This window comes from Chryseobacterium sp. JUb7, from assembly GCF_024806495.1.
Classification (GTDB): Bacteria; Bacteroidota; Bacteroidia; order Flavobacteriales; family Weeksellaceae; genus Chryseobacterium.
Genome location: NZ_JANUFF010000012.1, coordinates 57,672 through 158,672, shown reverse-complemented (window position 1 = coordinate 158,672; position 101,001 = coordinate 57,672). Strand labels below are relative to the sequence as shown.

At 34.7% G+C, this 101,001-nt stretch carries 87 protein-coding genes and 1 riboswitch; of the genes, 36 read left to right on the top strand and 51 right to left on the bottom strand.

The window, feature by feature from the left end; genetic code table 11:
* Positions 1–97: 97 nt before the first annotated feature.
* The 20 genes from M2373_RS18850 to M2373_RS18755 all read right to left on the bottom strand — a co-directional run bounded on the left by M2373_RS18850 (position 98) and on the right by M2373_RS18755 (position 26,491).
* Positions 98–784, bottom strand: coding sequence for a hypothetical protein (locus M2373_RS18850; RefSeq protein ID WP_259112800.1), 687 nt, complete (start codon positions 782–784; stop codon positions 98–100).
* 8 nt (positions 785–792) lie between these two features.
* Positions 793–1,653 carry a dTDP-4-dehydrorhamnose reductase gene (gene rfbD / locus M2373_RS18845; RefSeq protein ID WP_259112799.1) on the bottom strand — a complete coding sequence of 287 codons (861 nt, stop codon included), beginning with the start codon at positions 1,651–1,653 and terminating at the stop codon, positions 793–795.
* The gene (locus tag M2373_RS18840) at positions 1,653–2,138 is read right to left on the bottom strand and encodes a thioesterase family protein (RefSeq protein ID WP_259112798.1); all 486 of its coding nucleotides are present in this window, start codon (positions 2,136–2,138) and stop codon (positions 1,653–1,655) included. The genes rfbD and M2373_RS18840 overlap by 1 nt, the downstream gene beginning before the upstream one ends.
* 69 nt (positions 2,139–2,207) lie before the next feature.
* A complete protein-coding gene (locus tag M2373_RS18835) occupies positions 2,208–2,711 on the bottom strand; it encodes an OmpH family outer membrane protein (protein ID WP_259112797.1) in 504 nt (167 codons plus the stop codon).
* A gap of 66 nt (positions 2,712–2,777) precedes the next feature.
* On the bottom strand, positions 2,778–3,332 hold the full coding sequence (locus tag M2373_RS18830) for an OmpH family outer membrane protein (RefSeq protein ID WP_259112796.1): 555 nt from the start codon (positions 3,330–3,332) through the stop codon (positions 2,778–2,780).
* Between the two features lie 6 nt (positions 3,333–3,338).
* The gene (bamA, locus tag M2373_RS18825; protein ID WP_259112794.1) at positions 3,339–5,882 is read right to left on the bottom strand and encodes an outer membrane protein assembly factor BamA; all 2,544 of its coding nucleotides are present in this window, start codon (positions 5,880–5,882) and stop codon (positions 3,339–3,341) included.
* A gap of 28 nt (positions 5,883–5,910) precedes the next feature.
* Entirely contained in the window at positions 5,911–6,660 is a 750-nt protein-coding gene (locus tag M2373_RS18820; protein ID WP_259112793.1) for an isoprenyl transferase, read from the bottom strand.
* 4 nt (positions 6,661–6,664) lie between these two features.
* The gene (locus M2373_RS18815; RefSeq protein WP_259112792.1) at positions 6,665–7,558 is read right to left on the bottom strand and encodes a porin family protein; all 894 of its coding nucleotides are present in this window, start codon (positions 7,556–7,558) and stop codon (positions 6,665–6,667) included.
* Between the two features lie 213 nt (positions 7,559–7,771).
* Positions 7,772–10,270: an exopolysaccharide transport family protein gene (locus M2373_RS18810; protein ID WP_259112791.1), complete on the bottom strand. Its 2,499-nt coding sequence runs from the start codon at positions 10,268–10,270 to the stop codon at positions 7,772–7,774.
* Between the two features lie 2 nt (positions 10,271–10,272).
* On the bottom strand, positions 10,273–11,154 hold the full coding sequence (locus M2373_RS18805) for a polysaccharide biosynthesis/export family protein (RefSeq protein WP_259112790.1): 882 nt from the start codon (positions 11,152–11,154) through the stop codon (positions 10,273–10,275).
* Positions 11,155–11,182: 28 nt separating this feature from the next.
* Positions 11,183–12,310, bottom strand: a complete 1,128-nt coding sequence (locus M2373_RS18800) for a glycosyltransferase family 4 protein (protein ID WP_259112789.1) — start codon at positions 12,308–12,310, stop codon at positions 11,183–11,185.
* A 112-nt stretch (positions 12,311–12,422) separates the two neighbouring features.
* A complete protein-coding gene (locus tag M2373_RS18795; RefSeq protein ID WP_259112788.1) occupies positions 12,423–13,424 on the bottom strand; it encodes a glycosyltransferase in 1,002 nt (333 codons plus the stop codon).
* A gap of 3 nt (positions 13,425–13,427) precedes the next feature.
* On the bottom strand, positions 13,428–14,498 hold the full coding sequence (locus tag M2373_RS18790) for a formimidoylglutamase (RefSeq protein ID WP_259112787.1): 1,071 nt from the start codon (positions 14,496–14,498) through the stop codon (positions 13,428–13,430).
* A 12-nt stretch (positions 14,499–14,510) separates the two neighbouring features.
* On the bottom strand, positions 14,511–14,951 hold the full coding sequence (locus M2373_RS18785; protein ID WP_259112786.1) for an ecotin family protein: 441 nt from the start codon (positions 14,949–14,951) through the stop codon (positions 14,511–14,513).
* A gap of 127 nt (positions 14,952–15,078) precedes the next feature.
* Complete coding sequence (locus M2373_RS18780) at positions 15,079–16,161, bottom strand: glycoside hydrolase family protein (RefSeq protein WP_259112785.1); 1,083 nt, start codon at positions 16,159–16,161, stop codon at positions 15,079–15,081.
* Between the two features lie 429 nt (positions 16,162–16,590).
* Positions 16,591–19,167 carry a type I DNA topoisomerase gene (topA, locus tag M2373_RS18775; RefSeq protein WP_259112784.1) on the bottom strand — a complete coding sequence of 859 codons (2,577 nt, stop codon included), beginning with the start codon at positions 19,165–19,167 and terminating at the stop codon, positions 16,591–16,593.
* A 52-nt stretch (positions 19,168–19,219) separates the two neighbouring features.
* Positions 19,220–20,368 (bottom strand): hypothetical protein, encoded by a 1,149-nt coding sequence (locus M2373_RS18770; protein ID WP_259112783.1) that lies wholly within the window; start codon positions 20,366–20,368, stop codon positions 19,220–19,222.
* A gap of 156 nt (positions 20,369–20,524) precedes the next feature.
* On the bottom strand, positions 20,525–24,010 hold the full coding sequence (locus M2373_RS18765; RefSeq protein WP_259112782.1) for a T9SS type A sorting domain-containing protein: 3,486 nt from the start codon (positions 24,008–24,010) through the stop codon (positions 20,525–20,527).
* A 337-nt stretch (positions 24,011–24,347) separates the two neighbouring features.
* Positions 24,348–25,487 (bottom strand): EpsG family protein, encoded by a 1,140-nt coding sequence (locus tag M2373_RS18760; RefSeq protein WP_259112781.1) that lies wholly within the window; start codon positions 25,485–25,487, stop codon positions 24,348–24,350.
* Positions 25,484–26,491, bottom strand: coding sequence for a hypothetical protein (locus M2373_RS18755; protein WP_259112780.1), 1,008 nt, complete (start codon positions 26,489–26,491; stop codon positions 25,484–25,486). The genes M2373_RS18760 and M2373_RS18755 overlap by 4 nt, the downstream gene beginning before the upstream one ends.
* A 196-nt stretch (positions 26,492–26,687) precedes the next feature.
* On the opposite strand from M2373_RS18755, the gene M2373_RS18750 reads away from it, so the two are divergent.
* The 5 genes from M2373_RS18750 to M2373_RS18730 are packed head-to-tail and all read left to right on the top strand — an operon-like array spanning position 26,688 to position 33,320.
* On the top strand, positions 26,688–30,341 hold the full coding sequence (locus M2373_RS18750) for an MMPL family transporter (protein ID WP_259112779.1): 3,654 nt from the start codon (positions 26,688–26,690) through the stop codon (positions 30,339–30,341).
* A gap of 42 nt (positions 30,342–30,383) precedes the next feature.
* Positions 30,384–31,298, top strand: coding sequence for a dialkylrecorsinol condensing enzyme DarA (locus tag M2373_RS18745; RefSeq protein ID WP_259112778.1), 915 nt, complete (start codon positions 30,384–30,386; stop codon positions 31,296–31,298).
* A 1-nt stretch (position 31,299) separates the two neighbouring features.
* Complete coding sequence (locus M2373_RS18740) at positions 31,300–32,439, top strand: beta-ketoacyl-ACP synthase III (protein WP_259112777.1); 1,140 nt, start codon at positions 31,300–31,302, stop codon at positions 32,437–32,439.
* Entirely contained in the window at positions 32,439–32,870 is a 432-nt protein-coding gene (locus M2373_RS18735) for a hypothetical protein (protein ID WP_259112776.1), read from the top strand. The genes M2373_RS18740 and M2373_RS18735 overlap by 1 nt, the downstream gene beginning before the upstream one ends.
* A gap of 6 nt (positions 32,871–32,876) precedes the next feature.
* Positions 32,877–33,320 (top strand): ABC transporter permease, encoded by a 444-nt coding sequence (locus M2373_RS18730; protein WP_259112775.1) that lies wholly within the window; start codon positions 32,877–32,879, stop codon positions 33,318–33,320.
* 132 nt (positions 33,321–33,452) lie between these two features.
* Here the strand turns inward: M2373_RS18730 and M2373_RS18725 are convergent, their stop codons facing one another.
* The gene (locus M2373_RS18725) at positions 33,453–36,365 is read right to left on the bottom strand and encodes a pitrilysin family protein (RefSeq protein ID WP_259112774.1); all 2,913 of its coding nucleotides are present in this window, start codon (positions 36,363–36,365) and stop codon (positions 33,453–33,455) included.
* 304 nt (positions 36,366–36,669) lie between these two features.
* On the opposite strand from M2373_RS18725, the gene M2373_RS18720 reads away from it, so the two are divergent.
* The 17 genes from M2373_RS18720 (at position 36,670) to M2373_RS18640 (ending at position 49,726) form a co-directional block, all read left to right on the top strand.
* Positions 36,670–37,074, top strand: a complete 405-nt coding sequence (locus tag M2373_RS18720; RefSeq protein ID WP_259112773.1) for a hypothetical protein — start codon at positions 36,670–36,672, stop codon at positions 37,072–37,074.
* A 74-nt stretch (positions 37,075–37,148) separates the two neighbouring features.
* Positions 37,149–38,144: a BtrH N-terminal domain-containing protein gene (locus M2373_RS18715; RefSeq protein WP_259112772.1), complete on the top strand. Its 996-nt coding sequence runs from the start codon at positions 37,149–37,151 to the stop codon at positions 38,142–38,144.
* Positions 38,145–38,900, top strand: coding sequence for an ABC transporter ATP-binding protein (locus M2373_RS18710; protein WP_259112771.1), 756 nt, complete (start codon positions 38,145–38,147; stop codon positions 38,898–38,900).
* Positions 38,887–40,155, top strand: coding sequence for an ABC transporter permease (locus M2373_RS18705; protein WP_259112770.1), 1,269 nt, complete (start codon positions 38,887–38,889; stop codon positions 40,153–40,155). The genes M2373_RS18710 and M2373_RS18705 overlap by 14 nt, the downstream gene beginning before the upstream one ends.
* A complete protein-coding gene (locus M2373_RS18700) occupies positions 40,145–40,573 on the top strand; it encodes a thioesterase family protein (RefSeq protein ID WP_259112769.1) in 429 nt (142 codons plus the stop codon). The genes M2373_RS18705 and M2373_RS18700 overlap by 11 nt, the downstream gene beginning before the upstream one ends.
* Entirely contained in the window at positions 40,573–41,742 is a 1,170-nt protein-coding gene (locus M2373_RS18695) for a beta-ketoacyl synthase N-terminal-like domain-containing protein (protein WP_259112768.1), read from the top strand. The genes M2373_RS18700 and M2373_RS18695 overlap by 1 nt, the downstream gene beginning before the upstream one ends.
* A gap of 10 nt (positions 41,743–41,752) precedes the next feature.
* Positions 41,753–42,292: a 3-oxoacyl-ACP synthase gene (locus M2373_RS18690; protein WP_259112767.1), complete on the top strand. Its 540-nt coding sequence runs from the start codon at positions 41,753–41,755 to the stop codon at positions 42,290–42,292.
* Between the two features lie 104 nt (positions 42,293–42,396).
* Positions 42,397–42,654, top strand: a complete 258-nt coding sequence (locus M2373_RS18685) for a phosphopantetheine-binding protein (protein WP_259112766.1) — start codon at positions 42,397–42,399, stop codon at positions 42,652–42,654.
* 78 nt (positions 42,655–42,732) lie between these two features.
* A complete protein-coding gene (locus tag M2373_RS18680) occupies positions 42,733–43,932 on the top strand; it encodes a beta-ketoacyl synthase (protein WP_259112765.1) in 1,200 nt (399 codons plus the stop codon).
* Positions 43,929–44,990, top strand: coding sequence for a beta-ketoacyl synthase N-terminal-like domain-containing protein (locus M2373_RS18675; RefSeq protein WP_259112764.1), 1,062 nt, complete (start codon positions 43,929–43,931; stop codon positions 44,988–44,990). The genes M2373_RS18680 and M2373_RS18675 overlap by 4 nt, the downstream gene beginning before the upstream one ends.
* 117 nt (positions 44,991–45,107) lie before the next feature.
* Positions 45,108–45,863 carry a polysaccharide deacetylase family protein gene (locus M2373_RS18670; protein WP_259112763.1) on the top strand — a complete coding sequence of 252 codons (756 nt, stop codon included), beginning with the start codon at positions 45,108–45,110 and terminating at the stop codon, positions 45,861–45,863.
* Entirely contained in the window at positions 45,856–46,482 is a 627-nt protein-coding gene (locus tag M2373_RS18665; protein ID WP_259112762.1) for an outer membrane lipoprotein carrier protein LolA, read from the top strand. Before M2373_RS18670 ends, M2373_RS18665 begins: the two co-directional genes overlap by 8 nt.
* On the top strand, positions 46,448–47,083 hold the full coding sequence (locus tag M2373_RS18660) for a hypothetical protein (RefSeq protein ID WP_259112761.1): 636 nt from the start codon (positions 46,448–46,450) through the stop codon (positions 47,081–47,083). Before M2373_RS18665 ends, M2373_RS18660 begins: the two co-directional genes overlap by 35 nt.
* 5 nt (positions 47,084–47,088) lie before the next feature.
* A complete protein-coding gene (locus M2373_RS18655) occupies positions 47,089–47,691 on the top strand; it encodes a PorT family protein (protein ID WP_259112760.1) in 603 nt (200 codons plus the stop codon).
* Positions 47,692–47,695: 4 nt separating this feature from the next.
* Positions 47,696–48,076: a 3-hydroxyacyl-ACP dehydratase gene (locus M2373_RS18650; RefSeq protein WP_259112759.1), complete on the top strand. Its 381-nt coding sequence runs from the start codon at positions 47,696–47,698 to the stop codon at positions 48,074–48,076.
* A complete protein-coding gene (locus M2373_RS18645) occupies positions 48,073–48,549 on the top strand; it encodes a hypothetical protein (protein ID WP_259112758.1) in 477 nt (158 codons plus the stop codon). The genes M2373_RS18650 and M2373_RS18645 overlap by 4 nt, the downstream gene beginning before the upstream one ends.
* A 4-nt stretch (positions 48,550–48,553) precedes the next feature.
* Entirely contained in the window at positions 48,554–49,726 is a 1,173-nt protein-coding gene (locus M2373_RS18640; protein WP_259112757.1) for a DUF2062 domain-containing protein, read from the top strand.
* Positions 49,727–49,732: 6 nt separating this feature from the next.
* On the opposite strand, the gene M2373_RS18635 is transcribed toward M2373_RS18640, so the two are convergent.
* From M2373_RS18635 to hutH, 7 genes are all read right to left on the bottom strand, one after another.
* Positions 49,733–51,391, bottom strand: a complete 1,659-nt coding sequence (locus M2373_RS18635; protein ID WP_259112801.1) for a C45 family peptidase — start codon at positions 51,389–51,391, stop codon at positions 49,733–49,735.
* Between the two features lie 73 nt (positions 51,392–51,464).
* Positions 51,465–53,006: an NAD(P)/FAD-dependent oxidoreductase gene (locus M2373_RS18630; protein ID WP_259112756.1), complete on the bottom strand. Its 1,542-nt coding sequence runs from the start codon at positions 53,004–53,006 to the stop codon at positions 51,465–51,467.
* 218 nt (positions 53,007–53,224) lie between these two features.
* On the bottom strand, positions 53,225–54,109 hold the full coding sequence (locus M2373_RS18625) for a lipid A biosynthesis acyltransferase (protein WP_259112755.1): 885 nt from the start codon (positions 54,107–54,109) through the stop codon (positions 53,225–53,227).
* Between the two features lie 111 nt (positions 54,110–54,220).
* The gene (locus tag M2373_RS18620; protein ID WP_259112754.1) at positions 54,221–54,475 is read right to left on the bottom strand and encodes an acyl carrier protein; all 255 of its coding nucleotides are present in this window, start codon (positions 54,473–54,475) and stop codon (positions 54,221–54,223) included.
* Positions 54,476–54,479: 4 nt separating this feature from the next.
* Positions 54,480–55,700 (bottom strand): beta-ketoacyl synthase, encoded by a 1,221-nt coding sequence (locus M2373_RS18615; RefSeq protein ID WP_259112753.1) that lies wholly within the window; start codon positions 55,698–55,700, stop codon positions 54,480–54,482.
* A gap of 81 nt (positions 55,701–55,781) precedes the next feature.
* The gene (fabG, locus tag M2373_RS18610; RefSeq protein WP_259112752.1) at positions 55,782–56,513 is read right to left on the bottom strand and encodes a 3-oxoacyl-ACP reductase FabG; all 732 of its coding nucleotides are present in this window, start codon (positions 56,511–56,513) and stop codon (positions 55,782–55,784) included.
* Positions 56,514–56,581: 68 nt separating this feature from the next.
* Positions 56,582–58,102, bottom strand: coding sequence for a histidine ammonia-lyase (gene hutH / locus M2373_RS18605; protein ID WP_259112751.1), 1,521 nt, complete (start codon positions 58,100–58,102; stop codon positions 56,582–56,584).
* 98 nt (positions 58,103–58,200) lie between these two features.
* On the opposite strand from hutH, the gene M2373_RS18600 reads away from it, so the two are divergent.
* Positions 58,201–59,454 carry an NAD(P)/FAD-dependent oxidoreductase gene (locus tag M2373_RS18600; protein ID WP_259112750.1) on the top strand — a complete coding sequence of 418 codons (1,254 nt, stop codon included), beginning with the start codon at positions 58,201–58,203 and terminating at the stop codon, positions 59,452–59,454.
* Between the two features lie 34 nt (positions 59,455–59,488).
* Here the strand turns inward: M2373_RS18600 and M2373_RS18595 are convergent, their stop codons facing one another.
* From M2373_RS18595 to M2373_RS18575, 5 genes are all read right to left on the bottom strand, one after another.
* Positions 59,489–59,848: a hypothetical protein gene (locus M2373_RS18595; RefSeq protein WP_259112749.1), complete on the bottom strand. Its 360-nt coding sequence runs from the start codon at positions 59,846–59,848 to the stop codon at positions 59,489–59,491.
* Positions 59,805–60,083 carry a hypothetical protein gene (locus M2373_RS18590; RefSeq protein ID WP_259112748.1) on the bottom strand — a complete coding sequence of 93 codons (279 nt, stop codon included), beginning with the start codon at positions 60,081–60,083 and terminating at the stop codon, positions 59,805–59,807. The genes M2373_RS18595 and M2373_RS18590 overlap by 44 nt, the downstream gene beginning before the upstream one ends.
* 33 nt (positions 60,084–60,116) lie before the next feature.
* Positions 60,117–60,716 (bottom strand): hypothetical protein, encoded by a 600-nt coding sequence (locus tag M2373_RS18585; protein WP_259112747.1) that lies wholly within the window; start codon positions 60,714–60,716, stop codon positions 60,117–60,119.
* An 18-nt stretch (positions 60,717–60,734) separates the two neighbouring features.
* Complete coding sequence (locus M2373_RS18580) at positions 60,735–62,027, bottom strand: phenylacetate--CoA ligase family protein (protein ID WP_259112746.1); 1,293 nt, start codon at positions 62,025–62,027, stop codon at positions 60,735–60,737.
* A 308-nt stretch (positions 62,028–62,335) separates the two neighbouring features.
* A complete protein-coding gene (locus tag M2373_RS18575) occupies positions 62,336–64,015 on the bottom strand; it encodes a M23 family metallopeptidase (RefSeq protein ID WP_259112745.1) in 1,680 nt (559 codons plus the stop codon).
* 376 nt (positions 64,016–64,391) lie between these two features.
* Between M2373_RS18575 and ileS the strand changes: the two genes are divergently transcribed.
* The 6 genes from ileS (at position 64,392) to trpS (ending at position 71,323) form a co-directional block, all read left to right on the top strand.
* Positions 64,392–67,847 carry an isoleucine--tRNA ligase gene (gene ileS, locus M2373_RS18570; RefSeq protein WP_259112744.1) on the top strand — a complete coding sequence of 1,152 codons (3,456 nt, stop codon included), beginning with the start codon at positions 64,392–64,394 and terminating at the stop codon, positions 67,845–67,847.
* A gap of 59 nt (positions 67,848–67,906) precedes the next feature.
* Complete coding sequence (locus M2373_RS18565; protein ID WP_002983772.1) at positions 67,907–68,287, top strand: TraR/DksA C4-type zinc finger protein; 381 nt, start codon at positions 67,907–67,909, stop codon at positions 68,285–68,287.
* Positions 68,288–68,368: 81 nt separating this feature from the next.
* On the top strand, positions 68,369–68,824 hold the full coding sequence (locus M2373_RS18560) for a DUF6576 domain-containing protein (protein WP_259112743.1): 456 nt from the start codon (positions 68,369–68,371) through the stop codon (positions 68,822–68,824).
* On the top strand, positions 68,824–69,462 hold the full coding sequence (locus M2373_RS18555) for a lipoprotein signal peptidase (RefSeq protein ID WP_259112742.1): 639 nt from the start codon (positions 68,824–68,826) through the stop codon (positions 69,460–69,462). The genes M2373_RS18560 and M2373_RS18555 overlap by 1 nt, the downstream gene beginning before the upstream one ends.
* Positions 69,463–69,477: 15 nt before the next feature.
* Positions 69,478–70,122: a vancomycin high temperature exclusion protein gene (locus tag M2373_RS18550; protein ID WP_259112741.1), complete on the top strand. Its 645-nt coding sequence runs from the start codon at positions 69,478–69,480 to the stop codon at positions 70,120–70,122.
* 232 nt (positions 70,123–70,354) lie between these two features.
* Complete coding sequence (gene trpS / locus M2373_RS18545; RefSeq protein ID WP_259112740.1) at positions 70,355–71,323, top strand: tryptophan--tRNA ligase; 969 nt, start codon at positions 70,355–70,357, stop codon at positions 71,321–71,323.
* A 114-nt stretch (positions 71,324–71,437) separates the two neighbouring features.
* Here the strand turns inward: trpS and M2373_RS18540 are convergent, their stop codons facing one another.
* From M2373_RS18540 to M2373_RS18500, 9 genes are all read right to left on the bottom strand, one after another.
* Positions 71,438–72,721 carry a sensor histidine kinase KdpD gene (locus tag M2373_RS18540; protein WP_259112739.1) on the bottom strand — a complete coding sequence of 428 codons (1,284 nt, stop codon included), beginning with the start codon at positions 72,719–72,721 and terminating at the stop codon, positions 71,438–71,440.
* Complete coding sequence (locus tag M2373_RS18535) at positions 72,721–73,392, bottom strand: response regulator transcription factor (protein WP_259112738.1); 672 nt, start codon at positions 73,390–73,392, stop codon at positions 72,721–72,723. Before M2373_RS18535 ends, M2373_RS18540 begins: the two co-directional genes overlap by 1 nt.
* A 74-nt stretch (positions 73,393–73,466) precedes the next feature.
* Complete coding sequence (locus M2373_RS18530; protein ID WP_259112737.1) at positions 73,467–73,676, bottom strand: PepSY-like domain-containing protein; 210 nt, start codon at positions 73,674–73,676, stop codon at positions 73,467–73,469.
* Positions 73,677–73,719: 43 nt separating this feature from the next.
* Positions 73,720–74,169 (bottom strand): PepSY-like domain-containing protein, encoded by a 450-nt coding sequence (locus M2373_RS18525; RefSeq protein ID WP_259112736.1) that lies wholly within the window; start codon positions 74,167–74,169, stop codon positions 73,720–73,722.
* Between the two features lie 209 nt (positions 74,170–74,378).
* The gene (locus tag M2373_RS18520) at positions 74,379–75,074 is read right to left on the bottom strand and encodes a YjjG family noncanonical pyrimidine nucleotidase (RefSeq protein ID WP_259112735.1); all 696 of its coding nucleotides are present in this window, start codon (positions 75,072–75,074) and stop codon (positions 74,379–74,381) included.
* A gap of 203 nt (positions 75,075–75,277) precedes the next feature.
* Entirely contained in the window at positions 75,278–75,868 is a 591-nt protein-coding gene (locus M2373_RS18515; protein WP_259112734.1) for an RNA polymerase sigma factor, read from the bottom strand.
* 198 nt (positions 75,869–76,066) lie between these two features.
* Positions 76,067–76,552, bottom strand: a complete 486-nt coding sequence (locus M2373_RS18510) for a hypothetical protein (protein WP_259112733.1) — start codon at positions 76,550–76,552, stop codon at positions 76,067–76,069.
* Between the two features lie 81 nt (positions 76,553–76,633).
* Positions 76,634–77,914: a methionine adenosyltransferase gene (gene metK / locus M2373_RS18505; protein WP_259112732.1), complete on the bottom strand. Its 1,281-nt coding sequence runs from the start codon at positions 77,912–77,914 to the stop codon at positions 76,634–76,636.
* A 242-nt stretch (positions 77,915–78,156) separates the two neighbouring features.
* Complete coding sequence (locus M2373_RS18500; protein WP_259112731.1) at positions 78,157–79,107, bottom strand: LysR substrate-binding domain-containing protein; 951 nt, start codon at positions 79,105–79,107, stop codon at positions 78,157–78,159.
* A 132-nt stretch (positions 79,108–79,239) separates the two neighbouring features.
* On the opposite strand from M2373_RS18500, the gene M2373_RS18495 reads away from it, so the two are divergent.
* The 5 genes from M2373_RS18495 to M2373_RS18475 all read left to right on the top strand — a co-directional run bounded on the left by M2373_RS18495 (position 79,240) and on the right by M2373_RS18475 (position 83,507).
* Positions 79,240–80,727, top strand: a complete 1,488-nt coding sequence (locus M2373_RS18495; RefSeq protein WP_259112730.1) for a catalase — start codon at positions 79,240–79,242, stop codon at positions 80,725–80,727.
* Positions 80,728–80,833: 106 nt separating this feature from the next.
* Positions 80,834–81,601: an enoyl-CoA hydratase-related protein gene (locus M2373_RS18490; RefSeq protein ID WP_259112728.1), complete on the top strand. Its 768-nt coding sequence runs from the start codon at positions 80,834–80,836 to the stop codon at positions 81,599–81,601.
* A 45-nt stretch (positions 81,602–81,646) separates the two neighbouring features.
* Entirely contained in the window at positions 81,647–82,069 is a 423-nt protein-coding gene (locus M2373_RS18485) for a dCMP deaminase family protein (RefSeq protein ID WP_259112727.1), read from the top strand.
* Between the two features lie 8 nt (positions 82,070–82,077).
* Entirely contained in the window at positions 82,078–82,989 is a 912-nt protein-coding gene (gene xerD / locus M2373_RS18480) for a site-specific tyrosine recombinase XerD (RefSeq protein WP_259112726.1), read from the top strand.
* Positions 82,989–83,507 carry an NUDIX domain-containing protein gene (locus M2373_RS18475; RefSeq protein WP_259112725.1) on the top strand — a complete coding sequence of 173 codons (519 nt, stop codon included), beginning with the start codon at positions 82,989–82,991 and terminating at the stop codon, positions 83,505–83,507. The genes xerD and M2373_RS18475 overlap by 1 nt, the downstream gene beginning before the upstream one ends.
* 36 nt (positions 83,508–83,543) lie before the next feature.
* Here the strand turns inward: M2373_RS18475 and M2373_RS18470 are convergent, their stop codons facing one another.
* The 8 genes from M2373_RS18470 to M2373_RS18435 all read right to left on the bottom strand — a co-directional run bounded on the left by M2373_RS18470 (position 83,544) and on the right by M2373_RS18435 (position 93,213).
* Positions 83,544–84,002, bottom strand: coding sequence for a heme-binding domain-containing protein (locus M2373_RS18470; protein ID WP_259112724.1), 459 nt, complete (start codon positions 84,000–84,002; stop codon positions 83,544–83,546).
* Between the two features lie 2 nt (positions 84,003–84,004).
* Complete coding sequence (locus M2373_RS18465; RefSeq protein WP_259112723.1) at positions 84,005–85,759, bottom strand: Ig-like domain-containing protein; 1,755 nt, start codon at positions 85,757–85,759, stop codon at positions 84,005–84,007.
* Between the two features lie 25 nt (positions 85,760–85,784).
* The gene (locus M2373_RS18460) at positions 85,785–87,047 is read right to left on the bottom strand and encodes a serine hydrolase (protein ID WP_259112722.1); all 1,263 of its coding nucleotides are present in this window, start codon (positions 87,045–87,047) and stop codon (positions 85,785–85,787) included.
* Positions 87,048–87,249: 202 nt separating this feature from the next.
* On the bottom strand, positions 87,250–88,179 hold the full coding sequence (locus tag M2373_RS18455) for a 2-hydroxyacid dehydrogenase (RefSeq protein ID WP_259112721.1): 930 nt from the start codon (positions 88,177–88,179) through the stop codon (positions 87,250–87,252).
* Positions 88,180–88,324: 145 nt separating this feature from the next.
* On the bottom strand, positions 88,325–88,867 hold the full coding sequence (locus M2373_RS18450) for an acyl-CoA thioesterase (protein ID WP_259112720.1): 543 nt from the start codon (positions 88,865–88,867) through the stop codon (positions 88,325–88,327).
* A 6-nt stretch (positions 88,868–88,873) separates the two neighbouring features.
* Complete coding sequence (locus tag M2373_RS18445; RefSeq protein ID WP_259112719.1) at positions 88,874–89,599, bottom strand: hypothetical protein; 726 nt, start codon at positions 89,597–89,599, stop codon at positions 88,874–88,876.
* Between the two features lie 325 nt (positions 89,600–89,924).
* Positions 89,925–92,027 (bottom strand): TonB-dependent receptor, encoded by a 2,103-nt coding sequence (locus tag M2373_RS18440; RefSeq protein WP_259112718.1) that lies wholly within the window; start codon positions 92,025–92,027, stop codon positions 89,925–89,927.
* Between the two features lie 106 nt (positions 92,028–92,133).
* A riboswitch (TPP riboswitch) is annotated at positions 92,134–92,224 on the bottom strand.
* A 224-nt stretch (positions 92,225–92,448) separates the two neighbouring features.
* On the bottom strand, positions 92,449–93,213 hold the full coding sequence (locus M2373_RS18435) for a WG repeat-containing protein (RefSeq protein WP_259112717.1): 765 nt from the start codon (positions 93,211–93,213) through the stop codon (positions 92,449–92,451).
* Between the two features lie 455 nt (positions 93,214–93,668).
* Here M2373_RS18435 and M2373_RS18430 point away from each other — a divergent pair, with 455 nt between their 5' ends.
* Complete coding sequence (locus M2373_RS18430; protein WP_259112716.1) at positions 93,669–96,449, top strand: bifunctional aconitate hydratase 2/2-methylisocitrate dehydratase; 2,781 nt, start codon at positions 93,669–93,671, stop codon at positions 96,447–96,449.
* Positions 96,450–96,563: 114 nt separating this feature from the next.
* Here M2373_RS18430 and M2373_RS18425 read toward each other — a convergent pair whose 3' ends face one another.
* Positions 96,564–98,174: a hypothetical protein gene (locus M2373_RS18425; protein ID WP_259112715.1), complete on the bottom strand. Its 1,611-nt coding sequence runs from the start codon at positions 98,172–98,174 to the stop codon at positions 96,564–96,566.
* A 330-nt stretch (positions 98,175–98,504) separates the two neighbouring features.
* Here M2373_RS18425 and M2373_RS18420 point away from each other — a divergent pair, with 330 nt between their 5' ends.
* A complete protein-coding gene (locus M2373_RS18420) occupies positions 98,505–100,772 on the top strand; it encodes an aconitate hydratase (protein WP_259112714.1) in 2,268 nt (755 codons plus the stop codon).
* Positions 100,773–101,001: the final 229 nt, after the last annotated feature.

Here is a 101,001-nt window from a genome sequence, read left to right as displayed (position 1 = left end):
GCTCATTTTGATTATTTCGGCGAGCCAAAGGCTCGCCGAAATAATCAAAATAGCGAGTGCGGATAGCGGGATCAAGCTTCTAATAAAAAAGCAGAGGTTAATTACTCTGCTTTTCCTTATTATATATAGTACTTAAAAATTCGGCATATGATTTTTCTAAACCTATTATATCACCACTTTTCAAATTAAGACCTCCAACACCAGACTCATCTGATTTGATTTTTGTCGCTGAGATCTGAAAATACTGGTTTTCTTCTCCCGCTTTCGGCTGCAGTCTAATGGTAGAGCCTAAAAGTTTTTTTGTAGAAATAGTATATATTTTTCCGGGAGTTATATTGATTATAAGGTAGGATCTCGGAGATATTTCGTAATCCTTCCTGTCTATGCTTATTTTTTGATTTTTATCGGATGATGCAAATAAGTAAACATGGCCCGTCTGGTTTAATAGTTTTTCCTTAGGAAGATAATATAAGGACAATTTATAGTTTGCAGGATTGAATATCTGCGGACTTCCATCTATATTTTCAAAAGGTTTTAATGTAAAAGTATTGGCTCCAATTTCTTTGGCCTTTTTATATATTAATGAAAAAACAGCAGCGTCATCTTTTGAAAAACCCTGGACTTCTACTTCGCCCAAATATTGAGCATCTTTCGCTTCTTCATTTATTTTGTAAAAAAACTTGTCTGTGTTATCATTTGTCTTTTCAACTTTTGTCATGTACACATTTTGAGCACTGAAAAGCTGAACAAATAAAACCAAAATAACAATTCCTAGATTCTTCATATATTATATTATTTTGCAAGGATATCAATACACTCTTCCAGGCTGTTTTCCCAATGCTTCGTTTCAACTTTGTAGATATCCTCTATTTTGTCTAAGCACATCGTACTTCTTTTTGGTCTCTTTGCAGGAGTAGGATATTGTTCTGTTGTTAAAGCATTCAGTTTAATTGAAGATTTTGAAAACTCAGCAATCTTTTGAGCAAACTCAAACCATGTCGTTTCCGGATAGTTTGAAAAGTGAAAAACGCCGTATGTTTTTTGAGGAGCATCAATGATGTTCATAATTGCTTCAGCCAGATCATTCGCATTTGTAGGTTGTCCAAACTGATCTCCAACAATGCCTAATTCTTCTTTTTGAGAGAAAAGGTTTAACATGGTTTTCACAAAATTCTTATTGAATTCCGAATATAGCCATGATGTTCTCAAAATAACCGTTTTGGGATTAAACTCTAAAGCGAGCTCTTCACCTTTTAATTTTGATTCACCATACACTCCGATAGGATTTGTGAAATCATCTTCTGAATAGCAAAGATTTGTTTCACCATCAAAAACGTAATCGGTAGAAACGTGAATTAATATTGCCTTATTATCTTGACAAGCCTGGGCCAGATAGCCAACACCATCAGCATTGACTGCAAAAGCTTTCTCTTTTTCTTTTTCTGCCAGATCCACTGCTGTGTATGCCGATGCATTAATACAAAAATCCGGTTTTTCGTTATTAAAAAAATTATTAATCTGATCTTCGTCTGTAATATCTAATGTTTGAGAATCTGTAAACACGAACTCATAGTCCAGTTCAAAATCCGGAGCTATTTTTCTTATACAGTTTCCTAATTGACCGTTTCCTCCAATTACCAGTATTTTTTTCATTATGAATTTTTTGCGTTTTGTGATCTTAAAAATTTAACTCTTGACTGAAAATCTTTCTGCTCTAAATCTACATAGAATTTATGAAATGTTTCTTTGATATCTTCAGGGTGCACGTCTGATCTTCTGGTTTTAATATTAAAGTAAATAACCGTTACCCAAAGAACGGCATGGATTGTTTTTTCATCCAAACTTTTCATGAGAATTTCCACTTTTGCGGTTCTTTCCCCAACTTCGATTGTTTTGCTGCTAATCACAACCTGGGTATTATATCGCACTTCTTTCAGATAAGCAATTTCGTTTTGAATGGCAATCCACGTACATCCGGTTTTTTTTGTATATTCTTCATACGTGAAACCATAAAATGTTTCCACATGATCTTCTCTGGCATTGAACATATAATCCAGATATTTTACATTATTTAAATGTCCTATCGGATCACAATCGCTAAACCTAACTTTAACCGTGGTTGATACTTCTCTTTCCATTTGGCAAAAATAAAAAAACCACCTCTAAAAGAGATGGTTGGTTTTATAAATCTTTGTTAATTTCCAAAATTATTGGATTCCTAATTCTTTTTTCACAGCTGCAGTAGCATCAGGACCGTTTTTGTAAACAAAAGCAGAAGAGTTAGCATCCATGATATAATCGTATCCGCTAGCTTTAGCTACTTTAGAAACCGCGTCGTTTAACTTTTTCTCAATTGGCTCGTAAGCAGTATCTTGCTTAGCTACGAAATCTTTTTGAGCTTTGTCGTTCATTTGCTGAATTTCTTCCTGCATTTTAGCTAATTCACCTTCTCTAGCTTTGTTTTCGTCAGCAGATTTCTTAGGAGCTTCTTCAGTATACTGCTTCAATTTAGCTTGTCCAGCATCCGCTTTCTTTTTGATTTCAGCTTGCTTAGTATCTAAGAATGTCTTAAGATCAGCATCAGCTTTTTTCTTTTCAGGCATTGCATTAAGAACACCTATAACATCTAAAGTTGCAATTTTTTGAGCCTTTGCCATACCTACTGATACAACCATCATTACCGCTGCAAATAATACACTTAATTTTTTCATAATTGGTAAAATAAATAATTTAATTTTTGTTTTGATTGTAAATTTAAGTAAAAGTTAATTGTTGATTTACTTTTTACCTTTACTATTAGTTTTTTTCTCCTGTTCTGAACCTTTTAATAAAATATCTAGTACTTTATCTGTATAATCGAACCTTTTTTGGAGAAAAATAACATTAACGTTATTGCTTTTATCAAGAACTATGCCCAATCCGTTTTTCTCGGCCATGGCTTTGATGGCATTCCAGATCTGATCCTGAAAGGGCTGCACCAAGTTTGTTCTTAGTTTGGCAATCTCTCCCGTGTTTCCGAAGCGTAAACTGGTAGTTGTTTTAATATTCTTATCCAGATCCATCACTTCTTTTTCTCTCAGCTTTAACTGGTCTCCAACTAATAATACCTTTTCACTTTCGAAAGCAGATCTTTTCTTTTCATACTCTGCCTGAAGACTCTGCAATTCTGATTGCCAAGTATCAATCTGTGAGTTTAATCTTGCTTCCGCTTCTTTATATTGAGGCATTTTATCCAAAATATATTCAGTATCAACAACACCTACTTTCTGTGCATTGCCAAAACTAAAAAGCAAGAATAATACAAATGTGAAAATGATTTTTAAGTTCTTCATATGTTATTATAATGATTGGTTCATTAAGAAGTGTGTCTTCCAACCTGAAGGCTCTGTTCCGCTTACCGTTTTATCAAATCCGTATGCGAAGTCAAATCCGATCAAACCAAATGCTCCCATATAAACTCTTACCCCAACACCTACTGATCTTTTCAATTGGAAAGGATTATAATTACCCCATGAGTTCCAAACGTTACCACCTTCAGCAAATGTTAATGCATAAATTTTAGCCGTTTGGTTCAAAGAAATCGGATATCTCAATTCTAATGTAAATCTATTGTAGATTGTACCACCTCCTTTTTGTGTGATATCATCAACAGTTCCTCCGTACGTAGATGCATTTTCATAACCTCTCAACGGAATTAGTTCTCTACCGTCAAATCTACCACCGAATAAACCGGTACCTCCTACATAGAATCTTTCAAAAGGCGGAGCTCCCAGTTCTTTGTTATATCCATCCATGAATCCCATTTCCGCAGAAGATCTTAAGACAAGTTTACCAACAATTTCGTTGTAAACATCAGCCTTGAACTTCACTTTATAGAATTCCATCCACTTATATTTGTCTGTAGGACTCATTGTAGAATAATCTTTATTGCTGAACAATGAATATGGCGGAGTAAATTTCGCAGAAACTTCAATATTAGAACCTGTTGTAGGGAAGATTGGATCTATCCCGGCAGAGTTTCTGCTTAATCCTACGTTAATACTTAAGTTATTTGCACTACCGTAATATTCGGTACTGTCACCAAATTCAAACGGATAGTTGCTAAAGTCATATTTCTGATACTGAAGACCTGTATATAATGAGAAATAATCATCCGGCCACTTCAATAATCTGTTTAATCCTACGGAAGCAGAGAAAATATTTAATTTCTGAGCATTTCCTGTACCATCTGTAGAAGAATATCTTACTCTTGAGTTGTTTAAACTTACAGAAAGAGCAGTTGGTCTTGTTCCGAATAACCAAGGTTCCGTAAATGAAACCCCATAGTTTTGGAAGTACTGCCCTGCCTGAGCCTGAATAGATAATGTTTGTCCATCACCTTGAGGTACAGGTCTGAAGTCTTTAAATTTCAGGAAGTTTCTTAATGAGAAGTTATTGAATGTCAATCCTAAAGTTCCGATGAAGCTGTTACCACCGTAACCAGCCTGTAACTGAACCTGAGAAGATCCTTTTTCAACCAACTTCCAGTTGATATCCACCGTATTATCCTGTTGATTAGGATTAATATCCTGGCCAACCTGCTGTGGATCAAAGAATGACATCCCCGCTAAATCGAAGTATGTTCTTTTAATATCACTTTTTGCAAAAAGGCTTCCCGGTTTTGTTCTTAAAGATCTAAGAATAACATGGTCATGAGTTGTAACGTTTCCTTGCCACGTTACTCTGTTCCAAGTTGCTTTTTCACCTTCGTTGATACGGATTTCAAGGTTGATCTTGTCTCCATCAACAGATTTTTCAACCGGAGTAACATTAGAGAAAAGGTAACCGTTGTTCATGTATACTGACTTGATATCAGAATCATCTTCCTTACCTCCGTCTTCTCCAACTTTTTTGTTGAAACCTACTGCATCGTAGATATCTCCTTTTTTATATCCTAAAAGTCTCTGTAAGTAATCTGTAGCATATACGGTATTACCTGTAAAAGTAACATCTCCGATATAATATTGCTTACCTTCTTTAAGTTTTACGTTGATTTCGTAATTGTTTCTTTTATTTCTCCATACAGAATCCGAAACAATGGCAGCATCTCTATACCCTAACGAGTTATAGTAGCTGATAAGGCTTTGCTTATCTTCCTGATATTTGTCTTCGATAAATTTGGAAGACTTTAAGATACCTCCAATACCGAATCTTTTTTGTTTTGTTTCTTTAAAGGCTTTGTTTCTAAGCTTTTTATCAGAAACAGCTTGGTTTCCTTCAAATTCAATATGATCGATTTTTACTCTTTTGCCTTTATCAACATTAATCGTCCAGTCAACTAAAGCAGGATCACCTGCGTTTACTTTATCCTGAATGGTGATTTTAGCATCAGCAAAACCTTTCTTGATATAATCTTTAGGAATATTTGTTTTAAGACTAGAAACTAAGTTTTGAGTAATTTTGGTACCCGGTTTTAGATTATTGTCTTTCGCAAGTTTTTCGTTTTTAGACTTACCAATTCCTTTCCCTGTAAATTTCACCTCACCTAGCTCTTTCAAGTCTTCTAAGTAAAATCTTAAAACTACAGTCTCGCCTTCAATACTCTGTACGTATACCTCTACTTCCGAGAAAGATTGAGTGTCCCAAAGTTTTTTAACAGCGTTACTAATTTTTTGCCCTGGGATGTCTACACTTTCGCCTTTCGTTAACCCTGTAAATCTCAGGATTTGAGCTGGTGTATACTTTTTAACCCCATCTACAACGATGTCTTTAAGCGTATAAGTTCCTGCTTGGTTTTCTGCATGCACCGGATTATTCACTTTTGTGCTATCCTGTGGAGTTACCTGTCCATAAAAATGTGCAGAAGCAACAAACATAATGATGGGTAATAGTCTAAACTTCATTTTATCGTAGTCTTTCTTTTCTTAAATTTTACTGAGCCTTTATTTGTTCACCGGTCATTCCGTATCTTCTTTCTTTGTTTTGATAATCTACAATACACTGAAAGAAAATATCTTTTGAGAAATCTGGCCATAAAACATCTAAAAACTGTAGTTCTGCGTAGGCGATCTGCCAAAGGAGAAAATTACTAATTCTTATTTCGCCACTGGTTCTAATAAGTAAGTCAACAGGGGGGAAATCTTTAGTATAAAGATAGTTTTCGAATAGTTTTTCATCAATATTTTCAACCTCTACCTTTCCATCCTTCACATCAGAACTTATATTTTTAACGGCATTCAGAATCTCCTGTTGGGAGCCATAGCTTAATGCTAATACCAAATTACCTTTTGTGTTTTCTTTAGTTAGTTCTACCACCCGAAGCAATTGTTCTCTTACAAGAGGTGGCAGCTGATCAATATTTCCGATAACATGCATTCTCAGGCCTTTACTGAAAACCTCTTCAGCTTCCAATAATAAAGTCTCTGCAAGCAGATTCATCAGCGTATCTACTTCTTCTGCAGGACGATTCCAGTTTTCAGAAGAAAAAGTATATAACGTTAAATACGGAATATTAATCTCATTACAGGCATTAATAGCGTTTCTTACCGCATTAATAGCATTTTTGTGACCGAAAGTTCTTTCTTCGTCACGAGATTTAGCCCATCTTCCATTACCATCCATAATGATGGCTACATGTTTTGGTAAATTCTCAGAATTTATTTTATCTTTTATCAACGACATCTTATTAATCACAATAGCATGGTGGTCTTCCGAAAGAGTACGTAAGTCCTAAACTTACTGTATTCATCCAATCTTTAGACTTTAAATCACCAACATTTCTTTCTCCAATAATAGCAGCTTCTCTTTCTTTTGATACTACATAGTATGCATCAGACTGAAGCAGCGATCCTCCTGTAGCAGGGTTTAAAATATCCCCGTTATAAGTAGAAATTACATCTGTACTTAATATCTTACTGTGATCTAACTGATCTGTAAGCGTGTATCTGAATGTAGCTTCTGCAAAAATAGCCCAGCTATAATTAAATTTATACTTCAATCCTACTCCGAAAGGAATATGCATTGTCGTTTTAGTTCCTGTAGTATATTCTGCTCTTGTGGTAAAATCCAGCTCATTAATAGGAGCTTGTGCCACACCGTCTGCATCTCTTCTGAAATCATTAACCAGAGTGGCTTTCGGAGCATCAAACATTAAGGCACCTACCCCACCGAAAATATATGGGCTAAGCATTCCTTTCTGCTCATTATTTACAGGGAAGAAGTTATATTCAAACATTAAACTTGCTTCGTACACATTGTTTTTTCCAACTCCATTTCTATTTCTTCTATAATCTTCCTTCGCAGCTTTGTCACTAAACTGTATTTGGTTGTACCCAAGATCTAATCTTACGGTCTGATGTGGGTTAAAATTAAATCTATATAATAAACCTCCATAAAATGGCACCCCCCAATCTGACGCTTTATTTAAATCCAATGGCTTTTGTAAAATATAATTCGTTCTTCCTATATCACCCACTAGGTTACTCATACCTAGACGAACTCCCAATTCGTTTCTTTGTGCTTTAACACTTACCACAGTTCCCAGGGCGGCAAGGAAGCTAAACAATAATTTTTTATTCATAAAAGAATATGGATTTATGGTTATTTTAAAAATTAATTTTTGCAAATATAAAACATTTTTATATTAATGATATTCTTAATGTTTAGTTAAAAATAAACAAAAAAACATAATTTGTTATAAAGTAAACGACAAAGTCACAAATTTATTCTTTTTTTCATAGAATCAAAATAATTTATATATAATAAACCCCCATTAAATGAGGGTTTATTTATGTTATTTTTTATTTAGCAGTGTTCTTACCTTATTTCTGATTCTGATCAACAGAGGTTCTTTATAGTTTTTATCTTCATCAAAATAACCGTAACCATAGCCGTAACCATAGCCATAGCCGTAACCATAGCCATAACCCTGTTTCGTATTGTAATCATTATAAACCATTCCTAAATGCTCAATTTCATTACTGTGATACTTTTCAGTAATCATTTTCAACATATATTTTTCGGTATATTCATGACGAACTACATAAATATTGGCATCAGAATACTTCATTAATTCATAAGAATCGGCCACAAGTCCTACCGGAGGTGAATCGATAATAATGAAATCATAGATAGATCTAAGCTCCTCAATAAATTCTACATTCTTCTTACTCATTAAAAGCTCAGAAGGGTTTGGCGGAATTGGCCCAGAGGTAGCTACATCAAGGTTAGCTATTCTTGTTTTATTAATAATCTGATCTATTCCTACTTCTCCGGTAAGGTAGTTGGAAATACCATATTTATTATCAATTTTAAAATCCCCGAAAATTTTCGGTTTTCTTAAGTCCATTCCCAAGAGAATTGTCTTTTTATCACTAAGTCCAAGAACGGAAGCCAGGTTAATCGAAACATAAGTCTTTCCTTCACCACCGATAGAAGAAGTAACCAGTATAACCTTACTTTTCCCATCTTCATTCATCAAGAACCTTATATTCGCTCTAATTCCTCTAAAGGCTTCAGAAACAGAAGATTTTGGATGTTCAAGAACCGTCAGCATGTCTCCGTTGGTATTATTACCCACAACACCCAGTAACGGAATTCTTGTAGCATTTAATAATTCTTTTATATTTCGGATTTTATTATCCAGCAACTCTCCAATTAAGATGAAAAGCAACGGCAGAATTAAAAGTCCTCCAAAAATCCCAAACTTCACACCTTTCACATTCGGTCCGATAGGTGCCTGTCCTACATTTTTAGCAGGGTCAATAACGCTTATATCCGATTGATTGGCTGCCATTTTCATCTGCGTATCGTTCTGTCTACCCAACAAACTGTTATAAGTCGCTTCAATCATGTTGTAGGTTCTCTCAGCATCAAGATATCTACGTTCTTTTTCCGGATAAGAATCTAAGTCAGAATTGGCTTCTGATACATCTTTATCAATCTTATTAATTTCTGTGAAATATTTATTATAATATGCTCTTAACGAACCTGAAGAACCAAGTTTTGCTTCATTGATAAGCCTGTTTATCTCTTTCATCGGCTCAGAATTAGGAGTATAAATAGCTGCCAATTCCCGTCTTTTAAGATATAAAGCCTTGAGTTCTGTAACTGTGGCAGTAAACATTCCGTCTTCAAAACCTGCAGCAGTCGTACTGATCATTCGGTCAAAATTCTGACTTTCCAGTGTATTTCTTATTTCATTTAAAGAAGATACTTTACTTTCCAAATCTGCTTTTTTAGCCTCAAGCTCCTTAATTTTTGTTAGAGATTTTTCATCTCTGTCTTTAATGTCATAAAGCTTTTCTGACGTTTTCAAATAATTAAGAACATTAGCACTTGAATCTAATTTTTTCCCAATTGTTGTAAGATTTCCTTTTAAATAAGTCTCTGTATTTTTATCTACCAACATTTTATCGGCAAGCCTTTTTTTCTGAAGCTGGCTCACAGACATATTCAAGAAGTTTACCGTACTGTTAAGATTATACCCTGTTTTAGAAATAATCATAATTGTACTGATCTCTTTATCAAAATCTACATTTACCGTAGAAACAATATCATTAACAGACTGATTTACAGAAAGAAGATTTACAATGATATTATCAAGTTTAAGTTTAGGAGTTACCGGATTTTTAACCAATCTGAATCTCAGATTAGGTGTAGTATACCATTCTCCTATTTTTACAGTTTTATTTCCCGGTCTTTCGTAACTGTTGATATTCTGAAATCCTTCAACTTCATAATTGTATAAATTCGTCGATTGCCCTTCTTCAGGTAAGACGATTTCAAAAGAATTATCTCCCTTCGGCATTAAAGTTATAGGATAATTAAGCTGTTGAAGATGTCTTTTATCAATCTGTAAAAAAACCGGAGAATCATCTTTGTCAAGGTAAGTGGACTTGATCATTCCTTTTGTAGAATAATTGACAAAAAGATCCAACTCTTTAACCAAAAACTCATTATGAGTTCTTGATAAAAGCATTTTCTTCAAATAAATACCATCCTGATTTCCCCCTTGTCCCCAAATGAAATTGATGGACTGATTGGGAGTAAAATAACTTGAGGTATTATTTGACACACTCAATGAAAGGTTTGAAGAATAAATATTCTGTGCGTAATATTTGCTGTACACCCATGAGATGGCATAGCCGATAAAAAGCATAAAAACAAACCAGTACCAATTTTTAAGAACCCTTCTTATAAAATGCTCAATATCAAAAAGAGCAAAAGATCCGTATTTTTCTTTTTGAGAATCAACCTTCTTCTCTACAGTAGTATCTTTTTCTGGAATCATGGCTATAAGTTTTTAATCAATAAATAAATTGATAATGCCGTAGTGATTACAGACACTCCCGATATTAAAGTCTGGACAGGATCCTTTCCGAATCCGTTCAGGCTTTTCGCTCTGGTATTAAGATAAATCTCATCTCCGTTTTGTACATAATAGTAAGGAGAATTCATTATATCTTCACGGGTAAGATCTATTTGAGCCACTTTAATTCCTTCAGGTAATTTTCTGTGAATTACAATAATTTTTCTATCGACAGTTCTGTTCAATCCTCCATTTATAGCCAACGCTTCAGTAATCGTAAGTGTATTTTTGTGGGCCACTTTCTCGCCTGTAACGCCTGTAGTTTCTACATCACCAAGAATATAATATGTAATACCATCAGTATTCAGTCTTACTTCAGACTTTCCTTCCTGGAAATTTTCGTTTACCTTATCCTGAATTTCCTGAGAGACTTCTTCAATCGTTCTTCCTTCAGCTTTAATAAATCCTATTCCGAATACATTAATATCTCCTTTAGAGTCTACTTTTAATCCGTTAAAATAAAAAATTGAGTTTCCGCCCATGCCTCCGCCTCCCGAAGAACCAGTTATTCCGACACGTCCACCAGAACTCGCTACTGTATTCGTTGTAGGAGCCTGTGTACTTCCGGAAGTATTCAGAGAGGAATAAAATTGTGCGGCATCTCCTTTGGGAGTGGTAACAATATTAAGGTTTAATATATCATTTTTAGTAATTCGATATACAGGAATGTTGTAGGGAATCAAACCTTCCTCATTAATCACCAAACTTTCGCTTGGCTGCATATATCTTACATCTTTTGTCGTAATACAAGATGTAACTAAAAAGGGTAATATCAAAAGGTATAAATACTTATAATTCTTCATCATATTTCAAGTTGTTTACAAAAATAAAGATTTAATTATTAGTCTTTTTATTATTCTTCATAAGATAAATAAAATCTGGTATATAAGCTCCTAAAAATCCTAATAATAGAATAACACCTAATAACAGATTAATATTTATATGTCTAAAATAATAAGCGATAGATACGATAAAAAGGTAATAAATGATAATATAGAAACTGGATCTTCTATGGGTAAGATTCAGTTTTAAAAGTTTGTGATGGATATGGTTTTTATCTGCATCAAAAGGAGATTTCTTATTGATAAGTCTCACAATAATTACATTTAAAGTATCCACAATCGGTAATATTAAAATAGCCACAGCAATCACTGGTGCAGATTGCAGATGATATCTTGGTACATTGGGAAGTGCTCTGTCTATAAAGATATCGATAAAACATATCGACGTAAAAGCCAACAGAAATCCTAATAACATGGATCCTGTATCTCCCATAAATATTTTATTGGTCCGGTAATTTGACAGATTATAATATAAAAATGCCATAACCGCACCTATAATAATAACAGATAAAACGACCAACGGATAATTATACTCTCCCAATCTATAATAACTTATCCCAAAAAGTGCACTGCAAATAACAGAATATCCACCGGCCAAACCATCAATTCCGTCAATTAAATTAAACGCATTGATAAGAATAATAAAAGTTACAATACTGAAAATGACACTTACAATATAGGTAAGTTCATATATTCCAAATATGCCGAAAAGACTTCGTATTCTAATATCCGATCCAATTACGATAAGCGATGAAACAATAATCTGCGCGACTAGCTTTTTATAAGCTCTCATCACCACAATATCATCCATGACACCGATATAAAGAAGAATTACCAGAGAGGCAAATAAGAATTTATACAGGTCAAAAAGTTCATAAGCAAAGATTGAGGCGCATATCCCGATGGAATAAAATATTGCAATCCCTCCTAAATTAGGTATTTTTCTGATATGGGAACTTCTCATGCCCGGTTCATCCATAAGATTTTTCCTTCTGGAAATCTTAATGATAGTCGGCACGGAAAAAAATGTGATTAAAAAGGAAAATATAAAACCAAGTCCTATTTTCACGTAAAAAATAGGAATTCCTGATTGGGTTAAGAACAATTCAAAATTTTTCATTTTTTTCTACTCAAGTACATTTTGTTTTCTAAATCACTTTCAAAACAACTCAATAAAACCTTTCACAGTCAAGATTTCTATTGAATCGAAACAATAGTACTTACATTTGTGTTTATATTAACTTTCTTATTAACTTCTTCTGTCCTGCAAAAAAAAGTAGATAAAAAATCTTTTTTTTCAGGGGCAAAGATAAAAGATAATTTTTATCAAAACGACTATAGTTCAATATATCTTTAATTTTTATATTTCTTTCTTTTATAAAAAGCTCTAATTCATTAGACATATCATAAAAAGTCTCTTCTTTTTTAACATATGCTAAATACGCCAAAAAGGAATAAATACCTTCAAAAATCTGAAAATTTTTAAGTTCTTTTCTTTTACTGAGGTATATTGAATCTTCAAAAGCCGTTTCCACATCTTTTACAGCCTTCAAAATATCCAATCCTTTTTCGGTATGTGTTTTTGTAATAGAATCTGTACGTTCCAGGTACTGATAATGGAAATTCTGTGTCTGTGCAATGGCATCACACTCCAGAAGAAGCTGGGGAATCAGCTGAATGTCTTCAAAATGAACGCCCTTCTTAAACCTTCTTTGATTAAATAATCCTTTTTCAAAAATTTTATTGCAGGCAAAATAACTCAGATCTGAAAAAACAGAAAAATGGCTTTCTAAATCAATTTTTTCAGGCATATTGGGGATCTGCGTCAGCTTTTGGGTAACATTTCCGTGCTGATCGACTTTTTGAATATTGCAGATAACCATTTTAGACTGATGCTTTTCGGCCAGATTCAGCATTTCTTCAAACATTGTAGCTGTTACATAGTCATCACTGTCTACAAAGCCTATATAATCTCCTGTTGATCTGTCAATTCCGAAATTCCGGGCATCACTTAAACCACCGTTTTCTTTATTGAAAGCTTTAATTTTTTCAGGATATTTTTGAGCATATTCCTGAATAATATTTTCAGAATTATCTGTACTTCCATCATTTACAACCAGAACCTCTATATTCTGGAGCGTCTGATTAATCAAAGAATCCAGGCATTTTGCCAGATAATTCTCGACATTATAAACGGGAACAATGATGGAAACTTTTGAGGGAACGTTTGTCATACATTAAATTTTCGTCAGTCGTGCATTCAGCCAGCCTTTTTTGGCTTCATCAAAATCTTTCCTCGAACAAGGAATACAATTTTCTATATTTTCGTCATCACCAAAATACCACAAATTACTGAAAGTATCACGCTTAAAAGCATATTGCCTGTCATCCACAAGAACATAGAATATTTCGTAGTGCCTTTCTTTCGGGTGAGATCTCTGGATATTAATTCCTTCTATTAAATACCAGATCATTTGTGCGAGAAGCTGGTGATTCAATTGGTTTTCAGAATAAATATTATAATTAAAAATCCCTACCGATTTTAGATTTTCGCTTAAACCAATTTCTTTCATATAAGCACAGATCTCTCTCCGGTTCAATCCGTTTACCTGCGGATTCATTGAAAAAGGCTCACTGAAACTTTCAATCGCATCACAATTTACCGTTACCAGATCTGCTTTTCTGAAAAAAGGTTCTGTTTTTTCGGTGGAATTCATCATTTCAGCCAAACGGATAATATCAAATTCTACCTCTTTAATCAGTCGGATCGAATCTATTTCGTTTAAATGTTTCTGATATCCTAAATGATGATAATTCTTAATTGAAAAGTTCTTAGCACCAAAAATTTTACTTAAAAAAGTATGTTCATTAATATTTTCACCCTGATTAAGCGAGATAATATTGCTGATTTGGGTATAATTAATATTATTCTGATGGAAGTTTAATCCTGAAAATAACGAAAAAGCAAAGTCGTTCGAGCCACCAATAATCACAGGAATGGCTCTTCTATGATGACAAGCCGATAATACTTCCTGTAAAATATAATGAGAATCCTGAACCGACTTTCCTGAAACCAAGTCCCCCAAATCTACAATCGGGATCTCAAAATCCAGCTGTGAAAGTTTATAAAACTCTTTTCTGATCCCTGTAAAATCCTGTACCTCTGCATCTCCATTTGCTCCCCTGTAATCTGAAATAAACAGAAGAACAATACTATCCTCCTTTATATCTTTGGTGATCCGGTTTCCGATCTGCCAGCTTTCAGTCTTGAAATTTCTTGGTGAAATGATAAAATCTTCAAAATTCATTCTTTATCCTGTCTATTTTGCTTTAATAAATCCAGATTCGTCTTTCCATAGCTTATATTCTACAGACATATTTTCAGGTACGTAAAATACAAAACTATTTTTGGACTGATAGTTTTCTATTACGGGTTCATTATACACCTTTTTATACATTTTTTTGCCTCCGCACTTTTCGTTGCTGTAGGTCAGAATCTGAAAATCTGATGATGCTTCGTAATAAGAATTGCTGCCATAGGTCTTCTTTTGGAATCTATTCTCCATTTTAGCGGTATGACAATCCTCCATTTCTTTGTCTAAAGAAAGATAAAACTCCACCTTATACTTTTTTTCATTTGCATTTTTCGGCAAGTCGATATTTACTCTTTTGAATCCTTTTTTTGCTCCGGGATAATAATTTTCCTGAGAAAAGCATAGATTAAATAAAAAAACCAAAAACAAAGTGTAAACAAACTTCATTAAAAAACATTTTCACAAACATACAAAAAACCTCATCAAGTTGAGATCGTGTCACGATTTTTATGCATAAAAAAACCATCAACAAATTGTTAACGGCTTCATATAATTGTCTATGTTTATCTAAGTTTCAGGATCTCAAAATCTCAAATACAAAAGTCGTTGAAGTTTCAAAGCCACCGCCTTGCGTTGCCCCAAATAAAAACCTAGGTGTTTCTCCGTCTTTATCGAGTAAAATCATGGGACGTTCTAATCTTCCGAACCGTTTTAAATGTGCCGGAGGGTTGGATTCATTGACATAATTTCCCATATTAAGATAAGCGATCTCCGGTTTTGACCAGTGAATACCGTCTTTTGTCATTAAGTGTAGACCATACTCATGGTTAAAAAATCCCATATCACGGGCTACCATATGAAATTTCCCTTTTTGAGCCCATATAAAAGCATCTTCCAGCTGGGCATTATTAGGCAGTGATGAAAAGTCAATTACCGGATTTTCGGAGACTTTTTTGTAAGGGCCCAGTGGAGAATCGGCTTTTGCCAGCCCATATTTTCGGTTTCCTCTTACCGCTCCTCTATGCGTTTCATATTCTTCGGTATTCCAGGATTTATAAAACAGCCAATACTTACCGTCGTTTCCTTTCACAAAAGCAGGATTTGTAGTACAATGATCATCCCAAGAGCCTTTCTCTCCCGGAAGAAGCAAAGGCTCTTCCGGACGGGTCCAGTTTCCATCAAGACTTTTTGAGGTTGCCAATCCTATTCTTTTGGTATTTGTTTTCCCATTGGAAGTCCCCATGAAAAAAAGCAAATATTGATCTTTCACTTTTTTAACCAAAGGATTGTGACAGGTTGTTGCATCCCAAAACCCCTCACCTCTTGGCGCAAGAATAACCTGTTTATGTTCGAATGCATCATATGGGGAATTGGCTTCTGCGCGACAAATTTCAGATCCATTGAGCCAGCCTCCCATTCCTTTCTCTTTTTTCCATCGGGAATAAAAAAGATGAACCTTCCCATCTTCGCCCCAAATCGGAGAACTGCACCAAATATAGTATCCTTCTAAAGCCAATGACCTTCCAATTGGTTTTAAATTAAAATAGGGTTTTTCTTCTCTAGATAAAAATCTTGTAAATGATGACCCAAAAAATACAGCTGCCATTCCCAAGGCCGAAGTTTGCAGAAATTCTTTGCGCGTGAAAGGTTTTTCCATTGCATTTATTTGAAAGCTAATTTAGAAGAAACGGATTGAAGTAGTATCCTGCGGTTTCGGGCTTGTAAATTCACTGATAAATCAATAAAGCATGACTATAAGCGTTATATTTGATTTAATAATTACTAAAAAAATTTGTTCTAAATACATCTGTTACTTCAGAAATAACAATTATCATAAATTTCATAATCGCAAGCGATTATTTTCTTGATGAAATTATAGATGAAAAAAGGAAAAATCATTAATCAAATAGAAATGTATTGTAACAAGGGGTTTCAGGGAGATTTGATAAGATCTTATGATGTTCCTCATTTTAGAAGAGATATTTATCATTTAGATAAATATGGACAAATAGTTAAATCAATTGAATAAAAAACAAAACCCCTTCTGATGATTTCAAAAGGGGTTAATATGTAAGTATAAAACTATTTATTTTTTTGCTGCAGGTTTCTTAGTCGCAGGTTTTTTTGCTGTCGTTGCAACCTTTTTAGTTGTTGCCGCCTTTTTAGCTGCTGGCTTTTTCTTTTCTGCAAAAGCTTTCGGATCCTGATCAGTAATCCATTTTTTAACCTCATCTAAAGAAAGTTCTTTCAACTCATCTGCTTCATATTTTGTATCATCAGCTTTCTTCGGAATCTTGAACATTGCTTTTCCAAACTTAATGAAAGGTCCCCATCTTCCGTTTTCGATGGAAATTTTCTCTTTTTCCCACTGTTGGATATATCGGTTAGCTTCTTTTTCAAGTTTAGCATCAATTAATTCATTGATATCGCTTTGAGAAAGATTTTCAAAATCATATCTCTTCGGAACATTTACGAAAATACTCTGATATTTGATGAAAGGTCCGAATCTTCCCGTTCCTTTGGTTACAGGCTCACCTTTGTAGGTTGCAATCGGAGCATCAGCAATTTTCTTTTCGTTGATAATTTCTTCCGCACGCTTCTGATCGATAGAAAGTGGATCTTCGCCTTTCGGAATGCTGATATACGTTTCACCCCATTTTACATAAGGTCCGAATCTTCCCACACCTACAGAAACCGGGTTTCCATCAACCTCACTCAGATCAAAAGGAAGTTTAAATAACTCTAAAGCTTCTTCAAAAGTAATCGTTGCAATATTCTGACCAGCCATTAATGAAGCAAAAATCGGTTTTTCCTCGTCTTCAGTTTCCCCAATCTGAATCATCGCACCGAATCTTCCGATTCTCGCATGAACATTTTTACCCGTTTTCGGATCAACACCTAAAAGTCTGTCTCCTGTTGCCCTGTCTGCATTTTCTTCTACATCTTCAATTCTCGGGTGGAATTTTGAGTAGAAATCGGTCATCATCTCTTTCCACTTCTGATCACCGTTTGCAATTTCGTCAAAACTTTCTTCAACTCTTGCTGTGAAACCGTAGTCTAAGATTTCTTTAAAATTATCTGTTAAGAAATCGCTTACCACTTCACCGGTATCCGTTGGAAGGAATTTATTTTTATCCCCTCCGAATTTTTCATCAAGGACTTCTTTTTTAATTTTATCTTTTGCTAAAGAAATCTTCACCACTTCTCTTGTTTGTGGCTCTACTTCTCTTTTATCAACGTATTCACGGTTCTGAATCGTCTGAATCGTCGGTGCATAAGTCGAAGGACGACCGATTCCCAATTCTTCAAGCTTTCTTACCAAACCTGCTTCGGTATATCTCGCACTTGGCCTTGTGAATTTTTCCGTTGCTGTTATTTTTTTATACTCTAATGTTTCTCCAACACTTACTTTCGGAAGCAGCTTTTCGTTGTTTTCTTCATCTTCATCTTCCGTTTTTACAATTCCGTAAGCTTTTAAGAAACCATCAAAAATGATCACTTCACCCTGAGCTTCAAAATGCTGAGGAAGTTTTGCATTTCCTATTTCGATTACTGTTTTCTCAATTTTGGCATTGGCCATCTGGGAAGCCAGTGTTCTTCTGTAAATTAATTGGTATAATCTGTTTAGCTGAACATCACCAATGCTTTTCACCGCAAAATCTGTAGGACGTATCGCCTCGTGAGCTTCCTGTGCAGATGCCGATTTTGTAGTATAGTTTCTTGGTGAAGAATATTCTGAACCGTATTCTGAAACAATTTGTTTTTTCGCTCCTTCAATGGCTTCCTGAGAAAGGTTTACCGAGTCGGTTCTCATATAGGTAATATACCCTTCTTCATAAAGTCTTTGTGCAAGACGCATGGTATTGGTTACATTATAGCCCAGCCTTGATGAAGCTTCCTGCTGCAATGTTGAAGTTGTAAAAGGTGCAGAAGCAGAACGTGTTCCCGGTCTTGTTTCAACATTCAGAACTTTAAATTCTGTCGTTCTTGCCTGTTCTAAGAATTTTTCTGCATCTTCTTCTTTATCGAAGTCTTTTTTAAGCTTGGCAGCAATTTCCTGCTCGCTTTTATTAAGGAAAATCCCGTCCAGTTTGAAGCTCGCCTTCGGAGTAAACTCGCGGATTTCTTTCTCTCTTTCAACAATTAATCTTACCGCAACCGACTGTACTCTTCCCGCAGACAATCCCGGTTTTACTTTTTTCCAAAGTACCGGAGACATTTCGAAACCTACGATCCTGTCTAAAACTCTTCTTGCCTGTTGGGCATTAACTAAGTTTTGGTCAATATCTCTTGGATTATCAATAGCTTTAAGAATGGCATTTTTTGTAATCTCATGGAAAACAATTCTTTTTCTGTTTTCCGGCTTCAGTTTCAATTCATCCGCCAAGTGCCACGCAATAGCCTCTCCCTCACGATCTTCATCGGAAGCCAGCCACACCATTTCGGCTTTCTTTACTGCAGCTTTTAATTCTGTTACTAATTTCTTCTTGTCGGCAGAAACTTCATAATCAGGAGTAAAGGTTCCGAGGTCAATTCCCATTCCTTTTTTAGGCAAATCTCGGATATGACCAAAGCTGGATTTCACTTCAAAATCCTTCCCTAAATATTTCTGAATAGTTTTTGCTTTAGCCGGAGACTCAACGATTACTAAATTTTTCGACATTCTAAAAATTTTTTGCAAAAGTAAAGCTTTTTTATTATATAGGTTTTGTGAATCACATTTTATTTAATAATTCAAGGGGAGCAACAAAGACTCTGTAGAGAATTCCTTCGAAGGTAAAACCCTTCCCTGACATCTCTACCCTGTATATCAGCGATAAAATAATGATCAATAATGTGATATAGAATTTTTTATTAATTACGATAGGCTCGAATGAATAAGCGGAGTCTGATTTCTTTAATAACAGGGCAAAAAGAACAATGATGAGCATCATATGGATATACATCCAGCGCCCCCAATCAATTGCAAGATAGAACAATGGAAAGGAAAACAAAAATGCTCCCATTAATAAAATAGATAAAACCTTTCGGTTATTTAGGTATTTTAAATAATATCCTAAATGGAAAACACTAATTGCCAAACTTATAAAATAAAGTATGTATTCGCCACTATGTTCTTTTATATATTGCCGTTCATTAATATTCCAGAAAAAAATACCATAGGTAGGATGAACTCCTCTTTCCGCAAGAATCTGAAGAGACAAGCCTTCATTTACATTTTTACCGAACAGAATAATAATCGCTGCCGGTATTCCCGCTGAAAGAAAGTATTTAATATATCTTTTAAACTCAAATCTGCCATTTTTAACATAGAGTGCGATTGCAAAATAAGGAACATAAAATAAGGTCACCTCATGCAACAAAGTACTGATGATTAAAAAAAGACAAAATAAATACTCTTTAAATCGGGTCAGCTTATCATTATCCAGAAGCCAGGCAAAGTATGTAAATAAAAGAAATACGATGAATTCTTTTTTACCTACATAGGTCACGGTATTCAAAAGACCTATAAAACCTATCGATGACAGTAAAAGTGATAGGTACAGAAGATCTGTGACTTTATACCGGATCAGTTTTGTATACAGCCAAAAGAAAGTTAAAATAATTAAAAACTGAAAAAAATAGACAATATAATTAAGCCTTAATCCTGTAAAATCCTGCAGCATAAAAAAGAAACTTCCGGACAGCCCGCGTCTTTTGAACCCCCCATCCTGATAATTAATCAGCCAGTCTGCAAGAATATAACCATCATCTTTAAGGTTATAAATCAGTGTAAATGCTAAAGTATAAATAGCCGTTACGGCAATAAGAATATAAATGAAAATCTTAATATTAAAGTGCTGTAAAATTTTCTCTAACCTCATAATGTGTTTTTATGTTGAATTCCAAAAACAAAGAGAAACAAAATAAACTCCTGTAAGTATTCATTATTTTTTAGAACATCCAAAAATATGAATTTTACCTATATTGAAGTAGTATTTTATTTCTCTTTTTCTGTTATTTAACTTTGTATTTTTTACTTATTGCTTGATAATTTTCACAATTTCCTTAGATTCATTAATTCTCACAAGATAGGCTCCGGAAACCAGTGACGAAACATTCGTTTTACCGCTTTCGAATTTCCCGGATTTTATCAGCTGCCCGGACATATTATAGATCTGATAATAATATCCGTCTTTATAATCGGGAGCCTTAATATGCAATTCTTCTTTTACCGGGTTTGGAAATAATATAATCCTTTCCTCTTTTACGATTTCCTGCACCTCAACAGTGCTCAGGGCTTTTGCTGCTTTTATCGCAGGCAAAGATGTTATCGGCAGTTTCGGAATCACTCCTTCTTCATTGCCGTTAGCATCATATTTAATCTTTACGCAACGACAGCTTAGTCCAAAATATGGGTCATTATTATCATGAAAAGCAATCATACGATTGGCTGTAGCTGCTGCATCAAAGATCACATTGATAGGTCTGCCCATATAGTTTGAATTTAAAGCTGCAGTCCACACTCCGGGATACTGAAAATTAATCATATTATAAGTTCCCTGCGCCGTCTGATTTGCGACCACACTTCTGAAGCCCCTTGATCCTGAGTTCGGATAATTCCCAACAGGATATTCTGAAGTATTGTAGATATAACCAATAGTATAGCTATAAGATGCACTTCTTCTCACTCTAAGACCATAATAGTCTGTAAGTACACTATAAGAGGTTGCTACGTTCTTATCTTTTTTATACCAGGGCGTCAATCCGAAATCCTTGTTGGTCGCAATAGCAACTCCACTAAGGTCCGGAATCCTCCATCCTTCCGGACACGGATCAAAAGGAGACTTTTTACCACCTCTTCCCCATCTGTCCGGAGCTAAGTTGGGTTCATTAGCGACCCAATCAGTACCGTTCGTATACGCAGCAGTACCGCTGTTAAAAGAAGCAAATGTACTAGGAATCATATATACCAAAGGATTTCTTACCGAATAGGATAAAACCTTAGCCACTTTTTCAGAAGGTTTGTCTGTAGTCTGCACATTAACAACACCTGCATAGGTGTTGTAAGGCACCATATAACTTCCCGACATATTATTATAAGTTGCATTAGGAAGTGTTGTATAAGTAAGCGTTCCGCTGGCTGTTGTGCTTCCAAGATAAACGGAATAAGAAGCCCTGTCATCCGCATATTGAAAAGTTGGTAAAGGATCTTTCCTTCCCCATTGATAATGTAATCCTGTTGAGGCTTTTATTCTTGCTAACTCTGCAGCAGTAGGAGTAAGTGGATTTACGACTACAGGAAAGGCATCTGTAGCGCCAAGATTCCTGTCCATGAATTCGGTTTGGAATACATTATCTCCTTTCGTCAGATAGTTTATATAATTCGTAGCGCTGGTGACGGGTAACTCTGTAGTATATGAATAAGAAGACACCGGTGTATCGGTCACCCAAATATGCCAGCTCCAATACACAGGACTGGCTATATTTCCGTTGTGTAAAGTGATCACAGCATTTCCGCTTTGATTCGGATTAAGGGTCACTACAATTTTTGAATTGGAAATAGCTGATAGTGAAGCCGGAGAAGCATTCGGAATGGCAACTTTGTTAATAAGAGAAGTATTCGTCGTCCAGAGAACATTCGATTTTAAATCATTAAAATTAGCAGGATTAAGAATATCTTTATTATTCAGAAGCTGACTCTGAACCGAAAAAGCCTTACTTACCGGAATTTCAATGCTCGTAGCAATAGCGCTTTTCAGCACCTGATAGGTATTAGGATTATTAATACCTTCGCGATATTCTGTTTCAGAAGCCAAAAATTCTGTGGGAAAATTATAATTATCGGCTACATACAGCGGATCTTTTATACATCTACATCCATTCGCATCAGAAGTATTCATTGCATACAGCGGGCGGTACCAATATCTTCCTTTCACCATTGACAGAGATGCGTCAGGAACATCCGGCTGATCCCTATCCGGAATCATATACAACCCTCTTGCTGAAGTTGCCGGTGTTGCATCGAACTGTCTAGCCATTGTCGCCGTCCACAATCCTGTGTGATGCTGATCCGAATATTGTCCTGAATGCAACCCTAAAATCAGCTGTCCGGTTCCAGGAAAAACACCCATATTAAAACCACCGACATTAGATAAATCAAATCCGACATTGGAATATACTTTAAATCCTGCCATAAAAATTGGCAACCCTGCATCTGTAGGTTTTATAATATGATAGTTATTAGATTCAAATACATTCTTGCCCATATTCGTTCTTACTCCAAAAGGAGAATAATCTAGCCTGATATCATCAATATAGGTTTGCGATGCAAGATTTGCCACAAGCATTGAAGGCATTCTCCATCCGTTCGGGCAGGGATCGTAAGAAGATTTATCACGGTAAGGTTTTCCATTCGCATCATCATTATATCCTGCTGTAATTTTCCCCTGAGAATTATCCGACCATAAATTAAGCTCTGTCAGGAGATTATCTGTGAGATTAAAATATTTCCCAAACCAGTTGACGGGCAAATTGGTATTGTTATTATAATAGGCCGGACCTGAATTATCATCTTTATTAACATAAATAAGACTTAAGGGATTCTTCACAGAAAGTCTGATGTTATCCGGAACCTGAGCACCTGACAAGAGTACAAATTTTCTCAGATTATCAATACTGGTCGCATTGGTGAAGTTTTTGGCCCCTCTATGTCTTATTCTTCCGATAGAGCCGGAAACTTCATAAAAATCATTCCCTCTTGAAACCAGAGGCGGAATAGGATCTTTTCTACCCCATTGATAAAGCAGACCGCCGTTTCGATTCCATTCATTAGCGGTAATAGAACTGGTGACAGCTCCAAGATTTCTGTCCATCCATCCCCAATCCGAATCAGGAATAACTTCTACTGTTCCGTCACTTTTTTCTCTCTTAAGATTAGCAAAACTCTTATAGGTACTTCCATTTGTCGGATCATCTGTCACCCATACATGCCAGCTCCAGAAGATTTCCCCTCCCACTCTGAATGCGATAACGGCATTTCCTTTTTTAGATTTGTTAATCGGAACTTTTATTTTTGCATTTGCCCCCGAATCTAAAATCTCAAGGTCATACAGTGCTCCTGTTTTAATTAATCCGTGGATATCTTCCCATAAAACATCAGCTGTTATTTTACCATTGGGAATAGGAGCTCCACCCATGAGTTTATCCTGCTCCCACATGATGTAGGCTTTCCTTACGGGAATATAGAGACCTTCACTACTTTGACCTGGATCAAAAATATAGCTGTTGGGTGCTTTTGACCAGTCTTTAGGAATGTCTTTATTAAGAACAGATTTGGTCTTATTATTTTTTTCATTGACAATCAACTGAGGATTTTTAACCACAGTATCCTGAATTTTTAAAAACCGCTCAGAATAGGTGTAATTTGAAAAGATTTCATTCGTTTTTATCTTATTCTTAGAATAAATACCAATCGACACTAGGCAAAAAAATATTGCCGTCAAATTTTTAACTGACTTTTTCATTTCCTTGAATTTGCGTTATCAAAACAGTACAACATTTAAGCCCTCGTTAAAAAATATCAATTTATTTTATAGATAACAATAAAATACATAAGATACATTGTAAATTAAATAAAATTATTAAATTATATATACAAAAATTACATTTTCCAACTTGCGCGTTGCGAAAATACAGCATTTTTAAAGAAATTTTTTATGTTTACAGTCAACTTGAATTAATATTAATAATCATAATCGCCATAGATAATTTAAATAATACATTAAACAAAAGAAAAGACAACGTTTAAAAACATTGTCTTTCTCTATAATATTTGAAATATTTTTTGAAAAGGAAATCCTATTAAGGTAAAATATGGTTTTTATACAGATCAAAAGTAAACCTTCCTCCGATGATATTTTTGAAACTTGAAAATACCACAAAATTGAAGATCGTTAAAACGATAATAAAAGAATAAATCATTTTTTTTGCGTTGGCCGATACTACATACATAGCATTCGGAATGATAACATATGCAAAACCGATAAATGCTCCCGCCAGTCTTGAAGAGAAAATGGGATTATTTCGGAAAATAAAATAAAAACAGACTCCAATTACCACATAAGCTCTGTGGTATTCGTAATAAGGAAACTTTTCCTTCATCTTGTTATCAAATGCAAAAAGGAAGAATGTGAGAATCGCCATCATCACCTCCGGAATACCAATAGCACCATTAATCCTTTCCACAGATTCTTCTACATATCCGTTGAAACCAACCGAAAGTGTATTATCTGCGGCAATACTGTTCATAAAGGTACCAAAATACCTATACACCTCAAACGGAGCCAAAAACACAGAGCCAAGAATCATAACAAGCATTACAGCTTTGTTTAAAGGAATTCTTACCAGCCAGTACATCGGCAAAAACACATAACAGACATTGTGAATTCCTCCGGCTAAATAAATACACAAAAGATAAGCCCAGAGCTTCCTGTCTTTAATATACCTTATCCCGAAGTACGCAATGAAAGACCCTAAATTCTGTCTGATCTGACCACTTTCTCCAATAAAGAAACCGGGAATAAACAGAAAAAGCATGAACGTAAAAGGATAAAAAGTATTATCATCTGTATACTCTACCTTAAAATAGATTGCAAGAATAGCAATCACAAAGGTCAGCATATAATAAGGCGCATTGAATATGTTCAGCAGTATTTTATTAATTAAAACATACAGCCATTCGACCTCCATAGGCTGAGGACCGTTAATAGTAAGTGCCTTCAGAAAAATCGATACATAATCTTTAGTATCAGAATAAATATAAATACCCCTGTAGCTACCATAATCGGGACCTACGTTATCTCTAAGTCCGGCAATAATGATTAGATATCCTCCTAAAATCCAAAGCCATTTTTTGTTAACTCTTCCATGAAAAACTTCCTGGTAGCTAAAAATAAGCATGTATATAATCGCAATTATATAATATGGGTGTAATAAACTCATGGATTTGGTATGATATTTTTAAACTGATATGAAGCCACTATAAATCCGGTAAGAATCAACGGCATAAATAATCTTGTTTCCCAAAAAAGCCCCACTAATGCTATCATTAACAGATACGGCAATGAGAAAAATAAATATTTCCTTAAGATCTGCTTTCCTTCCGAATTACAAAATCCGTAAGCCAAATACAAACTGAGCAAGCCGAAAAGCAAACCCATCAGGTTGTATGGACTTGTAAAGTTCTTAATAAGATAAACACCTTCAAAAAATGATGTATCCTGGCGGATTGCCATCCTCAGACCTACATAAGGCAAAATAAAAGCAATAAATAATAAAATAATTTCTTTTATATAAGTAAAGTTTCTCTTTTTCAACTGATCAAAATCAATGAAAACAGCAGCAAAGAATGAAATATTAAGGCAGGCTGTTTCTCTTACAAATGTTGAAACAAATATAATGACGCTCAAACAAATAAGATCCATAATTCGTTTCTCATCCCAGTACTTTAATGTAAAAAAGACTCCGGCCACATAGAAAAACATAGCAATAGAATCACAGTTGGTAGGAACATATTGCATGATCACGATAAAAAATATCACAATCAGATGAACCAACCTTTTAACATGATTGTTCATCAGCAGCTCAACCGGTTTCAATTTCAGAATGGAATGTAAAATAACAGAAGTCAATATAAAAAAGAAAACATTGATCAGAAAAGTACTGTGATAAAATAAAGAACCCTGCTTTAAAAGAAAGCTTTTGGCAAAAGGCAGATAATTATTGATTACATAAGTAACAAACTCGGTCACATGCACACTTAAGTAATTCGGAATTACTCTATACGCATACACCGACGAGAACATAAAATCGGGTGCTTTTTCCCAGGATTTTATACCTACCACATAGGAGGTCTCAAATCCGTAATAGGACATAAAGAACAGCAGAAAAGGGAGAATTATTACAAATAAAAATCCGTTAAATTTTTCATCAAATATTTTAAACATATTAAATCTAAGTTCCTTTACTATAGAAGTTTTTTGTTTTAAAATGTATTTTCATCAATTGGGAACTTTTGCAAAAGTATAAGTTTTTTTCTTTCCACCTAGAATATTTTATTGATTTTCAGACAAAACTTATTGTTAAAACATTTTGAACTAATCATGAAAAAATTAAATTTGCAAACTTGATTTTAACAATGTAATGCATCGCTTCTTTATATACTTATATTATCTTATTTCCAAAAACAGGCTTCTTTCTGTATTTCTTGCAGTTGGAATCGCCGTTGTCTGTGGATTTTTTGCTTCAAAAATTAATTTTGAGGAAGATATCAATCAGATCATCCCAAAAAATGAAAAATCTGATCTCACAGCCAAAGTTTTAAAACAGCTTAATTTTTCAGATAAAATCATTGTAATTATTGAGAATAAGTCCAAAGAAGATCAATTTCAGCTTTCTGAAACAGCAGATACTTTTTTAACCAAACTTGAGCCTCTGCAAAAATATATCGGCTCTGTTCAGGGGAAAGTAAACGACAACGAAATCTCCGAGACCTTCGATTTTGTAAATCAGAACCTTCCGTTGTTTCTGAATGAAAACGATTACAAAGAGATTGAGAGAAAACTTAAGAAAGACAGCATTGCAAAACAGGTTGAGAACAACTACGTCTCTTTGGTTTCACCAACGAGCCTTGTTACTAAAGAATTTATTAAAAAAGATCCGCTGGGCATCACATTTTTAGGAATTAAAAAACTGAATGCTTTAAATATCAGTAAAGATTTTAAATTGGAAGACAATTATATCGTTACCAAAGACGGGAAAAATCTGCTCCTTTTTATTGAGCCTAAAAACAAAAGCAACGATACCAAAAACAATGAGTCTTTTATCAATCAGTTAAATAATATAAAAGACAACCTCAACAAACAGTTCAAGGGGAAAACCGAAGTCAGCTATTTCGGATCTCCTGTTATTGCTGTTGCCAATGCCCAACAAATCAAAAAAGACATCCAGAATACGGTCATGATTTCTATGACTGTGCTTTTGATTTTGCTGATTTACTATTTCAGAAATTTCTTTACACCTATTATTGTTTTCCTTCCGACAGTATTTTCTGTTTTATTAGCCCTGTTGATTTTATACTTTATTAAAGATAAAATTTCGGCAATTTCTTTAAGTGTCGGAGCTATTCTGATCGGAATTACCATTGATTACGCCCTGCATATTCTTACGCATTATAAGCATAACAATAATATTGAGGAACTTTATAAAGAGATTACACAGCCTATTATATTGAGCAGCGCAACAACCGCTGTTTCTTTTCTATGTCTGGTTTTTGTACGTTCGGAAGCATTGAAAGATCTTGGTCTTTTCGCGGCAATTACCGTTATTCTATCCTCCATAACTGCTTTGATCATTGTTCCACAGCTTTATACACCAAAGAAAAAAGAATCTGAACTCAACACCAATTTTATCGATAAAATAGGGTCTTATCCTTATGAGAAAAATAAACCTTTAATTATTGGCTGTTCTGTCATTATTATTGCCTGTCTTTTCGGATTCAGACATGTTGGCTTCAATGAAGATATCGGAGATCTAAATTACATTCCAAAAGATTTAAAAATAAGTGAAGCAAAGCTTGAAAAGCTTTCGGACATCACGTCAAAATCAATTTACACGATTTCTTATGGGGACTCTGAGAATGAAGCATTAACAAGAAACTCCCATCTGAGTAATTTCCTTGAAAAAGAGAAGAAAGACGGCAAGATTCTAAGCTACAATTCTCTCGGGAATGTTGTTTTATCAGAAAAAGATCAGCAACAGAAAATCAACGCATGGAAAAAATTCTGGGATACTCATAAGAAGAACCAGACGCTTTCTGAATTAATCAGCAGTGGAAATCAATTCGGATTCAACTCTTCAGCATTTGATCAGTTTAATGAAAATTTAAATAAAGACTACTCTACATTAACCTTAAAAGATTATTCAAAAGTAAAAGCTTTACAGATTTCTGAGTTTTTAAGCAATGAAAACGGTTTTTATACTGTTTCAAACGTTGTAAAAGTGGATGAAAAGAAAAGAGATGCGTTCATCAAAGACGTAGAAAAAAATCACGATGCTCTGGCGATCGACCGGCAACAGATGAATGAAAACTTTTTAGGCTTACTGAAAAGAGATTTTAACACATTGATCAATTATTCTCTTCTCGCGATTGTTTTAACGATTATCGTTTTCTTCAGAAACTTTGAACTGACTGTTCTTACCATGTTTCCGATTGTTTTAACGGGAGTGGTAACCGCAGGAATCCTATATTTCTTAGGCCTGGAACTGAACATTTTCAGCACTGTTGTCTGCACCCTGGTTTTCGGAGTGGGAGACGATTTCAGTATTTTTCTGACAAAGGCAATGCAAAAAGAGCATACTACCGGAAAAAATGAACTCCCCACTTACAGAACTTCTATTATTCTGGCAGTTTTCACTACTATTTTATCTATTGGCTCTTTGATTTTTGCAAAACATCCGGCCTTGCATTCATTGGCTTTGGTAGCTTTAATCGGAATGTTTTCGGTCATTATTATTACCTCAACACTCTATCCTTTCTGGTTTAGGTTATTAATTACAAACAGAGCAAAGAAAGGACTCTCCCCTATTACATTCAGACTTTTTTTACATTCAAGCGTATCATTTTTATATTATGGATTAGGCGGTATTATGTTCTCTTTTATAGGAAGTGTTTTTGTTAAAAATTCCAAAGGAAAAACTTTAGACCTTATTAAATTAATTATGGCGAAGTTTTTAACTTCGGTCTTATATTCTAATCCATTTGTAAAGAAGAAGGTCATTAAAAATACGAAAGAAGATTTCAGTAAACCGGCAGTCATTATTGCTAACCACACTTCTTTCCTCGACACACTGGCAATTGCTATGGCCACTCATAAGATTGTCTATCTTGTGAATGATTGGGTGTACGAGTCTCCTGTTTTCGGAAGAATGGTACGGGCACTAGGTTTTTATCCCGTTTCTCAAGGTATCGAAAACGGAATGGAAAAACTGAAAGAAAAAATCGATCAGGGATATTCGTTAGTTGTTTTCCCGGAAGCAGAACGCTCTTACACCAATGATGTAAAAAGATTTCATAAAGGTGCTTTTTATCTGGCCGAACAGTTCGGACTCGATATCCTGCCTCTTTACATTCACGGAAATTCGGAAGTACTGCCAAAAGGAGATTTCATTATTTATGACGGAGCCATTACGGTAAAAGTGGGAGACCGAATCCGAAAAGACGACCTGAGTTTTGGTAAAAATTATTCTGAGCGTACAAAAAAAATCAATGCTTACTTCAGAGAAGAATTTGCTCTGTTAAGAAGTGAACTCGAAGACGAAAATTATTTTAAAAAGAAATTACTGCTGACTTTTCTATATAAAGATACAGAAGTGGTAAAAAATGTAAAAGACGATTTCAGCGTCAACAAATCTGTTTACTATGAAATGAATAAATACATTCCAAAGGATGCAAATATTCTGCACTTTGCGAATGATTTCGGACAAAAAGATATTATATTAACTCTTCAGCAGGCAGGCAGAAAAGTTTTTACAATCATTAAAGATACCGAGAAACGACAAACGGCTCAACAGAATTATTTAGTTAAAAGAAGAAAGATCAATTATATAAAAGATACCACAGAAGTCTCTAAAAACATTAACGTTCTTTTGATTTCTGATGAAAATTTCAACCTCAATGAAGTGACAGAATTCCCTGAAACTATCATTTTTATGGGAATAAAAAACAATTCTTTTAAGAATAGTAATTATCTCCCGGAATTCAGTTCAGAATCTTTAAAAGTATTTAGGTCTAAATAATAAATATGAAAAGCATATTTTTGTAAACGCTAAAAAATATTAATGAAAAAAAGTATACTCGTTATATATTATACGCAAACCGGGCAATTAGAAGATATTGTAAAAAATATTGCCCAGCCGTTTGAAGATAAAAACGAAGAATATGAAGTAACGTATTACAACATTCAGCTTAAGGAAGACTTTGCTTTTCCTTGGTCGAATGATGTATTTTTTAATACTTTCCCGGAATCCTATTTACAGATTCCAAGTGAGATTCTTCCACCACCGGAAGAAGTTTTAAACAAAAAGTTTGACCTTATTCTTTTTGGGTATCAGGTTTGGTATTTAACCCCTTCCATTCCGATTATTTCGTTTCTGAAAAGTGGTTTTGCCCAGAATATTCTGAAAGATACTCCTGTTGTTACCATTTCTGCAACCAGAAATATGTGGATGCTTTCGCAGGAAAAGCTTAAAGTGTATTTAAGAGATATGCGGGCTCAGCTTATAGGAAATATTGCACTGGTAGACAGACATGATAATTATACAAGTGTATTAACGATTTTGCGCTGGCTGACAACAGGGCAGAAAGAAAAATCTGGAATACTTCCTGCAGCCGGAGTTTCAGATGAAGAAATCACGGGTTCTGTAAAGTATGGCAGAATTATTGAAACTCATTGTAAGAATAATGATTTCACTAATCTTCAGCCTGATTTGGTAAAAAACGGAGCCGTTGAAATACGTCCGTTTTTAGTGAGAGTAGAAAAAGTAGGAAATAAGATTTTTACCATCTGGTCTAATCTGATTATCAAGAAAAAAGAAAAGCGACCATTGCTGATAAAATTCTTTAAGGTATATTTGATGGCTGCTATCTGGATCATTTCACCGATAGTTTTAGTTTTACACCTACTCACAACACCAATTTTTTGGTTTAAAAGAAAAAGACAGAGAGAATATTTACAAGGAATTAATTTAAAATAGAATGTACGACGTATTTATAACAAAAGCATCAACATACCTACCCAATGAGCCGGTTTCTAATGATGAAATGGAAACGTATCTTGGCTATATAAATGGCGCTAAATCTAAAGCAAAGTCTATTATTTTAAGAAACAATAAAATCACGACAAGGTATTACGCTTTAGACAAAGAAGGAAACCCTACTCATACGAATGCCCAGCTGACTGCAAAAGCTATTGAGGGACTTTTCGATGAAAATTTCAAAAAAGAAGACTTGAAATTATTATCAGTCGGAACAACTTCTCCAGACCAGATTCAGCCTTCACACGCTTCTATGGTTCATGGTGAACTAAATATCGGAAAATCTATTGAAATTAATACCGCTACAGGTCTTTGTAATTCAGGAATGAACGCCCTGAATTATGGGTTTCTTTCGATCAAAGCAGGTGTTCAGGAAACAGCTGTTTGTGCAGGATCTGAAAGAATGTCTGCCTGGATGACCGCTGATAAATTCAATCACGAAGCAGAAAATCTTGTGTTATTGGAAGAAAGACCAATTATCGCCTTCAAAAGAGAGTTTCTGAGATGGATGCTTTCTGACGGGGCCGGAGCTTTCTTATTGGAAAACAAACCAAGAGAAAATGAAGTTTCTTTAAAAATCGATTTTATTGATTTCTATTCTTATGCTCACGAGATTGAAGCCTGTATGTATGCGGGATGTGAAAAACAGGAAGACGGAAGCCTGCAGTCATGGGCAGATTACCCATCTGATGAATGGCTGAAACAATCCATTTTTGCCTTAAAACAGGACACTAAAATTTTAGATAAATATATACTGGTAAAAGGTGCTGAAAGCTTGAGATCTTCTTTCGACAAGCATGATCTTGATCCTAATACCATCGATCATGTTTTAGCACACATTTCTTCCGGCTATTTCAAAGAAGGACTGAAAGACGAATTTGCTAAAGTAGGTTTGGACTTTCCTTGGGAAAAATGGTTTTATAACCTTTCTGATGTGGGGAATATCGGAGCTGGTTCTATTTTTATTGCCTTAGAACAGCTTATGAATTCCGGAAAACTGAAAAAAGGAGAAAAAGTACTTCTTTGTGTTCCTGAAAGTGGAAGATTTGCCTATTCTTGCGCATTATTAACGGTTTGCTAATGGAAAATAAATTACCCACATCTGATCAGCATTTCGTGGAAAGTTTAATTCCACAAAGATCTCCTTTTGTCATGGTAAACAGCATTGCAGATTATTCTGAAACACACTTAATTTCAGGATTTGAAATAAAAGAGGAGAATATTTTTGTTCAGGATGGCATTTTTCAGGCTTCAGGTCTGGTAGAGCATCAGGCACAAAGTGTAGCTTTACACACAGGTTACAAATATTATTTATTAGGAAAAGAAGCTCCGACGGGATATATCGGTGTCATCAAATCTTTTGATGCCGAAAAATTACCTCACGTGGGAGATCTATTGAAAACAGAAGTCACCATTCTGAATGAAATAATGGGTGTCACATTGGTAGATATCGTTACAAAACTGAATGACGACATCATTGCAAGCTCCCAGATGAAAACAGTTGTAAAATAAATTTCAATGGAAATCAAGGAAGAAAATATCATCAATATTCACAATTTTCTGCCGCATCGCGAACCGATGCTGATGGCTGACTATATTTTAGAATTAACTAAAGAAAAAGTTGTGACTTCCTTTGAAATTTTAGAGGATAATGTATTCGTGCATAACCATGAATTTGCAGAAGCCGGTTTAATAGAAAATTTAGCACAGACCTGTTCATCAATTCTCGGACAGAGCTTTTTCAAAAGCGATGAAGTAGAAACAAAAGTAATTGGTTTTATTACCAATATCAAAAAAATTGAGGTATTTGCTTTACCTAAGGTGGGAGACAAAATCATTTCTAAGGCATCTCTTATTTCTCAATTTGATAATATCTGCAATATCTTTTGTGAGACTTTTAATAATGATGAATTATTGATCAGAGCAGAGATTAATCTGTTTATTCAGGAAGTGAAATCATAGAAAAATTCACCGTAAATATATAAAAGCTGTACGTTTGTACAGCTTTTGTTATTTCCAGGCATCACAGAATTTATTCAAATAAAAAGTGAGGTATTTCTACCCCACTTTCAAATTTTATATTTACACTAAAAATTAGTATCCAAAAATCTCTTCAAGAGAAACTTCTGTAAACTGCCCCATCTTATTAATAGATTCCATATTCAGGTTTTCTTTTTTCCCGATGATGGCTGTATTGTATTTTAATGGTTTAATTTCTGTGTCATAGAAACTGGTTAGCTGTGGTAAGGTCAGACCCTGGATTTCAGAATATACATCTTTTCTGATATCATAATCTACGCCCAGTTTTTTCAATGCTAACTGGTTAAAGAAAATACTCGTTCTGTTGATTCTGTTTGAAGCGATTTGTTTCAATGCAGATCCTCTGGAGTTTTCAAACTGAGCAGGAATTTGTGGCAACTGCGCCATAAGATCATTCATAGCAGTAACGGCTAACGGAAGTTTGTTCGACTGTGTTCCGATATAATTAGTCACATAATTCGGATGATTGCTTTCACTGGCGTTTGCATAAGAAACATAAGCAGAATAAGCCAAAGACTTACTTTCTCTGATCTCCTGGAAAACAATAGAAGACAGTCCGCGACCGAAATACTCGTTGAAAACATTGGCTTTACCAAAGTTTCCAAGATTCACGTTGCTCCCTTTTGCAATTTTAGACATTTCCATTTGCACCATGTCGTAGTTTGTAAAATACACTTTTCCTTCAGTTGCAGGCTCAGCATATACTTTTGCTTTTGCAGGCTGCAATGTCGTATTGGCAATATAAGGTTTCACTGCTTTTTCTAAAGTCTGCTGATCCTGACCATAAATGAAAACTTCATATGGATATTGATTGATTGTTTTGATCTTCTTCATCAGATCAGCGACATTAAGGCTTTGCATACGCTCTTTAGAAACAATATCTGTCATTCGGGAATCTTTTCCGTATTTTGCATAATTGCTCAAAGCATTCATGATTCTGGCTTTATCTTTTTTAGCAACTTCTCTTGCTTCAAGAATCGTCTTTACCGTCTGATCATAAATTGCCTTATCAGCCTTTACGTTAGTCAACAAATGATTCATCAGCTTCACCCCTTTTTCCATATTGCTTTCAAGCCCGCTTAAAGTAATAATCGTCTGATCATTTGACGTTCTGAAAGAATTTGAAATTCCTAATTTATAGAATTCTTCCTTCAGCTGTTCAGGAGTATATTTATCGGTTCCCAAATATTCCAGAGCTGTAATAGCAAGAGACAGTTCTTTATCATTATCTGTTCCGAACGGGAAAATATAATTTACCTGAGCAATTTCGTTGTACTTATTTTTTACAAAACTTACTTTTTTATCTTTAATTTGAGAAGTCTGGATGGCTGTTTTATAATCGATAAATTCAGGCTTGATCTCTACTGGTTTGATCGCAAGAACATCTTTCAGGAATGGTGACTGTGCACCTCTGTTCAGCTCAATTGGTGTAATCCCAGGATTCTCTACACGAACCAATTTATCATTAACTCCTTTTTCTTTATAAACGACAACATAATTATCCTTGAAAAATTCATTCGCAAATTTTACAATATCTGCTTTTGTAATTTTCTCATATTTATTAATCTCATCCACTTCCTGTTCCCATGTTCTTCCATTGATGTAAGAATCATAAAGATTAGTTGCCAAGCCATCTGCCGTTTCCCAGGTCTTCATTCTCTGAACTCTCTTATCATTAACGATAGCCTTCAGCATCCAATCAGGAAATTGCCCTTTTTTCACCAGATCAACCTGGCCCAATAATAATTTTTTAGCCTCATCAAAACTTTGCCCTTCTTTAGGAGTTACCGTCAAAGCAAACGAGCCATACATTTTGAACGGAGATTCATAAGCTCCTGCTCCTAATGTTTTTTGTTTTTGATTAATATTAAGATCTATCAAACCGGCATCACCTCTGTTACTTAAAATTTCAGCAACAATATCAGCCAATCTAGCTTCTTGGGTTCCGTAAGAATCCGTTCTCCAAGCCATTGTCATTCTTGGTGCAGAAGGACTTTTCACAGTTCTTGTAACAATTGATGTCATCGGCTCTTCTGTTACCATTTTTTTCATCGGCAATTCTTTGTATTTGAAAGCTCCGAAATATTGATCAACCAGTTTTATCGTTTTATCAAAATCCAGATCACCAACTAAAACCACAGCCATATTATTAGGTACGTAATAGGTATCAAAATACTTATGAATTGCTACCATTGAAGGGCTTTTCAAATGTTCAGAAGTTCCGATCGTCGTCTGCTGACCATTTGGATGTTTCGGGAAAAGAGCTTCCATTAATGCATAATTTACCAAACGTCCGTCATTATCCTGAGCTCTGTTGTACTCCTCGTACACAGCTTCCAATTCTGTATGAAAAAGTCTTAAAACCAATTCAGAAAAACGTTCTTTTTCTACTTTAAGCCATTTTGCAAGTTCGTTGGCAGGAATATTATTTTTGTAAACGGTTTCGTCCAGCCAGGTATGAGCATTCGTACCTGTCGCTCCCAAAGACGAAATAGCCTTGTCATATTCATTGGCAATAGCAAATTTTGACGCCTGTTGGGAAACTTCATCAATCTTTTTATATAATTCCTTTTTCTTCGCCGGATCTTTTTCAGCTTTATGCTGTTCGTAAAGATCAGAAATCTGCTGAAGCAAAACTTTTTCTTTTGCCCAGTCCTGAGTCCCCAAATGCGAAGTTCCTTTGAAAACCATATGCTCAAGATAGTGAGCCAATCCCGTATTATCACTCGGGTCATTATTGGAGCCTGTTCTTACCGGAATGTAGGTTTGGATTCTTGGGGCATCTTCATTTTTTGCAAGATATACTTTCAATCCGTTCTTTAATGTATACACCCTTACCCCAGACTGGTCATTCTTCACCGTTTCATACGAGTACCCCTGATTGTCCGTCAGCTTCTGAGTTTCAAATTTCTGAGCCATCGCACTCAACATACAAAAGAGTGAAACAGAAATAAAAAATTTCTTCATAGAATTATTTGTTAATCAAATTTTTAAAATTTATTAGTCTAAGATAAATGTTTACTTGTTACATACCAGAATCTTTAAATATGATATATTTCACAGGTCCTGCTGATAAAAGCAATGAATAACGAAATTGATCAATATTCAACACATCAATTTTAACTTTAAACAAAAAAAAGTGATCTAAATATCAACAGTTTTAATATGATAAACATATAATCTATTTTCACTATTTTAGCCGATTGATAAATTTAATCATGAATTGGGGTGATTTTTTTCATCCGGAATCTAAAAAAACAACCATATTTAGATGAAAAAGCAAGACCTTCCTCAAGACGAAAGCAATCTGAAATCAGCAAACATGACTGAAGTATTGTACGTGACTGATGAAAACAATAACTATACAACTGCAAACAGTATCGGTTGGGATGTTAAAAAGGCAGCTTTGGATGAATCTCTAGCCTTAATTAACGAAAGAATTGAGGAAGCCAGACAAAATGTTGCCAGCAATATGGTGAGTCCTATTATTTATTTCATGGAATTGAATAAAATGGACCTGCAGGTTCTTGCGGCCTATGTCGGAATGTGGCAATGGCGTGTAAAAAGACATGCAAAGCCAAAGATATTTAAAACACTAAGCGAATCCGTTCTGAAAAAATATGCCGATGCCTTCGGAATTTCAGTGGATGAATTAAAAAACTTCAACGGTAAATAAATCAAACCTCATACATTTTAAAAACCTATGAGTTTTAGCAGGGTTTATCCGTGATAAAAAGAGAAAAGCTACGAATGAAACTTAATTTTGAACACCATCAAACCGCGCATTGCGAAAACGGTGTCGCTTCTAATTTATTATTAAACAAAGGGTTGAAACTCAGCGAACCCATGATCTTCGGAATCGGTTCCGGATTGTTCTTTGTGTATTTACCTTTTTTAAAAGTAAATTTCGCTCCTGGTTTTAGTTATCGCCCAATGCCGGGTGCTATTTTCAGCAAGGCAGCAAAAAGACTGGGAATTAAAATTAAAAGAGAAAAATTTTCAAATCCGGCAGACGCTCAAAAAGCTCTGGAAAGAAATTTAGATCAAAATATACCAACAGGTTTACAGGTTGGGGTTTTTAATCTGACGTATTTCCCTGAAGAATATAAATTTCATTTCAATGCCCACAATCTGGTTGTTTACGGAAAAGAAGACGGTAAATTCTTAATCAGTGATCCTGTAATGGACTACGTCACAACGCTTACTGAAGCAGAATTAGAAAAAGTGAGATATGCAAAGGGAGCACTTCCGCCGAAAGGTCATATGTACTACCCCACTTACATTCCTGAAAATGTAAATCTGGAAGAAGCTATAAAAAAAGGGATCAAAGATACTTGTAAAAATATGTTGGCTCCCGTTCCGATCATTGGTGTAAAAGCAATGCGATGGGTAGCCAGAAGCATCCCGAAATGGGCTGCAAAAAAAGGAACAAAAACGACCAATCATTATTTGGGACAATTAATCAGAATGCAGGAGGAAATCGGTACTGGTGGCGGTGGTTTCAGATTTATTTATGGGGCATTTCTGCAGGAAGCTGCAGTTATTCTTAAAAATGACCAGCTAAAAGAATTATCTAAGGAAATTACCTCTATTGGCGATCTTTGGAGAGATTTCGCAGTAGATATTGCCCGGGTTTACAAAAACAGAAATTCGAAAAGTGACATATACAATCAACTTTCGAAAACGATGCTTCATATCGCAGATTTGGAAGAAGCTTTTTATAAAAAACTGAGAAAAGCGATCTAAATGGAGAATCTTATTGAGATAAAAAATTTATATAAGAAATATAAAAATGCAGAAGATTTTTCTGTAAACGACATTTCATTAAATATTGAGAAAAATGAAATCTATGGAATTCTTGGCCCCAACGGAGCAGGAAAGACAACATTAATATCTATGCTTTCAGGGTTAATTAAACCGACTTCAGGAAGCTTTATGATCAATGGATTATCTCCTCAGAAAGATGGTTTTAAATTAAGACAAATTATCGGAATTGTTCCTCAGGAATACGCATTATATCCTACTCTGACGGCCAGAGAAAATCTGATGTATTTCGGAAGTCTTTACGGTTTAAGTCATAAAAAATTAAGAGACGCTATTGCCGAATCTTTGGAAATCATGGGATTATCAAAATTCGCGGACAAAAAGGTAGAGCAGTTTTCAGGAGGAATGAAGCGCCGCTGCAATCTGATTGCAGGAACTCTTCACAATCCTAAAGTTCTATTCCTGGATGAACCGACCGTCGGTGTTGATGTTCAGTCTAAAAAAGCAATTATAGACCATCTTTTGGACTTAAATAAAAAAGGAACCTGTATTATTTATACATCTCATCACCTCTCTGAAGCAGAAGAGTTCTGTACCAAAATCGCCATCATCGACCATGGGAAAATCCACGCTGTGGGAACACCTGAAGAATTGGTGAACAGAGTGGCAAGTGCCGAAAATTTAGAAGATGTTTTCATTTCATTAACCGGAAAAGAATTAAGAGATGTTGTTGTATAAATTGTGGAGAAGTTTCGTTAAGGAAATCCTTTTGCTGAAAAGAGATATCGGAGGAATCGTCATCATATTCGTGATGCCGCTATTGCTGATTGTTACGATTACACTGATTCAGGATTCGACTTTCAAAAATCTGGAAGGCTCAAAAATCCCGATCATTTTTATCGATAATGATAAATCTGAAATTTCAAAAAATATAAAACACGAACTGGAAAACAGCAAAACATTCCAGTTACTGACTAATTATGATGAAAAATCTGCTCAGGAAGCCGTTTTTGGAGGAGATTATCAGATGGCTATTGTCATTCCCGAAAATTTAACGAAAGATTTAAATTCAAATATAGAATCTAAAGTTCAGACGATTGTTAGTTCATTTGGTTTAGAAGAAAATTCAGGAAAAGCTCAGATTCCGGCTGTAAAAGCAAAGGATATTCATTTATATTTTGACCCTGCAACCAATGCCGGTTTCAAAAATTCTGTCATGAATTCCGTGAATAAAATGGTATTTGAGATCGAAAATAAAAAGATTTACAAAGCTTTCCAGGATCAGTTGGGAACAACCGAAAATCTTGAAGAGAATAAAAACCTGATCAGTTTTAAAGAAATCACACCCAAAAAAGGAAAAATAGAAGCCATTCCCAACTCGGTTCAACATAACGTTCCGGCTTGGGCGCTGTTCGCTATTTTCTTTATTGTCGTGCCTTTGTCTATTAATTTAGTTAAAGAAAAAAGCCAGGGAACGAGCGTGAGAGCCAGAGTAAGCCCGACACCTTATTTTATTCATATCTTAGGAAAAACATTTACCTATCTTATTATTTGTATCATTCAGTTTTTGCTAATGGTCGCAGTAGGTATTTACCTGTTCCCTTATATGGATTTACCTCAGTTTGACGTTACCGGAAAAATGTTTCAGCTTATCGTCGTAACTTTATTTTCCGGCTTAGCCGCAATTGGTTTCGGTGTTTTATTGGGAACAATTGCCGATACACAGGAACAGTCTGCACCATTTGGGGCGACATCAGTTGTCGTTTTAGCAGCAATCGGAGGAATTTGGGTTCCTGTATTTTTAATGCCTGAATTCATGCAGTCAGTAGCAAAATTTTCTCCAATGAACTGGGGATTAAATGCTTATTATGATATTATATTAAGAAACAGCGGAATCGGAGGAATTGCAAAAGAATTGACTTTCTTATTTTTATTCTATCTTGCAATGGTCGGAATATCATTAATCTACGAAAGAAAACAACATGCAGTCTAAAGAAGAAATCATATTAACCTGTACTGAAAAAGTCCGTGTAAGGTTCAACGAAACAGATCCGTTGGGAATTGTCTGGCATGGACATTATATAGTCTATTTCGAGGACGGAAGGGAAGCTTTCGGCAGACAGCACGGTTTAACATATCTTGATATTCAAAAAGCAGGATATGTAACGCCTATTGTGAAAAGCACATGTGAACATTTTCTTCCTTTAAAATATGGTGAAACATTTAATATTGTAACGACTTTTGTGAATTCAACTTCAGCAAAATTAATTTACAGATATCAGCTTTTTAACGAAGAAAACAAATTGGTGTGTTCAGGAGAAACTATTCAGGTTTTCTTGGATTCTGATAATAACTTATGCTTATACAATCCTGATTTTTTTCAGGTCTGGAAAGATAAAATGGGTTTATAATGAGGAGGGAAGTTTATATTACAGATTATAACTGCGTCACGCCTTTAGGCTTTGATATTACTTCAAACTGGAATTCCCTTTTGGAAGGAAAATCTGGCGTCGCTTTACATAAAATCATAAACAATCAGGATCCTTTTTATGCTTCCATGATTGATTCTGAAAAACTGGAGCAAGAATTTAATCGATTCTTCGACACAGCTCAGAATGACAATACAGAATTCACAAGGCTTGAAAAAATGTTTTTGCTAAGTTTGAAACCTTTGGTTGAAAGACATCAGATTTCGGATGAAACAGCTTTTATTTTATCAACAACAAAAGGGAATATCAGCTTATTAAAAAATCAAGAAACTTTACCGGAAGGTGTTTTTCTTTCCGGTCTGGCTCAAAAAATTGCTGATTTTTTCGGGTTCAAAACGAAACCAATTGTTGTTTCTAATGCTTGCGTTTCAGGAGTAATGGCGATTGCTGTTGCCAAAAATATGATTCAGGCAGGAAAATACAAAGACGCTTTTGTAGTTGCCGGAGATGAAATTTCGGAATTTGTAATTTCAGGTTTTAATTCTTTTCAGGCAATCGGAACAGAAATCTGTAAACCTTACGATAAAAACCGTGATGGAATCAATATCGGTGAAGCAACGGCAGCAGTTTACATCACAGGTCATTGCGAGGAACGAAGTGACGAAGCAATCTCAAACGAAAAATTCAGTTTCAAAGTCCTGGGAGATTCCGCCATCAATGATGCCAATCACATTTCCGGACCTTCAAGAACGGGGGACGGATTATTTGGCAGCATCAGAAATGCAATGTCAGAAGCCAAAATTTCGGCAGAACAGATTAACTTTATTTCTGCACACGGAACTGCGACCATATATAATGACGAAATGGAAGCCATCGCTTTCAACAGAATGGAATTGCAGAATGTTCCTTTAAACAGTATGAAAGCTTATTACGGACACTGTTTGGGTGCATCAGGATTATTGGAAAGTATTATCTCAATGGAAAGCGCTTTTAATAATACCTTGATTTCATCTAAAAACTTTAAAGAAGCGGGAACTTCCCAATCTTTAAATATTATTAAAGAAAACCAACCTGCAGACATCAAATATATTTTGAAAACGGCTTCAGGTTTTGGTGGGTGTAATGCGGCAATTGTTTTGGAAAAGTGTTAAAATGAAAACAATGAAGAAAACAGATACTTGCACGATAAAAGACGCAAAAATAATTATCAATAACGAAATTATCTTTGAAACCCCAACCGAAAATTTTTCAGACTTTGCAAAAGAAGCGTATAAAAGTTTAGAACTAAATTATCCTAAATTTCATAAAATGGATAACTTAAGCAAACTTGCTTTTCTTGCTTCTGAAATGATTCTAAAAGACGAAGATCACAGCGCAACAGCCTTAGTTTTTGCCAACAAATCATCAAGTTTAGACACTGATTTTAAATATCAGGAAAGCATCAATTCTCAGGAAAATTATTTTCCGAGTCCGGCCGTTTTTGTATATACTTTACCGAATATCTGTGTAGGCGAAATCAGTATCAAACATAAAATGCAGACAGAGAATGCTTTTTTTGTTTTGGATGAATTTGATGAAAAATTTTTAAATGATTATTCAGAACAGATTGTGCAGTCAGGAAAAGCTGAAAAAGTGTTATGTGGCTGGGTAGAACTCTATCAAGAAAGTTATAAAGCTTTTGTATATTTGCTTACTTTGTAATTTAACAATATAAAAATGTACCAGTTTACCAATTTTTAAAACGCTAATAACTATTGCTACATTGTTAAACTTATACATTGGTACATTATAAATGAAATTTATTTATGGAAAACTTAAGAGAAGAATTAAAGCACAAAATCATTGAAGTTCTTAACCTTGAAGACGTTGCAGCAGACGAAATTAAAGATACAGATCCGTTATTCGGCGGAGGTCTTGGATTAGATTCTATCGACGCTCTTGAATTGATCGTTCTTCTTGATAAAGAATATGGAATAAAATTAGCCGATCCAAAAAAAGGAAAAGAAATTTTTTCATCGATCGATACAATGGCGAAATTTATTGAAGAAAACAGAACGAAATAATTAATATACCAATGTATCAATGTAACAGTCTAGCAATTGGTAAACTGTTACATTGATACATTGTTACATTTTGTAAAAATGGGTCAAAAAATTGCCATAACAGGAATGGGCATCATTTCCGCTATTGGAAACAATGTGGAGGAAAATTTGAGTTCGTTAAAAACCGGAAAACATGGAATTTCAGACATTCAGTTGTTTGAAACTCGTCATGCTGGAAATATCAAAACGGGCGAGATAAAATTGTCTAATGAAGAACTTGTTGAAAAACTTCAGTTGATTGAAGATAATAATGCTACAAGAACCTCTTTATTAGGTATGGTTGCCGCAAAAGAAGCCGTAGAAAGTGCCGGAATTTCGGACATTAATGAATATAAAACAGGTTTGATTTCTTCAACCAGTGTTGGCGGAATGGATATCACCGAAAAATATTTCTACACCTACGAAGATTTCCCTGAAAAGCAAAAATATATTGACTCTCACGACGCAGGAAATTCCTCGTTGCTGATCGCAGATTATTTGGGTTTGAAAGGCATGGTTTCAACCATCAGTACAGCCTGTTCATCTGCAGCGAATGCGATTATGATGGGCGCAAAACTCATTAAAAATGGAGTGTTAGACCGCGTAATTGTTGGTGGAACAGATTCTCTTTCAAAATTTACGTTGAACGGTTTCAGTACGCTGATGATTTTAACTGATTCTTATAACACTCCTTTTGACAATGATAGAAAAGGTCTGAATCTGGGTGAAGCAGCCGCTTTCATCGTTCTGGAATCTGATGAAGTTGTAAAAAAAGAAAATAAAAAAGTCTTAGGTTATCTTTCAGGTTATGGAAATGCTAATGATGCGCATCATCAGACTGCCTCTTCAGAAAACGGGCAAGGCGCTTATTTAGCCATGGAAAAAGCATTGAAAGTTTCAGGTTTGGATAAAGAAAATATCGATTACATCAACGTTCACGGAACCGCAACTCCGAATAATGATTTATCGGAAGGCATTGCAATGATCCGAATTTTTGGAGAAAATAATGTCCCTGAATTCAGTTCTACGAAAGCATTTACAGGTCATACTTTGGCAGCAGCAGCGGGAATTGAAGCAGTTTATTCGTTATTGGCGATTCAAAACAATATCATTTTTCCGAATCTGAATTTTAAAACCAAAATGGAAGAATTTGATCTGACACCTGTAACTGAGCTTAAAGAGAAAAATATTAACCACGTTCTTTCCAATTCATTTGGTTTTGGAGGAAATTGTTCAACCTTAATTTTCTCAAAATCATGAGTATAGTTTATATCAACAGTGCAGCCTGTATCTCAGTTCAGGACACGCTAAATGAAAATTTTTTCCACAATCTGAAACTTGAAAATTCAACTCAGGTTTTAAAAGCAATCGAGCCCAATTACAAAGAATTCATTCCGCCCGCAGCAAGCAGAAGAATGTCTAAAACTGTAAAAATGAGTTCTGTAGCATCAAAATATGCTTTACAAGAAGCCGGAATTGAAAATCCTGATGCCATTATCGTTGGAACAGGAATGGGTTGCTCCCAGGATTCTGAAAAATTTCTAAAAAATGTGATTGATAATAACGAAGAGTTTTTGACTCCTACATTTTTTATTCAATCTACACACAATACGGTTGCGGGACAAATTGCTTTAGGTTTACAATGTCACGCGTACAATTTCACGTATGTGAATACTTCTTCATCGTTGGAATTTTCATTTTTGGATGCAAAATTGCAGATTAATGACGGTGAAGCAGAAGACGTTTTAGTCGGTTCAACAGACGAACAAACCGACCGAACAATGGAATTGTACCAATTAAACAAAACCATTAAAAAAGAAGAAAATCTTCCCGTTGATTATCTAAATTCAAGATCAGAAGGTGTAATTTGGGGAGAAGGGGCAAGTTTTTTTGTTTTAGGAAAAAATAAAACGAAAAACTCTTATGCTCAATTAAAAGATATTCAAATCAGTAGCAGATTAGATTTAGAAGAAACTCAACAATTTATTGAAGATTTTCTAGCTCAGAATAATTTAACTGCAAATGATATTGATGTTTTAATTTTAGGCTTCAGTGGCGATGCAAAATCTGATGTTTATTATACAAAAGCAATGGATTTATTTGAAAATTCGGCTTTGTTGTATTACAAACATTTAAGTGGAGAATTCAATACAGCAAGTGGTTTTTCAACATTTATGGCTTGTCATATTCTGAAAACTCAGGAGATTCCTAATGTAATGATGATTAATGACTTGAAAAAGAAGGAGATTAAAAACATTCTACTTTATAATCATTTGGGTGGAAATGATCATAGTTTGGTTTTATTGGAAAAAGCTTAGTTTACAGCTTATTTAAAACACTGCAATTATCATTTTGACGAAGGAAAATCTATTAGTAAAATATTGCTTCGTCATTTCATTCCTCGCAATGAACTAAACATTCAAAAACAATTAAAGATGAAGCATTACCCATTTATTCTATTTTATCTTTTCTGCAACGTATTTATTTATGCATTTCACGGGACTTTTTGGGTATATCTGTTTTGTTTCTTACTTTTTTCAGTGGTAGTTGTGTGGGGTTCTTTTGATATCACGTTAGGCTATTTTGTCAACAGTATTACTCAAAAAAGAACTAAAATCAAAGAAGTTGCTTTGACTTTTGACGATGGCCCAACTGAATTTACGCCTAAGTTTTTAGATCTGTTAAAAGAAAACAACACAAAGGCAACCTTTTTCTGCATCGGAAAACAGATTGAAAAATATCCCGAAACATTCAGAAGAATTATTGACGAAGGTCATACAATTGGAAATCACACCCTTTCACATTCAAATAAGACAGGATTTTTATCATCCTCAAAAATGGTTGAGGAAATTGAAAAATGTGATGAAGTGATGTTAAAAGTCGGAAATATCAAAACTAATTTATATCGGCCCCCATTCGGTGTTACTAACCCCAATATTGCAAAAGCAATCAAAAGAACCCGCAAAAAAAGCATTGGCTGGAATGTCCGTTCTCTAGATACGATTACGGAAGATGAGAAAAAAATTTACAAAAAGGTTACCAAAGGCTTAAAAAAAGGGAGTATCATTCTTCTTCATGACACTTCAAAAAAAACGTACAATGTTTTGGTAGATTTATTAGTATTTTTGAAGGATAAAAATTACTCAACTTTTACGGTTGATTCAATGATAAAAAATCAAAAAAATGATTAAAAATATTGCTTTTGGAGCATTTCTATTATTTTCCAGCTTCTTTTTTGCACAAAATACGGCAATGTCGGGAGCAGAAGCAAAGGCATTTGTAACCAAAGTTTCATCGGAAACAAAAGAAATAAAATCTCTACAAGCTGATTTTACCCAAACCAAAAAAATGGACTTTTTGGATAAAAGCATTGTTACGTACGGAAAAATGTCTTTAAAAACGCCCAATATGCTGGCTTGGAAATATACAAAGCCATATCAATACAGCATTGTTTTTAAGGATAATAAAATTTTCATCAATGATCAGGGTAAGAAATCTTCAGTTGATGCTAAAAGTAAAACGTTTGAGAAGATCAATAAACTGATTGTAGGAAGTTCAAACGGGCAGATGTTCAGCGATCCGGAATTTTCTGTGACTTACTTAAAAAACACCAACTATAATATCGCAAAATTTACTCCGAAATCTGCTCAGTTGCTCAAATATATTAAGCAAATTGAATTGAGTTTTCCAAAAGGACAATCCACAGTTTCGCAGGTTAATATGACAGAAGCCTCGGGAGATACAACGAATATTGTTTTCAAAAATACAAAGATCAATGCGCCGATTTCTGCTTCAGAGTTTTCTTTATAGTTTGTTTTTTTTATCGTTTGTTTCTTGTAAAACTTACAAACTGACAGACGTAAAATCAATCCCCAATTCTGAAAAAACGGTTGAGAATTTATACTTTTCTTCCAATGAAGATTATGTTTATAAATGTCAGATGGATATTTATAAAAATCATGTAAGCGGAATTTTAATTATTAAGAAAATCAGCGAAACAACGCATCGTGTTGCCATGACTTCTGATTTTGGAAATAAATTAATTGATTTCGAAATTTCAGACAACAATTTTAAACTCAATTATGTTCTTCCTGATTTAGATAAAAAAATTGTCGTTAACTTTTTAAAGAATGATTTTCAACAACTTTTAAAACAAAAATATCCTGTCAATGAAAGTTTTGAGAATGAAAATTCTAAAATCTATGTGTCAAAAATTGATAAAAAAACGTATTATTTATTCTTTAACAAAGAAAAAGGCTTATTAAATCAAATTATTTACACTAAAAATAAGCAGGAAAAAATCGATTTTACTTTTGATGCAAAAAAACATATCTTCGCGGATAGTTTAAATCTTCAGCATAAAGATTTTAAAATCAACATAAAACTATTTCAAATAACCGAAACGAACTGATTTTCATGAAGAAATTTTATTTTTTATTAATGCTTTTTTTTGCAAGTTTTTCTTTTGCACAGGTAACTTTTAATCCCGGAATACGATTGGGTGCGAACATTTCCCATCTTTCTAACGGACCCGTTAACGATTATTGGTATTACACTGACAATCAAAGCTATTACCACTCCGGAATGAATCAGTTTGACGTTAAATCAAAAATTGATTTTTACTTAGGATTTCAGGCGAATATAAGATTTGCAAAATTTTATGCCCTTCAACCTGAAATTTATTATACCCGTCAAGGCGCTAAATATGAAAGTAAAGATCCTGCAGTTTCTTCTAAAACAGTAACCCTTTCTTACGTAGGGGCGGCGGTTGTCAACAAATTTTATTTTGATAAATTCAACATTCACTTCGGACCGACTTTAGAACTTCTTACCGATCACAAGAATATAGAATCTCCTACAGAAGCAGATTTGGGACTGGTATTTGGAGCTGGATACGATATTACAAAAAATATTGGTGTGGAAGCAAGAATTAAAAAAGGCTTTGTAAATATCTACAGTGACCATACCAATGTGACTTTCCAGGCAGGAGTATATTATACATTCAACATAAAAAAATAATTTTATGCAGACTATTCTTACAGACTTTTACACATTAGAATCATACGAAAAAACAGAAAACGGAAGTTTTATTGCCAATATCAGTTTAAACAAAGATCACGATATTTTCAAAGGACATTTTCCCGGGAATCCGGTAACGCCGGGAGTCTGTATGATGCAGATTGTAAAAGAACTGACTGAGGAATTTACCGGATTAAAATTATTCTTAAAAACAGCTTCAAATGTGAAATTTATGGCAATCATTAATCCATTTGAAACCCCTGATTTAAAGTTACAGTTAGATATCACACAAACGGAAGAAGAAGTTAAAGTAAAAAATACGACTTCTTTTGGCGAGACAATTGCATTAAAAATGTCAGTAAACTATAAAAAATTGACATCATGAAACTTATCTTATCGTTCATAACGGCTTTTATTTTCTTTTTTCAATCTGATCTTGAAGCATTGAGAAACAGCTATGCAAAGGCAAACTCGTCCGATGCAAACACTGAAATTTTTATCAATATTGCTGAAAAACAATCGGGATCCGATGCTGTAACAACAGGCTATAAAGCAGCTGCCAAGATCATGGAAGCGAAAATTGCAAAATCTAACAGAAAAGCTCTTGTAAAATCTGGAGCTACAAGTCTTGAAGCTATTATTAAGAGTAATCCGAATAATGCCGAACTGAGATTGATAAGAATGAGCGTTCAGGAAAATATTCCGAAAATCGTAGGATACAGAGGGAGTCTTAAAGATGACAAAGCTTTTCTACTGAACAATTATGCGAAACAAAATGCTACTCTAAAAAATTATATTAAACGATTTGCAGCTCAGTCCAAAACTATTACAGCGGAAGAAAGAGCAACATTAAAATAAAATAATGACCTTTTCTGAAGTACAAAATGCAATTTTTGAAAATAAAATCTGTGTTTTAATACCTACTTACAATAATGAGAAAACTCTGAGAAGAGTAATTGACGGTGTGCTGGAGTACACTGACAGCATTATTGTTATTAATGATGGCTCAACCGATTCTACCTTGAATATTTTAACTGAATATTCTCAAATTACAATAATTAATTTACCTGAAAATAAAGGAAAAGGAAATGGGCTTAAAACAGGCTTCAGAAAGGCCAAAGAATTAGGCTATCATTACGCTATAACGATTGATTCTGACGGACAGCATTACCCTGATGACATTCCTGTCTTTGTAAAAGCTTTGCTTGACGAAAAGCAAGAGGTACTATTGATTGGTAACAGAAATATGTCACAGGATGGAATTCCTAAAAAAAGCAGTTTTGGAAACCGTTTTTCTAATTTCTGGTTCTGGTTTGAAACCGGAATTAAACTGGAAGATACCCAATCCGGTTACCGCCTCTATCCTTTACATAAAATTCCGAAGAAATATTTTACACCAAAATTCGAGTTTGAGATTGAAATTATTGTGCGAACCGCATGGAGGCATATTCCGGTGAAGAATGTCCCTATAAAAGTTTTGTATGATCCGGCAGAAAGGGTTTCGCATTTCAGACCATTCAAAGATTTTACGAGAATCAGTATTCTGAATACAATTTTGGTAACGATCACTTTGCTTTATATTATTCCGAGAAATTTCGTGAATAATTTCAAAAAAAAAAGTTTCAGAAAATTCATTCAGGAAGATGTTCTCGAAAGTGACGGCAGCAACCGTATAAAGGCATTTTCCATCGCATTGGGTGTATTCATTGGCTTTTCTCCTTTCTGGGGATTTCATACCTTACTTGTAATATCCCTGTCGGTTCTTTTTAAACTGAATAAAGTACTTGCTTTTGTAGCATCCAATGTAAGTTTGCCGCCTTTCATTCCTTTTATCATAGCAGCGGCTTTATATCTGGGAGCCCCTTTTGTACATGGAGAAAGCAATATTTTAAGTCAGGAGCTTAACTTCGAACTGGTGAAAAATAATCTGCTTCAGTATGTGATAGGAAGCGCTATTTTGGCAACCACCATGTCGGTTATTTCTGGAGTTGCGACTTTTCTTTTTCTGAATAAGGTAAGTCCCGAAAACAACTAATTACATTTATTGTTTTAACTTTTTTAAAGTTTTTCTTAAATATTTTTCAATATTTTTTTGATCTGGAACTGTTGTGATTTCTTTTGTCAGAGCTTTTTCAAACTCAATTTTTGCAGCAGAATAGTTTTTTATTTTAAAATAATATTTTCCTGCCTGATAATATACCAGCCAAAAATCAGGATTTAAAGATTTATAATAGTTTACAGCATCTTCAGACAATACAATATTATCTTTTTCGATTGCGTCATTCATTTCAGAACCCACAATTTTAGAAACTTCATAATTGCTAAAAGCCTCAGAATCAACAAATGGATCTTTCGCAATATTTAAATCCGATCTGGCAAATTCTCCCCTTTTTAATCTTTTATCAGAAAAAATCTCATTGAGATCATAGCAGACAAACTCACCTAACTGATAAGGATTTGAAGAAACCCAAACCAATTTTTTCTGAGGTGAAAAAATCACGGAATGATGCGCTAAAAGTTGATTAATAGACTTCTCATTGCCATATCCTATATTTTCACCTTTTAAACCGGATTTATCCCTTAAAATCGAAGCCATTTTTTCAGGATTCAGTTTTTTATTCACCTGTAAAAGTTCCTGAAGCTTTTCGTAACGGTACTCAGAATGACTTTCCAGAATATGTTTTTGATTTCTTTTATCATCTTTATAGGCATCAGACTGAAAATGGTTGGTACAAAAAACACGGCTTGTATTTTCCACTCTATATATTCCGAAATTATCCGGAGAGACTTCAATAATTACAGCATTTTTATCATTCGCACTTCCAACCAGAATCGACTCGGAAACGAACACTTTTCTCTTTTTAGCAATTGCAATTGCTTCATCTATCGTTGTGGCATATTGTAAAATTTCCCTTGTCACCAAAGAAATAGGAGTCTTAGCTGTTAAAGGGATTTTAGATTTTCCGGCATTGATAGTAACCGTTATACCTTCTTTATTCATTCCTGAAACTACGCCAATCATTCCCGGCCAGCTTACAGACAGATAAGGAATCCCATCTTCCGGTTCTACAAATTCAATTAATTTATTTTTAGCGAAGTCATCGCCAACATAAAAATCAAAATTTCGCCCGATTAACAGATCACCATCTTCCGTATTTTCATTCCAGACCGCGAGAGAAGTACAACCCACAACCATTAAATCCTGCATGGCATGGCCAATATCGTGTGCTCCGTGCAGATACATGCTTCTTAAAAATTTCGGTGCAATAAAATCATATTTATCTGACGAATATTGAGATAAACCATATAATTCCGCCTGATAATCTTCACGAACATTCAGATACATTTTCCGGTTGTACCATTTGAGAAAACCTCTCAAGATATTTTGCTTAAACTTCGACGGCACGAAACCCTCTACTTTTGCGAAGAAAATTTCTTCCTGTTTCTGCATTAGATTTTGCGTCAAAGCTCCATTGTTGTAGCCCATCTGTAAAGGGTTTCCTTTAATATAAAGCTCCCAAAGCTGTTGTTTATTTTTAGTTAGATAATTTTGATTAAAACTAAAAGTAGAGTCGTTGATTGTATTAACCTTTGGAACTTCTAATGAATATTGTTTAACATCAGGAAGGTGCTTGATTGATTTTCTTATACCACACGATGTTAGTGTAAGAATTAGGCTGAGACTAAAAAATAGTAGAATTAAAAGTCTGTTATTCTGTTGATTGAAAGACTCTTTATTCCATATAGTTTGCTCCAGAACGATAGGCTGTATCTTATTTTTCTTCACCTTTATCCTTATTAATCAATTGTGTTAATCTTGCATCAATCAGCTCTTTACCCAAGATTTCAGCACAGGTATTGAATGCTCCGATGGTACAGCCCAAAATTCCGTGCATGTTGACAGACTGTCCTGTCAGAAAAAGATTATCAATCTTGGTACGTGGCGAAACCATTGTTTTCAGGGGGTTTTCAGAACTTTTGATGTAACCGTACATATTTCCTTCAAAACTTCCTATATAATCACGGTATGACAGCGGTGAAGAAGTATAGATATTTTTAATAGAATCTCTTATATCCGGAATTTTCTTTTCCAAAGCATCAATCATCTTTTCTGCTTTTTCTATTTTAAATTTTTCGTACTGCAGCCCTCTTTCATGTTCATCAACAACCGTATTGAATGTTTTTTCCCATTCTTTAACTTCATCAAAGCTCATATAAGAAATAGCCGTAAGACTCTCTGCAAAATCAGGACGATGCTTTGACTGTGTTGAAGAAAGCATATACGTTTCCGGCCACGATTCTTTTTGATAACGGTAAGCGTTCCAAACCATTTCTTCTGATGAATAATGATAAATATTATAATTAAAATTCGGAACAGCATGAGGTTTTAATACCAAATACACACTGAAACAGGAAGAAACAGGTTCCCAGCTTAACACTCTGTTCAGGAAGGATTTTTTCAGCCGCTCTTCTCCGATTAATTTAATGGTTGAACGAACGTCGATATTTGAAATAATCTGTTTTGCGGAGTATTCTTTCCCTGATTTGGTTTTTGCTCCCGTCAATATATTATTTTCATTAAAAACAAATTCGGAAACTTCAGTGTGCTTATGTATCTCGGCTCCATTTTCTCTTAACTTTTTAATTAATAATTTTGAGATCTGGCTTCCTCCTTTTATACATTTATAGGCACTTTGAATGTAAGAATTCACCGTCAACGCATGAACGTAGAAAGGTATATTTTCAGAATCTCCCGCGTACAGGAAATTTGAGCCTAATAAAACTGACTGTAATTTTTTATCTGAAGTAATAGATTCAATGAATCTTTTTGTGTTTAAGTGAAGAATTTCTTCATTGTAATTGTTATTTCCAATCACATTATATCTTGGAAAATGATTACAAACCCTTTGAATCTCCTCACAATAATCTTCCAGATTGTCTTTTTCCTCAGGAAAATATTTTGATAACTGTTCAACAAAATTTTCGTAGCCCTGTGCATGCGGATACTCAATTTCATCGTCTCCGAAAGTAATTCTATCATATCCGTCAACATCCATTTTCTGAAGCTGAAGCTCCTCTATAATTCCAAGATAAGAAAAGAACTGATAAAGATTCTGTCCTTCAGAAAGCCCACCCAGATAATGAACTCCGGTATCAAAAATCAGCTTGTCGCGTGAAAAAGTCTGCAGATTTCCCCCATACTGATTATTTTTCTCCAGGACACAGACTTTTAAGCCTTCTTTCGCCAAAATAAGAGCCGAAACAAGACCTCCCAATCCACTGCCGATCACAAGTATGTCATATTCTTTTTTCAAAGGAGAAAATGCGTTTTCTTAAAGGTAAGAATTTTGAAAATTAAAAACAGTACAAGTTCTCTCTGTCATGCTGAAAGCATCTCGACATGTCGTAAATTCCTAAAGAATAAAAACGATGCGGATCACAATTCGGTACAAAATGAAACTTAACAATTAATTTCTAAAAATCTTAACGATTTGAGTTTGTTGTTAGTTTTTTCTGAGGTAAAAGTAGGAAATTAATCCATATCATCCCAAAAATCGAAATAATTGAACCACTGAAGAGGATATTTTTTGATCATCGACTCCAGATTTTGAATATAAGAATTTAAAAGCCCCTGTGAATCACGCTTTTTAATGTTTTCAGCCACCCGGGCATACAAATGATAATGAAGATTATTTTCCTTCATTACATATACATATACTACCGGAACACCCAATCTTGAAGCAATAAGGAAAGGACCTGCAGGAAATTTTGCCGTTTTCCCCAGTAAATCGCCCTCTAAAAATTTTGAACCTTCGAAATAACGATCACCTGTAAAGCAGATTAACTCATTTTTTGACAACGCCTGATTGATATCAAAAATATGCGACATATCGTCTTTTACATAAATGAATTTGATATTACTCTGCTTAACAGAAACACTTTCAAGATATTCTTTAATCACTGTAACTTCCTGATCTGTTGTCACTAAATTAATCTGGCAGTCAAAATCAATATCCGCAAAAAAATGTTCAGCAATCTCAAAGTTTCCGATATGAGCGCTAATTAAAACGCCCCCTTTTTTTTCGGCTAAAAGATTTCGAAGATTTTCAATTCCGTCAAACTCGTAAGTGTATTTTTCTCTTAATCCGGCAGAAATAGCTGTTTTATCAATTAAAATTTTTCCGAAAGTAAAATAGCTTTTAAAAACAGAAGTTTTTGTCTTCCAGGAACTGTAATGAAGTCGTTTTTTGAAGTAATATGAAATGTACCGGTTACTCTTTTTTTCAAATAAAAAATAATAGGCTGCAACGAAATAAAGCACAACATACGAACTACGGATTCCGATATTTCTAATGCACCAGACGAAAATTTTATATCCTAAAATCGTCCCCTTAGATTTACCTTTCCACTTGTTCATAGTATCAGTTTAGCAATGCGTCGATTCAACAGCGTAACAATTTAATAATCTTGATAAACTGCTAAATTGGATATTGTTATGTTTAATTCAGAGTAAATTTTTAATCGATAATTAAGCGTTTTTTTCAGTAATCTTATTTTGAATAGTCGAATAAAAGTCATCAAAAGTGACCATTTTTTTGAAGTCTGCTTCACCCAATTTCACTCCGAAATTAGATTCAATCACCACAACCATATCAATATAATCCAGGCTGTCTAAGCCTAGTGTTGTTTTTAAGTTTGCTTCATTGCTGATTTCATCGCCGTCTACTTCGAATTCATTTATTAAAAAGTCGTTGACGATAGCAACAATTTTTTCCCTTTCCATGTTTTTAACCAAATTTTTTAACAATTAATGCGGAATTTGTTCCCCCAAATCCAAAAGAATTCGACAAAAATACGTCAATTTTTTGACTTTTTGTTTTAGCGATCAAATTTATCTTTTTCGCCTCATCATCAGGATTTTCCAGATTGATATTAGGGGCTACAAAATCGTTTTGCATCATCAGTATAGAATAAATAACTTCACTTGCACCCGCCATCCAGCATTCGTGACCGGTCATCGATTTTGTAGAACTTACAGGAACCTCACTTCCGAAAATTTCGTAAATAGCCTTGGCTTCATTCGCATCACCAATAGGAGTAGAAGTTGCATGAGCATTTATATAATCAATATCTTTCACTTGTAAACCAGATTGTTGCAAAGCTCTGTTCATTGCTAAAGCTGGACCATCAACATTCGGTGTAGAGATATGCCCTCCGTTGGAAGAAAATCCGTATCCTACAATTTCTGCCAGAATAGTAGCGCCTCTTTTTTGGGCAGACTCTAAACTTTCAACAATTAAAGAGGCTGCTCCACCGCTCGGGATTAAGCCATCTCTCGCAGAGTCGAAAGGTCTTGATGCTTTTGCAGGTTCGTCTTCTCTTACCGAAAAAACACCTAATCCATCAAAGCTAGCCATCGAATATTTGTTGGTTTCCTGAGCACCACCACAAACAATCATATCCTGAAAACCATTCTTAATCATCATATAAGCCAGTCCTAAAGAATGAGAACCGCTTGCGCATGCTGCACTGATGGTAAGATTGATTCCTCTTAATTTGAAAATCGTAGAAAGATTCATGGTCACTGTGGAGTTCATCGATTTAAAAATCGCACCTGACCCCATCAAAGTCGTATCTTTTTTTTCCCTTGCAATGTCGATAGATTCTACAACTGCCTGGGAAACACTGTCGTTTCCGTATAAAATCCCGACTTCATTATGATCTAAAAAGTCCTGGCTGATATTAGCCTGTTTTAAAGCATCCAATGTTGCGATATAAGCATACTCACTTTCTTCGCCCATGCTTACACGCTGTCTCCGATTCAAAAGATTTTTCAGATCCGGTTTTGGAACAACACCTGTCAATCCTGACCTGAAACCGAATTCTTTTCTTTCGTTCACTAAAACAATTCCAGATTTTCCTTGATACAGGGATTCCTTCACCTCTTCCAAAGAAGTTCCGATGCAGGAATAAATTCCCATCCCGGTAATTACAACCCTATTTTCCATCTTTACAAATTTAACAATGTATCAATCTAGCAATGTAACAATAATTGGCAAAACTGATACATTGGTATATTGTTACATTAATTAAGAATAAATTCCTCCGTTAATATTAATCACTTCACCTGTAATGTATGATGATTTTTTAGAAGCAAGAAACGCAACTAAATCAGCGACTTCTTCTGCTTCCCCAAATCTGTTGGCAGGAATCATTGTCTTCAGTTCATCTTCGTTAAAATCCTGTGTCATATCTGTTTTAATGAAACCCGGTGCTACTGCATTTACAGTGATATTTCTTTTAGCTACTTCCTGTGCCAGAGCTTTTGTAGCTCCTACCAGAGCGCCTTTTGCAGCAGAATAATTCGTTTGACCGGCTGTTCCCTTCACTCCGGAAACAGAAACCATATTGATAATTCTGCCGTATTTATTACGTAACAATTTTTGAATAAAGAAATTTGTCACGTTGAAAAAACCATTCAAACTTGTGTTGATCACCGCATTCCAGTCTTCACTTGGCATCCACATAAATAATCCGTCTCTTGTGATTCCGGCATTATTGACAATGATTTCGACAACAGCTTTGGGATTATTTTCCTGCCATTCCGTTAAAACTTTTAGCGTTTCTTCAGCATTTCCTACATCGAATTTAAGAATTTCTCCGGTAGAACCCAATTCCTGAACTTTAGCCAAGGTTTCCTTTGCTGCGGCTTCGTTTGAAGTATAATTAATTAAAATATGCTCAATTTTTTCTTCTGCCAGTTTTATACAGATCGCTCTTCCAATTCCTCTGGAGCCACCTGTTACAATTGCACATTTCATGTTTTAATGTTAGTTTTTAAAAGTCAGTTTTTTCATCTTTAGTTTAAACAATTCATTATATTAAATAATTACATTGCTTTCAAATATTTTTTCACTTCCTCCAGATAAGGATACATCACCATATCATCTGAGAACGCAGGAATGATCTTTCTTATTTCATCGTACAGCTCTTTTGTTGATGATGAAACTTTATCTTTAAATCCAAGATATTCTATCGCCTGAATGATTGTAATCGCTTCAATCGCCAGTACTTCAAAAGCGTTTTCAATCACCTTTCTGCAAATCACGGCAGCATTGGTCCCCATGCTTACAATATCCTGATTATCATTATTATTCGGAATACTGTGAACATACATCGGATTCGACAGCATCTGGCTTTCTGCCGTAGTAGAAGTTGCCGTAAACTGAACACCCTGCATTCCGAAATTAAATCCTAGCTTTCCTAAATTAACAAATGGAGGCAAAATTTCATTGATTTTAGCATTCAAAAGATAGTTCAGCTGTCTTTCAGCAAGCATCGTCAGTTTTGTAACTACTATTTTAAGCTTATCCATTTCCAAAGAAATATAATCTCCGTGGAAGTTTCCGCCGTGATAGACGTGCTGATCTTCAACATTGATAATTGGATTGTCATTCGCTGAATTGATTTCATTTTCCAACACTTTTTCTGTGTATTCCAACGTATCCAAAACAGGTCCTAAAATCTGCGGAACACATCTCAACGAGTAATATTCCTGAACTTTTTCTTTGAAAACTTTCTCCTGCTCTTCAAAGTGTGTGTATAAATGATCTTCTCTTTTTCTGATTAACTGACTATCAGATAAATGAGTTCGCATTCTCTCTGCAATTTTCTGCTGACCGTAATGTAATTTTGTTCCATTCAAAGCTGCTGATAAATGATCATCATACGCCTGAACAATTTCATTAATAGCACAGGATAATTTAATGGAAATCTCTGTTAACTGATTTGCTTTGTGAGCATTCACAATTCCGATACCAGACATCACAGAGGTTCCGTTCATTAAAGCCAGACCCTCACGAATTTCAATCTGAATAGGTTCTAATCCTTCGATTTCGAAAACCTCTTTTGTAGATTTTCTTTCGCCTTTATAAAAAACCTCGCCTTCGCCAATTAAAACCAAAGCTAAGTGAGCCAGCTGAACCAAATCACCACTTGCCCCTACTCCTCCATGCTCGAAAATCAACGGCGTAACATCTCTGTTTATTAATTCTTTAAGTAAATTAATTACAGAATGATGAACTCCGGAATTTCCAAGTGACAAGGTATTTAATCTTGCCAGCATACAAGCCTTCACCTCTTGTGCCGGAAGTGGATTTCCAATCCCCGAAGAATGGCTCCTAATTAAATTATACTGAAGCTGATGCGTATCTTCATCACTGATTTTGAACTGTGCCATCGGTCCAAAACCGGTATTTACACCATATATTACTTTATTTTTCGAAAATTCCTTCAGAAACTGAAAACTTTCATCCACTCTGGCAAGAAGTGTTTCATCCAGTTCTATTTTTTCATTCTCTATGATGATTTTTTTAAAGTCGTTCAGTTCTAAAAAGTTATTTATTTTCATTAATTAAAAAGTAATAATAGATAATTTTGTAAATATTAATTAATTGTCATTAATTTTGCGGCAAAGATAGAAGTTATTATTAAAATAAAAAATCAAAGATGAGCAAAGAATTTGTTGACGTTCTCGTAATCGGTGCTGGACCATCCGGATGCGTATCTTCTTCATACTTAAAGAAGAACAATGTCAACGTAAAAGTTGTTGAAAAGACAAAATTCCCAAGACTGGTTGTCGGTGAAAGCTTAATTCCAAGAGTAATGGACCATTTTGATGAAGCAGGCTTGTTTCCGGCATTAGATAAAATGGGCTTTGAAAAGAAATTGGGAGCACGTTTTTTAAGAGGCAATGAAGTCTGCATCTTTGATTTCAGTAATAAATTCGGGGAGGGCTGGGACTGGACCTGGCAAGTTCCGAGAGCTGATTTTGATAATACTCTGGCTCAGGAAGTGATTAATAAAGGAATCGACCTTGAATTTGAAACCGAAGTTATCGGTATTGAATTTAATGGAACCGATTCTATCACAACGGTAAAAAATAAAGATGGAGAAACGAAAGAAATCCATGCTAAATTCGTGATCGACTCAAGTGGTTACGGAAGAGTTTTACCGAGGCTTTTAGATTTGGAAAAACCTTCAAAATTATCTCCCCATTCTGCAATTTTCTCCCATGTAAAAGACATCAACAGAGAAGAAGGAACCGAAGGAACATTGATTTCTTTTGATATTATTGAAACTGAAGTCTGGCTTTGGGTAATTCCTTTTTCTAATGGGAATACTAGTGTAGGAATCGTTGGTCCAACTGAATATATCGAAAAACTATCCGAAAATGGAGATACTGCCGAAGCGCTAAGAAAAGCAATTTCACTTTCAGATTATTATGTAAAACGCTTCGGAGATGTGGATTTTCTTTTTGAACCGAGACATTTGAAAGATTATTCCTGCTCGGTAAAAAAATTATTTGGAGACGGATTTGCATTGACAGGAAATGCTTCGGAATTCCTGGATCCCGTTTTCTCTTCAGGAATGGCTTTTGCAACCGAAGGCGGAATGACCGCCGCAAAATTGGCGTTAAGACAGTTGAATGGTGAAAAAGTTGACTGGCAGACAGAATTTGCTGATTACATTTTATACGGTGTTGATGTTTTCACAACCTATGTGAAAGAATGGTACACCGGAAATCTTCAGGAGTTATTCTTCCATCAGCCAGAAAATCCTGATGTAAAAAGAAAAATCTGCGCAGTATTGGCAGGCTACGTTTGGGACAAAAAAAATACATTCGTACGAATACACGATACCGCAATCAAGAATCTTGCAGAATTTATCAAAACAGAAAAGCAAGAACAAAAGCAATCATAAAAAAGCGGTCTGAAAATTCAGACCGCTTTTCTATTTATTTTTTCACTTTTTTAATTTCCTTTCCTAATTCTTTTCCGGTTTTTTCATACGCTGCAGAAATTCGCCCATATTCCATACTGTAATCCACTTTACTTCCCGTTCCTTCAATCTTATCTCCTTTAATTTTGGCTAAAACATGAGATGGGTTCGCGGTTTCTACGAAACTCATATCAGCAGACAATTTTCCGGGCTGCATTACAAAACCGCTCCATCCCGCATACATCCATTGAGGCTCTACCATTAATGTATATTTTGCATCTGCATTTTTACTGAATTTTATCTTCTTAGATTTATTTAACCCATCTACTAATTTATCTGAAAAAAATAGATTCTGAATGTTGCTTCCAGGCGGCAATCCATTTTTCCCAGGCTGCTTCTCCTTTTTTAGCTATGGTTTCAGTTTTTCTCCTTTCAAGATATTGAACTTCCGTGTAGTTCTCAGCTTGAAAAAGAGGTTCACCATAGATAAATTTAACATTAACTTCAGTCTGATCTTTTAAAAAATCAAGATTTCCAGAAGTAACCGTCAGATTCTGAGCAAAATTCATTGTTGCTATTGCGACAAACAAAAGCAGAAATAACTTTTTCATAGTTTATAATTTAAAATTGAATTTAGATGGATCTTATTTTTTTGTATAATGATCTACTTTTTGAGCAAGCATTTTAGCAGTCTTTGCAAAATATTCCGCAATCCTGTCATTGTTATTCGGAACCCCAAAACCATTATCTCCGGTAGCCTTTATTCCTTCCACAACCATTAAAATATTGTTTGGGTTATCCGTTTCTACAAAAGTCATCGTGCTTGAAACAAGAGCCTTATCACTTGCCAAAGGAATGAAAAGCCCGATATGCATCCAATTAGGCTCTACAATAAGAGTATATTTAGTTTTAGTAAATTTATCAGAAGCCTGAATCACCGTGTTTTTGTTCCATGAAGTCATGAATTTATCCGGAAAAGTATGTTCTTTGCTATACTCCCAATCCAGCCTCCATTTTTCTGCTTCTTCTTTGCCTTTTAATTTTTCAATTTCAGATATTCTGTTGGCAACAAATTCCTCTTCACTTAAATTTTTCTTCTCAAACTTCAGATGATCATATTTGAAAACAACCCTAATGAATTTTTGGTCTTTTAAAAAATTGTAATCTCCCGAAATCACTTTCACTCTTTGAGCCATCAAGCATGATGAAAGAGCCATTAAAAATAGAAATAACGTTTTTTTCACGGTTGGTTTTATTAGTTTTTATCTTAAATCTGTAAACGTAATCGGTTTTCTGCTGTTTGGATTAAAGACTACTTTAGATAAAATATCAAAATCAATGATTTCAATTTTCGGACTTACCCTCAGTTTTGCACGGAAATGATCTCTCACTTCATTGACGAAGCTGTCGGAGTCACTACTTGTGCTTATTTTAATGATAATTTCATCCAACCCGATTTCATTCGACTGAATAACGATCTGGTAGCATAAAATCGTGTTGAAATCATTTAAAATATCGTTCATTGCCGGCGGATATAAAGTCGTTCCCTTATATTTTATCATCTGTTGCTTTCGTCCGATAACAGGGCCTAACCTCATCGTATTTCGTCCGCATTGGCAAGGGTCGTAATGTGCTTTTACAATGTCCCCGGTTTTGAATCTCAATAAAGGAAGCGCTTCTACGCCTAATGTTGTAATCGTTAACTCTCCACTTTCGCCTTCTTTAACCATATTTCCATTATCATCGAGAATTTCTGTGATAATTAATTCAGGATGCTGGTGTCCTCCAATCTGATGTTCACACTCTGTAAAAGCCGTGCTCATCTCTGTGGAAGCGTAGGTTGAGAACAATTTAATATCCCATTTTTCTTTAATCTTCTGAGAAAGAATATTATCTGTAAAATCCTGATTTTTGATACTTTCGCCGATACAAACCGCACCATAAACGCTGGAATTTTTATAATCAATTCCATGTTTTTCGGCATAATCTATCATTTTTAACAGAAATGACGGAACGGTAATCAGATATTTTGGCTTATATCTGAAAATAGAATCCCATTGTAATTCAGGAATTCCAGGTCCCATTCTCACAACGCTTGCTCCCATTTTTCTCAGTCCTAAAAAATAAGCAAGTCCGGCCATAAACCTTTTGTCAATCGTGGTAATCATCTGCACAACGTCACCTTTTTGGATTCCTGCACAGGCAAAAGAAATCGCTTCATTGTATGCCAATCTTTCAAGATCGTTATCCGATAACCCGAACGTTACAGGATCACCCAACGTCCCTGAAGTAGTACTGTAATCCACAATTTTATCGTGAGTAATGCAGAAAAAGTCATCGTTATTCTGCTGAATATCATTTTTCGTTGTCGTTGGGATTTTCTGCAAATCTTCCAACGTCTGGATATCAGCAATATTGATATTATTTTCTTTGAATAATTTTTGATAAAAAGGTGAATGAGTTTCAAGATAAGTCAGCAGTTCCCGAAGTTTTTGCTCCTGAAACTTTTTTATTTCCTGAATGTCTGATTTTTCGATTGATGGATAGAATTCCAATGGTTTTTATTTTAAGTGACAAATTTATTTAATTAAAATTAAAAGATTGGATTATTAAATTTTTCTCCCACAGATTTACACAAATTTTCACAGATGATTGTGTTTTATCTAGTTTTAAAAATTAATTTAAACACAAAGATTTATTAAGCTCTTTTTATATTTTTCAGAAAACAAAGGCAAATAAATTTGCTTCGCGAAGCTTGAAAATGCAGCTTCATCAAATCAACTTGTTGATTCATCTTTGCTCACTTAAAACTATTTGTAATCCAAATTAAAACTTTGCGTTGAAAAAAATATCACAAAGCTAATTATCTCGAAAAAGTAAAACTCTGCGTATTTGTATTTCCAGCCGTATTGATTGTTGTTACTTTTAATATATGAGAACCAGAACCTTTCGGGCATTTTTCATCAAAAACATATACAAAATCATCTTTTACTCTTGCAAAACGAAGCCATTTACCATCCAGTTCAGCCCGAAAAGATTCGATGTCGCCGATTTTCGTTGTTCCTTTCAATTTTAAAGAACTGACATTTATGATTTCTCCATCTTTCCAATTTGGAGAAACAGATGGCAAACTACTATCGAGTAACAATCTTGCTGTTCCTAATCTGTTGAATTGCCCCTCTGCCCAATCACCATTCCATTTTGCTTTGATGATATTTTTATCACTTCCGTAATTGAGTTCTATCACTGTTTTATCTTTTTCTTCATTCGATAATTTTCTATTCGCTTTAATTTTCAACGTATAATTATCATGAACCGGAATGTATGGATTATTTAAAACAATTGAATTCGAAACTGCTTCTCCATCAGGTTTTTCGTACATATTGAAATTGACTGCATCATAAACAGCATTTTTGCTCAAATTGATTTCTGCGTTGTCGGTTTTAATCGTTTTTGATTCGTTTGGAGAAACCGTTTTATTATTGGATGAAACTTTCTCTGATGGATTGCTCAACTGAACTTTTGCAGTCAATCGGCTTGTATTTCCTTTGACATCTTTTAAAATAATTTCAATACTGTGAATTTCATTATCCGGAAGATTGATCATTCCATCGGAGCCGGAACTGTAATTTGGAAGTTTCATTCCCGGTAAATTTGATAAATGCTGAATACTCATTTTATCTTTGACAAATTTTGTATAATCTACACAACCGTTAATATAACGGGTATCATTGTAATGAACTCTATCAATTTTAAAACTGTAAACCAATTTCCCATCCATCAATAATTCTGCATCATAAATTCCAAGATTAAACCCTTGATTGGCTTTATCTACAGCCTTTATCGCAAAACTTATCTGAGGAGAATTCACTTGAATTACGTTTGAGGTATAAACATTTCCCACTTTTTTCACAGCAACTCCATTCGCTCCGGGTTCGTAACTACTGAAACGACGATCGTACCAATACAATCCACTGATAATCGGAGCAATTCCATCAGGAATATTAAATCCAAAAAGTAATGGATTGATGCATTCTTCCGTTTTTGTGTCTCTGATTTCAAAATGCAAATGCGGACCTGCCGAACCTCCTGTATTTCCGCTCAAAGCAATCAATTGTCCTTTCGTAACAGGAAACTGATTGGGAGAAAAACTGATATCCTGTTCCCATTTTTCATCTTTGTATTGTTGATTTTTTACATATTCATCGAGTGTATCAAAATATTTATTTAAATGAGCATACACTGTGGTGTAACCATTTGGATGAGTTACATACACTGCATTTCCGAAACCGTAACGCTCAACCTTTATTCTGCTGACATATCCATCTGCTGCGGCAACGACAGGCAAGTTTTCCTGACTGTTGGTTCGAATATCCAAACCCATGTGAAAATGATTGGAACGGACTGCTCCGAAATTAGCAGCCAGATTTATAGGAATATTCAAAGGATTTCTAAAATAGTTTTGAGGATAATTATTTTGGGCAAATATTGTAAAGTAGCTGACAAAACAAAAAAGAAATGTCAATCGGGAAAAGGCTTTCATACAAATGGTTTTAAGTGTTATTTTAAAATTACGAAAATTTGTTTAAAGATTTTTATTTTCCGACATATTTCATGGTTTTGCAGATGACTAAGCTTAATTATTCAGTGCTATCCTTGTCAAGGTTTAGAACCTTGACAAGGATTACAATTGAAGTTTTCTTAGAAAGGACCATCAATAAACTTATATTATCCACGAAAGAAAGTCATAAAAAAAATTCACATTTCCCGATCCACAATTCACAAAAAATTAATGCCAACATTTATATTTCTGAAACAGAAGTTTTTAATTGGAAATATCAAAATAAAACATATATTATAAACCGACAAATTTTAGTAAATTTGCCAACTTAATTAATCAACGATATTGAGATATTACAATGAGCCAATTTAAAGAATACAAAAACCTCAACCTTATTGACGTAGCAGAGAATGTAGCGGAATTTTGGAAACAGAATAAAACTTTCAATAAGAGTGTTGAGATTCGTGAGGGGCAACCTGAGTTTGTTTTTTATGAAGGTCCCCCTTCAGCAAACGGTATGCCCGGAATTCACCACGTTATGGCTAGAGCATTAAAGGATATTTTCTGTCGTTATCAGACCCAAAACGGGAAACAGGTTTTCCGTAAAGCGGGTTGGGATACACACGGACTTCCTGTAGAGCTAGGCGTAGAAAAAGAATTAGGAATCACTAAAGAAGATATTGGCAAAAAAATTTCTATTGAAGATTACAACAAAGCGTGTCGTGAAGCAGTAATGCGTTACACAGATGTTTGGAACAACCTTACCGAGAAAATCGGATATTGGGTAGATCTTGAAGATCCGTATATCACGTATAAGTCAAAATATATGGAGACGGTTTGGTGGTTACTGAAGCAGTTGTACGATAAAGGATTATTGTATAAAGGCTATACAATCCAGCCTTATTCTCCGAAAGCAGGAACGGGACTTTCTTCACACGAAGTAAACCAACCGGGAGCTTACCGTGATGTTTCTGATACAACGGTTGTAGCACAATTCAAGACATTGCCGGAAACATTGCCTTCTTTTTTACAAGGTTTTGGAGACGTACATTTCTTGGCCTGGACGACAACTCCTTGGACGTTGCCATCAAATACAGCTTTAACAGTAGGTCCGAAAATCGATTATGTTTTAGTAAAAACGTTCAATCAATATACTTTTGAGCCGGTTAACATTGTTTTAGCCAAAGCTTTGGTTGGAAAACAATTTGCAAAAAAATATGCTGAAGGAACAGAAGAAGATTTTGCAAACTTTACTCCTGAAACGAAAGTTATTCCTTATCAAATTCTAGCTGAATTCAAAGGGGCTGATTTGGTTGGAATTAAATATGAGCAATTATTACAATACGCTCTTCCTTATCAAAATCCTGAAAATGCTTTCAGAGTCATTTCAGGAGATTTTGTGACGACTGAAGACGGAACAGGTATCGTTCATACGGCGCCGACTTTTGGTGCTGATGATGCGAAAGTAGCAAAAGAAGCTACTCCGGAAGTTCCACCAATGTTGGTTTTAAATGAAAACGGAAATCCGGTTCCATTGGTAGATTTACAGGGTAGATTCTTATCTCTGGTAAGCGATGAGATCTATGGTTTTGCGAATGAATATGTAAAAGGAGAATATCTAAGCGAAGACGAAAAAAATACTGAATTAAATATTCAGAAAGAAAATTTAAAGTCAATCATTGCAGATCTGAAGGCTTATCTTTCTGTGGATGAAAGAATTGCTTTAAAATTAAGAAAAGAAAACAAAGCTTTTAAAGTTGAAAAATATGTTCACTCGTATCCACACAGCTGGAGAACAGATGAACCGTTATTATATTATCCATTAGATTCCTGGTTCGTGAAAATGACCGCTGTAAAAGACAGATTGGTAGATTTAAACAAAGGAATCAACTGGAAGCCAAAATCAACCGGAGAAGGACGTTTCGCCAACTGGCTTGAAAATGTAAACGACTGGAACCTTTCCCGTTCAAGATATTGGGGAATTCCGTTGCCAATCTGGAGAACAGAAGATTTAAAAGAAGAAATCATCATAGGTTCTGTGGAAGAATTGTATAATGAGATTGAAAAATCTGTTGCCGCAGGATTGATGAAAGAAAATCCGTTCAAGGATTTTGTGATCGGAAATATGTCTGAGCAGAATTATGCACTGGTTGATTTACATAAAAATATCGTTGACCAGATCATCCTTGTTTCAGCTACAGGAAGAGAAATGAGACGTGAAAGCGACTTGATCGACGTTTGGTTCGATTCAGGTTCGATGCCTTATGCACAGCTGCATTATCCTTTTGAGAATAAAGAATTAATCGACAATAATAAAGCATTCCCTGCAGATTTCATTGCGGAAGGTGTTGACCAGACTCGTGGTTGGTTCTACACACTTCACGCAATCGGAACAGCGGTTTTTGATTCAGTTGCTTATAAAAATGTAATGAGTAACGGACTTGTTTTGGATAAAAACGGGGTAAAAATGTCAAAATCTAAAGGAAATGGAATTGATCCGTTTGAAACATTAGCAGTTTACGGACCGGATGCTACACGTTGGTATATGGTTTCTAATGCCAATCCTTGGGAAAACCTGAAATTTGATATCGAAGGAATTGATGAAACGAGAAGAAAATTCTTCGGAACATTATACAACACCTATTCATTCTTTGCTTTGTATGCAAACGTTGACGGATTCAATTATTCTGAAAAGAACGTTGAAAACCGCCCGGAAATCGACAGATGGATTTTGTCTGAATTAAACTTATTAATCAAAGAAGTAAAAGCATTCTACGAAGATTACGAACCAACAAGAGTGGCAAGAGCCATCAACACTTTTGTTAATGATAACTTGAGTAACTGGTACGTGAGATTATGCAGAAGACGTTTCTGGAAAGGAGATTATTCGGACGATAAAATCTCTGCTTACCAGACTTTATATACTTGTTTGGAAACTGTTGCTAAATTATCTGCGCCAATTGCTCCGTTCTTCATGGATCAGTTGTATCAGGATTTAAATAAAGTAACCGGAAAAGAAACTGCGGAATCTATTCACTTGACAGATTTCCCTGTTGCTGACGAAAGCTTGATCGATGCAGATTTGGTTGAAAAAACGCATTTAGCACAAACAATTACAAGTATGGTTTTCTCTTTGAGAAAGAAAGAAAATGTAAAAGTTCGTCAGCCGTTGCAAAAAGTGTTAATTCCTGTTTTAGATTCAAAAATTGAGGAACAGATTTCTGCAGTTTCTGAACTCATTAAACAGGAAGTAAATGTTAAAGAAATTCAATTAATTAATGCTGAAGAAGCAGCCCATTTAATTGTAAAACAGATAAAACCGAATTTCAAAGCACTTGGTCCTAAATTAGGAAAAGACATGAAAACGGTTGGAGGAGAGATCTCAAATCTTAGTACAGAACAGATTTCAACATTAGAAAAAGAAGGGAAATTAGACATTCAAGGATACGAAATCACGCTTGATGATGTTGAAATTTCTACAAAAGATATCCCGGGATGGACGGTAACTTCTGATGGAAAAACAACTGTGGCATTAGATTTGACGTTAACAGACGAATTAAAATCTGAAGGGATCGCAAGAGAATTCATCAACAGAGTTCAAAACTTGAGAAAAGACAAAGATTTCGATTTGACAGACAGAATTAATATCTTCCTGGAAGAAAATTCTCCTTTCTTAAATGATGTTAAGAAAAATGAAGAATATATTTCTTCAGAAGTCTTGTCAAATAAAATAGAAATTGTATCTTCACTTTCAAATTTTAACGAAATCGAAATAGATGAGGTTAATTTTAAGATAAATGTTGAAAAAAATTAACATATAGTTATTGTTTTTCAAATTCCATTTCATAATTTTATTAAAAAAGAGAAACGAACATGTCAGACGAAAGAGTAAGATACAGTGATGCTGATTTACAAGAATTTAAGGCTATCATTAAGGAAAAAATAGAAAAAGCTGAAAAAGATTTACAACTGATCAGAGAGAGTTTTATTAATGATCAGAATAACGGAACAGATGATACTTCTCCAACCTTCAAAGCATTTGAAGAGGGAGCAGAGACGTTAAGTAAAGAACAGAACTCTATTTTGGCTGGTAGACAGGAAAAATTCGTACGTGATTTGAAGAACGCTTTAATAAGAATTGAAAACAAAACTTATGGCGTTTGCAGAGTAACAGGTAAACTGATTCCTAAAGAAAGACTGTTGGCTGTTCCTCATGCTACCTTGAGCATCGAAGCGAAAAATATGCAAAAATAACCACTAGGTTAATTAAAATAAATTTGGGTTTATATCGTATTTCATGAAATACTTTATAAACCTAATTTTTAATGTATACCCATGACCGAATTATTAGTTTTAGGAATTATTATTGTTGCAGTTTTAGGATTTTTCAACAGAGATTGGATCAAAAACAGATTCTTTCCTGATAAACAGCGAAACTACACCATGGATGATCAATTTAATTCTGATAAGCGGGAAAGGGAAAAAGAAATTGACAGCCTATTAAGTAAAATGGGTAAAAACGGCATCAATGACCTGTCTGCAAAAGACAGAAAACGTCTTGATGAACTGTCTAAAAAGCAAAAATTAAATCCGGAAAAAATGGAATCCATAATAGTACACACCAAAAATGCAATGGAACTGAATGCTTTGAAAAGTGTTTTAAAAGATATGAACATCAAGTTCGAAAAATTCCATACTAAGAATACACATCATAACGAGAAAACGATCAAGAAAATCGTTGATAAGAAAAACGAAAAAATAGGAAAACCGTATAAACCAAAAGGACTGTAATGAAAAAGATATTATTTGTAACCTTTCTTATTTTATTAATTGATCAGGCTTCAAAAATTTACGTAAAAACTCATTTTAACCTTGATGACAGTATTTCTGTCTTACCGGGTTTTAAACTTACTTTTGTAGAGAATCCGGGAATGGCCTATGGACTTCATTTTGGTGGAGTTATTGGTAAATATTTCCTAGTGATTGTAAGAGTTTTTCTTATTGGAGGAATGATCTATTTATTTAAAAAATGGTTGCAACGAGGAGAATCCAATTATCTTTTAATTCCGATGGCTATGATCTTTGCAGGAGCAATCGGAAATTTAATTGACGGCATGTTTTATGGTTTGATTTTCGACAGTGGTACCGTTTATGACCCAAGTATTGACCGATGGATCGGCTATGGCGGAATTTCCAAAATAACCTCTTTAGGAGAAGGATATTCTACATTCATGAGAGGCTGTGTTGTTGATATGCTTCATTTTCCACTGGTAGACTGGAATGTTCCCAAAGACTTCCCTATCATAGGCGGAAAGCACATTGAATTCTTTAAGTATATTTTCAATGTTGCAGATTCTGCGATCACCGTGGGAGCAACTTTACTGTTAATTTTCAGAAAGAAAGCATTCCCAAACGGTCTGGAATTTTAAAAGAATTTACACTCGATGAAAAAAATATTCAAAACTTTATTTAAAATTTTCCTGCTTCTTATTGTGGCAGGAATTATTTTTATCGCCTGGGCAAATTACAGCATTAAAAAAGACAGTGATGCTTATGTCTCATATAATATTGCTGATATCCCCGAAACGAAAACCGCCTTGCTTTTGGGAACCAGTAAAAACCTGAACAGCGGTGTTCCGAATGCTTATTTTTACAATAGAATTCAGGCTACTGTTGATCTCTATAAAGCCGGGAAAATTAAAAACATCATCGTAAGCGGAGATAACAGCCGAAAAGATTATAATGAACCGGAAGATATGCTGCTTACATTGATGAAATATGGAATTCCACAAGAAAGGATTTTTTTGGATCATGCTGGTTTCAGAACACTGGATTCTGTAATTAGAGCTAAGGAAATTTTCGGGCAAACAAAACTGATCATCATTTCCCAAAAATTTCATAACGAAAGAGCCGTATTTTTAGCAAAACAAAATGGAATTGACGCATTCGGATATAATGCAAAAGATGTGAATAAATATGCCGGCTTTAAAACAAATATCAGAGAATATCTGGCAAAGGCGAAAGCATACTATGATTTACTGTTGGGTGTTGAACCGAAATTTGGAGGAGAAAAGATTTTGATTCCTTAATCTATTCTCTCACTGATTTTGCAGATTTTTATTAGAAATATTCTTAAGTCTTAGCTAAAGTCCAATCTGCATATTTATTTAAAAGCAGGCTAAACCCTGCTGCAATCAATGCTATCAGCCATAATTTTTCATAATTAAAAATTCCCGTACAAACATCTGGGTAAATTCGTGTAATCTGTGGGAGAATTAACTAAATTTGCAATTCATTAATTTTAAACATAAATTTTAAACAATGTCAAGAATTCTTACCGGCATTCAAGCCACCGGAACACCACACCTTGGAAACTTGTTGGGTGCGATCATTCCTGCGATTGAGCTATCAAAACAGGAAGGAAATGAGTCATTTTTATTCATTGCGAACTTACATTCACTTACGCAGATTAAAGATGCAAAAGAACTAAAACAAAATACCTACGAAATTGCTGCGGCTTGGCTTGCTTGTGGATTAGATACCGAAAAAACATTTTTTTACAGACAGAGTGACATCCCTGAAACCTGTGAACTTTCTTGGCATTTATCATGTTTTTTTCCTTATCAGAGACTTACTTTAGCCCATTCATTTAAAGATAAAGCAGACAGATTACAGGATGTGAATGCAGGACTGTTTACCTACCCAATCTTAATGGCCGCAGATATCCTTCTGTATGATGCGGAAATCGTACCTGTAGGAAAAGATCAGCTTCAACACCTTGAAATTGCCCGTGATGTGGCGTCAAGATTTAATAATCAGATGGGTGAGGTTTTTGTTTTACCACAGTCTGAACTTCAGGAAGACACCAAATATGTTCCTGGAGTTGACGGTCACAAAATGTCAAAATCCAGAGGCAATATCATCAATATTTTCTTACCTGAAAAAGAACTGAAAAAGCAGGTAATGAGTATTGAATCAGATTCAAAATCTTTGGAAGAACCTAAAGACCCGGAAACCGATAAAACATTTGCTATTTATCAATTGATTGCAACTGCTGAACAGACAGAAGAATTAAGAGCAAAATATTTAGCCGGAAATTTCGGTTACGGTCATGCTAAGAAGGAACTTTTAGACTTGATTTTAGTAAGGTTTGAGAAAGAAAGGGAATTATTTTCTTATTACATGAACAATCTTGATGAGCTGGAAGCAAAGCTTCAGGAAGGAGCACAAAAAACAAGAGTAATCGCTACTGAAACAATTAAAAGAGTAAGGGAAAGTTTGGGAATTTAATTCAACCTTTACATTACAATATATCATGAAGCCTTTCAAATAGAAAGGCTTCTGTTTTTTTATTTTTATCTGATGAAAAATAGAGTTAATAATCCACCTCTTATATAAAAACGATCAGAGATTATTTTTAGAAAGAATAAAATAATGCATCTCATCTTCAAATTCATAAGAAATATTCCAATCCGGATATTGTTTTATGACAGATATAATAATCGACAGCCCAAGTCCGGTTGAAGTATGATCCGAGCTTTGCTTATAAAATCTGTTGAAAATTTTTGACTGATCCAACGCTGTCTTTGATCCCGTATTCTGGAAAATAATCCGGTCTTTTTCAAGAATAATACCAATATACCCGTTTTGATAATTATACTTAACTGCATTTTTCAGCAAATTTGACAATAAAATATTAGCCAGATCAGGATTAAAATCCGTAATGAAGTTTTCCTTTTCCAGGACATTGACTTCAAGCTTTCTGAACTCGATAAAATCTTCATAGTCTTTTAATAAATCATTAAGAATCGTATTAAAATTAACGATCTGAATTTTATTAAACTGACTGTTTTCGATCTTGGAAAGCATTAATAGCGATTTGTTAATCGCCACCATTCTTCGTAAGTCATTTTTCACTTCAACAAAAGAGTTCATACTCTTCTCTTCCAGGTCTTCATTCTGAATAAGCAGATCAATCTTGTTAATAACAATGGCTAACGGCGTCTGCAACTCATGTGAAGCATTTTCTATAAATTGTTTTTGCTGATGAAAAACAAGCTCATTCCGCTCAATCATCTCATCAATTTCAATATTTAATTCTTCAAATTCTTTAATTTTATATTTTTCGGAAATCGGTGGAGAAGTTGTTCCAAACTGATATTTTTTAAGTTTATCTAAAATCAGATAAAATGGACGCATCGCTTTATTCAATAAAAAACCATTGACAAAAACAATACTGATAACCAAAAAGAAATACAGTACAACTAAGGCAATACTCAAGTCATAAATCAGCTCATCTTCCTCTACCGTAGATGTTCTGATGATAAGTTTTCTATACCCTCCAAACTGATCTTTAAACCCAGTTTCTAATACTCTGTATGGCTCATCATCATCGTCATATTCCATATAATAAGTGGTATTATAAAACTTATTTCTGTTATTGTATTCCGACGGAGAAACCTGAACTATTTTAAATTCATTAAAGGCAAACTCTGTATTATTAAGTAATTTCTCATCCTGATAAACAGCCTTTATCAGCTGTATCTTTCTATTTTTCAGTCCGTCATCAACATTATCATACACTTCATCCAGAATGAATGCGTAAAATAAAGCTGCCCAAACCGCAATAATGAGCAGTAAAGCAACAATGAGATATTTTATGGTATAATATTTTAACGAGCTTTTCATTATATTAATTTGTATCCAATACCGTACACCGCCTGAAAATCGGCCTCAGATGCCGAGATTTTTAATTTTTTACGAAGATTTTTAATTTGCGAATAGATAAAATCAAGACTGTCCGCCTGATCAATATAATCTCCCCAAATTGCTTCTGCCAAGGTAGCTTTCTGCAGTGTTTTCTGAGGCTGGATCACGAAATAATACAGCAAATCATATTCCTTACGGTTCAAAACCAATTCTTCACCATTGATTAAAACCTTTCTGTTTTCGGGATAAATATTAATATTTTTATACGTAATTACATTTTCACCATCCTGATTTTTTCTTCTGATGACCGATTTTATTCTCGCCATCAGTTCAGCCAGATGAAAAGGTTTTGCCAGATAATCATCTGCTCCTATTTCCAAGCCTGCAACCTTATCATCTACAGAATCTTTTGCGGATAAAATAATGACAGGATCTTTTTTGTGCATGGCTTTAATTTCCTTCAGCAGATCAATTCCGTTTCCATCGGGAAGCATGATATCTAAAAGAATACAGTCATACTCATAAGAAATAATTTTATCCAGTCCGGAACGATAATCTTCAGCATATTCTACGATAAACTGTTCCTCTTCAAGGAATTTCTGAACAATATTTTTAAGTTCCGGCTCATCTTCTATAATTAAAATTTTCATGCGTTTTAATATGAAGTTCTATCAAAGATATAAAATTAAAACCTCCTGCTTGAGGAGGTTGTTGAATATAATTTTTAAGAAGTCGTTTTTACATATCGGCCATCAGCATCAAAAATAAGACTTAACCCATTCATTAAACTGATTTTGTAAGCATTATATTTTTTTTCGATAGATTCAACCAGATTTCCTTGGTGATTCCTTGTCATATGAGACAATATTTTCTTTCTGATATCTTTTGAAGAAAACTTTCTTCCTTTTCCGTTTATTAAATTCCAATTAACCATTTTGCTGAGATTTTGAGTGTTAAACATTAGATTATATTTTTAATTAATCATCAATTTTGGTAAAATTTCCGTTTCTGTCGAATTTCAGATCGATCCCGTTTGAAAGCTCTGCCTTATAAGACCATCTTTCTTTTTCAATTTTGGTGATCAGTGTATTTGGGAAGCTCTTTGCTGCATAGTTTCTGATCTTTGCAGGAATAAATCCATAAGGAAGCTTCTGATGCTTTCCGTCTACTTCTTTCCAGTTTCCAGTACTGTCAAATTCCACTTTTATGCCATTCGCGAGATAGACCTTGTATTCATCCACGCCATAGATCTCTCGGTCTTCAACAGCAGAACCGATGGCAATGCCTTTAAAATTTGTATAAAGAAACGTTTTGGCCGTTTTAGGCAGCTGATTGGGATTAATCGCTCTGTCCTGTCCGTACACGCACCCTGTAATCAAAATCAGGACTACCGCTAATATAATGGTGATTTTAGTTTTTGTTTCCATAATTTTCTACTTTTCGTTGTTATTATGAAACAAAGGTCTATATCAATTTGGGAAAGAATTAGGAAAAACCAGAAGTTTGGTTTAGAAAAATGGTATTGTGAAGATTTTAAACTTAAAGTTTTTTGTTCAGTATTCTCTTTTACATCCTAAAAACAATCCTTGTCAAAGCTTTGAACCTTGACAAGGATGAGATATTATTTTAAAAAAAATTATAGGAAATCTTTAATCTGTAACAAATGTTTAATCGATTTTAAACCTTCCTGTTCTGGGTTTTCATTCAAAACATCAAAGAAGATTACGTCTAATCCGAAATTTTGAGATCCAACAACATCCGCAATCCAATCATCCCCGATCAGAATACTGTTTTCTTTTTTTGCATCAGAAAGATTTAAAGAATATTCAAAAATTTCAGGTCTCGGTTTTCTTACCCCAACAGCATCTGCACTGGTAATTGTCTGAAAATAATGATCAATTTTAGATAAAATACACTTCCTTTCCGTCACTTCTTTAAATCCGTTGGAAATGATGTGTAAAGTATAATGTTTAGCTTTAAGATAATCCAAAATAGATATAGCACCTTCCACCAACTCATTATGATTGAGAATTTTGTCTAAAAAATGCTCTTCGAAGTACATCGATAATTCTAAATCATCTATATCAAAATGTCTGAAGGTATCATAAAAACGATGCTTTCTAAGGTATTCCTTATCAATAATTCCATCGCGAATATCTTCCCAAAGTTTTTCATTGATTTCATGATAAACAGAATGAAAATCTTCAAAATTGATATTATATTTTAAAGTAATTTCTTCCTTTTCGAAAAGATCTTTGATGGTGAGATAAGCGTTTTTACGGTGATCCCAAAGCGTATTGTCGAGATCAAAAAAAATGTGCTGAATTTTCATACAGCACAAAATTAATAATTTTAATTTTTGTTAATCGGATAATTCTTGTTTTTAGTCTTTACAATTTCAAGACCCTTTGAAAAATTTAATAAAAAATCAATCGTTTGTTTTTTTGGTTTCAAAGTTTTCACTTTTAAGGAATCATTTTTTCTCATAGGCGATAAATGTTTTTCCTTAAAACGAGAATTTCCAAAAATTATTATCTATCTTGTTAAGATAATATTATTTTCGTCCATGATTTTTCTCAGGTTAATCAGAGCGTAACGTACTCTGCCTAAAGTAGTATTAATACTCATATCGGTATGATCCGCTATTTCTTTAAAGCTTAATCCGTCAAAAAATCTTAATTTGATAACTTCTTGTTGGTTTTGCGGAAGAAACTGCAACATTCTCAAAAGATCTTCCTGAATCTGGTTCGTCACCAGCTGATCTTCTATATTTTCCGAAGGCTCCCGGATCAAATCAAAAATAGAATATTCATCGGTTTCAAAAGTTGTTTCCGAAACTTTGATGTTTTTTGATTTAGATCTGAAATGGTCAATAATAAGATTATGTGCAATTCTTTTGGCCCAAAGGATGAATTTTCCTTCTTCGTTGTAACGACCTTCTTTCAGCATAACGATAATTTTCATGAATGTATCCTGAAACACATCGTTTGCCAAGTCTTCATCATTAATTTTATAAAAAATGAATGTAAACAATTCTCTCTGATGACGATGAATAAGGGCCGATAACGCCTCTTCGTCTCCTTCCTGATAAAGGGAAATTAGTAAACTATCCGATTTTAATTTCATAACTCTTCTCAATAATAAAAACTTTTGCAGACAAGCATCCTTCTAGATATTTGATCTAGTTATAGCTATAAATACAAAATAATTCTTCAGAGTAAAGTCGGATCAATAGGCAGTACAATTTTTACAGTGGTAAATATAATAAATTTTTAATAACTGTTAAGCTATTATTAATTTTTTACAAGAAAAATTTAAAAAAACTTACTTAAACATGTCGTGAATGAATACGGTAGGGATATTTAATGTAAAATTAACATTTAAGCCTTTCATTTCTTTCCCGTTTAAGTCCCCAATTGGGAAGGCATATCCTCCTGTAAGGTCCAGAATTCCGAAAAGACTGACCCCAATTTTCGGTGCCACATATTTATTTGTTCCTTCTGCCCCCATCAAAAAGTAATAAGAATGGTAAAAATCAACATCTTTTTGAAAGTTGAGCAAAACATCTGCCTGCAGTTTCGGCATGATTGCAAATTGAGAATTGGCAGATCCCATCAATGCTGACGCTCCCAACCTGTAAATAACATCATCATTTTTCAGGAACAGCAATTTCCCTCCAACTTCTCCAAAACTCTGATTCTGGTAGGTATATCCTACACTCACCATCTTATGCACGGTATATTGTGCCTTTGCAAATGTGCTTAAAAGGAATACGGAAAGGATTGCTGTTGCAAATCGAAAATTCATCATCTTTAATTTATTTAAGTGTAAAATTAAAAAAAACTGCCTTACCGAAAAGATAAAGCAGTATTTATTATGTTGAAGAAAAAATTAAATTCCGAAAGCGGCTTTAATTTCATCTACTTTGTCTAATTTTTCCCAAGTAAAGAATTCAAGGCCTGTAAGTGTTAATTCATTCTTGTGCCCTTTATTAAAGGTTTTATCAGCTACATAGTGCTCTCTTCCCATGTGACCGTAAGAAGCTGTATCCTGATAAATCGGATTTCTCAATTTTAAGTTCTGTTCGATAGCGTAAGGTCTTAAATCGAAAATTGTAGAAACTTTTTTAGCAATTTCTCCATCGTGAAGATCTACTTTTGCTGTTCCGTATGTGTTGATATATAAACCACAAGGCTCAGCCACTCCGATGGCATAAGAAACCTGCACCAAAACTTCATCAGCAATACCTGCAGCAACTAAGTTTTTGGCGATATGTCTCGTTGCATACGCAGCACTTCTGTCAACTTTTGAAGGATCTTTCCCAGAGAAAGCTCCACCACCGTGAGCTCCTTTTCCACCATAGGTATCAACAATGATTTTTCTTCCTGTAAGACCTGTATCTCCGTGAGGACCTCCGATAACGAATTTACCTGTCGGGTTGATGTGGTACTTGATCTGATCATTGAATAAAGCCTTAATTTCTTCAGTCTGAAGAGCAACAACTCGTGGAATCAAAATATTTTTGATGTCTTCACGAATTTTGTTCAGCATTTCTTCTTCAGCTCCGAAATCATCATGCTGAGTAGATACTACGATAGAATCGATTCTTACCGGTTTGTGATCGTCAGAATACTCGATAGTTACCTGGCTTTTTGCATCAGGACGAAGATATTTGATTTCAGAATCTTCTCTTCTGATGGCAGAAAGTTCTTTAAGAATAGTATGAGCTAAATCTAACGCCAAAGGCATATAGTTTGCTGTTTCGTTGGTTGCATAACCAAACATCATCCCTTGGTCACCCGCTCCCTGCGCGTTTGCTTTAGCTTCAAATGACTCATCATTTACAGCTCTGTCAACACCTTGGTTGATATCCGGAGACTGCTCGTGAATTGCAGAAATTACTCCACAAGAATCACCGTTGAACATATATTCTCCTTTTGTATATCCAATCCCGTTGATAACCTCTCTCGCGATCGTCTGCACATCAAGATAAGCATCAGATTTCACTTCACCTGCCAAAACTACCTGTCCTGTTGTTACAAGAGTTTCACAAGCTACTTTTGAAGTTTTATCATATGCTAAAAAGTGATCGATTAACGCATCGGAAATCTGGTCGGCAATTTTATCTGGATGCCCTTCTGAAACGGATTCAGATGTAAATAAATAAGACATATTATTCTATTTGTTTTTTAGATTAAAAAATAATTTTGAAGAAAAATAAGAATAATTGCCCAGAAAGCCTAAAAAAGAATACTGTTTTAGCATATTTTTATAGAGGTTGCAATCAGGTCAAATTTTTCCTCGTTCGTAAACGTTGGCAAATTTAAGTACTATTTTTTTAATACTCAAAAATTTTGTTTACTAATTATAATTTTCTTTAAATTAATGATATACTATTGGTTATCAGAAATAAATTATTGTGGTTTTATGCTTACGAATTCCTTCGGGCTTTCATTATAATTAAGCTTTTGCTCTAATGAAGCTTTGATAGAATGTGATAATTCGTCAATAATTTTTTGCTTGAAAGTCGGTTTATAATAAATAATACTGATCTCTCTGTAAGGAAAAGGCTTTTTGAATCTGAAAACATTTCCTTTCTGCTGTTCAGAAAGCTGGCTCAGTGCCAATTCCGGTAAGATACTGATTCCACCCACTTTATCTACCATATGAACCAAAGTCTGTATGTTAGATGCCAAGAAATCCAAGTTCTTAGGCTTCAGCGTATTTTCTTTCAGATGACAGATATTTTCAAACTGATTTCTCAGACAGTTTCCTTCCTCCAGTAACCAGACTTTTTCTACATTAAGATCTTCAGGAACTACATATGTATTCTTTTTATTTGCTTCCGTATTTGAACTGTAGATCATCAATTCTTCGTTGAATAAGAAGTCCTGATAAAACTCATCTGCAGAATCATAGGGTGTAGAAATAATTCCGGCGTCAAGCTCACCTGCTTTTAAAGCTTTGATGATATTATCAGTAGTCATTTCTTTTACATTCATCTGAATTTTCGGGTTTTCTTCCAAAAATTTGAAAATCTCAGTTGGTAAAATAAATGACGATACAGTAGGAATAATTCCAAGATTAATCGTTCCTCCTAAAATATTATTCAAAAGGTTGGCTTTATTCTTCAATTCATTGACAGATTCTATAATTACCTTAGCCTGATCAATGATCTGAAGCCCTACGTCTGTGGTACGGATCGGGTGTGTTGTTCTGTCAAAAACTTTTACATCCAGTTCATCCTCAAATTTCTGGATCATTGCACTTAGCGTAGGTTGTGTAATGAAGCATGCCTGGGCAGCTTTACCAAAATGTTTGTACTTATCTACAGCGATAAGATACTCCAGTTGCTGAATGTTCATCTGATTAATATTATCTATTACAAAGATATAACGTTTTTGTTATTAGCAATCAAAAATTCAAGTAAATTTGATATTTACTACCTTTACATATTACAATTCAAACAATAAATCAATCATTCAAATCATAACTCTATGGATTCTAAAAAATTAACGTTAAGCAGCGGTGCTCCGTATTTTGAACATCAGGATTCTCAAACAGTTGGCCCAAGAGGTCCGGTTCTTTTACAGGACTTTATACTTCAGGAAAACCTTGCCCATTTCGTAAGAGAAAGAATTCCGGAAAGAATCGTTCATGCAAAAGGAAGTGGTGCTTATGGAAAATTCACAGTAACCCACGACATCACAAAATATACAAAGGCTAAATTATTCTCCCGGGTTGGGAATTCATGTAAAATGTTCGCCCGTTTTTCCACTGTTGGAGGTGAAAAAGGGAGTGCGGATACGGCAAGAGATCCACGTGGTTTTGCACTGAAATTTTATACAGAAGACGGAAACTGGGATTTGGTAGGAAATAACACTCCCGTTTTTTTCATTAAAGATGCCAAAAAGTTCCCCGATTTTATTCATACCCAAAAAAGGGTTCCGAAAACCAATTTAAAAAGCGCTACAATGATGTGGGATTTCTGGAGTTTAAATCCTGAATCTCTTCATCAGGTTTTAATTTTAATGTCTGACAGAGGAACTCCACACGGATACAGGCATATGCACGGTTTCGGGTCTCATACCTTCTCAATGATCAATGAAAACAATGAGAGAACATGGGTGAAATTCCATTTTAAAACAAAACAGGGCATTAAAAACTTTAATAATGATGATGCGGTAAAAATGGCAGGAGAAAATCCTGATTTCGCGCAGGAAGACCTTTGCAATGCTATTGAAAACGGAGATTTCCCGAAATGGACGATGTACATTCAGGTGATGACCGAGCAGCAGGCAAGAGATTTCAGATGGAATCCTTTTGATATAACAAAAGTCTGGTTCCAGGGAGATTTTCCATTAATTGAAGTCGGTGAAATGGAGCTTAATGAAGTTCCTGTGAATTATTTCGCCCATGTTGAGCAATCTACTTTCTCACCCAGCAATTTAATCAACGGGATCAGTTTCTCACCTGACAAAATGCTGCAGGGAAGATTATTTTCTTATCCTGATGCTCACCGATACCGTGTGGGTGTAAATTCTCACCAGCTGGAAGTGAACAGATGTCCTTTTGCTACAAATAACTATCAGAGAGACGGGTTTATGGCAGACTCAGGTTATTATCAGGATAAACCGAACTATCACCCGAACAGTTTCGACGAGATCAAACCTGATCCTGCCTATAAAAATTATGAATACGAACTGGATAGCGCACACGTTGCCAGCTACAACAGAAATGAAAGTGATGACGATCATTACACACAGCCCGGCTTACTCTACTCAAAAGCAATGAATCATGAAGATCGCGAAAATCTTGTAAGTAATATTGTCGGAAGCATGAGAGGAATCGACGGACCCAAGAAAGACGAAATCATAAACAGACAATTATGTCACTTTTTTAGAGCAAATATTGAACTTGGCATGAAAGTGGCAGCAAGCTTAAACGTCAATATTGACACCAATATGATGAATCATTCCAAATAAGTATATTAAACAATAATATCAATTAAAAGGAAAAAAAGTTAATATTTTTTCCTTTTTTTTGTAAAAAATTTATAATTTGCAAATGATAATATTTTAAAGTGGAAAAATGAATTACGAAAATATATTATTAGAAAAACAAGATAAAATATCATTAATTACAATAAATAGACCTGAAAGCTTAAATGCATTAAATGCAAAAACTATTCAGGAACTCAGTTCAGCTTTTGATGCATTAAATTCTGACAATTCGTGTAGAGTAATCATTATTACCGGAAGCGGAGAAAAATCTTTTGTGGCAGGTGCTGACATCAAAGAATTCAGTGATTTCGGACAGCAGAAAGCTGAAGAGTTGGCCAGAAACGGTCATAAGAATCTATTCAATAAAATTGAAAATCTGACCAAACCTGTAATTGCCGCCGTAAATGGCTTTGCATTAGGTGGTGGTCTTGAGCTGGCTATGGCGTGCCATATCAGATATGCATCGGAAAATGCTAAACTGGGATTACCGGAAGTGACATTAGGATTAATTCCTGGTTATGGTGGTACTCAGAGGCTTCCAAAGCTTGTCGGAAAAGGTATTGCCAACGAAATGATCTTCTCTGCCAAAATGATTTCAGCGCAAAGAGCTAAAGAAATCGGTTTGGTAAATGAAGTATACCCTATTGAAGAATTATTAACCAAAACAAAGGAATTAGCAAACGTTATTGCCCACAACTCACCAATGGCAATTTCTAAGGCTATTCATGCAGTGAATCTATCAGATACAGATCAGGGCTTTGAAGCTGAAATAAAATATTTCGGTGAAGTTTTTGAACTTGATGATAAGAAAGAAGGAGTTTCCGCGTTCATAGAAAAGAGAAAGCCAAACTTCTAACCACCCCCTTAATACAAATTATTTCGAAAATCTTAATGCTGCGGTATGAATAAGTTTGACAAGGCTTATCTAAAAATGGCTCAGGAATGGGCAAAACTATCCTACTGTGAAAGAAAACAAGTAGGAGCTCTTATCGTAAAAGATAGGATGATCATTTCAGATGGTTATAATGGTACTCCTTCAGGATTTGAAAACTGTTGTGAGGATGCAGAAGGAAAAACCCACTGGTATGTACTCCATGCAGAAGCTAATGCAATATTAAAATTAGCTGCTTCCACTCAATCTGCAAAGGGTGCAACATTGTATTTAACACTTTCGCCATGTAAAGAATGCAGTAAACTGATCTTACAGGCAGGAATTACCAGACTGGTTTATATTAATGAGTATTCGGACGATGATGGGATATCGTTCTTAAGAAACCATGACATCGAAATAGAACAAATATCGGACTGTGAACTAAAAAAATAACACACACAATGACTTGGGATGAAAAAATTAAGGATTTTGAAATCTTTCTTCGTTTCGAAAGAAATTTTTCAGAAAACACTCTCGACGCCTACGTACGAGACATTAAAAAACTAAAAGAATATGCCGTAGAAGATCTGGAAAACGTCGGTCCAGATGCTATAGGCTACGAAAATCTACAAGAGTACATCTTCAATCTTTCCAAACAAAAATTCAGTGAAAGATCTCAGGCAAGATGGATATCTTCCATTAAAGCATTCTTCAAATTTTTGCTGGAGGATGAATATCGTGAAGACAATCCAGCTGCATTGCTTGAAGGTCCTAAGTTGGGATTGTATCTTCCCGACACCTTAAGTTTGCTTGATATCAATAGGATTATCAGCGCAATAGAGGTAGGATCAGATCTTGGAAAGAGAAATCAATGTATCATTGAGGTACTTTACGGATGCGGACTTCGTGTTTCGGAACTGATCGATCTTAAAATTTCAAATATTAATTTTAAAGAACAATATATCAAAGTAAATGGAAAGGGAAATAAAACCCGTTTCGTTCCTTTGGCAGATTATACCGCAGAATTACTGGAGAGCTATATCCAGGAAGTTCGTGCCAACAATAAAATTAATAAGAAATATGAAGACACTCTTTTCTTAAACAGCAGAGGAACCTCTATGTCCAGAGTAATCGTATTCTTGATTATAAAAGAATTAACTGACAAAGCCGGAGTAAGCAAAAAAATATCTCCCCATACCTTCAGACATTCATTCGCAACTCATCTGTTGCAGAACGGTGCAGATCTTCGTTATATCCAGGAAATGCTTGGGCATTCCAGCATTACAACGACAGAAATCTACACCCATTTGAAAACGGAGGAACTTAGGGACGTTATTTTAAGCTATCACCCTCGAAATATCAATATTGCTTAATGAAATTATTGAAATATTGCCCCAGTTGCGGCAAAGAATCTCTACATTGGGACGGCGAAAAAAAATGGAGCTGTCCCAATTGCAATTTCTCATTATACAACAATGTGGCTGGTGCGGTGGCGGTGGTCATCAGATTTCAAGATGAAGTCTATCTTACCCGAAGAAACAGAGATCCCAAAAAAGGAAAACTTGATCTGGCGGGAGGATTTGTAGATCCAAAAGAAAGCGCAGAAACTACCTGCAAAAGAGAGCTTTTTGAAGAGCTTCAGCTTACCGTTGATATTTCCAGTTTAAAATACATTACGAGCCTTCCAAACGTCTATCAGTACAAAGAAATTGATTACAACACCATTGATCTGTTCTACGAATATAATGTTTCGGAAAAATTTGAAGTAAATCTCGAGCTCTCCGAAATTTCGGAAGCCATCTGGATTCCTTTACAAGAACTTAATCTCGAAGATCTCGCTTTTGATTCTCAGAAGGTATTTTTCGAAAACTATTTAAAGAATATAAAATAAACTAAAAACTCTCGCAACATGCAAGAGTTTTATATTTTAATACGTTTTAGATTTCAGCATTTCCTCAAAATAATTGGCAAGCAATTTTCTTTCAGCTGAAGATAAATTGGCTTCTTTGTGATAAACAATATACCCGGGCATAGGCATTGTTTTATTTTGAACGCTTTCCATAGCCCTGTCAAGCATGTTTTCTTTTAACTCTTTACCATAAGTACCCCAAATAGAAAAATTAAGATGCTCCCGCCCCTCGTTTATATGGCTTTTGATAGACCATGAAACAGGTGCAATATGTGCATATTTTGGATAAACCGTCTCGTTGGAGTGACAATCATAGCAAGCCTTTTTTATCAAACCGGCAATCTTTTCGGGGGTTTGCTTTACCTCCACAAAGTTGACTTTATGATCAATTGGTTTATTAACTTTATCAATAGGAATAAATTGTATCAGAGCAAAACCTACAAGGCACCAGAACAATATTTTTTTAGCAGTTTTCATAACTATTTTACAGGCGTCAAAATAGCATTATCTGACTTTATTTCGCGATTATTTGCATCTTGCTTCACAGGTTTCTCCTGAGCAGGATCAGATGGCTTTGCAGATGTTGCCCCTTTAGGCTTATCCAGCGTTCTTGTATCTTTAAGATCCCAGTTCTCATTTGTATCCCATAAAGGTCTTATGATAACCGCTTTATAAAATACAAAAGATTCTTCGGCAAAAACTTCATTCAGGAAGTCTGCTTCATCCCAATATTTGTTATTATTGCTATCAACCAGAATTCTCACAATATATTCTGCTGGTTTTAAGATATCAAATTTCACCTTATTGCCTTTCGTATATTTCTGATAAACAACTTTCTCAGAAGAATCCAATAACTGAATCCAATAGTTCGATGTAGGCGCATTTTCAATCTCAAATGCTACACTGCCATAATTCTCCACTTTATCAGCCTCAAAGTCAAAACGCTTAGACTGAGTATTTTTAGCATAAAATGATGAAACCGTTTCTTTTGGAATAGTAAGCTGGTATTTTTTTCCTTCAACAAAATCTGACTGAATTAAAATCTGATAAGGATTGGACTCTGAAATCTTCGCCGTGAACTGCTGAGTCGTTAAGCTGTCGCTTTTCAGCACCCATTTGTCAGGATCAATTTTATCAAGATAATAATTGGAAAGAATTTTAAAGTCTGATTTTGGAGCCAGTGCATTTCCACCAATGTCATTATTGATGTCCATTACATTTTTAGCATTATACTTATAGAAAAGAGACGCATTATAAAGAGTATCTTTTTTACCGTCGGCATTATATCCAAACTTAAGATTCTCGGTTGAAGTTTGCCCCACATCGCTTTTTACAGCGTCAAACCATATTCTTACTGTATCAGACTTTGGAACATGGGTAACTTTATATTCTTTAATTTTTTCGTTTAGCGGCTCAACTTTTACATTATCCGGCTTCCCTTCAAAAGCCATCAAGACACCACCCGGAGCTTCTTTCATTTCCAGATATTTCAACGGCTTTCTGGATGGATAAAGTTTCAAATTAAGTCCTGAAATTGATTTCTCAACATCCACAGCTTCCTTCTGAAAACCTACCTTTTCTTTTCCGGGATCGTACATTGAATTTCCGTTTTCATCTTCAAAAGCAATGATCTTATATTTACCCGGAGACAAATAATTCAGTTCATAATATCCGTCCTCATCTACTTTGGTGATATAATACGGCTTTTGCTTATAATTGATAGTATCTTTTACCTGATAAAGACCTACAACAAATTTGTTCTCTGTGGTAGCTTTTTTAATAGCCATTGCATCTTTAATCTCCCCACTGATGTACAGGTCATCCAGTTTATCACCTGTTGAAAATGCAAAATTAAAATAACGTAATATATTCGCTTCATTATTATCAACAATAGAATTTCCGAAATTGAAATTATATGTTGTATTGGCCTGTAAGGTATCCGTCCACTGAATTAATACAAACTTATTGGCGATATTTGAAGGAAGAATTCTTTTGATATTTTTAATCGGAGGAGAAATGATCAGATTTTTATTGATATCTTTTAATGTTACATACTCATCAAAATCAAGACGCAGCTCTCTGATATTTCTATTCACATTAATTCTTGTAGAATCAATATTTGAACTTAAAAATTTTGGAGCCAAACTGTCTTTTGTACCACCAACAGGCGATCCTACTCTTGCGCAAGACTGCACAAGAAAAGCCAAAACGAATAATAGAAGAAGTCTTTTCATGAATATGTTTAAGCAAAAATAAACATTATTCTCCATAAACTTCATTATGACTGTTCAAAGTATCTTTGCCATCACTCATAATGCTGTTCAGTTTATCCTTTTGAACCGGAAAATCTTCGAACAAGCCCGATAAAGCTAATGCTGTATACACCTTGTTGGAGTAAACGTTTCCAATCGCCACAATAGTGACTTTTGATTTAAGAAGGTGAGCAAAAACAGAGTTGGTTCCGTGCCACCATCCGTTATGGTACGTTAATTTTTCACCGTTATCAAAAATCTTCATTCTAAACCCTAAACCATAATTATTCATTCCGGCTTTTTCATTGCTGTAAGGAGCAAAAACCATCTGCATCAGTTCAGGTTTTAAAAAATCCTTTGAAAACATTGCCTTAGAAAAATTATAAAGGTCTCTTGGTGTAGTGTATACATTTTTATCACCATAGATAAGATCCAATCTGTCGAGAGGATATAGCTTATTTCCGCCATAATAAAAAGACTGAGAAGCAGTGGGAATGTCTTTTTCCTGGAAAATGTAGGTGTTTTTCATTTTTAACGGCTCGAAAACCATTTCTTTCATAGCCTGTGGAAAAGGCGTACCGGTTATCTTCTCGATCAACAGAGCCAGCAGCGCAAAATTTGTATTACAATACATAAATCCGGTATCTGTATCTCTTGCCATTTCAGGTTTATACTTAACAATCATGTTCAATATATCCTGATTGGTAATAAAGGCTTTTGAAAGTTCTGCCGGAGCCGGCTGAATTTTTGTAATAAAATATTCGTACTTCGGAAGACCACTTCTTTGATCCAGTAAAGTCTGAACGGTAATATTCGGATAAGGAAATCCCGGAAAATATTGTGTTAAATGATCTGATAATTTTATTTTTCCAGCTTCTATAAGCTTCATCATAGCCATAGCCGTCATTGTTTTTGAAACTGATGCGACATGTAATGGCGTATTTTTATCAATCGGCATCTGATGACCTTCTCTTCCGAAACCCCTGTAGTTTTCATAGATAATATCGTCTCCTTTGGCAACTAGAATTCCGCCGCTCAGATTACCTCCATTCCAGATTCTCTGATAATACTGGTCAATATATCTTACCAGAGAAGCTTTATCCGGCACCCGACCATCTTCTTTTGTAAAAACTTTACTAAGATCTACATTTCCGTAATTCGGTAAAGAGGTCGTATTTTCCGCTATATTTTCTTTGGTTTCAGATTTTTTTTTGCAGGAAAAAAATGATAAAAAAACAGTTAAAATAAGTACAAAATTACGCATCCCCATGAGTTTCAAAAATGAGCGGCAATTTAATAAAACTCAAAATAAATATTAAATATTGAAGGTAAATTATGAATTATTTAACATAAACAAGCAAAATCATGAAATTGCAAAACTCAAAATTTAAACAAATGCTTTAAGAGACTCGGCATGACATTTTTATACTTCCTTCTATTTTAACCTCATCCTATTGAAGGATATTGCTCTTTTAAGCAAATTGGGCGACAATTTTATCAACGATCACCTGTGCCAGTTTTTCTTTGCTTTGAACCGTCCAACCGGCTATATGAGGTGTTACAATAGTCTTCTCAGAGCTTAAGAGATATTTTAAATCTTCATTTTCAATTTCAAGATTTTCGAAAGATGATTTTTCATATTCCAGTACATCAAGGCAAGCACCTTTTACTTTTCCTGATTTCAGTGCGCCAACTAAACTTTTAGTTTCAACATTTTTACCCCGTGCCGTATTGACAAAATAAAAATCTTTCTTCATTTCAGAAATAAATGTTGAATTAACCAGATAATGAGTCTCTGAAGTTATCGGAATGTGTAAGCTTAAGATATCTGCAGATTCCTTAAGTTCTTCCAGAGAAACCTGAGTTGCATATTCGTCGGAAAGATCCGGCAAAATATCATGAAAAATAACACGGCATCCAAATCCCGAGAATCTTTCAGCTGTCGCCTTCCCCATATTTCCATACCCTATTAAACCTACTGTTTTTCCAAGCAGCTCGTCACCACGGTTTTCTTCACGCAACCATATTCCGTTTTTCACTTCCTGAGAAGCGATAAAAAGTCGATTCATTAAAATCAATAGCATTGCCACCACATGTTCTGCAACCGAATCTCTGTTCCCCTCTGGTGAATTGATCAGCTGAATCCCCAGTTTTTCAGCAACCGGAATATCAATATTTTCCATCCCAGCACCTACTCTTGCAATGAACTTAAGATTTTTCGCACGCTCCAGAAAATTTTTATCCAATGGTATTCTACTTCGGATAATAACTCCGTCATAATTTTCGATCTTCCCGCACACCTCATCATATGAAGAGGTAAAATCTTCTTCCAGTATAAAGTTTTTAGCTAAAAGCTGTTCGGTAATTAAGGGATGGTTTTTATCTAAAAGAAGGATCTTCATTTTTTTTATTTTAAAATTGGAGAATTAAGTATTTATCTTAATGCAAAGTTCGCGAAGATTTCGTTAACTGAAAAATGCTTTTAATCTTGCAAAGATGGTATCCTCAGCAGAGATTAAAAGCATTTTATTGTACAAAATATTTGTTTTATTTTTTATCTTTCGTTGGCTCCTGAGGTTCCTGAAAAAGTTTTTTCAATTCTACAGATTCCAGTGGCTTCATTCTTCCGGAAAGAATCAATGATAGCTCTTTTCTTCTGAAAGCTGCAGCAAAACGCTCTTTTTCCTCCTCTGTTTCAGGAATCATTTCCGGAATAGGAATCGGGCGATTGAACTCATCTACCGCTACAAAAGTATAGATTCCCGCATTGGTATGTACTTTCTTCTGATTAATCGGGTCATCTAACCAGACATCTACATAAACTTCCATTGAAGTGGAGAATGCTCTTGAAACTTTAGATTCCAAAACCACAACACCCCCTTCAGGAATCGGATGATTGAAAGAAACGTGATTTACCGAAGCTGTCACTACTCTTCTTTCGCAATGTCTCGCAGCAGAAATAGATGCACATCTGTCCATCTTAGCCAAAAGCTCACCTCCGAAAAGATTTCTTAAAGAGTTTGTTTCATTAGGAAGTACAATATTTGTCATGATTGTCAGAGATTCTGACGCTTTTTTTACTTTTGCCATGTAGTCTTAGTGTTGTTTTTGAATAGGCTGATTTTTCACATTGGTTTCGGCCGGTTTTACTAATGAATCTTTCTTTATAGAATCCTGAACAGGCGGCGTATGTACATTAAGCTTGATCGTATCTTTCACAATCCGGTGTGTTTTGGTTTTTACCGATACATTATCAAAAGATTTTTTTCCGAAGAGAAGTTCCTGTTGGGTATACGCTAAGAACAGCAATCCTAAAACAGGCAAAACGATCAGAAAAATCCATAATATAGACTTCTTGAATTTATAGTCATCCTCAGAATTAACAATCTGCTCAGGTTTACCTGTGCTATTAATATCTGAAATTCTGATTTCTTCCAAGCCATAAAAATCCGGATGATCAGACTGCAACCTGTTTCCTTTGAAATGGGTATGCCCGTCTTCAATAAAGATCGTTCCCAGGTTCTGAATCTCCAAAGTCTGATCGGCCTGAAGCTTTTTTTTCCAGAAATCTGTCTGAATCTGCAAATCTGTTTTTGATGCTTCAAATGATATCTGTTTCTGACCGGCAATAAATCCTGCCAGATCATCCGACTGCACTTCGTAGTCAGAATTAAAAGCAATCTGACTTGAAGGCGGAAGGATACTTCCGTTCTCAGAATTAATAACTGCTTTGGAGTTCTCAAGATAAAACACGCCAAAATTCGGAACCGTAACTGTTCCAAATTGTTTCAGATAATCTAAAATGTAAGCTGAAATATTCATTTGGTGGCAAATTTATAACTTTTTGATGACTTTTTCCATCATTTATTTTTCCAAAAAAACGTAAATATATGTTAATTAAAATTGCATTTTTTCAGATTCTGTAGGTTTATTATGATATTTCTTTTATTTTTTTAATATTTAACATCAAAACTCACTTTCTCCATTAGAAAATGTCAAATTCAATTCATTTTATTATTTTTAAACAATTCACAATTTTTAACCCTTTTTTCAAACAATACTTAAAAACAAAAGACTGCCGAAGCAGTCCTTAAAAATTTAATCTAACATTTTACTTTATATGCGTGTAAAATATTCATAATGAATGTTATTGAATTTTCCAGCTGATCCCAAACATAAAATTGGTTCCGGCCTGAGAAAAATAGTATGGATCACCATCATAAACCGCTCCATTATTCACATATTTTTTATTAAAAAGGTTATTAACCAATAATTTCAAAGCAATATCATTGTTTTTAATTTTAAACTGATACTGGGCATTAAAATCAGTCAGGAAATAATCCTTTAACTGTAAGTTTTTATCTTCTGTATTATCGAGATATTGTTTTCCGACATATTGATTCATCAAAGCAAACTGAAAATTTTTGTTAGGATTAAATTTCAGTCCCAAATTAGCAATCACATCCGGTGAAAAAGAGATCTGGGTATTCCCTAAATCTTTAACCAACGTTGCATTTTCAATTTTAAAATCTAAATTTCTGTTTTGGCTTACACTTACATTTCCGGAAAGCTCCCACTGCTTAGACAGTTTTGCCAATGCCCCGATTTCAACTCCCCTTCTGTAACTTTCACCTGAATTTGTTCTGATAAATGCACCCACATTATTCAGCTCACCATTCAACACCAGTTGATTAACATAATACATATAATATAAGTTGGCTGTGAAGGAAACGATTCCGAACTGTTTTTCAATTCCGGCTTCGAAATCGTGAAGTCTTTCTGCTTTCACATTGTTGTCCGCCATTAAATCGTCACGGTTGGGCTCTCGCTGTGCATGCGCATAGGATAAGAAAATTTTTCCGTTTCCAATTCTATAGTTTACCCCGGCTTTGGGATTGAAAAACAGCCAGTTTTTCTTTAGATTTCCACCTTCTCCGTCACCTTCCTGCAAAATCTTCGTATCATAATCGATATGTCTCAACTGTAGATCTCCGAAAAATTCGAAGTCATTCACTTTTATTAAAGCTTTTGCAAACCCGGCAACTTCATTTTTCACAGAACGGTTTCTGTAATACTCGTGTTCATCAATCTGAGGCAGAAAAACACCGGTCACATTTCCGAAATGCCTTCCATAATATTGATTGGCAACCGCTCCAAAATTTAAATCAAGATTTTCAAACTTCCCATATAAAGTTGATACGATTCCATAAAAATCATTATTTAACCATTTTTTCCTGATAAAATCTGAATACTGTTCACTATTAACATCCGGCAGATTATATCTTGCGAAAGGATCTCCCTGCTTATAGTTCTCATAATATCCTTTTCCTTTTGTATAATGTAATGTTGTTTCTAAATTCCAGCGATCATTGAATTTCTGCTCCCAAAGCAACTGATAATGATTTTGTCTGTAATTATCCGTTTCATTATTATAGAACCCTGAGATATTACCATCTTCATCATAGATCGCTCCTGAATAATTGAATTTAGGATCAGTGTCCCATGTATTTCTGTCAATTCCGTTCCAGGCCTGATACGTTTTTTCTTTACCACCAAAAGCCATCAGGCGGATTTTTGTGTTGCCTTCTTCAAAAAGAGCTGTAAAGTTATAAGAATTCAGCTTTGATGAAGCCCTGTCGATATACCCGTCAGAATTAATATGTGTATACCTTCCCATCACAGAAAGTCTGTTTCCCCAGAACTTTCCTGAACCTACCTCAGCAGAATATTTGTATGTATTGAATGAGCCATAACTATCATCTGTTTTAGCATAAAACTTTTCTTCAGGCTCTTTAGAAATAACATTAATACTCGCTCCGAACGCAGAAACTCCGTTATTGGAAGTTCCAACCCCTCTTTGAATAACAATCTGAGAAGCAGAACTCGTAAGATCCGGTACATTGACAAAAAATGTTCCCTGGCTTTCAGAATCATTATAAGGCACCCCATTCATCATTACATTAATTCCTCTTCCTGACACTCCACGAATTCTGAAGCCAGTGTATCCCACTCCATTTCCTGCATCGGAAGTCGAAATAACCGATGTTTGGTTTTTTAGGAGAATCGGTAAATCCTGGCCGAGATTCCGACCATCAAGATCCTTTTGAACATTAATGATTTCTTTGGCGACAGGAAGTCTTTTTGTAAAGCTGACAGCTTCAATTTCCTTTATTTTTAAGGAATCAGTGTTTTGTGCCTGTATAAAAGCAAAAGAGCCTACGGTAAGCCCTAAAAAAATAAATCCTTTCATTCTATAAATTTTAAAATTTAATGAATAAAAGGGGCGGATTAAATCAATGTAGCAATTTATTAATTTAACAATCTAACAATAACTTAGTACATTGTTATACTGTTCCATCGGTACATTTTAAATTCCCTAAACAGCATTATCTGTTCCAGGTTCATTGGGTATAATCTCAGCTTGTTACAGCACCCCTTTATTTCAGCCGCGAAATTACAAAAAAATTACGAGATGCAGGAAAGTTGTTTTTATAGTTCCTGATGATTTGAAAACAAGATGAATATACATCAATGATACTATTCGTTAAGTCCGATTACAACACTGTCCTGCTGAGCGCGCAGCAGTAGAATCTTTTACTTAGGATTTATTTTAATTTCTGAAAAATATGCAGAATTATGCTTCGATTTTTAAATCTGTATTTTCTACAGATTTAGTATGCTTTGTTTCGGGAATCAATATAATAATAGTTTGTTCCGTCTTTCGAAACTTCAAACATTTTCCCCAGTTTCCAACTGAAATTACGCTTGATATCTTCATATTCAAAAGGCACAATTATTTTATTATTAACATCAATGATTCCGAATTTATCATTATGCAAAGCAATAATCATGGGATCTTTTAAATCATCTCCTTCAAGGATATGCAAATACTGATATTGAGGATAAATCTGATAGTCTCTGTAATCTGCTGCATTTTTGAACTTGGTATCTTCAATGATTCCATAGAATCCATTGAGAACATACGCATGAAATAGCTGCTGCTTAAATTCACTTTTGCATTTTGCAAGATCTGCATCTTTATATTGATATACTCTTTTTCCGGACTGATCGATTCTGTAGGAAATTTTATCTTTTTCAACTGTAGCATACTCCTTAGTTCCAAATTTTTGAACTTTTTCGTTTACAGAGTTTAAAAGATTGCAATCTTCAGCAAAAAAAACAGCAATATGATAATCCGGCTGGATAATAAATTTTCCTTTTTGATTGACGTATCCAAAACTTCCATTTTTCTTTTGTGGAATTAAAACAGGAACATCTTCATTTAATACAACAAGATCAGGATTGTGTTTTATCTGAGTCCCTTTTTTAACAGGGCTTTTCGAAGCATTTCTGACGGGATTTTTTTTCACAGATTTAGCCTGAGAAAAAACGAAAATCGAAATAAATACGCAGAAAAAATTAAGTAAATTTTTCATAATCATCATTTGCTTGCAAAAATACGACCAAAAATAGAAATTATAAAATTCATATTTATAAAGAATCTAAATAATTTCGACTGCAAAAAATATTAAAAATCCGTAAATTTGGGAACATTTTAAGTGTTTGATAATGTAAAAACGTTTTGGAGATCTGATTTTTGATCATAATGGGATCAAAAAAAGTGTAAAAAACTTACCCAAAGAGAGTTTTTGTAACAAAAAAATCACAGGTACGCTACCCACACTTCCAGAGAATCATATACTTATCCTCTAAGACGGAACATTGATCTTATATTTCAGAATGATGTAGATAATGTTGTTATTACTACAGCCCTTTTTGCGACAGATTTAAACAATTTTATTGTAATTTAAACACTATTAAGAAAAAGGCAGTATATCAACAACTGTTTAAAAAACAATCTACCCTTTAAATTGAAAAGACTTCTATTATTATGAATATTTATCAGGATTACATCCAAGAAATTGAAGAAAGAAAAAACCAAGGGCTTCATCCAAAGCCGATTGATGGTGCAGAATTATTAAGTGAAATCATTGCACAGATTAAAGATACAGCTAATGAATACAGGGCTGACTCTCTTAAATTTTTTATTTATAACACTTTACCGGGAACGACAAGTGCTGCAGGGGTAAAAGCTAAGTTTTTGAAAGAAATCATTCTTGGAGAATCTGTAGTAGAAGAAATAACACCTGCTTTTGCTTTCGAATTATTATCTCACATGAAAGGAGGTAAATCGATCGAGGTATTGCTTGATCTTGCTTTAGGGAACGATACCGTAATTGCAGAACAGGCCGCTGAAGTTCTTAAAACTCAGGTTTTCCTTTATGAGGCTGATACAGACCGTTTGAAGAATGCATTCAACAGTGGTAACGCAATTGCAAAAGAAATCCTTGAAAGCTATGCAAAAGCTGAATTTTTCACAAAACTGCCTGAAGTTGCTGAAGAAATTAAAGTAGTAACATTTATCGCAGGTGAAGGTGACATTTCTACGGATTTACTTTCTCCGGGTAACCAGGCGCACTCAAGATCAGACCGTGAACTGCACGGTAAATGTATGATTACTCCTCAGGCACAGGAAGAAATCAAAGCTTTACAGGCTCAGCATCCTGATGCAAGTGTAATGCTTATTGCAGAAAAAGGAACAATGGGTGTTGGTTCATCTCGTATGTCGGGAGTAAACAACGTGGCTCTTTGGACTGGTAAACAAGCAAGCCCGTATATTCCATTTGTAAACATCGCTCCGATTGTTGGAGGAACAAATGGTATTTCTCCGATTTTCCTGACTACAGTTGATGTAACAGGAGGTATCGGAATCGACCTTCAGAACTGGGTGAAAAAAGTAGACGAAAACGGAAACCCTGTTCGTAATGAGAATGGTGATATTGTGTTGGAAGAAAAATATTCTGTAGCAACGGGAACTGTTCTTACCATTAATACTAAAGAAAAGAAATTATATAACGGAGATGTTGAATTGAAAGATATTTCAAAATCATTTACTCCTCAAAAATTAGAGTTCATCAAAGCCGGCGGTTCTTATGCCATCGTATTTGGTAAAAAACTGCAAACATTTGCAGCAAAACTTTTAGGAATTGAAACGCCTCTTGTTTTTGCTCCTTCTAAAGAAATTTCAATCGAAGGACAAGGACTTACTGCAGTTGAAAAAATCTTCAACAGAAATGCCGTTGGTGTTACAGAAGGAAAATTATTACATGCAGGTTCAGACGTTAGAGTTGAAGTGAACATTGTGGGATCTCAGGATACAACAGGTTTGATGACGGCTCAGGAATTAGAATCTATGGCCGCAACTGTAATTTCTCCAATTGTTGACGGAGCTTACCAATCAGGATGTCATACTGCTTCAGTTTGGGATAAAAAAGCTCAGACAAACATCCCTAAATTAATGAAGTTCATGAACGAGTTCGGAGTTATTACAGCACGTGACCCGAAAGGTGAATATCATGCAATGACAGACGTTATTCACAAAGTTCTTAACGATATCACGATTGACGAATGGGCAATCATCATCGGAGGTGACTCTCATACAAGAATGTCTAAAGGTGTTGCGTTCGGAGCAGACTCTGGAACAGTAGCTTTAGCTTTAGCAACAGGTGAAGCATCAATGCCGATTCCTGAATCTGTGAAAGTAACTTTCAAAGGAGACATGAAAGAGCATATGGATTTCCGTGATGTAGTTCATGCAACTCAGGCTCAGATGTTGAAGCAATTTGACGGTGAAAACGTATTCCAGGGTAGAATTATTGAGGTTCACATCGGAACTCTTCCTGCTGACCAGGCGTTTACATTCACAGACTGGACTGCAGAAATGAAAGCTAAGGCTTCTATCTGTATTTCTGAAGATGATACTTTGATCGAATCGTTGGAAATTGCTAAGAGCAGAATCCAGATCATGATCGATAAAGGAATGGATAATCACAACCACGTTCTTCAAGGCTTAATAAACAAAGCAAACAAGAGAATCGAGGAAATTAAATGTGGTGACAAGCCTGCTTTAACTCCTGATGCTAATGCTAAATATTACGCTGAAGTTGTGGTAGATCTTGATGTAATCGTTGAACCAATGATTGCCGATCCGGACGTAAACAATGATGATGTTTCTAAAAGATATACTCACGACACGATAAGAGATCTTACTTACTACGGAGGTGAGAAAAAAGTGGATCTTGGTTTCGTAGGATCTTGTATGGTTCACAAAGGCGATTTAAAAATCGTTTCTCAGATGTTGAAAAACATTGAAAAGAAAAATGGTAAAGTAGAATTCCAGGCTCCTTTGGTAGTTGCGGCTCCTACTTATAATATCATTGATGAACTAAAAGCTGAAGGCGACTGGGAATTATTAGAGAAATATTCAGGATTTGAATTCAATGATAATGCTCCGAAAGGCGAAGCTCGTACACAATATGAAAATATGATGTACCTTGAGCGTCCGGGATGTAACCTTTGTATGGGTAACCAGGAAAAAGCTGAAAAAGGAGATACTGTTCTGGCTACTTCTACCCGTCTTTTCCAAGGAAGAGTGGTTGAAGATTCTGAGCGTAAAAAAGGTGAATCTTTATTGGCATCAACTCCGGTTGTTGTACTTTCTGCGATCATGGGAAGAATTCCTAATATCGACGAATACAAAACTGCTGTAGAAGGCATTGACCTTACAACTTTTGTCCCTTCAATCAAAGAATTGGTTACGGTTGGTCACTAGTAGAATTATACAATAAGTCGAAAGACTTTTTAAATATAAATGGAAGATTTCTTTTGAAGTCTTCCATTTTTTTCATTTCTAATCATAAAAAGAACATTTTATCCTTTAATCATGTTAGTCATTTTCATTAAAATCATCTTCTCGACAAATTAAAAGTGTTACTCCATAAATATCTCTAGGTTTGATTTTATAAAGATTAAAACGCCATCCATTAATAATCCACGATTCGTATGTTTCTTCATTTTGTCCCGACTTTACTACGATTTGCTTCCCAATTTTATTTAGTTTTTCATGTATTTCATTGTATTTTTCCGTGAATTTCTCATCACTTAAATCAACATTCTCATTTCTGATAGGGAAATAGTTTTTTCCAACCGTATTATAATATAATGTTTTATCATAATCAATATAAATTGCCTTTAATTCTTCATCTTTTTTCGTAAACAAGTAGTCAATTTTCTGTGTTAAAATTTCATTCTCTGATTTTAGAAAATTTATAGTTTCAACATCAATATCTTTATATTTTCGTGGATAATAATAATTATGATTAATACTACACCTATATTTCTGTAAATCAGTTCCTTTTGTTGATTGTTCAAATGCTTCAATTTGTTTTTTTGAAATTTTATTTTTATGAGCTAAATCAGAAAATAAATTTTCAATATTATCAGATTTAACATATTGTAATGTATCATATTCAAATTTTATTTTTTTAATATGTATTTCTTCGCCATCGACTTCCAAAAATCCAAACGAATTATATCCATTTCTAAATTTTAGAAATTTCTTATTATTTTTCGTATTTCTGAATTGATTACGATAAGAAAAAAAATTATACTTTTCATCAAATTTGTTTATCACTTCAACATCACTATTGTTAATTCTTGTAATTGCAGTCTTATCTTTTAATTGTGTAATTTGAAACAATCTATCATTCATAACAAAAGAAGTTAAAAAAGTATAATTTAAATTGTCAATTGGTCCAGCAGGATCATATGAATTATATTCAACCGGATCTTTAAAAATAAGACTAATTCCTTTGTTATAATCATAGGAAGTGAAAATTCCATTTTTTTTGTTATTAATAACATCATAATACTGATCTGGTTCGCATTTATCTAATTTTCTTGGATTTTCAATTTCCCATATTGAACTAATATTTGTCAGATAGAAGTTTCCATTTAAAAAGTTCACATCTTGTCCATTTTTACTTGTAAAATATTCTGATTTGTCTTTTTTGTTGATAAACCAAGTTGCTTCGCCCCATTCTCCAAAATTTTTATACATAACTTTGTAAGTAGTATTTTCATAAACAAGATCACTCCCTTTTGAAATTTCAATAAATTTATTTGTAAAAAAATCAAAAACATATCTTGCATTATCTTGATCCTGTACATATAATTTATCTTCTAATTCAAAGAAATCTACGTAACTATTAGATAGTTTTTTAGGTAATTTTATTACTAACTGTATGTTTCCGTTATTGTCGAATTTTACCAAATACTTCTGAGAATGTCCCATATAATACAATTCACTTTCTTCAAAGATTGAATAATATTCATTTTTGAATTTTAATGAACTTATCATCTCGATTCTTGATGCTGGTTTGAAAATCTTTGCAGTATTTAATAGAATGTCATTATGATAAACCTTAAAATTTTGTGCATTACTACTGAAAAAAATAGTAACAAATAAAAGGAACAGACAGTGTTTAAGAGATTTCATTTATGTATATACTAAGTTTAATATCAAATATACAGTACTTTTAGCCACACTCAATTGTTTAAAAATTACTTTTAGCGTATTTACTTACTAATTATTTAGAACCTTTCCATTTAAGAGTCATCATCATTATTTTAACCTATGTCAACGACTCAAAAATTATTTTTTCCTTAACTTGATAGTTATAAAAAATAGTAATGATTCATCTTATTTATCCTACTTTATATAGGGAGGAATAGAATTTGATGAATTGGTATTTGTGAGAATTTTCCGAATTTAATGTTAAATAAAAACCGGAAAAAACTTATTACAAAAGAAAAAATTAAAACAGATATGACTTTCGACATTGACATGATCAAAAAAGTGTACGAGCGTTACCCGGAAAGAATTGCAGCTGCAAGACAAATCGTGGGAAAACCTCTTACCCTTTCAGAAAAAATTCTTTACACCCATTTATGGGAAGGTAATGCTACATCAGCACATGAAAGAGGAAACTCTTATGTAGACTTTGCACCGGACAGAGTAGCAATGCAGGATGCAACAGCGCAAATGGCACTTTTACAATTTATGCAGGCTGGAAAAGCTAAAGTGGCTGTTCCTTCAACGGCTCATGCTGATCACTTGATTCAGGCAAGAGTAGGTGCGCAGGCAGATTTACAGGAAGGACTTAATAAGAATTCAGAAGTTTTCAATTTCCTGGGTTCTGTTTGTGATAAATATGGAATCGGTTTCTGGAAACCGGGAGCCGGGATTATTCACCAGGTTGTATTGGAAAATTATGCATTCCCTGGGGGAATGATGATCGGAACTGACTCTCACACGGTAAATGCAGGAGGATTAGGAATGGTGGCCATTGGTGTCGGTGGAGCTGATGCGGTAGATGTAATGGCTGGAATGGCCTGGGAATTGAAGATGCCAAAATTAATTGGAGTAAAGTTAACCGGTAAAATGTCCGGTTGGACTTCTGCAAAAGACGTCATCTTAAAAGTCGCAGGAATTCTTACCGTAAAAGGTGGAACAGGATGTATTGTAGAATATTTCGGAGAAGGAGCAGAATCTCTTTCAGCAACAGGAAAAGGTACCATCTGTAACATGGGAGCTGAGATTGGAGCTACCACTTCAACTTTCGGGTACGATGATTCTATGAGAAGATATCTTGCTTCTACAGGAAGACAGGATGTTGTAGACGCTGCCGACAAAGTTGCTGACCACTTAACAGGTGATGCTGAAGTTTATGCAAACCCAGAACAATATTTCGATCAGGTAATCGAGATCAACCTTTCTGAATTGGCTCCACACTTAAATGGACCTTTCACTCCCGATTTGGCGACTCCGGTTTCTGAATTTAAAGCTAAAGCTGAAGCCAACGGATGGCCTATCGAGGTAGAATGGGCATTGATAGGTTCTTGTACCAATTCGTCTTACGAAGATTTATCAAGAGCTGCTTCTATCGTTGAAGATGCTGTTACAAAAGGTGTTAAGCCTAAAGCTATCTTAGGAATTAACCCAGGTTCTGAGCAGGTAAAATTCACCGCAGAAAGAGACGGTTTCTTGGACTCATTCAGAAAATTTGAAAACGCAAGAATCTTTACCAATGCTTGTGGACCTTGTATCGGACAATGGGACAGAGAAGGTGCTGAAAAAGGGGAGAAAAACTCAATTATTCACTCTTTCAACAGAAACTTTGCGAAAAGAGCAGATGGTAACCCAAATACGCACGCTTTCGTAGCTTCACCGGAAATGGTAGCTGCCATCGCAATCTCAGGAAGATTAGATTTTAATCCAATTACAGATACCTTAACTAACGAATCTGGAGAACAAATAAAATTAAATGAACCTCAAGGTTTCGAGCTTCCCGCAAAAGGTTTTGCAGTAGATGACAACGGATATCAGGCTCCATCAGCAGACGGATCCGGTGTTGTAGTGAATGTAAGCCCAACTTCGGACAGACTTCAGCTATTGGAAGAATTCCCAGCTTGGGATGGTAAAAATATTACCGGCGCCAGACTTTTGATCAAAGCTTTCGGAAAATGTACAACGGACCATATTTCTATGGCCGGACCATGGTTGAAATATAGAGGTCACCTTGATAATATTTCAAATAACATGCTGATCGGAGCTGTAAATGCTTTCAATATGGAAACAAACAACGTAAAAAATGTATTAACAGGAGAGCACGGAGAAGTTCCTGCCGTACAGAGAGCTTACAAAGCAGCCGGCGTTCCTTCAATCGTTGTGGGAGATCAGAACTACGGTGAAGGTTCATCCAGAGAGCACGCTGCAATGGAGCCGAGACATCTTGGTGTAAAAGCTGTTTTGGTAAAATCATTCGCGAGAATCCATGAAACAAACCTTAAAAAACAAGGAATGTTGGGAATCACTTTCGCTAATGAGGCTGATTATGATAAAATTTTAGAAGACGATGTAATCAACTTCCTGGATCTAGACCAATTCGCTCCAGGAAAACAACTGACTTTAGAATTTATCCACTCAGATGGAACTAAAGACATCATTATGGCAAACCATACCTATAATGATCAGCAAATTGACTGGTTCAAGGCTGGTTCTGCGCTTAATCTGATTAAACAACAAGAAAATTAATTGTTAGATTTTAATTAATCATAGAAAAGGCAACTTCAGGATTGAAGTTGCCTTTTTGTTTCATTCATCTTTAAAACACATAAGTAATTTCAGAAAAGGAATTATTTCTTTCTATTTGCATAGCCATTAAATAAGACATAAACTGAAAAAGATAATGAAGGAAAATAAAAATTGTTTTTTCATAGTATAAAATTTTGATGACAAAAGGTAAAAAACTTTTCAGGGCGAC

Bases quoted from the DNA above. Each gene is read 5' to 3' on its own strand.
- M2373_RS18495 (WP_259112730.1), top strand. From the start codon at position 79,240: ATGGATTCTAAAAAATTAACGTTAAGCAGCGGTGCTCCGTATTTTGAA.
- M2373_RS18665 (WP_259112762.1), top strand. From the start codon at position 45,856: ATGATTAAAAATATTGCTTTTGGAGCATTTCTATTATTTTCCAGCTTC.
- M2373_RS18575 (WP_259112745.1), bottom strand. From the start codon at position 64,015: ATGAAAGCCTTTTCCCGATTGACATTTCTTTTTTGTTTTGTCAGCTAC.
- M2373_RS18835 (WP_259112797.1), bottom strand. From the start codon at position 2,711: ATGAAAAAATTAAGTGTATTATTTGCAGCGGTAATGATGGTTGTATCA.
- M2373_RS18820 (WP_259112793.1), bottom strand. From the start codon at position 6,660: ATGTCGTTGATAAAAGATAAAATAAATTCTGAGAATTTACCAAAACAT.
- M2373_RS18615 (WP_259112753.1), bottom strand. From the start codon at position 55,700: ATGGAAAATAGGGTTGTAATTACCGGGATGGGAATTTATTCCTGCATC.
- M2373_RS18450 (WP_259112720.1), bottom strand. From the start codon at position 88,867: ATGGCAAAAGTAAAAAAAGCGTCAGAATCTCTGACAATCATGACAAAT.
- M2373_RS18800 (WP_259112789.1), bottom strand. From the start codon at position 12,310: ATGAAAAATTTTGAATTGTTCTTAACCCAATCAGGAATTCCTATTTTT.
- M2373_RS18745 (WP_259112778.1), top strand. From the start codon at position 30,384: ATGAAAAAAAGTATACTCGTTATATATTATACGCAAACCGGGCAATTA.
- M2373_RS18760 (WP_259112781.1), bottom strand. From the start codon at position 25,487: ATGAGTTTATTACACCCATATTATATAATTGCGATTATATACATGCTT.
- M2373_RS18785 (WP_259112786.1), bottom strand. From the start codon at position 14,951: ATGAAGTTTGTTTACACTTTGTTTTTGGTTTTTTTATTTAATCTATGC.
- M2373_RS18730 (WP_259112775.1), top strand. From the start codon at position 32,877: ATGGAAATCAAGGAAGAAAATATCATCAATATTCACAATTTTCTGCCG.
- topA (WP_259112784.1), bottom strand. From the start codon at position 19,167: ATGTCGAAAAATTTAGTAATCGTTGAGTCTCCGGCTAAAGCAAAAACT.
- M2373_RS18695 (WP_259112768.1), top strand. From the start codon at position 40,573: ATGAGGAGGGAAGTTTATATTACAGATTATAACTGCGTCACGCCTTTA.
- M2373_RS18850 (WP_259112800.1), bottom strand. From the start codon at position 784: ATGAAGAATCTAGGAATTGTTATTTTGGTTTTATTTGTTCAGCTTTTC.
- M2373_RS18440 (WP_259112718.1), bottom strand. From the start codon at position 92,027: ATGAAAGGATTTATTTTTTTAGGGCTTACCGTAGGCTCTTTTGCTTTT.
- M2373_RS18490 (WP_259112728.1), top strand. From the start codon at position 80,834: ATGAATTACGAAAATATATTATTAGAAAAACAAGATAAAATATCATTA.
- M2373_RS18465 (WP_259112723.1), bottom strand. From the start codon at position 85,759: ATGAAAAGACTTCTTCTATTATTCGTTTTGGCTTTTCTTGTGCAGTCT.
- M2373_RS18805 (WP_259112790.1), bottom strand. From the start codon at position 11,154: ATGATGAAGAATTATAAGTATTTATACCTTTTGATATTACCCTTTTTA.
- M2373_RS18590 (WP_259112748.1), bottom strand. From the start codon at position 60,083: ATGAAAAAGTTATTTCTGCTTTTGTTTGTCGCAATAGCAACAATGAAT.
- M2373_RS18560 (WP_259112743.1), top strand. From the start codon at position 68,369: ATGACCGAATTATTAGTTTTAGGAATTATTATTGTTGCAGTTTTAGGA.
- M2373_RS18510 (WP_259112733.1), bottom strand. From the start codon at position 76,552: ATGATGAATTTTCGATTTGCAACAGCAATCCTTTCCGTATTCCTTTTA.
- M2373_RS18550 (WP_259112741.1), top strand. From the start codon at position 69,478: ATGAAAAAAATATTCAAAACTTTATTTAAAATTTTCCTGCTTCTTATT.
- M2373_RS18680 (WP_259112765.1), top strand. From the start codon at position 42,733: ATGGGTCAAAAAATTGCCATAACAGGAATGGGCATCATTTCCGCTATT.
- M2373_RS18420 (WP_259112714.1), top strand. From the start codon at position 98,505: ATGACTTTCGACATTGACATGATCAAAAAAGTGTACGAGCGTTACCCG.
- M2373_RS18540 (WP_259112739.1), bottom strand. From the start codon at position 72,721: ATGAAAAGCTCGTTAAAATATTATACCATAAAATATCTCATTGTTGCT.
- M2373_RS18515 (WP_259112734.1), bottom strand. From the start codon at position 75,868: ATGAAATTAAAATCGGATAGTTTACTAATTTCCCTTTATCAGGAAGGA.
- M2373_RS18475 (WP_259112725.1), top strand. From the start codon at position 82,989: ATGAAATTATTGAAATATTGCCCCAGTTGCGGCAAAGAATCTCTACAT.
- bamA (WP_259112794.1), bottom strand. From the start codon at position 5,882: ATGAAGTTTAGACTATTACCCATCATTATGTTTGTTGCTTCTGCACAT.
- M2373_RS18770 (WP_259112783.1), bottom strand. From the start codon at position 20,368: ATGAGGTTAGAGAAAATTTTACAGCACTTTAATATTAAGATTTTCATT.
- M2373_RS18530 (WP_259112737.1), bottom strand. From the start codon at position 73,676: ATGGTTAATTGGAATTTAATAAACGGAAAAGGAAGAAAGTTTTCTTCA.
- M2373_RS18470 (WP_259112724.1), bottom strand. From the start codon at position 84,002: ATGAAAACTGCTAAAAAAATATTGTTCTGGTGCCTTGTAGGTTTTGCT.
- M2373_RS18655 (WP_259112760.1), top strand. From the start codon at position 47,089: ATGAAGAAATTTTATTTTTTATTAATGCTTTTTTTTGCAAGTTTTTCT.
- hutH (WP_259112751.1), bottom strand. From the start codon at position 58,102: ATGAAAATAAATAACTTTTTAGAACTGAACGACTTTAAAAAAATCATC.
- M2373_RS18535 (WP_259112738.1), bottom strand. From the start codon at position 73,392: ATGAAAATTTTAATTATAGAAGATGAGCCGGAACTTAAAAATATTGTT.
- M2373_RS18815 (WP_259112792.1), bottom strand. From the start codon at position 7,558: ATGAATAAAAAATTATTGTTTAGCTTCCTTGCCGCCCTGGGAACTGTG.
- xerD (WP_259112726.1), top strand. From the start codon at position 82,078: ATGACTTGGGATGAAAAAATTAAGGATTTTGAAATCTTTCTTCGTTTC.
- M2373_RS18810 (WP_259112791.1), bottom strand. From the start codon at position 10,270: ATGATTCCAGAAAAAGATACTACTGTAGAGAAGAAGGTTGATTCTCAA.
- M2373_RS18675 (WP_259112764.1), top strand. From the start codon at position 43,929: ATGAGTATAGTTTATATCAACAGTGCAGCCTGTATCTCAGTTCAGGAC.
- M2373_RS18700 (WP_259112769.1), top strand. From the start codon at position 40,145: ATGCAGTCTAAAGAAGAAATCATATTAACCTGTACTGAAAAAGTCCGT.
- M2373_RS18625 (WP_259112755.1), bottom strand. From the start codon at position 54,109: ATGAACAAGTGGAAAGGTAAATCTAAGGGGACGATTTTAGGATATAAA.
- M2373_RS18780 (WP_259112785.1), bottom strand. From the start codon at position 16,161: ATGGAAAAACCTTTCACGCGCAAAGAATTTCTGCAAACTTCGGCCTTG.
- M2373_RS18555 (WP_259112742.1), top strand. From the start codon at position 68,824: ATGAAAAAGATATTATTTGTAACCTTTCTTATTTTATTAATTGATCAG.
- M2373_RS18525 (WP_259112736.1), bottom strand. From the start codon at position 74,169: ATGGAAACAAAAACTAAAATCACCATTATATTAGCGGTAGTCCTGATT.
- M2373_RS18715 (WP_259112772.1), top strand. From the start codon at position 37,149: ATGAAACTTAATTTTGAACACCATCAAACCGCGCATTGCGAAAACGGT.
- M2373_RS18600 (WP_259112750.1), top strand. From the start codon at position 58,201: ATGAGCAAAGAATTTGTTGACGTTCTCGTAATCGGTGCTGGACCATCC.
- trpS (WP_259112740.1), top strand. From the start codon at position 70,355: ATGTCAAGAATTCTTACCGGCATTCAAGCCACCGGAACACCACACCTT.
- M2373_RS18735 (WP_259112776.1), top strand. From the start codon at position 32,439: ATGGAAAATAAATTACCCACATCTGATCAGCATTTCGTGGAAAGTTTA.
- M2373_RS18690 (WP_259112767.1), top strand. From the start codon at position 41,753: ATGAAGAAAACAGATACTTGCACGATAAAAGACGCAAAAATAATTATC.
- M2373_RS18455 (WP_259112721.1), bottom strand. From the start codon at position 88,179: ATGAAGATCCTTCTTTTAGATAAAAACCATCCCTTAATTACCGAACAG.
- M2373_RS18720 (WP_259112773.1), top strand. From the start codon at position 36,670: ATGAAAAAGCAAGACCTTCCTCAAGACGAAAGCAATCTGAAATCAGCA.
- M2373_RS18705 (WP_259112770.1), top strand. From the start codon at position 38,887: ATGTTGTTGTATAAATTGTGGAGAAGTTTCGTTAAGGAAATCCTTTTG.
- metK (WP_259112732.1), bottom strand. From the start codon at position 77,914: ATGTCTTATTTATTTACATCTGAATCCGTTTCAGAAGGGCATCCAGAT.
- M2373_RS18755 (WP_259112780.1), bottom strand. From the start codon at position 26,491: ATGTTTAAAATATTTGATGAAAAATTTAACGGATTTTTATTTGTAATA.
- M2373_RS18445 (WP_259112719.1), bottom strand. From the start codon at position 89,599: ATGAATATTTCAGCTTACATTTTAGATTATCTGAAACAATTTGGAACA.
- M2373_RS18460 (WP_259112722.1), bottom strand. From the start codon at position 87,047: ATGGGGATGCGTAATTTTGTACTTATTTTAACTGTTTTTTTATCATTT.
- rfbD (WP_259112799.1), bottom strand. From the start codon at position 1,653: ATGAAAAAAATACTGGTAATTGGAGGAAACGGTCAATTAGGAAACTGT.
- M2373_RS18710 (WP_259112771.1), top strand. From the start codon at position 38,145: ATGGAGAATCTTATTGAGATAAAAAATTTATATAAGAAATATAAAAAT.
- M2373_RS18565 (WP_002983772.1), top strand. From the start codon at position 67,907: ATGTCAGACGAAAGAGTAAGATACAGTGATGCTGATTTACAAGAATTT.
- M2373_RS18660 (WP_259112761.1), top strand. From the start codon at position 46,448: ATGCGCCGATTTCTGCTTCAGAGTTTTCTTTATAGTTTGTTTTTTTTA.
- M2373_RS18435 (WP_259112717.1), bottom strand. From the start codon at position 93,213: ATGAAAAATTTACTTAATTTTTTCTGCGTATTTATTTCGATTTTCGTT.
- M2373_RS18740 (WP_259112777.1), top strand. From the start codon at position 31,300: ATGTACGACGTATTTATAACAAAAGCATCAACATACCTACCCAATGAG.
- M2373_RS18430 (WP_259112716.1), top strand. From the start codon at position 93,669: ATGAATATTTATCAGGATTACATCCAAGAAATTGAAGAAAGAAAAAAC.
- M2373_RS18790 (WP_259112787.1), bottom strand. From the start codon at position 14,498: ATGAATTTTGAAGATTTTATCATTTCACCAAGAAATTTCAAGACTGAA.
- M2373_RS18765 (WP_259112782.1), bottom strand. From the start codon at position 24,010: ATGAAAAAGTCAGTTAAAAATTTGACGGCAATATTTTTTTGCCTAGTG.
- M2373_RS18645 (WP_259112758.1), top strand. From the start codon at position 48,073: ATGAAACTTATCTTATCGTTCATAACGGCTTTTATTTTCTTTTTTCAA.
- M2373_RS18620 (WP_259112754.1), bottom strand. From the start codon at position 54,475: ATGGAAAGGGAAAAAATTGTTGCTATCGTCAACGACTTTTTAATAAAT.
- M2373_RS18685 (WP_259112766.1), top strand. From the start codon at position 42,397: ATGGAAAACTTAAGAGAAGAATTAAAGCACAAAATCATTGAAGTTCTT.
- M2373_RS18500 (WP_259112731.1), bottom strand. From the start codon at position 79,107: ATGAACATTCAGCAACTGGAGTATCTTATCGCTGTAGATAAGTACAAA.
- fabG (WP_259112752.1), bottom strand. From the start codon at position 56,513: ATGAAATGTGCAATTGTAACAGGTGGCTCCAGAGGAATTGGAAGAGCG.
- M2373_RS18520 (WP_259112735.1), bottom strand. From the start codon at position 75,074: ATGAAAATTCAGCACATTTTTTTTGATCTCGACAATACGCTTTGGGAT.
- M2373_RS18725 (WP_259112774.1), bottom strand. From the start codon at position 36,365: ATGAAGAAATTTTTTATTTCTGTTTCACTCTTTTGTATGTTGAGTGCG.
- M2373_RS18795 (WP_259112788.1), bottom strand. From the start codon at position 13,424: ATGACAAACGTTCCCTCAAAAGTTTCCATCATTGTTCCCGTTTATAAT.
- M2373_RS18840 (WP_259112798.1), bottom strand. From the start codon at position 2,138: ATGGAAAGAGAAGTATCAACCACGGTTAAAGTTAGGTTTAGCGATTGT.
- ileS (WP_259112744.1), top strand. From the start codon at position 64,392: ATGAGCCAATTTAAAGAATACAAAAACCTCAACCTTATTGACGTAGCA.
- M2373_RS18650 (WP_259112759.1), top strand. From the start codon at position 47,696: ATGCAGACTATTCTTACAGACTTTTACACATTAGAATCATACGAAAAA.
- M2373_RS18640 (WP_259112757.1), top strand. From the start codon at position 48,554: ATGACCTTTTCTGAAGTACAAAATGCAATTTTTGAAAATAAAATCTGT.
- M2373_RS18830 (WP_259112796.1), bottom strand. From the start codon at position 3,332: ATGAAGAACTTAAAAATCATTTTCACATTTGTATTATTCTTGCTTTTT.
- M2373_RS18485 (WP_259112727.1), top strand. From the start codon at position 81,647: ATGAATAAGTTTGACAAGGCTTATCTAAAAATGGCTCAGGAATGGGCA.
- M2373_RS18670 (WP_259112763.1), top strand. From the start codon at position 45,108: ATGAAGCATTACCCATTTATTCTATTTTATCTTTTCTGCAACGTATTT.
- M2373_RS18750 (WP_259112779.1), top strand. From the start codon at position 26,688: ATGCATCGCTTCTTTATATACTTATATTATCTTATTTCCAAAAACAGG.
- M2373_RS18425 (WP_259112715.1), bottom strand. From the start codon at position 98,174: ATGAAATCTCTTAAACACTGTCTGTTCCTTTTATTTGTTACTATTTTT.